At 64.1% G+C, this 109112-nt stretch carries 123 protein-coding genes and 2 tRNA genes (2 of these 125 only partly in view); 58 read left to right on the top strand and 67 right to left on the bottom strand.

Translation table 11 applies throughout. The features are described from left to right. The 6 genes from dxs to rpe all read right to left on the bottom strand — a co-directional run. Positions 1-1811, bottom strand: partial view of a 1-deoxy-D-xylulose-5-phosphate synthase gene (gene dxs / locus AAEO60_RS14685; RefSeq protein WP_341674460.1) — the 5' portion only. Its footprint begins 124 nt before the window's first position; only the first 1811 of its 1935 coding nucleotides appear in the window; it begins with the start codon at positions 1809-1811; its stop codon lies beyond the left edge, outside the window. An 86-nt stretch (positions 1812-1897) separates the two neighbouring features. After that, a complete protein-coding gene (locus AAEO60_RS14680; protein WP_341674459.1) occupies positions 1898-2362 on the bottom strand; it encodes a Fur family transcriptional regulator in 465 nt (154 codons plus the stop codon). 43 nt (positions 2363-2405) lie between these two features. After that, the gene (gene msrA, locus AAEO60_RS14675; RefSeq protein ID WP_341674458.1) at positions 2406-3080 is read right to left on the bottom strand and encodes a peptide-methionine (S)-S-oxide reductase MsrA; all 675 of its coding nucleotides are present in this window, start codon (positions 3078-3080) and stop codon (positions 2406-2408) included. A gap of 239 nt (positions 3081-3319) precedes the next feature. After that, complete coding sequence (purH, locus tag AAEO60_RS14670; protein WP_341674457.1) at positions 3320-4909, bottom strand: bifunctional phosphoribosylaminoimidazolecarboxamide formyltransferase/IMP cyclohydrolase; 1590 nt, start codon at positions 4907-4909, stop codon at positions 3320-3322. 10 nt (positions 4910-4919) lie between these two features. After that, positions 4920-6788 (bottom strand): heparinase II/III family protein, encoded by a 1869-nt coding sequence (locus tag AAEO60_RS14665; RefSeq protein WP_341674456.1) that lies wholly within the window; start codon positions 6786-6788, stop codon positions 4920-4922. Beyond that, entirely contained in the window at positions 6785-7450 is a 666-nt protein-coding gene (gene rpe / locus AAEO60_RS14660) for a ribulose-phosphate 3-epimerase (RefSeq protein ID WP_341674455.1), read from the bottom strand. The genes AAEO60_RS14665 and rpe overlap by 4 nt, the downstream gene beginning before the upstream one ends. 240 nt (positions 7451-7690) lie before the next feature. Between rpe and AAEO60_RS14655 the strand changes: the two genes are divergently transcribed. Then, positions 7691-8176 carry a DUF2141 domain-containing protein gene (locus AAEO60_RS14655; protein ID WP_341674454.1) on the top strand — a complete coding sequence of 162 codons (486 nt, stop codon included), beginning with the start codon at positions 7691-7693 and terminating at the stop codon, positions 8174-8176. A gap of 6 nt (positions 8177-8182) precedes the next feature. Here AAEO60_RS14655 and AAEO60_RS14650 read toward each other — a convergent pair whose 3' ends face one another. Next, a complete protein-coding gene (locus AAEO60_RS14650; RefSeq protein WP_423970206.1) occupies positions 8183-9073 on the bottom strand; it encodes a hypothetical protein in 891 nt (296 codons plus the stop codon). After that, a complete protein-coding gene (locus tag AAEO60_RS14645) occupies positions 9070-10014 on the bottom strand; it encodes a diacylglycerol/lipid kinase family protein (protein WP_341674453.1) in 945 nt (314 codons plus the stop codon). The genes AAEO60_RS14650 and AAEO60_RS14645 overlap by 4 nt, the downstream gene beginning before the upstream one ends. A gap of 284 nt (positions 10015-10298) precedes the next feature. On the opposite strand from AAEO60_RS14645, the gene AAEO60_RS14640 reads away from it, so the two are divergent. From AAEO60_RS14640 to AAEO60_RS14630, 3 genes are all read left to right on the top strand, one after another. Next, entirely contained in the window at positions 10299-11510 is a 1212-nt protein-coding gene (locus tag AAEO60_RS14640; protein WP_341674452.1) for a M20 metallopeptidase family protein, read from the top strand. A gap of 52 nt (positions 11511-11562) precedes the next feature. Next, positions 11563-11639 (top strand) — tRNA-Arg (locus tag AAEO60_RS14635). Positions 11640-11742: 103 nt separating this feature from the next. Further along, the gene (locus tag AAEO60_RS14630; protein ID WP_341674451.1) at positions 11743-12249 is read left to right on the top strand and encodes a DUF1643 domain-containing protein; all 507 of its coding nucleotides are present in this window, start codon (positions 11743-11745) and stop codon (positions 12247-12249) included. Here AAEO60_RS14630 and AAEO60_RS14625 read toward each other — a convergent pair. Both AAEO60_RS14625 and AAEO60_RS14620 read right to left on the bottom strand, forming a co-directional pair. After that, positions 12195-13070 carry a dCTP deaminase domain-containing protein gene (locus AAEO60_RS14625; RefSeq protein ID WP_341674450.1) on the bottom strand — a complete coding sequence of 292 codons (876 nt, stop codon included), beginning with the start codon at positions 13068-13070 and terminating at the stop codon, positions 12195-12197. The two genes, AAEO60_RS14630 and AAEO60_RS14625, sit on opposite strands and share 55 nt — an antisense overlap. A 9-nt stretch (positions 13071-13079) precedes the next feature. Further along, entirely contained in the window at positions 13080-13796 is a 717-nt protein-coding gene (locus AAEO60_RS14620) for a hypothetical protein (RefSeq protein WP_341674449.1), read from the bottom strand. A gap of 691 nt (positions 13797-14487) precedes the next feature. Between AAEO60_RS14620 and AAEO60_RS14615 the strand changes: the two genes are divergently transcribed. Then, the gene (locus tag AAEO60_RS14615) at positions 14488-15243 is read left to right on the top strand and encodes a hypothetical protein (protein WP_341674448.1); all 756 of its coding nucleotides are present in this window, start codon (positions 14488-14490) and stop codon (positions 15241-15243) included. Positions 15244-15448: 205 nt separating this feature from the next. On the opposite strand, the gene AAEO60_RS14610 is transcribed toward AAEO60_RS14615, so the two are convergent. The 6 genes from AAEO60_RS14610 to AAEO60_RS14585 form a co-directional block, all read right to left on the bottom strand. Continuing rightward, positions 15449-16186, bottom strand: a complete 738-nt coding sequence (locus AAEO60_RS14610; RefSeq protein WP_341674447.1) for a hypothetical protein — start codon at positions 16184-16186, stop codon at positions 15449-15451. Between the two features lie 94 nt (positions 16187-16280). After that, the gene (locus AAEO60_RS14605) at positions 16281-17081 is read right to left on the bottom strand and encodes a hypothetical protein (protein WP_341674446.1); all 801 of its coding nucleotides are present in this window, start codon (positions 17079-17081) and stop codon (positions 16281-16283) included. Further along, positions 17078-17365, bottom strand: coding sequence for a hypothetical protein (locus tag AAEO60_RS14600; RefSeq protein WP_341674445.1), 288 nt, complete (start codon positions 17363-17365; stop codon positions 17078-17080). The genes AAEO60_RS14605 and AAEO60_RS14600 overlap by 4 nt, the downstream gene beginning before the upstream one ends. After that, positions 17362-17565 carry a hypothetical protein gene (locus AAEO60_RS14595; RefSeq protein ID WP_341674444.1) on the bottom strand — a complete coding sequence of 68 codons (204 nt, stop codon included), beginning with the start codon at positions 17563-17565 and terminating at the stop codon, positions 17362-17364. Before AAEO60_RS14595 ends, AAEO60_RS14600 begins: the two co-directional genes overlap by 4 nt. 3 nt (positions 17566-17568) lie before the next feature. After that, complete coding sequence (locus AAEO60_RS14590) at positions 17569-17757, bottom strand: helix-turn-helix domain-containing protein (protein ID WP_341674443.1); 189 nt, start codon at positions 17755-17757, stop codon at positions 17569-17571. Between the two features lie 109 nt (positions 17758-17866). After that, a complete protein-coding gene (locus tag AAEO60_RS14585; RefSeq protein WP_341674442.1) occupies positions 17867-18517 on the bottom strand; it encodes a hypothetical protein in 651 nt (216 codons plus the stop codon). Between the two features lie 182 nt (positions 18518-18699). On the opposite strand from AAEO60_RS14585, the gene AAEO60_RS14580 reads away from it, so the two are divergent. Next, positions 18700-19500 carry a thermonuclease family protein gene (locus AAEO60_RS14580; RefSeq protein WP_341674441.1) on the top strand — a complete coding sequence of 267 codons (801 nt, stop codon included), beginning with the start codon at positions 18700-18702 and terminating at the stop codon, positions 19498-19500. Positions 19501-19563: 63 nt separating this feature from the next. On the opposite strand, the gene AAEO60_RS14575 is transcribed toward AAEO60_RS14580, so the two are convergent. Beyond that, positions 19564-21609, bottom strand: a complete 2046-nt coding sequence (locus tag AAEO60_RS14575; protein ID WP_341674440.1) for a DUF2075 domain-containing protein — start codon at positions 21607-21609, stop codon at positions 19564-19566. A 353-nt stretch (positions 21610-21962) separates the two neighbouring features. Between AAEO60_RS14575 and AAEO60_RS14570 the strand changes: the two genes are divergently transcribed. After that, positions 21963-22643 (top strand): hypothetical protein, encoded by a 681-nt coding sequence (locus tag AAEO60_RS14570; protein WP_341674439.1) that lies wholly within the window; start codon positions 21963-21965, stop codon positions 22641-22643. Positions 22644-22750: 107 nt separating this feature from the next. Here the strand turns inward: AAEO60_RS14570 and AAEO60_RS14565 are convergent, their stop codons facing one another. Continuing rightward, a complete protein-coding gene (locus AAEO60_RS14565; protein ID WP_341674438.1) occupies positions 22751-23740 on the bottom strand; it encodes a tyrosine-type recombinase/integrase in 990 nt (329 codons plus the stop codon). A gap of 284 nt (positions 23741-24024) precedes the next feature. On the opposite strand from AAEO60_RS14565, the gene AAEO60_RS14560 reads away from it, so the two are divergent. Beyond that, positions 24025-24097: transfer RNA gene (locus tag AAEO60_RS14560), tRNA-OTHER, on the top strand. Positions 24098-24234: 137 nt separating this feature from the next. Here AAEO60_RS14560 and AAEO60_RS14555 read toward each other — a convergent pair. Beyond that, entirely contained in the window at positions 24235-24855 is a 621-nt protein-coding gene (locus tag AAEO60_RS14555) for a TetR/AcrR family transcriptional regulator (RefSeq protein ID WP_341674437.1), read from the bottom strand. Between the two features lie 110 nt (positions 24856-24965). Here AAEO60_RS14555 and AAEO60_RS14550 point away from each other — a divergent pair, with 110 nt between their 5' ends. The 3 genes from AAEO60_RS14550 to AAEO60_RS14540 are packed head-to-tail and all read left to right on the top strand — an operon-like array spanning position 24966 to position 29497. Then, positions 24966-27311, top strand: coding sequence for a TonB-dependent receptor (locus AAEO60_RS14550; RefSeq protein ID WP_341674436.1), 2346 nt, complete (start codon positions 24966-24968; stop codon positions 27309-27311). A 33-nt stretch (positions 27312-27344) separates the two neighbouring features. Next, positions 27345-28217, top strand: coding sequence for an alpha/beta fold hydrolase (locus AAEO60_RS14545; RefSeq protein WP_341674435.1), 873 nt, complete (start codon positions 27345-27347; stop codon positions 28215-28217). Between the two features lie 53 nt (positions 28218-28270). Continuing rightward, complete coding sequence (locus tag AAEO60_RS14540) at positions 28271-29497, top strand: spinster family MFS transporter (RefSeq protein ID WP_341674704.1); 1227 nt, start codon at positions 28271-28273, stop codon at positions 29495-29497. Positions 29498-29515: 18 nt separating this feature from the next. On the opposite strand, the gene AAEO60_RS14535 is transcribed toward AAEO60_RS14540, so the two are convergent. Next, positions 29516-29908: a DUF6152 family protein gene (locus tag AAEO60_RS14535; protein ID WP_341674434.1), complete on the bottom strand. Its 393-nt coding sequence runs from the start codon at positions 29906-29908 to the stop codon at positions 29516-29518. A gap of 162 nt (positions 29909-30070) precedes the next feature. On the opposite strand from AAEO60_RS14535, the gene AAEO60_RS14530 reads away from it, so the two are divergent. From AAEO60_RS14530 to AAEO60_RS14465, 14 genes are all read left to right on the top strand, one after another. Then, positions 30071-30871 carry a hypothetical protein gene (locus tag AAEO60_RS14530; protein WP_341674433.1) on the top strand — a complete coding sequence of 267 codons (801 nt, stop codon included), beginning with the start codon at positions 30071-30073 and terminating at the stop codon, positions 30869-30871. 105 nt (positions 30872-30976) lie between these two features. After that, entirely contained in the window at positions 30977-31330 is a 354-nt protein-coding gene (locus tag AAEO60_RS14525) for a hypothetical protein (RefSeq protein ID WP_341674432.1), read from the top strand. 72 nt (positions 31331-31402) lie between these two features. After that, positions 31403-31921: an MmcB family DNA repair protein gene (locus AAEO60_RS14520; protein WP_341674431.1), complete on the top strand. Its 519-nt coding sequence runs from the start codon at positions 31403-31405 to the stop codon at positions 31919-31921. A gap of 60 nt (positions 31922-31981) precedes the next feature. Next, the gene (locus AAEO60_RS14515; RefSeq protein ID WP_341674430.1) at positions 31982-32695 is read left to right on the top strand and encodes a sterol desaturase family protein; all 714 of its coding nucleotides are present in this window, start codon (positions 31982-31984) and stop codon (positions 32693-32695) included. Positions 32696-32769: 74 nt separating this feature from the next. Beyond that, positions 32770-33135 (top strand): DUF2141 domain-containing protein, encoded by a 366-nt coding sequence (locus tag AAEO60_RS14510; RefSeq protein ID WP_341674429.1) that lies wholly within the window; start codon positions 32770-32772, stop codon positions 33133-33135. A gap of 145 nt (positions 33136-33280) precedes the next feature. After that, a complete protein-coding gene (locus AAEO60_RS14505; protein WP_341674428.1) occupies positions 33281-34723 on the top strand; it encodes a PAS domain-containing protein in 1443 nt (480 codons plus the stop codon). 83 nt (positions 34724-34806) lie between these two features. Then, positions 34807-35952: a phosphatase domain-containing protein gene (locus AAEO60_RS14500; RefSeq protein WP_341674427.1), complete on the top strand. Its 1146-nt coding sequence runs from the start codon at positions 34807-34809 to the stop codon at positions 35950-35952. Positions 35953-35967: 15 nt separating this feature from the next. Beyond that, a complete protein-coding gene (locus AAEO60_RS14495; protein ID WP_423970205.1) occupies positions 35968-37341 on the top strand; it encodes a M48 family metalloprotease in 1374 nt (457 codons plus the stop codon). Positions 37342-37350: 9 nt separating this feature from the next. Further along, a complete protein-coding gene (locus AAEO60_RS14490) occupies positions 37351-38043 on the top strand; it encodes a DsbA family protein (protein WP_341674425.1) in 693 nt (230 codons plus the stop codon). Positions 38044-38122: 79 nt separating this feature from the next. Continuing rightward, complete coding sequence (locus tag AAEO60_RS14485) at positions 38123-39337, top strand: sensor histidine kinase (protein WP_341674424.1); 1215 nt, start codon at positions 38123-38125, stop codon at positions 39335-39337. Beyond that, the gene (locus AAEO60_RS14480; protein ID WP_341674423.1) at positions 39334-40128 is read left to right on the top strand and encodes a LytR/AlgR family response regulator transcription factor; all 795 of its coding nucleotides are present in this window, start codon (positions 39334-39336) and stop codon (positions 40126-40128) included. Before AAEO60_RS14485 ends, AAEO60_RS14480 begins: the two co-directional genes overlap by 4 nt. Positions 40129-40249: 121 nt before the next feature. Further along, complete coding sequence (gene nadC / locus AAEO60_RS14475) at positions 40250-41113, top strand: carboxylating nicotinate-nucleotide diphosphorylase (RefSeq protein WP_341674422.1); 864 nt, start codon at positions 40250-40252, stop codon at positions 41111-41113. A 73-nt stretch (positions 41114-41186) separates the two neighbouring features. After that, positions 41187-41621: a hypothetical protein gene (locus AAEO60_RS14470; protein ID WP_341674421.1), complete on the top strand. Its 435-nt coding sequence runs from the start codon at positions 41187-41189 to the stop codon at positions 41619-41621. Continuing rightward, entirely contained in the window at positions 41599-42327 is a 729-nt protein-coding gene (locus tag AAEO60_RS14465; protein ID WP_341674420.1) for a ribonuclease T2 family protein, read from the top strand. Before AAEO60_RS14470 ends, AAEO60_RS14465 begins: the two co-directional genes overlap by 23 nt. Here the strand turns inward: AAEO60_RS14465 and AAEO60_RS14460 are convergent. The 3 genes from AAEO60_RS14460 to AAEO60_RS14450 are packed head-to-tail and all read right to left on the bottom strand — an operon-like array spanning position 42324 to position 44044. Beyond that, complete coding sequence (locus AAEO60_RS14460; protein ID WP_341674419.1) at positions 42324-43256, bottom strand: DMT family transporter; 933 nt, start codon at positions 43254-43256, stop codon at positions 42324-42326. The genes AAEO60_RS14465 and AAEO60_RS14460 overlap by 4 nt on opposite strands. A gap of 53 nt (positions 43257-43309) precedes the next feature. Next, positions 43310-43738, bottom strand: a complete 429-nt coding sequence (locus AAEO60_RS14455) for a nucleoside deaminase (RefSeq protein WP_341674418.1) — start codon at positions 43736-43738, stop codon at positions 43310-43312. Between the two features lie 54 nt (positions 43739-43792). Continuing rightward, entirely contained in the window at positions 43793-44044 is a 252-nt protein-coding gene (locus AAEO60_RS14450) for a hypothetical protein (RefSeq protein WP_341674417.1), read from the bottom strand. A 196-nt stretch (positions 44045-44240) separates the two neighbouring features. On the opposite strand from AAEO60_RS14450, the gene rpmB reads away from it, so the two are divergent. Further along, positions 44241-44531 carry a 50S ribosomal protein L28 gene (gene rpmB / locus AAEO60_RS14445; protein ID WP_341674416.1) on the top strand — a complete coding sequence of 97 codons (291 nt, stop codon included), beginning with the start codon at positions 44241-44243 and terminating at the stop codon, positions 44529-44531. A 3-nt stretch (positions 44532-44534) separates the two neighbouring features. Here rpmB and AAEO60_RS14440 read toward each other — a convergent pair whose 3' ends face one another. From AAEO60_RS14440 to xseA, 4 genes are read right to left on the bottom strand one after another with little or no spacing between them, the layout of a single operon-like run. After that, positions 44535-45575, bottom strand: a complete 1041-nt coding sequence (locus AAEO60_RS14440) for an esterase-like activity of phytase family protein (RefSeq protein ID WP_341674415.1) — start codon at positions 45573-45575, stop codon at positions 44535-44537. A 17-nt stretch (positions 45576-45592) separates the two neighbouring features. Then, complete coding sequence (locus tag AAEO60_RS14435; RefSeq protein WP_341674414.1) at positions 45593-46474, bottom strand: M23 family metallopeptidase; 882 nt, start codon at positions 46472-46474, stop codon at positions 45593-45595. Continuing rightward, positions 46471-46668 carry a DUF2093 domain-containing protein gene (locus AAEO60_RS14430; protein ID WP_423970204.1) on the bottom strand — a complete coding sequence of 66 codons (198 nt, stop codon included), beginning with the start codon at positions 46666-46668 and terminating at the stop codon, positions 46471-46473. Before AAEO60_RS14430 ends, AAEO60_RS14435 begins: the two co-directional genes overlap by 4 nt. Positions 46669-46721: 53 nt before the next feature. Then, positions 46722-48170, bottom strand: coding sequence for an exodeoxyribonuclease VII large subunit (gene xseA, locus AAEO60_RS14425; protein WP_341674412.1), 1449 nt, complete (start codon positions 48168-48170; stop codon positions 46722-46724). Here xseA and purD point away from each other — a divergent pair. The 3 genes from purD (at position 48169) to AAEO60_RS14410 (ending at position 52179) form a co-directional block, all read left to right on the top strand. Continuing rightward, on the top strand, positions 48169-49452 hold the full coding sequence (gene purD / locus AAEO60_RS14420; protein WP_341674411.1) for a phosphoribosylamine--glycine ligase: 1284 nt from the start codon (positions 48169-48171) through the stop codon (positions 49450-49452). The two genes, xseA and purD, sit on opposite strands and share 2 nt — an antisense overlap. Positions 49453-49465: 13 nt before the next feature. After that, positions 49466-51100 (top strand): hypothetical protein, encoded by a 1635-nt coding sequence (locus AAEO60_RS14415; RefSeq protein ID WP_341674410.1) that lies wholly within the window; start codon positions 49466-49468, stop codon positions 51098-51100. A gap of 71 nt (positions 51101-51171) precedes the next feature. After that, positions 51172-52179, top strand: coding sequence for an MBL fold metallo-hydrolase (locus AAEO60_RS14410; RefSeq protein ID WP_341674409.1), 1008 nt, complete (start codon positions 51172-51174; stop codon positions 52177-52179). A 16-nt stretch (positions 52180-52195) separates the two neighbouring features. Here the strand turns inward: AAEO60_RS14410 and AAEO60_RS14405 are convergent, their stop codons facing one another. Together AAEO60_RS14405 and AAEO60_RS14400 are read right to left on the bottom strand one after the other, a co-directional pair. Beyond that, a complete protein-coding gene (locus AAEO60_RS14405; protein WP_341674408.1) occupies positions 52196-52765 on the bottom strand; it encodes a hypothetical protein in 570 nt (189 codons plus the stop codon). Continuing rightward, the gene (locus AAEO60_RS14400) at positions 52762-53757 is read right to left on the bottom strand and encodes an adenosine kinase (protein ID WP_341674407.1); all 996 of its coding nucleotides are present in this window, start codon (positions 53755-53757) and stop codon (positions 52762-52764) included. Before AAEO60_RS14400 ends, AAEO60_RS14405 begins: the two co-directional genes overlap by 4 nt. 80 nt (positions 53758-53837) lie before the next feature. Here AAEO60_RS14400 and AAEO60_RS14395 point away from each other — a divergent pair, with 80 nt between their 5' ends. The 3 genes from AAEO60_RS14395 to AAEO60_RS14385 all read left to right on the top strand — a co-directional run bounded on the left by AAEO60_RS14395 (position 53838) and on the right by AAEO60_RS14385 (position 55997). Next, positions 53838-54545 carry an EI24 domain-containing protein gene (locus AAEO60_RS14395; protein WP_341674406.1) on the top strand — a complete coding sequence of 236 codons (708 nt, stop codon included), beginning with the start codon at positions 53838-53840 and terminating at the stop codon, positions 54543-54545. Between the two features lies 1 nt (position 54546). Then, on the top strand, positions 54547-54984 hold the full coding sequence (locus tag AAEO60_RS14390; protein WP_341674405.1) for a hypothetical protein: 438 nt from the start codon (positions 54547-54549) through the stop codon (positions 54982-54984). Positions 54985-55052: 68 nt separating this feature from the next. Then, on the top strand, positions 55053-55997 hold the full coding sequence (locus AAEO60_RS14385) for a hypothetical protein (protein WP_341674404.1): 945 nt from the start codon (positions 55053-55055) through the stop codon (positions 55995-55997). Between the two features lie 17 nt (positions 55998-56014). Here the strand turns inward: AAEO60_RS14385 and AAEO60_RS14380 are convergent, their stop codons facing one another. From AAEO60_RS14380 to AAEO60_RS14330, 11 genes are all read right to left on the bottom strand, one after another. Then, complete coding sequence (locus tag AAEO60_RS14380; RefSeq protein ID WP_341674403.1) at positions 56015-56374, bottom strand: HesB/IscA family protein; 360 nt, start codon at positions 56372-56374, stop codon at positions 56015-56017. Beyond that, positions 56374-56889: an SUF system Fe-S cluster assembly protein gene (locus AAEO60_RS14375; RefSeq protein WP_423970228.1), complete on the bottom strand. Its 516-nt coding sequence runs from the start codon at positions 56887-56889 to the stop codon at positions 56374-56376. Before AAEO60_RS14375 ends, AAEO60_RS14380 begins: the two co-directional genes overlap by 1 nt. A 17-nt stretch (positions 56890-56906) precedes the next feature. Continuing rightward, positions 56907-58094 carry an aminotransferase class V-fold PLP-dependent enzyme gene (locus AAEO60_RS14370; protein WP_341674401.1) on the bottom strand — a complete coding sequence of 396 codons (1188 nt, stop codon included), beginning with the start codon at positions 58092-58094 and terminating at the stop codon, positions 56907-56909. Next, complete coding sequence (locus AAEO60_RS14365; protein WP_341674400.1) at positions 58091-58837, bottom strand: SufD family Fe-S cluster assembly protein; 747 nt, start codon at positions 58835-58837, stop codon at positions 58091-58093. Before AAEO60_RS14365 ends, AAEO60_RS14370 begins: the two co-directional genes overlap by 4 nt. Next, on the bottom strand, positions 58834-59598 hold the full coding sequence (gene sufC, locus AAEO60_RS14360) for a Fe-S cluster assembly ATPase SufC (protein ID WP_341674399.1): 765 nt from the start codon (positions 59596-59598) through the stop codon (positions 58834-58836). The genes AAEO60_RS14365 and sufC overlap by 4 nt, the downstream gene beginning before the upstream one ends. A gap of 90 nt (positions 59599-59688) precedes the next feature. Beyond that, the gene (locus AAEO60_RS14355) at positions 59689-60240 is read right to left on the bottom strand and encodes a DUF559 domain-containing protein (RefSeq protein WP_341674398.1); all 552 of its coding nucleotides are present in this window, start codon (positions 60238-60240) and stop codon (positions 59689-59691) included. After that, entirely contained in the window at positions 60233-60634 is a 402-nt protein-coding gene (locus tag AAEO60_RS14350) for a hypothetical protein (protein WP_341674397.1), read from the bottom strand. Before AAEO60_RS14350 ends, AAEO60_RS14355 begins: the two co-directional genes overlap by 8 nt. After that, on the bottom strand, positions 60631-62112 hold the full coding sequence (sufB, locus tag AAEO60_RS14345; protein WP_341674396.1) for a Fe-S cluster assembly protein SufB: 1482 nt from the start codon (positions 62110-62112) through the stop codon (positions 60631-60633). Before sufB ends, AAEO60_RS14350 begins: the two co-directional genes overlap by 4 nt. After that, the gene (locus AAEO60_RS14340) at positions 62109-62525 is read right to left on the bottom strand and encodes an SUF system Fe-S cluster assembly regulator (RefSeq protein WP_341674394.1); all 417 of its coding nucleotides are present in this window, start codon (positions 62523-62525) and stop codon (positions 62109-62111) included. The genes sufB and AAEO60_RS14340 overlap by 4 nt, the downstream gene beginning before the upstream one ends. Before the next feature lie 372 nt (positions 62526-62897). Continuing rightward, positions 62898-63785 carry a helix-turn-helix domain-containing protein gene (locus tag AAEO60_RS14335; protein WP_341674393.1) on the bottom strand — a complete coding sequence of 296 codons (888 nt, stop codon included), beginning with the start codon at positions 63783-63785 and terminating at the stop codon, positions 62898-62900. Positions 63786-63811: 26 nt separating this feature from the next. Next, on the bottom strand, positions 63812-65620 hold the full coding sequence (locus AAEO60_RS14330) for a DUF885 domain-containing protein (protein WP_341674392.1): 1809 nt from the start codon (positions 65618-65620) through the stop codon (positions 63812-63814). Positions 65621-65920: 300 nt separating this feature from the next. On the opposite strand from AAEO60_RS14330, the gene AAEO60_RS14325 reads away from it, so the two are divergent. Then, positions 65921-66958, top strand: a complete 1038-nt coding sequence (locus AAEO60_RS14325) for a quinone-dependent dihydroorotate dehydrogenase (protein ID WP_341674390.1) — start codon at positions 65921-65923, stop codon at positions 66956-66958. Here the strand turns inward: AAEO60_RS14325 and ggt are convergent. Continuing rightward, on the bottom strand, positions 66955-68682 hold the full coding sequence (ggt, locus tag AAEO60_RS14320) for a gamma-glutamyltransferase (RefSeq protein ID WP_341674389.1): 1728 nt from the start codon (positions 68680-68682) through the stop codon (positions 66955-66957). The two genes, AAEO60_RS14325 and ggt, sit on opposite strands and share 4 nt — an antisense overlap. A 107-nt stretch (positions 68683-68789) precedes the next feature. Here ggt and AAEO60_RS14315 point away from each other — a divergent pair, with 107 nt between their 5' ends. Beyond that, positions 68790-70622 (top strand): AMP-dependent synthetase/ligase, encoded by a 1833-nt coding sequence (locus AAEO60_RS14315; RefSeq protein ID WP_341674388.1) that lies wholly within the window; start codon positions 68790-68792, stop codon positions 70620-70622. Here the strand turns inward: AAEO60_RS14315 and AAEO60_RS14310 are convergent. From AAEO60_RS14310 to AAEO60_RS14295, 4 genes are all read right to left on the bottom strand, one after another. Then, a complete protein-coding gene (locus AAEO60_RS14310; RefSeq protein ID WP_341674387.1) occupies positions 70616-71152 on the bottom strand; it encodes a hypothetical protein in 537 nt (178 codons plus the stop codon). The genes AAEO60_RS14315 and AAEO60_RS14310 overlap by 7 nt on opposite strands. Then, positions 71149-71682, bottom strand: a complete 534-nt coding sequence (locus AAEO60_RS14305) for a hypothetical protein (RefSeq protein ID WP_341674386.1) — start codon at positions 71680-71682, stop codon at positions 71149-71151. Before AAEO60_RS14305 ends, AAEO60_RS14310 begins: the two co-directional genes overlap by 4 nt. 175 nt (positions 71683-71857) lie before the next feature. Next, on the bottom strand, positions 71858-72844 hold the full coding sequence (gene thiS, locus AAEO60_RS14300; RefSeq protein WP_341674385.1) for a sulfur carrier protein ThiS: 987 nt from the start codon (positions 72842-72844) through the stop codon (positions 71858-71860). Positions 72845-72865: 21 nt separating this feature from the next. Beyond that, positions 72866-73234: a MerC domain-containing protein gene (locus tag AAEO60_RS14295; RefSeq protein WP_341674384.1), complete on the bottom strand. Its 369-nt coding sequence runs from the start codon at positions 73232-73234 to the stop codon at positions 72866-72868. 128 nt (positions 73235-73362) lie between these two features. Here AAEO60_RS14295 and AAEO60_RS14290 point away from each other — a divergent pair, with 128 nt between their 5' ends. The 5 genes from AAEO60_RS14290 (at position 73363) to rpsI (ending at position 76659) form a co-directional block, all read left to right on the top strand. Then, on the top strand, positions 73363-74412 hold the full coding sequence (locus tag AAEO60_RS14290; protein ID WP_341674382.1) for a COX15/CtaA family protein: 1050 nt from the start codon (positions 73363-73365) through the stop codon (positions 74410-74412). Beyond that, the gene (gene cutA / locus AAEO60_RS14285) at positions 74409-74744 is read left to right on the top strand and encodes a divalent-cation tolerance protein CutA (RefSeq protein ID WP_341674381.1); all 336 of its coding nucleotides are present in this window, start codon (positions 74409-74411) and stop codon (positions 74742-74744) included. The genes AAEO60_RS14290 and cutA overlap by 4 nt, the downstream gene beginning before the upstream one ends. Then, positions 74744-75475 carry a hypothetical protein gene (locus AAEO60_RS14280; protein ID WP_341674380.1) on the top strand — a complete coding sequence of 244 codons (732 nt, stop codon included), beginning with the start codon at positions 74744-74746 and terminating at the stop codon, positions 75473-75475. Before cutA ends, AAEO60_RS14280 begins: the two co-directional genes overlap by 1 nt. A 168-nt stretch (positions 75476-75643) precedes the next feature. Beyond that, a complete protein-coding gene (gene rplM / locus AAEO60_RS14275; protein ID WP_341674379.1) occupies positions 75644-76123 on the top strand; it encodes a 50S ribosomal protein L13 in 480 nt (159 codons plus the stop codon). Beyond that, the gene (rpsI, locus tag AAEO60_RS14270; RefSeq protein ID WP_341674378.1) at positions 76123-76659 is read left to right on the top strand and encodes a 30S ribosomal protein S9; all 537 of its coding nucleotides are present in this window, start codon (positions 76123-76125) and stop codon (positions 76657-76659) included. Before rplM ends, rpsI begins: the two co-directional genes overlap by 1 nt. Positions 76660-76746: 87 nt before the next feature. Here the strand turns inward: rpsI and AAEO60_RS14265 are convergent, their stop codons facing one another. From AAEO60_RS14265 to AAEO60_RS14245, 5 genes are all read right to left on the bottom strand, one after another. Continuing rightward, positions 76747-77121, bottom strand: a complete 375-nt coding sequence (locus AAEO60_RS14265) for a response regulator (RefSeq protein ID WP_341674377.1) — start codon at positions 77119-77121, stop codon at positions 76747-76749. 76 nt (positions 77122-77197) lie between these two features. Continuing rightward, positions 77198-78190 carry an isoaspartyl peptidase/L-asparaginase family protein gene (locus AAEO60_RS14260; protein WP_341674376.1) on the bottom strand — a complete coding sequence of 331 codons (993 nt, stop codon included), beginning with the start codon at positions 78188-78190 and terminating at the stop codon, positions 77198-77200. Positions 78191-78208: 18 nt separating this feature from the next. After that, a complete protein-coding gene (locus AAEO60_RS14255; RefSeq protein ID WP_341674375.1) occupies positions 78209-79066 on the bottom strand; it encodes a metallophosphoesterase family protein in 858 nt (285 codons plus the stop codon). Next, complete coding sequence (locus AAEO60_RS14250) at positions 79059-79913, bottom strand: diacylglycerol/lipid kinase family protein (protein WP_341674373.1); 855 nt, start codon at positions 79911-79913, stop codon at positions 79059-79061. Before AAEO60_RS14250 ends, AAEO60_RS14255 begins: the two co-directional genes overlap by 8 nt. A 36-nt stretch (positions 79914-79949) precedes the next feature. Next, entirely contained in the window at positions 79950-80216 is a 267-nt protein-coding gene (locus AAEO60_RS14245) for a hypothetical protein (protein ID WP_341674372.1), read from the bottom strand. 264 nt (positions 80217-80480) lie between these two features. On the opposite strand from AAEO60_RS14245, the gene AAEO60_RS14240 reads away from it, so the two are divergent. Further along, positions 80481-80816 (top strand): UrcA family protein, encoded by a 336-nt coding sequence (locus AAEO60_RS14240; RefSeq protein WP_341674371.1) that lies wholly within the window; start codon positions 80481-80483, stop codon positions 80814-80816. 88 nt (positions 80817-80904) lie between these two features. Here AAEO60_RS14240 and AAEO60_RS14235 read toward each other — a convergent pair whose 3' ends face one another. From AAEO60_RS14235 to AAEO60_RS14225, 3 genes are all read right to left on the bottom strand, one after another. Next, positions 80905-81654 carry a LytR/AlgR family response regulator transcription factor gene (locus tag AAEO60_RS14235; protein WP_341674370.1) on the bottom strand — a complete coding sequence of 250 codons (750 nt, stop codon included), beginning with the start codon at positions 81652-81654 and terminating at the stop codon, positions 80905-80907. After that, positions 81651-82838 carry a sensor histidine kinase gene (locus AAEO60_RS14230; protein ID WP_341674369.1) on the bottom strand — a complete coding sequence of 396 codons (1188 nt, stop codon included), beginning with the start codon at positions 82836-82838 and terminating at the stop codon, positions 81651-81653. Before AAEO60_RS14230 ends, AAEO60_RS14235 begins: the two co-directional genes overlap by 4 nt. A 111-nt stretch (positions 82839-82949) precedes the next feature. Further along, positions 82950-84476 carry a fumarate hydratase gene (locus AAEO60_RS14225; protein WP_341674368.1) on the bottom strand — a complete coding sequence of 509 codons (1527 nt, stop codon included), beginning with the start codon at positions 84474-84476 and terminating at the stop codon, positions 82950-82952. Positions 84477-84652: 176 nt separating this feature from the next. On the opposite strand from AAEO60_RS14225, the gene AAEO60_RS14220 reads away from it, so the two are divergent. Genes AAEO60_RS14220 through AAEO60_RS14205 form a run of 4 tightly spaced genes read left to right on the top strand, consistent with a single transcriptional unit; the run spans position 84653 to position 87578 of the window. Next, the gene (locus tag AAEO60_RS14220) at positions 84653-85249 is read left to right on the top strand and encodes a protein-L-isoaspartate O-methyltransferase family protein (protein WP_341674367.1); all 597 of its coding nucleotides are present in this window, start codon (positions 84653-84655) and stop codon (positions 85247-85249) included. Between the two features lie 2 nt (positions 85250-85251). After that, complete coding sequence (locus AAEO60_RS14215; protein ID WP_341674366.1) at positions 85252-86712, top strand: TolC family outer membrane protein; 1461 nt, start codon at positions 85252-85254, stop codon at positions 86710-86712. Then, the gene (locus AAEO60_RS14210) at positions 86713-87189 is read left to right on the top strand and encodes a DUF2497 domain-containing protein (protein ID WP_341674365.1); all 477 of its coding nucleotides are present in this window, start codon (positions 86713-86715) and stop codon (positions 87187-87189) included. It abuts the gene before it with no gap. Beyond that, positions 87186-87578, top strand: a complete 393-nt coding sequence (locus AAEO60_RS14205; protein ID WP_341674703.1) for a (2Fe-2S) ferredoxin domain-containing protein — start codon at positions 87186-87188, stop codon at positions 87576-87578. The genes AAEO60_RS14210 and AAEO60_RS14205 overlap by 4 nt, the downstream gene beginning before the upstream one ends. Here AAEO60_RS14205 and AAEO60_RS14200 read toward each other — a convergent pair. Further along, complete coding sequence (locus AAEO60_RS14200) at positions 87575-87913, bottom strand: hypothetical protein (RefSeq protein WP_341674364.1); 339 nt, start codon at positions 87911-87913, stop codon at positions 87575-87577. The genes AAEO60_RS14205 and AAEO60_RS14200 overlap by 4 nt on opposite strands. A gap of 127 nt (positions 87914-88040) precedes the next feature. On the opposite strand from AAEO60_RS14200, the gene AAEO60_RS14195 reads away from it, so the two are divergent. The 3 genes from AAEO60_RS14195 to xth are packed head-to-tail and all read left to right on the top strand — an operon-like array spanning position 88041 to position 89641. Then, positions 88041-88469 (top strand): CBS domain-containing protein, encoded by a 429-nt coding sequence (locus AAEO60_RS14195; RefSeq protein ID WP_341674363.1) that lies wholly within the window; start codon positions 88041-88043, stop codon positions 88467-88469. 46 nt (positions 88470-88515) lie between these two features. Then, on the top strand, positions 88516-88845 hold the full coding sequence (gene erpA / locus AAEO60_RS14190) for an iron-sulfur cluster insertion protein ErpA (protein ID WP_341674362.1): 330 nt from the start codon (positions 88516-88518) through the stop codon (positions 88843-88845). 10 nt (positions 88846-88855) lie between these two features. Further along, positions 88856-89641, top strand: coding sequence for an exodeoxyribonuclease III (gene xth / locus AAEO60_RS14185; RefSeq protein ID WP_341674361.1), 786 nt, complete (start codon positions 88856-88858; stop codon positions 89639-89641). 155 nt (positions 89642-89796) lie between these two features. On the opposite strand, the gene AAEO60_RS14180 is transcribed toward xth, so the two are convergent. The 10 genes from AAEO60_RS14180 to AAEO60_RS14135 all read right to left on the bottom strand — a co-directional run bounded on the left by AAEO60_RS14180 (position 89797) and on the right by AAEO60_RS14135 (position 96277). Next, positions 89797-90462 carry a cell wall hydrolase gene (locus AAEO60_RS14180; protein ID WP_341674360.1) on the bottom strand — a complete coding sequence of 222 codons (666 nt, stop codon included), beginning with the start codon at positions 90460-90462 and terminating at the stop codon, positions 89797-89799. A gap of 205 nt (positions 90463-90667) precedes the next feature. Continuing rightward, positions 90668-91015 (bottom strand): DUF1491 family protein, encoded by a 348-nt coding sequence (locus tag AAEO60_RS14175; RefSeq protein WP_341674359.1) that lies wholly within the window; start codon positions 91013-91015, stop codon positions 90668-90670. Next, on the bottom strand, positions 91015-91488 hold the full coding sequence (locus AAEO60_RS14170) for a PaaI family thioesterase (protein WP_341674358.1): 474 nt from the start codon (positions 91486-91488) through the stop codon (positions 91015-91017). The genes AAEO60_RS14175 and AAEO60_RS14170 overlap by 1 nt, the downstream gene beginning before the upstream one ends. After that, positions 91475-91936, bottom strand: coding sequence for a PTS sugar transporter subunit IIA (locus AAEO60_RS14165; RefSeq protein WP_341674357.1), 462 nt, complete (start codon positions 91934-91936; stop codon positions 91475-91477). The genes AAEO60_RS14170 and AAEO60_RS14165 overlap by 14 nt, the downstream gene beginning before the upstream one ends. Positions 91937-92063: 127 nt before the next feature. Beyond that, positions 92064-92633, bottom strand: a complete 570-nt coding sequence (gene hpf / locus AAEO60_RS14160) for a ribosome hibernation-promoting factor, HPF/YfiA family (RefSeq protein WP_341674356.1) — start codon at positions 92631-92633, stop codon at positions 92064-92066. Between the two features lie 56 nt (positions 92634-92689). Next, entirely contained in the window at positions 92690-93376 is a 687-nt protein-coding gene (dnaQ, locus tag AAEO60_RS14155) for a DNA polymerase III subunit epsilon (RefSeq protein ID WP_341674355.1), read from the bottom strand. A 3-nt stretch (positions 93377-93379) separates the two neighbouring features. Further along, positions 93380-94009 (bottom strand): dephospho-CoA kinase, encoded by a 630-nt coding sequence (gene coaE, locus AAEO60_RS14150; RefSeq protein WP_341674354.1) that lies wholly within the window; start codon positions 94007-94009, stop codon positions 93380-93382. Beyond that, positions 94006-94863, bottom strand: coding sequence for a shikimate dehydrogenase (gene aroE / locus AAEO60_RS14145; RefSeq protein ID WP_341674353.1), 858 nt, complete (start codon positions 94861-94863; stop codon positions 94006-94008). The genes coaE and aroE overlap by 4 nt, the downstream gene beginning before the upstream one ends. Next, positions 94860-95435, bottom strand: coding sequence for a Maf family protein (locus AAEO60_RS14140; protein WP_341674352.1), 576 nt, complete (start codon positions 95433-95435; stop codon positions 94860-94862). Before AAEO60_RS14140 ends, aroE begins: the two co-directional genes overlap by 4 nt. After that, the gene (locus tag AAEO60_RS14135; protein WP_341674702.1) at positions 95432-96277 is read right to left on the bottom strand and encodes a pyruvate, water dikinase regulatory protein; all 846 of its coding nucleotides are present in this window, start codon (positions 96275-96277) and stop codon (positions 95432-95434) included. The genes AAEO60_RS14140 and AAEO60_RS14135 overlap by 4 nt, the downstream gene beginning before the upstream one ends. 298 nt (positions 96278-96575) lie before the next feature. Here AAEO60_RS14135 and hemE point away from each other — a divergent pair, with 298 nt between their 5' ends. The 4 genes from hemE to AAEO60_RS14115 all read left to right on the top strand — a co-directional run bounded on the left by hemE (position 96576) and on the right by AAEO60_RS14115 (position 99964). Then, positions 96576-97601: a uroporphyrinogen decarboxylase gene (gene hemE / locus AAEO60_RS14130; protein WP_341674351.1), complete on the top strand. Its 1026-nt coding sequence runs from the start codon at positions 96576-96578 to the stop codon at positions 97599-97601. A gap of 43 nt (positions 97602-97644) precedes the next feature. Further along, positions 97645-98088 carry a protoporphyrinogen oxidase HemJ gene (gene hemJ / locus AAEO60_RS14125; RefSeq protein ID WP_341674350.1) on the top strand — a complete coding sequence of 148 codons (444 nt, stop codon included), beginning with the start codon at positions 97645-97647 and terminating at the stop codon, positions 98086-98088. Between the two features lie 171 nt (positions 98089-98259). Next, positions 98260-99516, top strand: coding sequence for a transcription termination factor Rho (gene rho / locus AAEO60_RS14120; RefSeq protein WP_341674349.1), 1257 nt, complete (start codon positions 98260-98262; stop codon positions 99514-99516). Positions 99517-99532: 16 nt separating this feature from the next. After that, on the top strand, positions 99533-99964 hold the full coding sequence (locus AAEO60_RS14115) for a hypothetical protein (protein ID WP_341674348.1): 432 nt from the start codon (positions 99533-99535) through the stop codon (positions 99962-99964). Here the strand turns inward: AAEO60_RS14115 and AAEO60_RS14110 are convergent. Further along, positions 99961-100365, bottom strand: a complete 405-nt coding sequence (locus AAEO60_RS14110) for a nuclear transport factor 2 family protein (protein WP_341674347.1) — start codon at positions 100363-100365, stop codon at positions 99961-99963. The genes AAEO60_RS14115 and AAEO60_RS14110 overlap by 4 nt on opposite strands. A gap of 93 nt (positions 100366-100458) precedes the next feature. Between AAEO60_RS14110 and AAEO60_RS14105 the strand changes: the two genes are divergently transcribed. The 6 genes from AAEO60_RS14105 to AAEO60_RS14080 are packed head-to-tail and all read left to right on the top strand — an operon-like array spanning position 100459 to position 106285. Then, a complete protein-coding gene (locus tag AAEO60_RS14105; RefSeq protein ID WP_341674346.1) occupies positions 100459-100725 on the top strand; it encodes a DUF6489 family protein in 267 nt (88 codons plus the stop codon). A 10-nt stretch (positions 100726-100735) separates the two neighbouring features. Continuing rightward, positions 100736-102010 carry a tRNA uridine-5-carboxymethylaminomethyl(34) synthesis GTPase MnmE gene (gene mnmE / locus AAEO60_RS14100; RefSeq protein WP_341674345.1) on the top strand — a complete coding sequence of 425 codons (1275 nt, stop codon included), beginning with the start codon at positions 100736-100738 and terminating at the stop codon, positions 102008-102010. Between the two features lie 39 nt (positions 102011-102049). Continuing rightward, positions 102050-103903: a tRNA uridine-5-carboxymethylaminomethyl(34) synthesis enzyme MnmG gene (mnmG, locus tag AAEO60_RS14095; RefSeq protein WP_341674344.1), complete on the top strand. Its 1854-nt coding sequence runs from the start codon at positions 102050-102052 to the stop codon at positions 103901-103903. Further along, positions 103900-104541 (top strand): 16S rRNA (guanine(527)-N(7))-methyltransferase RsmG, encoded by a 642-nt coding sequence (gene rsmG / locus AAEO60_RS14090; protein ID WP_341674343.1) that lies wholly within the window; start codon positions 103900-103902, stop codon positions 104539-104541. Before mnmG ends, rsmG begins: the two co-directional genes overlap by 4 nt. Beyond that, positions 104538-105314 carry a ParA family protein gene (locus AAEO60_RS14085; RefSeq protein WP_341674342.1) on the top strand — a complete coding sequence of 259 codons (777 nt, stop codon included), beginning with the start codon at positions 104538-104540 and terminating at the stop codon, positions 105312-105314. The genes rsmG and AAEO60_RS14085 overlap by 4 nt, the downstream gene beginning before the upstream one ends. Further along, on the top strand, positions 105311-106285 hold the full coding sequence (locus AAEO60_RS14080; RefSeq protein WP_341674341.1) for a ParB/RepB/Spo0J family partition protein: 975 nt from the start codon (positions 105311-105313) through the stop codon (positions 106283-106285). The genes AAEO60_RS14085 and AAEO60_RS14080 overlap by 4 nt, the downstream gene beginning before the upstream one ends. A 66-nt stretch (positions 106286-106351) precedes the next feature. Here the strand turns inward: AAEO60_RS14080 and AAEO60_RS14075 are convergent, their stop codons facing one another. Then, entirely contained in the window at positions 106352-107290 is a 939-nt protein-coding gene (locus tag AAEO60_RS14075) for a glycine zipper 2TM domain-containing protein (protein WP_341674340.1), read from the bottom strand. 135 nt (positions 107291-107425) lie between these two features. Then, a complete protein-coding gene (locus AAEO60_RS14070) occupies positions 107426-107908 on the bottom strand; it encodes a GAF domain-containing protein (protein WP_341674339.1) in 483 nt (160 codons plus the stop codon). Between the two features lie 61 nt (positions 107909-107969). Between AAEO60_RS14070 and AAEO60_RS14065 the strand changes: the two genes are divergently transcribed. Next, a protein-coding gene (locus AAEO60_RS14065; RefSeq protein WP_341674338.1) for a PQQ-dependent sugar dehydrogenase crosses the window boundary here: on the top strand, positions 107970-109112 show its 5' portion. It continues 318 nt past the right edge of the window; the window shows 1143 of its 1461 coding nt (coding positions 1-1143); its start codon is at positions 107970-107972; its stop codon lies off the right edge, out of view.

Below are 109112 nucleotides of genomic sequence, written 5' to 3'. Positions count from 1 at the left end.
AACAGGTCGGGGAGGCGCATGGTGCGGATCTTCAGGCCGCCGTCGGTGATGCCTTCGTCGCTGGCCATGGTCAGAACGTGGGCACCGAGGCCGCCGATGGCAGCCTCTTCCACGGTCACCAATACGTCGTGCGTGGCGGCGAGCTTGCGGATCAGTTCCTCGTCGAGCGGCTTGACGAAGCGCATGTCGGCGACCGTGGTGGCGAGGCCCTTGGCCTCCAATTGGTCGGCCGCCTTCTTCGCTTCCTCGAGCCGTGCGCCGAGCGAGAGGATGGCCACCTTGCCGCCAGCCGGATCACCGCGCACCACGCGGCCCTTGCCGATTTCCAGCTTCTGTAGCGTCTCGGGAATCTCGACGCCCACGCCGTTGCCGCGCGGGTAGCGGAAGGCAATCGGACCCTCGTCGTGTTCGGCGGCGGTATAGGTCATGTGCGCCAGTTCGGCTTCGTCCGCCGCGGCCATGACCACGAAGTTGGGCAGGCTGGCGAGATAGGTCACGTCGAAACTGCCCGCGTGCGTGGCGCCGTCGGCACCGACGAGGCCAGCGCGGTCGATGGCAAAGCGCACGGGCAGGTTCTGGATCGCCACGTCGTGCACCACTTGGTCATAGGCGCGCTGCAGGAAGGTGGAATAGATCGCCGCGAAGGGACGCATGCCCTGCGCAGCGAGGCCGGCCGCGAAGGTGACGCCGTGCTGCTCGGCAATGCCGACGTCGAAGGCGCGCTCCGGGTGGGCCTTGGCAAACTTGTCGACGCCCGTCCCGCTCGGCATGGCGGCGGTGATGGCGCAGATGCGCTTGTCGGTGTCGGCCAGCTTGGCCAGCGTTTCACCGAAGACGTTCTGGTAAGCGGGCGGACCGGCCTTGGACTTTGCCTTTTCGCCCGTGATCACGTCGAACTTGGGCACGCCGTGGTACTTGTCGGCGCTGTTTTCGGCCGGGTCGTAACCCTTGCCCTTGGTGGTGACGACGTGGACGAGGATCGGCCCCTGTTCGCTGTCGCGGACGTTCTCCAGCACTGGCAGCAGGTGGTCGAGGTTGTGACCGTCGATGGGGCCAACGTAGTAGAAGCCCAGCTCTTCGAACAGGGTACCGCCCATGGCCATGCCGCGGGTGTATTCCTCTGCCTTGTGCAGCGAATTGTGGATGCGGCGACTGATCTTGCCGGCGACCTTCGAGGCCAGCGAACGCAGTCCCAGGTACTCGCTGGAGGAGACCATGCGCGCGAGATAGGCCGACAGCCCGCCCACCGGCGGCGCGATCGACATGTCGTTGTCGTTGAGGATGACCACCAGCCGGTTGCCCGCCTGTTCGGCATTGTTCATCGCCTCGTAGGCCATGCCCGCGCTCATCGCGCCGTCACCGATCACGGCAATAGCCTTGCCCGGTTGGTCGTTCAGCTTGTTGGCAATGGCAAAGCCCAGGCCCGCCGAGATGGAAGTGCTCGAGTGAGCCGCGCCGAAGGGATCGTACTCGCTCTCGCTGCGCTTGGTGAAGCCGGACAGGCCCCCGCCCTGGCGCAGGGTGCGGATACGGTCGCGCCGACCGGTGAGGATCTTGTGCGGATAGGCCTGGTGGCCCACGTCCCAGATCAGCCGGTCGTCGGGCGTATTGAAGACATAGTGCAAGGCAACGGTCAGTTCGACCACGCCAAGCCCCGAACCGAGGTGGCCCCCGGTAGAGCCAACGGCATCGATCATTTCCGAACGCAACTCGTCCGAGAGCTGGCGCAGTTGCGCGGGTTCGAGCTGCCGAAGATCCGTTGGCGTATCAACGGTATCGAGCAGGGGTGTGACGGGGCGTTTGGCGGTCATGCGAGTCGGTCTACACGCTCAAATCTGGCCTGTCGATGAACGCTTCATCGACAGAAATGCACGTTTCGTCGCTGCCATCAGAACCATCACGCGGAGCAGTCGCTGCACAGGCCGCGCAGCTCGACCACCGGGCGAACGCCGGTGTAGCCGTGCGCCGTGCCCGCATCGCGCAGCGCGCCGGTCAGCTTGTCATCGTCGAAGTGCTCGGCCTGTCCGCAATCGTCGCAGATCAGGAAGATGCAATCGTGCCGGCAGCCCGGGTGGGCATTGGCAAGGTAGGCGTTGGCGCTCTCGATGCGATTGGCAAGGTTGGTGCGCACGAACAGGTCGAGGATGCGATAGACGGAGTTCGCCGCCACCCGCTTGCCGCGCTGGTTGCCGACCAGTTCGGCAATGTCATAGGCGCTGGCTGGCCGGTCCTGCGCGGCGAGCGTGCGGAACACGTCCTCGCGCATGGCGGTCCACTGTTCGCCGGCATCGGCGAGGACCTTGCCGGCCTCGGCCACGAGCTTGTCGCCCGAATGTTCGTGATGGTGATGATGCGTTGCCATGCGCCCTACATAGGGGCGCATGGGTCACGCGGCAATCGTGCCCTTAGCCCGTGCGGAAACGCGCACGCCAAAGCGACGGGAAGTTCTCCTCAAGCGCCTCAACCTTGGGCTGGTCCCAACGGCGGATGTAGGCGCTGTTCGGGTTCCGCAGGAGGAAGTCCTGGTGCGAGGCCTCGGCCTCGTAGAATTGCTGGTAGTCTTCGATCGCGACGGCAATCGGGCGACGCCAGACCCCCGAAGAGCCCATCTGCCGCAGGTAGGCCTCGGCAACAGCACGCTGCTCCCCGTTCATCGGGACGATGGCGCTGCGATACTGGGGGCCATGATCGGGGCCCTGCTCGTTGAGCAAGGTCGGATCGGCGCCGACTGAGAACAGGATCTGCAGCAGCTGGTCATATCGCACGACCGACGGATCGTAGGTGACGCGGACTACTTCGGCATGGCGCGTCGCGCCGGAAGAGACCTGGCGATAGGTTGCCGTGCTGGCCGTGCCGCCGTGATAGCCGGACACCGCACTGGTCACACCACGCGTATGGCTGAAGATGGCCTCGATGCCCCAGAAACAGCCACCGGCGAAGATCGCCGTCTGCAGGCCGGTTTCATTGGCCTGGCGCGTGGCGACAGGGGCGTCGAATACCTCTTCCGCCATTACGGCGTGAGGCGTGGCGAAAACGGCGAGGCCAAGGGCCCCGGCAGCGAACAGCGATTTCAGTTGCATCAGGCTCCTCCGAGGTTCGGCAGGATATTCGCTGCAAGTATTACAGCGGTTACCACGAAACCTGCAAGGAAAGAGCGGTAGAGTTCAGCGTTGAAGAGTTCCATCGGGGGGAAAGTCCAAATCAGTAATCAGCCAGTTTCTTATCGTCTGGTCTAGCGTTCGGTTACTTTCAAAGGACTGAATTTTCCCCGCGCCCATCGTTCATCCGCCACGCTTCGTCGCACATGGATAATGCGGGATCAGTGACGGAAGTGGCGCATCCCGGTGAAGACCATGGCGATGCCTGCTTCGTCCGCCGCCGCGATCACCTCGTCATCGCGCATCGATCCGCCGGGCTGGATGACCATGGTCGCGCCCGCTTCCACCGCGCTCAGCAAGCCGTCGGCGAAGGGGAAGAAGGCGTCCGAAGCCACGGCACTGCCAAAGGTACGCGGCGCGTCCCAGCCTGTCGCCTCGGCCGCTTCACGGGCACGGACAGCGGCGATGCGCGAGCTATCGCGGCGGTTCATCTGGCCTGCGCCGATGCCTGCCGTCACGCCGTCCTTGGCATAGACAATCGCGTTCGACTTCACGTGCTTGGCCACCTTCCAGGCGAACAGCGCGTCGGCGATCTCCTGCTCGGTGGGCTGGCGCTTGCTGACCACCTTGAGGTCGCCCTCGCCGATGACGCCGTTGTCGCGCGACTGCAGCAGCATGCCGCCGGCGATGGACTTCATGTCGAGGCCCGGACGCGCCGGATCGGGCAGGTCTTCCAGCAGCAGGAGGCGCAGGTTGGGTTTGCCGGCGAAGGCTTCGCGCGCGGCGTCATCCGCGCCCGGAGCGATCACCACCTCGGTGAAGATCTCGGTGATCGCGCTGGCCGTCGCGCCATCGAGCGGGACATTGGCCGCCACGATGCCGCCGAAAGCGGACACCGAATCGCAGGCCAGCGCGGCCTGCCATGCTTCGAGCAGGGTGTCGGCCACGGCCACGCCGCAGGGGTTGGCGTGCTTGACGATGACCACGGCGGGCTTGTCGGCGGGGAACTCCGCCACCAGGCCGAGCGCGGCATCGGCATCGTTGAGGTTGTTGTAGCTGAGCGCCTTGCCCTGCACCTGTTCCGCCTGCGGCACGCCCTGCGTGGCGGGGCCGTTGGGCAGGTAGAGCGCGGCATGCTGGTGCGGGTTCTCGCCGTAGCGCAGGGTGTCGCCGAGCGTCATGGCCACGCTTAAGGCGTCGGGGAACATCTTGCCCTGGTCGGCAAAGGCGAACCAGCTGGAGATGGCGCTGTCATATGCCGCCGTCGCGGCGAAGGCCTTGGCCGCCATGCGCTTGCGGAAGGCGAGCGTGGTCGATCCATCGTGGTCGGCCAGCTCGGTATAGAGCTCGGGATAGTCGTCCGGATCGGTGACGATGGTGACGAAGGCATGGTTCTTCGCCGCAGAGCGCACCATGGACGGCCCGCCGATGTCGATGTTCTCGATCACCGTGTCGCGGTCCGCGCCGCTCATCACCGTGTTCACGAAGGGATAGAGGTTCACCACCACCAGGTCGATCGCGCCGATGTCGTGCGTCTCCATGGCCTCGGCGTGCTCGGGATTGTCGCGCACTGCCAGCAGGCCGCCGTGGATCATCGGGTGCAGCGTCTTCACGCGGCCGTCCATCATCTCGGGGAATTGCGTCACGTCGGATACGTCGCGCACTTGCAGGCCTGCCTCGCGCAGGGCCTTGGCCGTGCCGCCGGTGGAAACCAGTTCAACGCCAGCCTTGGCGAGGCGGCTGGCCAATTCGACAATGCCGGTCTTGTCGGACACCGAGAGGAGCGCCCGCTTGATTGCAACGTCAGTCATCGTGTGATTGCTATCCCATCTTCTTGAGCAGCCAGGCAAAGTTACCCCCGCCGCGCGAGGCCATTCCCTGAATCACCAGCTGCTGTACCGGATGCGGGCGGCCATTGCCATCGACCCAGAGGCTTTCATCGATCTCGAGGCTCTCCGCCCCGGTAACGAATTGCCACAGGCTGCCGTCCTGCAGCAGCAGGCTGGCACTGCGCTTGCCCTCGGCCAGCGTGGCCTCGACATGGCGGCCGAGGTGGAAGCGGATGGCGAAGGGAACCTTGCCGCGCCTGCCCTTGCTGCCTGACGGCACCAGCACGTCTTCGCCGCGCAATTCGCTGCCGTCGTCGCGCAGCAGCAGGATGCGGCGGTGGATTAGCCCGTAACGCGAGGCATAACCGTCGTGGCTCGCTTCGAGCCGCGTGGCAGAGCCGTTGTCGAGCGTGACGTGCTTGGTGTCGATTTCGACTTCGCCCACGCCGGCGCCCAGCTTGCCGTCGATCAGCACGGCGGTGGAATTGGCATCGCCCAGCACCAGCGTCGAATGCGCCGCCGTGGCCCGCAGGCCCTGCTCGATGCGCACCGGCACCTGTCCGCCCGCCAGCGCCGCGCCGCCGCAATTGACCACCAGGCGGTTGTCGCCGTTGCTGAATTCGAAGGCCAGCGTGGAGGCGCAGCCGTGCCGCGCATGCTTGCCGAAAGGCGGCGGCGAACCGTCGAACAGCAGCGTAGACTTGCGTGCGGTGACGCGCTGGTAGCCCCAGCCGCGCGGGTCCTTCAGCGGGCGCGTACGCACGCGGGTGGATTCGATCAGGGCGGCGAGGCGCGAGGCCTTGGTGGCCGCCCCGCCCTGCCACGAGCCGAGCCCGCCGTCGCCATGCGTCAGCGCCAGCAGCGGCGGCACCAGCAGCTGCAGCATGGCCTCGATCATCTGCGGCGCCTCGCGTTCGGCGGCTTCGTAACAGGCGCGCAGTTCGACGAGGCTGGCGATGGCCTGCATCTGGGCGTCGGGACTGCGTGACAGCACGCCGCCATCTTCGCCCACGGCCTCTCCCAGTGCGTGGGCCAGCCCGGATTCGCCGAACAGGCGGCGCGGTTTGCCTTCGGGCAGCAGCAGGCCGGCGGCCGTGATGGCGCACCAGCCGACCACTTCGCCCAGCCGGTCATCCGCCTTGGTGACATTGCGATCGAGCCAGCGCGCGGTTTCCGCCATCTCGTTCATCGCGCGGTGCCGCAGGGTGCGGTTCTCGCGCGAGAGCATCAAGGGCGCGTGGACCAGCCAGGCCAACAGGCGCAGGCCCACGTTCTCCACCTTCCAGGCCGGGCCCTTGCCCCGCTTGGCATTGGCGTCGAGCCAATTGGCCAGCAGCCGCTCCGCCACCTGCCGGCACTGCGGTGGCGTGCCCGAGCTGGCGAGGTCGCGCAGCCAGGAAAAGCCGTGGACGACATGCTCGAACGGCGGGGTCAGGTTGGCGGCGGGGCCGCAATCGACCTGCGCGAAGGGCGCTTTCACCCCGTGAATGAAGAAGTGCCCCGCTCGCAGCGCCATGCCCGCGGCGCGATCACCGGCGAGTGGCGGGGTGACGGGTGCCAGCAGCCGAGGCCGCAAGGGCTTGCGGAAAGGCGCTGTCAGCGTGGAGCCCGAAATGCCCATGCGATAGGCAAGGCGCACCAGCCGGTCGGCAGCAGATGCCGCGGGCGGGGTGAAATCGGTGACCGCCAGTGCGCGCCCCGGCGCAAGGTCCTCGGTGCGTTCGGCCCCGAGATAGTCTTCGCGATAGTCTTCCACCAGCGGTTCGTGCGCGCCTGTGTCGAGCGGGATGGCGAGCTGGCCCGCATCCTCCAGCGCCTTGCGGGTGTCCGTGCTTCTCACTTCACCCACCTGCGCGTTCATTCGCCGTCTCCGCGTAGAGCCGCGATATTGGCCGCGTAATGATCTGGCCCGCCCCTGAAGGTGGCAGAGCCTGCCACCAGCACGTCTGCCCCGGCATCGACGCACAGGCGCGCGGTTTCCGGATTCACGCCGCCGTCGACTTCGATCAGCACGTCGTGCCCGGCCTTGTCGATCATCTTGCGCACGGCTTCGATCTTGCGCAGCTGCGAGTGGATGAAGCTCTGCCCGCCGAAGCCGGGATTGACGCTCATGATCAGCACCAGGTCGATTTCCTCGAGCAGGTAGTCGAGCATCTTGGCAGGCGTGGCAGGGTTCAGCGAGATGCCCGCCTTCTTGCCGTGGCCCTTGATCGCCTGGACACTGCGGTGGACATGCGGTCCTGCTTCGGGATGGACGGTGATGATATCTGCCCCGGCATCGGCAAACATGTCGATCCACATGTCGACCGGCGAAACCATCAGGTGCACGTCGAACACCTTGTCCGAATGCGGACGCAAGGCCTTCACGACGTCTGGCCCAATGGTGAGGTTGGGCACGAAATGCCCGTCCATCACGTCGACATGGACCCAGTCGCAGCCCGCTGCGTCGATCGCGCGCACTTCCTCGCCAAGCCGGGCAAAGTCGGCAGAAAGTATCGACGGGGAGATGAGCGGACGGGTCATGATTAATATTTGGCGTTAGAGGGGCGCGAATCACCCCACAAGCAGGGCGCGGAGCGTTTTCCACCAGCGCAGGAGCCTTCGACGCCCTTACTTGCAGATTGCGCCGTTCTTCAGCCGCCATTCAGAGCCTTTTTGGCAATTCTCGCGCCACATTCTATATATGCCGGCAACTGAATATTGCGCAGCGGACCGCCAGGCGGACCTTGCCTCAATCCCGCCGGCCAAGAGGTTTGAACAGTGATGAACAACCGCGTTTTGCGATTTGTGGCCATGTTCGCGCTTGCCCTGGGGCTGTCGGTCCCCGCGCAGGCACAGTACCGCAATGAGATGCGCCACTCGATTGCACCCTGCCAGGGCAGCGGCCCGGCGGTGTGGATCCAGGTAACCGGCATCTCCAGCTCCGAAGGGACGCTGCGCATCCAGCTCTATCGCGGCACGCGCGAGGACTGGCTGGAGAGCGGCCGTTGGCTCAACCGCATCGAACTGCCCGCCCGCGAAGGCACCATGCAGGTCTGCATGCCCGCGCCTGCAGCGGGCGACTATGCCATTGCCATCCGGCATGATCGCAACGGCAATGGCCGCACCGACATCACCAGCGACGGTGGCGGCATGTCGAACAATCCCAGCATCAATATCTTCAACCTCGGGAAGCCGGGGGTGAACCGCACCCGCTTTACGCTGGGCCGCGAAGTGTTGCCGATGAATATCCGGATGCGCTACCTCTAGTAAGGTTCAGGACTGCCGTCTGGCGCGCCAGACCTTCCACATCACTGCCGGGGCCGACAGGATCGGGTGCCGTTCGCGCCAGGGCGTGACTTCGATCTCGACCCCGGTGTGGCGCTGCACCTTCCACGCCGCATAGCGCGCTGCCCCGTCGAAGGTGCGGGTGGCGCGCACCAGCCGGGCAATGTTGAGCAGCTTGCCGCGGCGGCGGCGCTTGACCCACCAGTTCTGGATACGTCTGCGTTCGCCTGCACTCATCTGCGGAACGAGCAGGCCATCTTCACGCGCGAAGGGCGTTCCGGCGAATTCGAGGGCTTCGGGCAGCAGCCCGTCGAAATGTTCGGCGTTGAGCGAGAGTATCGAATCCTCGCGCCCCGGTTTCTCGACGCGAAGTTCGGCCTTGTAGGTCGCGCGGAACAGGGCGCGCCAGTAATCGTCCTCGGTCCCCCGCTCGGGTCCGACAGCAATGGCCAGCTTGGCTGCCGTGGCCGCGGCATCCTCTATCGCGGCCTGCACTTTCTCCGCAGCGCCATTGTCACGCCGCCATACCAGGGCAGAAGGCTGCACGAAACGCGCCCAGATCGTGGTGTCGATTGTGGAACCATTCGAGGCCGCCATGAACTTGGTGAGCGTCATGGTCGCGATCTTGGCGCGCAGATCTTCCCCTTCGTGCTGCCACTCGCGATAGCTCACGGTAGGCCAGAGGCCGCTCTCCGGCTCCCCCGAAGTCAGCACGTAGAAGTCGAGCACGCCCTCACGCGATCCGGTGCGCAGGTTGGAACCGTAGAACAGCACCGCCAGCGCATTGCCCGACTCATCGGCCAGCCGCGCGGCGAAAGCCGTGACGGCGGGATCAACTTCGCGGGATAACGCCGCGCCGACGCGCAGCTGCAAGCTCACGGGACGACGAAGCGCAGCTTCGGTCCGGCCGACAGGCGATAGTTACCCGCCGGGAAAGCCTCGCCATCAAGGATAAATGCGTCAGCGATATCGAGGTCGACCGAAGTGTCGCCGAAGACGTGGTATCCACGATCGCGCGTCGCCTGGCTGGCGGTGCCGCAGAAGATCGCGGGCAGGCGGAAGAGCAGGCTACGGCGCGAATTGTCGAGCACGGCCACCTGCATCGGCGCTTCCACGTCACGGAAGGGATCGAGCCCGGCGGGGTAGGTCTGCAAGGTCGAAGCCAGCAGCAGGTAACGCTCGTCAGCCGGGGCACCGCCGTTGTGCGGCAGCACGTTGCCATCGGAAGTGCGGATTTCCATCCGCGTACCGCGACGCCACTGGTTGTTGGTGAAGCCGAAGATTGCCTGAGCCACGCTCCACACCGCCGTCAGCCCGATCACGGCGCTGTTGAAAGCGCCCAACTTGTGCGACTTCTGGCCCAGCGCGACGACCTGGTTGAAGACGCCTCCCCCTAGCACGAAGCCGCGCACCTGCGCACATGGATTGTCGCGCTGCGCAATCACCAGCGGCTGGCGACGCGCGAGCTTGCCGCGTTCGACGGCGGCCAGCGCCTGTTCCAGCGTCCATTCGGCGGGCAGGCCGAGGTCGAGCGCCAGGGCATTGGTCTTGCCGTTGGGCAGCACGATGATCATCGGCCAGCAATCGCCGAAGACGCCGGCACCACAGGTAAGCACGTCGCGCACGGTGCCGTCACCGCCGTCAATGGCGATGTAGTCGACCCGCTTGGAAGCGAAATCGGCGAGGATCTGCGGCAGCTCGCTGCGGCGATGCGGCGTCGCCAGGATCACGCCTGCAGGCGGATCCTTGCGGCCCCTGTCGCCCCCGTTGCGGTGGCTGCGGCCATTGCGGATCAGGCCAACAAGCGGGCGGCTACGCACGGGCAACAGCGCAATATCGTTCGCCGCGACCGGAATCGCGTCGACTTGCGGCAGCCGATCAAATAGATGGATAGAACCGTGCATACGCGCTCGCCTTAAACATGGGGCCTATCCAAATGCTATGCCTTTTGTGCAAAAGCCCGATTTCTGTCGCCGAACTGCAACAATTTGCGTGGCCGCTGTGTTTTCTTCGCACCAACTTCTGGCCCGGTTTCACCGACATGCGACGGCAGGCGATATGAGCACCAAGATTGCCATCATCTGAAAAGTTTCAAGAGGCCCCCATGCTGACCGAGAAATTGCTCACCGCTGCCCGCAACCACGGCGAAGCGATCACCACCCTGCGCCGCGCCATCCATGCCGAACCCGAACTGGGGCTGGAGACGCCCAAGACCCTCGCCAAGGTGAAGGCGGCGCTCGCGGACCTGCCGCTGGAATGGCACGAAGGGCCGTCGTGCACCGGGGCCGTGGCCGTGCTGAAAGGCGCCAAACCGGGTTCGAGCGTACTGCTGCGCGGCGACATGGATGCCTTGCCGATGAGCGAGCACACCGGGCTCGACTTCGCCTCGACCATTCCCGGCCGCATGCACGCCTGCGGCCATGACGCGCACACCGCCATGCTGGCAGGGGCCGCCCGCGTGCTGGCCGACATGCGGGACGAGCTGGCGGGCGAGGTGCGCTTCATGTTCCAGCCGGGCGAGGAAGGCTTCCACGGCGCACGCTTCATGCTGGAGGACGGGCTGCTCGGCGGCACGGCGGACTATCCGCTGCCTGACGCGGCGTTTGCGCTGCACGTCTGGCCCAACGCACCGCACGGCCGGATAGAAGGCCGCACCGGCGCCATGCTCGCCTCCGCCGACATGATCGAGATCACCGTGACCGGCCGCGGCGGCCATGCCTCGCTGCCGCACGATACGGTCGACCCCGTGCCCGTTGGCGCGGAGATCGTTATCGCCCTGCAGACCATGATCACACGACGGTTTGCCGCGACCGAGGCCACCGTGCTGACGATCGGCAAGATCGAGGCGGGCACCACCAACAATGTCATCCCGGACAGCTGCTACCTGCTCGGCACCATCCGCACGCTCTCGCCCGAACGGCGCGCGGCGGTGAAGGATGCGGCGCGCCAGGTGGCCGATCACATCGCCAAGGCGCACAATTGCGAGGCCGAGGTGACCATCACCCCCGGCTTCCCGCCCACCCTCAACGATGGTCGCGCCATCACGCTGGGCGAAGCGGTTGCCCGCGAACTGGGCGGCGAGAACCCGTGGGAAACCCGCCCCGCCCCGACCATGGGCGCAGAGGACTTCTCCTACGTGCTCGAGAAAGTTCCGGGTGCTATGTTCTTCCTCGGCGTGGCAGCCGAGGGTGTCGACTGGAAGGGCTGCTGCGGCCTGCATTCGAGCCACATGGTCCTCGACGAGAACGTCATGCCCAAGGGCAGCGCCTTCCTGGCGGGCTGTGCGGTTAAGTTCCTCGAAAGCGGCTGGGAGTAGCTTTCCGCTTGGCGCGGCGGTCCAGCGTTGCTAATCGCCCGCTCGCTTATTGGCACCCGTAGCTCAGCTGGATAGAGCGCTGCCCTCCGAAGGCAGAGGCCACAGGTTCGAATCCTGTCGGGTGCGCCAGCTTTTCAATGGTTTACGGAGCGACTGACTCGTTCATATGGAATGAATGTGGAAAACGGGGGTGTCAGATGCACCAATCTAATCGTGAGCCGCTGCTCGATCGATGAGCGCGATTCTCAGTCCCTGTGGCTCGTATAGATATAGGCTAGAGCGCGATCTAAGCCTATTCGGGCCGGTAGGCGCATTCATCATGGTCAACCCTTCTACCGCAGATGCGGAACTGGACGATCAGACCATTCGAAAGGTGAAGGGCTTTGCCACTCGCTTGGGTTGGTCGCGCGTGATCGTTGGAAACGTGTTCGCCTACCGTGCAACCGACATTGCCCAACTCGCGACAGTAGATGATCCAGTTGGGCCACAGAATGGTGACCATCTAAGCCATATTCTCGCTGATGCTGAAAGCGTTGTCTGCGCATGGGGAGCTTTGCAGAAGCTACCGCCAAGACTTCGCGATCAATGGCGCACGGTGACCATTTTGGCAGATGCCCTCGGAAGGTCGCTTCAATGCCTGGGGACCGTTAAGGACGGTCACCCAAAGCACCCGCTTCTGGTTGGCTATTCAGCGACAGTGGCGGATTGGTCAGCACCACTAGATTCGGATGCGCCCTGAGACTCCACCCCCTCGCCTTGCGAGTCTCTTCGGCCTTGCGCCTCGATCTGAGGCTGTTCGGGCAAAGAAGTGTCGTGGGCGGCAGCAGATTGTTTGTCAGTATCTGACGAAGACAATGCGGCTACAGCAGCTGCAAGCGTGAGGGCGGCAATGATTAGGCCGAGCGCAGTGGCCAATCCAGTGGCAGCAGATTTGATTTTTCGAAATGTCTCAGAGATGGCATCGACGCGGTTGGCCAGATCTTGAAGTGAATGCGTCTCACGCGAAACATCGGAAACTAGATCACTGGGAATTTCGACATAACCAGAGCCCGTCTTGTAATAACCGCTCTGGGTCCGGCCCGATAGATCCGCCAGCCATAGCAAGAACAAGTTATCGCCACGCGATAAATGTAGCGCGGCTGGGCCAGCATTGAAGACTGAATAGATCAGTCTGCCCTTGAACCCCGGATCAACGTGAAAGCCGGAAACATTGATCAGGCCACGGAACTTGTGTTTTGACTTCAAAGAAATGAATCCCATCACGTTTTTCGGAATGGAAACCACTTCTTCTGTTAGTAGAAAGGCAAACTGGCCAGGCGGAATTACGACGGTGCCCCCACCTTTACGCCTTTCCTCACCACAGACTGCTTCTGCCGCTGGCTCATCCAACGCCTTCTTCAGGTTTTCCCGAAGATCATCGCCGAAACTAGGAGTAACAAAGGCTTCCGCGCCAAGCGTCAGCGTATACGCGGAGCAATCTATCTGTTTGGGATCGAAAGGCGCTACAATCTCTAGCTTCTCGACCTGCGTCAGCAGCTTCGCCCCACCCCAGAACGCCACAGGTCGCCTCTAGAGCCTTCCGTGGAAAATCGACTTGGCCTTAACGCCCGAAAGGCGGGAAGCCATCTCATCAATCGGGTCCAGTTGAAGGCCAGAAATAAATCTGAATGCTGCGACCAAGATCACTTCGACTTGCTCACTTATGGCAGAGCGAAACGGAAAGTCTTCGAGGTGGTCGATCCGCTCACATGCTCCGGCCATCTTGCCAGCCGCGACTGTAAGCGTCCGCGCGAACTGCTCGAACCCCTCACCTTGTCCGGCTTCAAGCTCAGCAATGTTGGAAACATTCCGATTTAGGATATTTGCACAGGAGACCGCGATAATCAGCGAATCTACGGCAGTCCGCTTGATGACCTCATCGCTCGGACCTTCATGCAAACGGCCAGCATACTTTGCAAAGTGCAGGGCCATATGGCGCAGACGATCCTGCATCGAGAGACGACTAATCTCACGATGATACTTCTCGTCATGTTCGAACTGAGCGAACTGAACTGCCGCCCAGTCGACGGGCGCGTGCTGCCGCGGCAGGTCCCCATTCACAACTGATAGCGCCATAACAAATCCTCGACGGTTATCGCAGGCCTTGGTTCCATCCAATGACGTGCATCTGCGCCCTGCACTGTCCCATGCCTGAACAAGGGAATCAACATTGATTCCGGCCCGTGAGCGACTTTTCCAGCCATTTCTCAGACAGCTCAGCATGGAAGAGAACCCACGCAGCTTCATCAGAGCCAATACCGTGCTTGCTAAGGTGGGCCTCAAATCTGCTCTTGAGGGTCTTTGTGCTGAGGCGTGCCGTTACGCGACCTCGGCCCTTCTTCTTCCCTTCATACCGATGGCGAAGGCGCAGTGTAGGCAGTCTACCGCAATTAAGTTCGCGCAAGACAAGAAGGCAGACGAGAAGCGAACGCTTCACCCCTAGCTCTCTCGCATAGCTAGACAGTCTCGCCGAATCTTCAGCGCACATATAACAGCCAATCTGTGGCTTGGCCTCTAGGCCATTCGGCATCGCTGCCGCCCTCCCCCCGAATCACAAGCTACAAGTTAGCAAATGGAATGCAGGCCGTCGATGAACCGATATGGCAGTGGCCCCATGCAGACACACGCCATCGTACGCGCGCGCGAGATTTTCCGATTTGCCCCTGAAGTGACGCGCGGGCGGGCGCACGAGATTGTGCAGGGTGCAGCTTTACCCCCACTTATCAGCAGCGCATGCAAACCTCTCACGCGCCGCTCGCCCGATGTTCTGTGAAGCCCCAAAGCGCTTGCCGATCACCAGTAGCCCGGCTCCAGACGGCCCAGAACGAAGCGCTCGCCAACCTCGACGCTCGCTCTCTTGAGCACGTAGCCAGGTGACAAGTGACGGATCGCCAATTAAGCATCCAGTCGGTTCAGGTTCATTCCGAAGGGATTAATATTGTTTCGAAAGTTGTTCGGCGGTGGCGCACCTCAATCTTCAACGCACGAGGCCGGTCAGCATCTTTTCCAGCAAGGAATGAAGGCGGCAAGCGAGTATCGCACCGCCGAAGCGATTGCGCTTTACACAAGGTCGTTTGAAACAAACCCCAACCCTGCGCCACTGATCAACCGAGCCAAGCTATATCGCTGGCGAATTCTATTTGAGGAGGCAATTCGAGACCTCGAAACCGCTATGCGGCTAGACAAGCAGCAAGGCGATGAATTCGCCGTTCCATTGATGAACGAGCTACGTGAATGTAAACTGCTGGCTGAAAACCGATTTAATGGGAAAAGGGGGCTATTTATAGAGGACCTTAGAAGCAAAGGGTTTGATCACGTCGCAGGTCGAATTGCAGACTCGATTTTCCAAGGTAACGGCCAACTTCTTGGATACCACTTGGTCAACGAAGTAGACAACGTAAAGAAGTTTGAAAATCTGTCTGACTTTCCTTCAGTGAAGACGCTCCTTACCAATTGGATGAAGGATCAGCGCGTTATAGATCAGGCCTTGGCTGATCCTCGTATCCGGGGTGGCTACGGACCAAAGCGCGACATTTTTGAGGCCATGGTCTGCGTTTACGACTACGCAGACATGGCCAAGTTGCGTGATACGATCGTGCGGAAGATATGGTGTTTGTTGAACCCGCCAAGCCAAATGCAAACCATTTGGGAAGCTAGCCTTCGCGATGCCATTAGGCCAAGCACTTCGCGCTAGGTCGAACAAGCGAACACCACCCGCTTTCTTGCGTTCAGCCCTCCCGATGTTCTGCGAAGCGCCACAGCGCTTTCCAACCTCCAATCGGCCCGGTTCCACGCGCACCTTACTCTAACGCGCACGCCCGCACGAGATTTTCCCACATACGTCGAGAAAGCGACTGTTTAGGCAGGTGGAGGAAAACTGACCTTGAGCATTATTTGCATTAACCCGCTTGCCAATCGTCTGGCTCGATCTGGCCAAGAAGGCGCAAGGCCTCTGCCAGCCGTCCATTCGCGTCAGCCCAGCGCAATTGCTGCTCTAGCCGCTCCAACTTTTCTGCAGGCGGGGCATCAGCCGGTAGTGGCCCCTGCGAGCGGTGCCAATGTGCAACGCCAGACGAAATGCGCGCATATAACTGGCTCCACTTAACTGGTGCAGGCGCGGAGCGACCCTTGCGTCGCAAATAAGCTGTGAGATTCGTAACGATCCGGCTTCCAGCCTTTACCCAATCTCGACCTTGGTCTGCAGGGTCCACTGAGGAGCGGACATAATCTTCGAGAACCGCCGCCAGCAGCGCATCGACGTGGCGGTTGGCGATTGCACTAACCGGACCGCGCCAATCGCGGTTATAGTCTTCCCAAGCTTCGGCGATCTTGCTTGACCTGTCGTCGAGCTGATCAAGCAATGTCTGCTGATCAATAATCTCGACCCGGCAAGCGTATTTGGTCAGATCGTCACACAGCTTCCTGATCGACGCACTGCTGGGCCACGCAAATGCCAAATCGGATGGAACATCGCGCACAGACGCCTTCAGCACGTCGAATGTGGCAAGGAAGATTTCACTGTCTTCGGGCGCGCTCACAGATCGAAAACCTTCATCGCATGGCATGCGAACTTGTTGTTGATCTTCAATGTTGCCCCCCAACCAAGTGCCTGCGCCGGATGCGGCGAGATGCTCCAACAGTGGTGTGCAGTTCTCCGAAATCAACAAAAGTTCGGCCGACGGTGGATTACAGGGGTCGGGCGGGCCGCTCGAGACGCACTCGTAAGAATGTCTAATTCCGAGCTTTTTGGCCGATGTTCTGCGAGGTGCCGCACCGCTTCCCGACTATCAGCCCTCCCGGCTCCAGCCGTTCCAGTTCGAAGTGCTCGCCAGCCTCAGGACTTGCCCCCTTGAGCACATAGCCGAACGCCTCTGCCAAATTGAGAGCATGGTGCTCAGGGTTTGCCTCCTCGTCCCCAAGCCTCCCGCCGATCGGTTTGCTGTGGATCACCCCGCGCTTGTAGGGCTTGCCGGTGATCCGCCGCAGCCAGCCGCGCTGGAGCCTAGTGATGCGCCCAGCGAGGCTGGCGGGCAGGTGGAACAGCAGGTGACAGTGCCAACCCTTCTTGTCGCCATTCTCGTGGACCCATAGCCACGCAGTCTTGCTGCCATGCCGGGCCAGAGTCTTGGTCAGCAAATCAATGAACCTCCCCGTGGCTCTCGCCATACCATCAAGGGGCACTCCAGCGGCCTTCCAGTGGATTGTCGTCATCCGGGTAAAGGGAAGGCCAATCTCGCGCGCATAGCGCTCGGCGGCCTGCAATTCGGCAATCTGGCGGGTGGTAATGGCATGGCTCTGTCGGGCGGCGCTATTGCGCGCGCCGCCCCTTCGCGACCGTGGTGCAGATTCGGCTGCCACACCTAAGGTAGGATAGATATTTGCAAGCGCCGTGCCATCTACGGGATTCGGCTCAATCTCTGGTTCCAGCAGCGCCAGGAGCGCGTTTGAAACTTCACCGAAATTCCGAACCGGTGAAGTTTCAAAGTCGCCCTTGTAGGGTGCCCAGGGATGCGCGACAGGAGCGGGGTTCACACCGCGATCCAGACGTTGGCTTTCTTGTCGGTGGCGTTGACACGGCGTTGCCCGCTGACGCGAATCAGGCCTTTCACCTTCGACTCGGTGGTCTGCGGCTGGACGATGTTGCGCTCCATGCCTTGGCGCGAGGAGAGTTCGTAGGAAGTCGGGCCGAGCCAACCCGCCTTCATGATCGCCGCGAGGGCCAATCGTTGGAGCCGATCCAGTCTGAGGGCGAAGTCGGCAGCAACAATCGACGTGTCGACGATCCGGTGGCCCGACACGTCGGGATAGGTGCTCACGGCACCTGCTCCTCGGCGATCGGGGGCAGGCCTGCCCGTTCCAGCAGCGCGGCCAACCAATCGGCCTGCTTGTAGCTCAGGGGGGAGGGATCGGCTACGAGCTGACCGAGGAAACCTCCCTCAACGCGGTTCAGCCCCTTGTCGTGGTAAAGCAGCGCCAGCGCCGCCTCCCGATGCCTAACGAACGGTTTGTGCTCCATGGCTCAACCCTCCGCCGTGTAGGCGGGCAAGCTGGCGAGGTAGCCCTCGAGGTCTGCGAAGCCGATCAGCGTGCGCCGACCGGCCTTGCGGGCAACGAGATCGCCGCGCTTCAGCGCCTCGTAGATGGCCGTCCGCGACATACCCGTCAGCTTCACAGCCTCGGGGATGGTGATGGTGATGGGGGTATTCATTTTTGGTCTCCCGCTTGGTTCAAGCGGGTTTGCTCGAACTTCACGGGACGACCGGTTATCGGGGCTGAACCTCCAATTCAGGGGAGCAACTGAGAGAAATTTTCTCCCCTTATCGGCGCGACCCCATCAGCTCGTCATCCGCTTCCGGCAATTCCCTTGCCAGCCGCGCCCACTCTTGACGGTCTTTACGTGATGCTCGCTGCAGCGCCGCGCGCATCAGGTTTTCGAGCGGCGAATTGCCCTTGCGGAAAGCCTTGCCGTATTCGCGCTCCAGAGTGCTTGCCTTGTAGATTTTTTCAGAGCCTCGATCGAAAAGGTATCTCGCGGCCTTGCTCGCAGCCAGTTGCACCGAGATTTGACCTTCCAAGTGGAGGCAGCAAATCAAACGCAGCGCATCGGCGAGAATTGACTCGTCGCGGATACGCTTGCCAGTGCCAAGTCCTACCAGCCCGGCAAAGCGGATAGTGGCAACATCCTCCATCATGCCGAGCAAGGTTGGCGGTGGGTCGATACCGGCGTGGCGGCATGCGAGGAACGCCGCGTCGATGTAGTGAGGATTTTTCGTTTCGATCCATTGTCGAGCCTGCAATGCGATGCTTTCCAGCTCCGCCATCGGCTGGCCCGAGAACTCCAGTTCGAGCGACAGCAGGCTCCACACCTTTTCGGCTTCGGTATGGGGCAGCCCTAGTTTCTCGCGAGTCTCCCAGACCCTCCTGAGGTTGGCCACCCTATCCTCGAAATTCGCCGGGTCCCATTCCATGCACTCTTCGCCTTCGCTGTGATCCGCCGCCAGTCAGCGACATCCAAGACTCGCGATTTGCGAATCCTGTTGGACATAATGGGACCACTGCGATCACTTTTGAATTGCCTCCCATGGCCTGATGCGGTTGAGGTGGCAGAACATCGCGCCTAGGCAGGCTACGCAAGGCAAATGAAGTATAGATGGCCAAGCTCACCCACGACATCGGCCCGGTTTGCCGCTTTGGCACAGCGCTAATTAAACGCGCATGTTCACCGATGGCGCTTAAGCCGATGGTGCGCCAGGCCCTTCTAGTCCTCCCCTTTCTGCTTTGCTTTCCGGCACAAGCGCAAATCTATTTGGGAAGCGTCAGCGTCATTGACGGGGACACGTTGGTGATGGGCGAAGAGCGCATCAGGCTACACGGAATTGACGCACCCGAAGCCAATCAAACTTGTCAGCGCGACAGTGAGACTTGGGCCTGCGGACAAGCTGCCGCGGATCTTCTGCGAGAGCTTGTCCATGGCCAGCGAATCGAATGTCAGCAGCGTGACAGGGATGTTTATGGTCGCATCGTTGCCACTTGTAGGATGGGTCGGATCGATCTCGCGGAAATGATGACTAGCGCAGGGCTTGCAGTGGCTCTGCCCCAGTTCTCACAGGACTATGTCTTGTCCGCAGAACGGGCCCAGGCAAGTCGAGTAGGTATGTGGGCGGGCGAGTTCATGATGCCAGCCGACTTTAGGGAAAGCGATCCAGAATCGTTGCAGCGAGCAGCCGAGTGGAACAGGCAAATGACGGAAGAGCAAGCTAGCGGGTCTGCCGCCGACTGGCCCCCAATGATTGCTTCAAACCAAAGCAACAACCAGGGCATATACTTTGCCAATTGCCGAGAAGCGCGCGCCGCTGGTGCAGCGCCACTGTATCGAGGGGAACCGGGCTATCGTCCAGAAATGGATGGCGATGGTGACGGTATCGCGTGTGAGCCTCCTCGCCGTCGCTAAAGCAGCGAGAAGAACGGTCTCTCATCCCGGGAGTGGCGAACAGAATACCTGCTGAACTGATGATCAAATGATCAGTAGGCGCGCTCCAGCATCACTGAGGGCTCGAGCAATTTGATCGTAGTGCTTGGGTTTGCGTGTCAGGTCAGTCTCACTGCCTGTCGGCACCCAGATTACAGTCCCTAGCCTCGCTCTCGTCAGAAGAACTCGGTATTTGTTCAATGCCCAGGACTTACCATCGGGCTGGCGGATAGACTGCCATTTCGCCCCGTTTAGCCGCCTTGGCTCCCAACAATGGCCCTGCGAACTCCAAAGCATGTCTCCATCCCAACAGACGCCGACATAGTCGAGTTCTAGGCCCTGACAGCCATATTCATTCGCTACGACTTCGAGCGCATATGAAGAACGAATATCGCCACGTTCGCGCAAGAACCAATGTGCCACATCATCTAGCTGAGCGGCCCCCAAGCTAACACCCATACCGTCGGCTCGAATGCGCCGAGCTCCCGAACTCGCAACCAAGCCGCACCGACGATTCCCTCGGGCAGATTGTCTCAGCCATGCTTTGGCTCGGTCCAAATCGCGGGTGAGATAGACTGGAAAATCGGGCTCACTTTGCGCAATTTTTGCGGCAGAGCCTAAGTCTCCTGCCAAAAGGGCGTTTACCCAATTTGGTGCTGCGTTACTTCCATATGACCGGATCGAAGCATCAAGGTGCAAGCGCTGGTCATGCTCAACCCAAGCGCCCGGCATTTCGTCAAAGAGCTTTTGCCAGGCCGTTGCTTCTCCGCCCTCCAAAACTTCTGGTGACGCCACTGCAGTCCAATGTGGTGTATTGGGGTTGGCATTTTCCTCGTTCAGAGCCCGCCCCCACTCAGAGAGGCCTAACTCGCCCTTGTTTATCTCCTGACCGCCGCCAACCAATGCGATGATGACCGCCCAATCATCATGTCGCCCCATGATCTCGAGAAATAATGAAGCCTCGGACTTTGGCCGGTCGAACTTCTGTTTCCCATATGCGGCATCCCAGGCCCGTTGGGCTTCGTCAAAAACCACCACATGATCTGCGGGGGCTCGATTTGGGTGTGCGTTGAGATATTCCCTCAAGAAATTCATCAACGTTTGCACGGCAGCGCCTACGCGCCGCTTTGCCTCATCGGCCTTGATGCCCTCTCGTTTTCGAGCATCTGCTGCCAAAGCCTCCTGCAAGACTTTCACAAGCGGCGTGTTGCCAGAAAGGTATGCGCCCGGGTTCTGTCCATGACGGCTGAAGCGGCTGTCATGCACCGCATTTAAACCAACGAGCGTCTTTCCAGAGCCAGGGACACCCGTCACGAATGCCACTATGTGCTCATTATTCTGCCGCGCCCTCTCGATTAGCGAAATGAGCGCCTCGGTTGTTTCTCCGAGATTGCGCTTATCAGATGCCGCTGCGGCAATCTCTGTCACGTCGTGACCGGCAAATAGCTGTTCGGCTGCTTGCACGATCGTTGGCACCGGGCGGTATGCCCCCGCGTCCCATTCTAGAACATCGATTTGCGTCGCGTCATCGCGCTCGGAGGCGCGCGAAAGGACTGCGAAGACCTCACCCAGGGATTCTGCGTTCGTAGTCGCCACCTCCCCCACATCTCGGCTGAGCGGAGTAAGTTGGCCTTCCTGCGCTTCCGTGACGCACAAGACCGGCCAAATGGGCATGCCACGACTTGTTTCGTGAAAGTCGCGCAGTCCCAGCGCATAGTCTTCAACCTGACGCTTATCTGCCGGACTGTATGACCCGCCGCCAACCTTGAACTCAACAATGGTGATTATGTCCCCTGCCAGCAGCACGGCATCCAATCTGCGCTGCAGCCGAAGCAATGGATATTCAAGGATGATACCCCAATCGCGAGCTCGAGGATGCGTTTGAAGGTGTTCCCGGAGCGCATCTTGCAAAATGCGAACTTGTTTGCGCCACGACCATAGTTGGCGCTCGTGATCGCCGCGGTAATGTTCGATCAGGCGCGTCGAAAGCTGATTGACAATGGTTTCATGAGACGCCGCAACAAATTCGCCGACCTTCCAAACAGAATATCCCGCCAAATTCTCTCCGATCAGCCAGTTCGCGGTTTTCAACACAGATTGCAGAATCGCGAGAGTAGCGTAGCCCGATCAACGATCAAAGCGCCAGTTCATCCAAAGCTCTAGTCGCCGCGTCGCTTTCAAGGTGGCCGAAGTGTCGCTCAAAATCTCAGCGCTTCTACTGGAGAATTGCGTGACCATGAGGATGGGAAGTCCCTCTGCAGCGGGGTCCTAGATGATCCAAGCTAAGGAGTTGCTGCGACAGGCGGATTTGCCGCCTTCTTGGCGGCATCTGACTATTGGCTAGGATGCGTCTGCATTGTAGGCCCCACCAATAGCTTGATGCAAAGCTCGGATCGCAACAGTGGGCGGGTCGACTTTTTGAAAATTGGTAGGTGCTGGAACAGATGAAAGCGCTCGCAGAACTGGGTCGGGTTGTTGCCGCTGCGCTTATCGCATTTGTTGTTTGGCTCGTAGCCTATTTCCCGGCAGCCCTACTCTGCAGAACATTTTTGAGTTGGGATCGGGACATAGGCGGTTCGCCTTGGACCATGAATCGAAGTAGTTTCGGCAGTGTCTTAGATTCACTCACAATTGGTGTGATAGTAGCAATCATTAGCCTGATCGCGTTTGCGAAAATCTACAAGGGGCATAACAGCATAGGTCTTTTGTTTGGCGGTCTGGCGCTATCCGCATTCGTCATCATATTCTCTCTGCTCGGACAGTCGCAGTTGGGGGGCGGATTTATTTATGTAGGTGCTGGATCTACCTTCGTTTCTGTGATTTTTGCGGCCATATCCTTTCGCTTTCTCCTAGAAGATCGGCGTCTAGGACAAAATAGAGGTGCTGAAAGCGATCAGGCCGATAGTGATCAACTTCGCGCCAATACAGCCGATCTCATAGAAACTGTTTGCGAGAACGCGATGCGCAAGCCTCACCCTCGTTCAGCGGTGATAGGAACTTTACTGGGAATGCATGGCGGGCTAGCTGACGAGGATGAATATCAAGAGATAATATCTGAAGCTATTCACATGGCCCAAGGTGGGGTGCCGATTGAGGAACTCGCCAATCGCGTCCGTCGTGGGTGAGTGAAGTCAGAGACTGGCTAAGATCATCTTGACCTTTGGTGTCCTGTTTGAGGGTGGCAGCATCCCACTTAGTTTTGGTCCTCAGGCCTGAGAACCGATTGGAGTACCTAGAGCGCAAGTTCACTAAGTGCCTTGGTTGCCGCGTCACTGGCGAGGTGCCCATAATGCCGCTCGATCATCTCCGCGCTGGTGCCCGAGATTTGCGCAATTGTGAGCAATGGCAGCCCCGCGCTGACGAGATCGGTAATCGTGCTGTGCCGAAGCGTGTATGCCGTTGCTCCACCCGGCAAGCTTGCTGCCTTTACGGCGGCTGCAATGGGCTGCTTCCAGCTATTCTTGTCCCAAGCCTTGCCGGAGGCCCGCGTAAAGAGGGGCGCGGCGGGGAGCTTATCCTTTGCCTGTGACGCCATCAGCTCCGCCGCCTCGGCTGGCAGTTGGATGCGCCGTGGCTTACCGGTCTTGTCTTTGCCGACGGTCAATTCGGCAGTGCGCTTGTCGAAGTCGCCAGCCGTCAGTCCAGCCATCGCTCCAGGCCGTAGGGGCAAGAGGCAGAGCGCGCGAACGAACGGCAGCGCCTCGGCGCTCACCGAAGCCAAGAGCAACTGCCGCTGTTCGCGATCAAGGTAGAGGTTCCGTCTCCCATCGGCATTGGGAATAGCCTTCAGCGCTTCCTGCCAGGCCGCCTCACTATTGGGAGCGCCATGAGACAGCACCTTGCCGAGCGCGGCACGCAGCACAGCCATGTCCCGGTTGACAGTAGAAGGCGCTCGCGCCCGCGTCCGCTTTTCGCCTTCCTTGTTCCGGCTGACCTGCGAAGGGGTTTCAGCCAGCCGCTTGCGCCATTCGGCGAGGTGGCGGCGGCGTAGCTTGTCCAGCTTCACCTTGCCGATCGGATCGGAATAGACATAGCGCTTGAAGCGAGCCTCAGCCTCCGGTCGGCTGGCCGCATAGTCCCGACATGCATCGGCCACGGTTTCCACCTTGGCGCGTATTTCACCACCAGCTTCCACCAGCTCTGCCAGCGCCTCGGCTTCCTTCTTGGCGGCTGCGAACATCGCATTGCCCGCCAGCGTGCCGAAGTCGCCTAACGACTTCACTCGATACCTGCGTGCATCCTCGTCGTAAACGCGCGCAATCCAAGTTCCCTTGCCACCGCGCTTTGAAGGCCGGAAACCAAGAAAGCAGCCAGCCCTTAGTCGCTGCCAATGGGGTTCGGCCTGCACTTTAAGCCGCTCGCGCTCACCTACCCTGCTCAAGTCTATTGCCATCGCCAATCACCGCATTTCACAAAATGTGGAATGCGTGTGGAATACATAGTCGGACATTTGAGCACAAGACCGGATAGAACTTCGTTTGTTTACAGTGTGACAGTAATCCTGTTGCGTCCGTGAATGTCGCTTAGCCCTGCCCTCCGAAGGCAGAGGCCACAGGTTCGAATCCTGTCGGGTGCGCCATTCTTGTTAGCCTCAAGCGCCGGCGTTCGCCTCCGCTCACCTGGCTATCCTCGCGACAGCTCGGGCGGGCGGGCGGGCGGCCTTGCGAATGCTCTCGGGTTCGCTTTTCGCCGCGTGAGCAGCGCCTTGAAGCCAGCTCAGTCCTTCGCGATACCCCGACGCAGCATGTCATTCGCCATGTCGGCGATCTCTGCCGAGTCCTCGCCTTCGGACCAGATCGAATAGCGCAGGCCGAGGAACACGTTCATGCCCATCAGCGCCCAGGCGTGGGGTTCGGCCATGCCTTCGCGGATTTCGCCGGATGCCTCGCCGCGCTTGAGTCGTTCGAGGATACGCGCCGCCGTGGTCTCGTAATGCTCGCGAAAGCTGGCCGGGTCCGCGAATTCGGCCTCGTCGATGATGCGGTAGATCTCGCGGTTCTCGCGCGCGAAATCGAGGAAAGCGTGCAGCGCCGAACGCTCGATGGCGAAGGCCCCGCTCTGTCCTTCCACCGCCTTGCCCGCGTGCTGCGCAACCTGCCGGCTCATGTCCTGCACCAGCGCGCGGAAGATCATGTCCTTGCTGTCGAAGTAGGTATAGAAACTGCCCAACGCGGTGCCGGCGCGGCGGGTGATGCCGCTGATCGAGGCTTCGTGGAAACCCTTCTCGCCGAACTCCTTGGCCGCTGCATCCAGCAGCTTGCGCAGCGTCTGTCGCCCGCGCGCCGTGCGCGGGACCTTGCCGTTTTCGTCGTCCGATTGGGGTCGGGAAGCTGCCATGACCCATGTGGCTAACGGTTAATCCGGTCCATTGCCAAAGAAAAAAGTTGAAAGGTGGTTCAGGTTTCAATATTGGGGGCCGAATAAGAACCAAGACTGGGAGAGTACCGATGTCGAAGGCCGTTCTCTGGCAAACCACTGCTGCTGCGCTCGTGCTGGGCGCGCTTGCCGTTCCCGCCCATGCGCAGGAAACTGCACCTGATGACAGTGAAGTGCAGCCGCTGCAGGGCGGCTCGATCATCGTTTCGGCGCGTCGCCGCGACGAACGCCTGGTCGATGTTCCGATTGCCGTCAGCAGCTTCGGTGCCGAGGAACTGCAGCAGCGCGGCGCAGTCGACATCACTGACGTGGCTCAGATCTCGCCCAACACCACGCTGGAAGAATCGCGCGGCACCAACTCCACGCTCTCCGCCTTCATCCGCGGCATCGGCCAGCAGGACCCGGTCTCCGGCTTCGAGCAGGGCGTCGGCATCTACCTTGACGACGTTTACCTGAACCGTCCGCAGGCGGCCGTGCTCGACATCTACGACGTCGAACGCATCGAGGTGCTGCGCGGCCCGCAGGGCACGCTCTACGGTCGCAACACCATCGGCGGCGCGGTGAAGTACGTCACCCGCGAACTGCCCGACGAATTCAGCCTGCAGGTGCGCGGCACCGTCGGCACCTATGGCCGCGCCGAAGCCGTGGCCACGGTTTCCGCCCCGGTCGCCGATCCGGTGCGCGTCGGCGCCTCGGTCGCGCGGCTTTCGCGTGAAGGGTTCGGCGACAACCTGACGACGGGCGAAGACAACTACAACAAGGACATCTGGGCCCTGCGCGGCACGGTGGAAGTCGGCGGCAACGGCGCGCCGTACCTGCTGCGCTTGTCCGGCGACTGGACCCACGACATGAGCAATGCCCGCGGCGGCCACCGGCTGATCCCGGGCGCGACTTCGGGTGCCCCGGTATTGGACGACGTGTTCGACACGCGCGGCGGCCTGGTCGATCCGGAGCAGGACGTCGAAGCCTATGGCATTGCCCTCAATGCCCGCGTCGACCTGTCGGACGCGCTCACCCTGCGCTCGATCACCGCGTTCCGCGCCGACGACAGCGCCTCGCCGATCGACTTCGATGCGCTGCCCGCGGTCGACCTCGACGTGCCGGCCCTCTATTCCAACGAGCAGTTCAGCCAGGAACTGCAGCTGATCTGGGACGACGGCGGCCCCTTCACCGGCCTGCTGGGCGCCTATTACCTCGATGCCTCGGCTGACACTGCCTTCGACGTGCGCCTGTTCACCTCGTTTGCCGGCCTCACCGCCTTTACCCAGGCCAATGTCGATACCGAGACCTTCGCCGTGTTCGGCGACTTCTCCTACGACATTACCGAGCAGCTGAGCCTGTCGGTCGGCGGTCGCTACACCTGGGACGAGCGTTCGGCTGACATCCTGCGGCAGAACTACCTCGGCGGCGGTTCGCCGGTGTTCGGTGGTGCGGGCGTTCCCTTCCTCGGCGCCAGCACCGACTTCCAGGGCACGGCGGACTTCAACAAGTTCACCCCGCGCGTATCGCTCAGCTTCCAGCCGACGCCGGACCACAACATCTACGCCAGCTTCTCGCAGGGCTTCAAAGGTGGTGGCTTCGACCCGCGCGGCGTGGGCGTTAACGCGCCTGCCGCAAATCCGGGCGCGCCGACCGATGCCGAAGTGGCGGACTTCCTCAGCTTCGCCCCGGAAGAGGTCGACAGCTACGAAGTGGGCTACAAGGGCAACCTGCTGGGCGACGACATCTACATCGCCGTGGCGGCCTTCTATGCCGACTACACCAACGTGCAGATCCCCGGTTCGGTGGCCTGCCTCGACGGCGGCGTCCCCAGCTTCTGCGGCGTGGTGTCGAACGCCGGTGCGGCGGACATCTACGGCCTCGAGTTCGAGACCAATGCCCTGATCGCACGCGACCTGTTCGGCGAGAACGACGAGCTGCGCTTCCAGGGTTCGCTCGGCTGGATCAACGCCGAATACAACGAATACATCACCAACATCGGCGGCACGCCGACCGACGTTTCGGACTTCCGCGAAGTGCAGAACACCCCGGAATGGAGCGGCAGCGCGACGCTCGGCTACACCACGCCGGTCAGCAATGGCGATCTCTACCTCGGCTCGACGGTCTCGTTCCGCAGCTCCACCACCCAGTTCGAGATTCCCAATCCCTACCTCGACCAGGGCGGCTATGCGCTGTGGGATGCCTCGATCGTGTGGACCAACGACGACGGCAACTTCAGCCTCGGGCTCTACGGCCGGAACCTGACGGACAAGGAATACCGCACCTCGGGCTACACCTTCATCGCGGTCGACCCGGTCACCGGCGCGCCGGTGCTGACGGGCGGCGAGCCGACGCCGAACCTCGGTACCGAAGGCACGCTGACCGCTTTCTACGGCAACCCTCGCCAGGTCTATCTCACCGCAACGTTCGGCTTCTGATCCGCCTTCGTGGCGGACGGAAGGAATAACGTCGTGACTGACTATCGCGAGCACCGCTACCAGAGTGCGTGCGGACAGCTGGAACTGTTCGCACGCGACTACCCCAGCGACGAGCCGGGTGATGGCCCCGCCCTGCTGTTGATGCACGGCCTGACCCGCAACAGCGCCGACTTCTCTCCTCTCGCGGCGCACCTGGGGGGCCGGTATCGCCTGATCGTGCCGGACCAGCGCGGGCGTGGCCTGTCGCAGTTCGATCCCGATCCGGCGAATTACCGGCCCGACATTTACGCGGACGACATGTTCGCCCTGCTCGCCAGCCTCGGCGTCGAGCGTCCAGGCCTGATCGGCACCTCGATGGGCGGGCTGATGGCCATGGTGATGAACGCCATGCAGCCGGGCAGCTTCCCCGCAATCGTGTTCAACGACGTTGGCCCGGTGCTGGACCCCGAAGGGCTGGCGCGGATCGGCTCCTATGTCGGCGGCGGCAAGCCGCTGGCCAACTGGGACGCGGCGGCCGAGGCCTGCGCAGCAATCAACGGCGATGCCTTTCCCGGCTTCGGCGAGGAGGACTGGCAGGCGTGGGCACGCCGCACCTGCCGCGAATTGCCCGACGGCCGCGTCGAATTCGCTTACGACCCTGCCATCGCCAGCGGCTTTGCCGATGTCGGCGATACACCGCAGGCGGACCTCTGGCCGCTGTGGGACATGCTCGGCGAGACCCCGGTGCTGGCCCTGCGCGGCGCCTTGTCGGACCTGCTGACGGCGGAAACCCTCGCCGAAATGGAACGGCGTCACGCCGGACCCTTTGCCAGCGTCACGGTAGCAGGTAGGGGCCATGCGCCGCTGCTCGACGAACCGCAGGCCGTGGCGGCGATCACCGCCTTCCTGGAGGACCACCTTTCGTGACCACTGCCGCAGCACCCGCCAAGGCCGACCCGCACCGCAACGTGGTGCTGGGCATGCTGCTGGTGGTCTACATCTTCAACTTCGTCGACCGGCAGATCCTTTCCATCCTCGCCGCGCCGATCCAGGCCGAGCTGGAGCTGGACGACGGCGAGATGGGCCTGCTTGGCGGGCTCGCCTTCGCCCTGCTCTACTCGACCATGGCCGTGCCGCTGGCCGCGCTGGCGGACCGCAAGAGCCGGACCTGGGTGATCACCATTTCGCTGGCGGCATGGAGCGGGTTCACCGCGCTGTGCGGCGTGGCGCAGAATTTCTGGCACATCTTCCTCGCCCGGCTGGGCGTGGGCATCGGCGAGGCTGGCGGCGTCGCCCCGTCCTATGCGCTCATCGGCGACTATTTCCCCAGTTCGCAGCGCGCCACGGCACTGTCGATCTACTCGCTCGGCATTCCCATCGGATCGGGTCTCGGCGTCCTCGTAGGCGGCTATATCGCGGCCACGGTGGACTGGCGCACGGCCTTCTTCGTCGTCGGCATCGCCGGTGTCATCATCACCCCGATTTTCAAGCTGCTGGTGCGCGACAAGGCCAAGCCCAAGGTCGCGGCAGACCAGCCCGCCCTGCCCGCCTCGCCCACCCTGCGCGAAACGGCAGGCGTGCTGGCGCGCAAGCCATCGTTCTGGTTCCTCTCCTTCGGCGCGGCCATGTCGTCCATGCTCGGCTACGGCATCGCCTTCTGGCTGCCGAGCCTGCTGATCCGCAGCTTCGGCTTCGACCTGGTGCAGGCCTCGCAGTTCTTCGGTGCGCTGCTGCTGATCGGCGGCATCGCCGGGGTGATGGCGGGCGGCCTGCTGGCAGACCGGCTGGGATCACGCGACCGCGCCTTCTATGCGTGGCTGCCGGGTGTCGGCTTCTTCCTCGGCGCGCCGCTGTTCGCCGCCGGCATTTCCAGCGACGACGCGACCTTCGCCTTCCTGCTGTTCCTGCTGCCGCAGGCGCTCGCCTATGTCTGGCTTGGTCCCGTGCTCTCGGCGATCCAGCACCTGGTGGAACCCGCCGCGCGCTCGACCGCGTCCGCGCTGTTCCTGCTGATCAATAACCTGATCGGCCTCGGCGGCGGGATCTATGCGCTGGGCGCGCTGTCGGATTTCCTCACGCCGATCTACGGCGACGAGTCGCTGCGCTGGTCGATGCTCTACGGGCTCGGCCTATACGGCGTGGCGGCAGTGCTGATGGCGCTGGCAGGCCCCGCCCTGCGCCGCGACTGGGTGCACGAAGCGGGCTGAGCGCCCGCCGACACCTGCCTAGCGGGACGGCAGTTGTACCAGTTCGTCGCCGCCGGACTTGATCACGCGGACATTGAACCCGCCCGGGCGCCCGTCGCGCAGCGGGTAGTACCCCACGGTAATGACTTCGCCGGGCTGCAACGAGCGGCGAGTCCAGCCGAAGCGCGTGAGCGTGTTGGGGGTCATGCCCTCGAAGGCCCAGCGCCGGTCATTCTCGTCGCGCGCGTAGATGAAGGTATGCGGATTCGTCCAAACCCAGCGCTCCACCGTCATGTTCTGGAGTACTTCCTCGTTCCCCCAGTCGAACATCGCGGTGGAATGATGCGCCGAACCGGGCACGGCCATGCCTGCTGCCACGGCCAGTGCCGCGCCGGCAACGGTGCCCCAACGACGAATCGAAAACCTTGTCATTGCTGATCTCTCCGGAGTGATCGGACGGTTTGCGACTTCCGCCTCTTGATGCATCAACTATTTCCCCCAAAAATCGGACAGAATCAACCCGTCGCTTGACTTGGCCACGCAGATCACACCAATCTGCGCCAAAACATGATCAAGTTGGAAGAGGATTTTGTGATGCGCGCACGGTGGCTTGGGACCGGCATTATTGCACTATTGGCAACCGCGGCTGCACCGCTGGCAGCACAGGACAGCGACTTCACCGCTGACCGGGCAACCGGATATGAAGAGGTGCTGGACCTGCCCGACTGGACCGGTACCTGGCACCAGGACTGGTCGCGCCTGTTCGGGGTTTCCGTCCGCCCGATCCAGCTCACGCCCGAAGCCCAGGCCGAACAGGATGCCATCCTCGCCAGCTTTGGCGACCAGGGGCCTCCGCTCGACGAGGTGGCCCACTGCGTACCGCCGGGCATGCCCACGATCATGAGCGTTGGCGGCATGCCGATGGAGATCCTCTATTCCCCGGGCCGCGTGACGATCCTTACCGAAGCCTACATGCAGGTCCGCCGGATTTTCACCGACGGGCGCGAACTGCCCGATGATCCGGAGCCGTTCTTCAACGGCAATTCGGTGGGCCATTGGGAGGGCGACGTGCTGGTCATCGAAACCGTCGGCCTGCACCAGTTCAATTCGATCGGGCGCGGAGTCCACGTGCCGCACAGCGAAGCCATGCGCGTGTCCGAACGCATCTGGTCGCCCGCCGCTGACGAGCTGATCGTGGAAATGACCGTGACCGACCCCGAAGTGCTGGCCGAGCCCTATACCAGCCGGATCTACTTCAAGCGGCAGAACGAATTCCCCATCCGCGAATACATCTGCGCGGAGAACAACCGCCTGACAACTGGCGAAGACGGGGCCAATATCGACCTCGGACTCGACGACGAAGGCGATCCCTTCGGCCCGCCCGTCCGCGATTGAGCGGCTGGCGGGGCAGCCGCAGCGCTAACCGATTGGCAACCAGCACTGCGCTATGCGCGGGGCATGAATGCTGCCCCGCCCAACTTTGGCGCCTCACCGACCCGCATGACCAGCAATTCCAGCGCCACCTCCATGCGCTGGGCCGCGCTGGGCGAGGCTGGCCGGGTGGTCGCCATGCTGGCCGGGCTGGAGCCGGAACAGCCGAGCAAGGAAGTACGCGACTTTCCCGCGCTGATCCGCGATACGGCCAAGTGGCGCCGCGACCTCGCCGATGCCTCCTGCGCCGAACTTGCAGCCGTGATGGAACCGGGGATCACCGCCCTGCTGGCGGTCAACGCGCGCGGTGCCGACTGCAAGCCTGCCGCCATGGCCTTGTGGCGCGAATTCGTCGCCGCCCGCCAGGCCATGCTCGACCTGTTGCCGCCCGCCGGCGAACAGGGCCCCCACCGAAGCGCCTAGGGCCAGGGCGCAAAAGCCCTCTCGTGAACGACACCGCTTGACGGTGTTCCTATTTCGTTCCAGTTTCCGGCCATGGCCGATTCGCTGATCCAACCCGCCGCGGGCGATAGTCCCGAAGACGAATTCACCCTGCGCTCGCGCGCCGTGTGCCGGGGTATCGGACGCCTGTTCGCGCGGAACGACATCTGGACCTTGCCCGAAATGCCGCTGCGTAATGGCCGCCGGGCGGACCTGATGGGCGTCGACGGCAAGGGCCGCATCGTCATCGTCGAGGTGAAGACTGCAAGGGGAGACTTGCTCGGCGACAGCAAGTGGCCGGATTACCTCGACTTTTGTGACCGCTTCTACTGGGGCCTGCCGCCGGAGCTCGATCGCGCCGTGCTCGACGGGCCGGACTTCAAGCCCGAATGCTGCGGCGTGATCGTGGCCGACGAATACGATGCCGAGATCGTCCGCCCTGCACCCAGCCACCCGCTCGCCGCCGCGCGCCGCCGGGTGGAGATGGAACGCCTCGCCCGCACCGCGCTGCGCCGCCTGCTGGTGGCAGGCGATCCGCATTGCAGCAGCTGGGGCCGCGACCTGGCGGGCTAAACGGGCCGGTCAGGCAACCGGCGCTCGCCTTTGCTCCGCCAGCTTGGCATAAGCGCGCCCATGCTGCTCGCCGTGACCCTTTCTGCCCTCGCCATGACCGCGATCGTGGCCGTGCGTTACCTGGTGACGAGCGGCGGCTTTGCCTGGGCAACGGCGAAGGTCCGCCCCGGCCTCTATGACGGGCTGGCGCCGCAGATCCGCAAGGAGATCGGCTGGTCGCTGGCTTCGGCGGCGATCTATGGCGTGCCTGCGGGTGTCGTCGCCTGGGGCTGGCAGGAACTGGGCTGGACGCGCATCTATACCGACTTTGCCGCCTACCCGCTGTGGTACCTGCCACTGTCGCTGTTCGCCTACCTCTTCCTGCACGACACTTGGTTCTACTGGACGCACCGCTGGATGCACCGGCCCAAGTGGTTCCGCATTGCCCATGCCGTGCACCATGCCAGCCGCCCGCCCACCGCCTGGGCGGCGATGAGCTTCCACCCGATCGAGGCGATTACCGGCGCCGTGGTCATCCCTGCGCTGGTCTTTTTCGTGCCCATCCATGTGGGTATGCTGGGACTGGTTCTCGCCATCATGACCGTCATGGGCGTCACCAATCACATGGGCTGGGAAATGTTTCCGCGCTGGCTTGTTCATTCCCGGGCAGGCAATTGGGTGATAACAGCCAGCCATCACCAGCGGCACCACGACGAATATCGCTGCAATTTTGGCCTTTATTTCAGATTTTGGGATCGCTTGTGCAAAACCGACAATGGGCTCGCCCGACCTTAGTTCTCGCCGCCGCAGCCGCGCTGGCGTCCCCGCTGGCCCTGTATGCCCAGTCCCCGCAGTCCGGCGGCGTCAACGTGACCATCACGGTGACCAACCTGCGCAACGAGGACGGCGTGGTGCGCGCCTGCATGACGCGCGACGAGGACCGCTTCCCGCGCTGCCAGGATTCCACGCAGGGCTACCGCGCCGTCGTTCCGGCAGGACAGGCGACCACCCTGCGCTTCAACAATGTCACGCCGGGCACCTATGCCATCGCCCTGTTGCATGACGAGAACGATGATGGCCGCGCCAACCGCGTCCTGGGCATGATGCCACGCGAGGGATTCGGCTTTTCCAACGATGCCCCGGTCAACATGGGGCCGCCCGATTTCGAGGATGCCGCCATCGAAGTCGGCACGACGTCACTCCACCAGACCATCCGCATGCGCTACATGCTGTGACGTCAGCCGGATTTTGCTTTCCGCCGGGGCGTTAAGCACGTCCCAATGCGTAAATGCGGCGAAAAGCGCCGCACAACTTCACCGAATTTTTACCAAAAATGGCCAAAGGTGTCTTTCACAGGGATACTGAGAAGGCGATTTACGCATGGACACTTTGCGCGGTAGTTTCGGAGCATTGGACGCGGCGGACCTCGGTCCGGGCATCGACGCGATGGATGCCGACCTCGATGATTCGGTGGACCACGCGCCGCCGCCGGTGATCGGAACGGACGAGCGCCGCATGCAGGTGCGCGCCTACAATTTCTGGGCGAGCCTGCTCGACGAGCGCAACTTCCCCGCCATCGAGGATCTCGATCCCGACAACCTGCCCGATTTCGGCCCGCACTCGGTGCTGCTCGATTTCACGACCGGTATCGACGACCCGTCGATCAACTTCATCGGCGATAAGCTGATGGGCGAGTGCTACACCGCCAACGACACGATCCCGCAGAGGCTGTCGGACGTACCGCCGCGTTCTCTGCTGAGCCGCATCACCGACCATTACATGCAGATCATCGCCAATCAGGCGCCGATCGGTTTCGAAGCGGAATTCGTCAACCAGCAGGGCGTGACCATCCTTTATCGCGGCATCCTGCTGCCTTTCTCCAGCGACGATGAGTCCATCGATTTCATCTATGGCGTCATCAACTGGAAGGAGATGGCCGCGGCCACCGACGTCGACGAGCTGGTCCTGGAAATGGATCAGGCCATGGAAGTCGACGCACCGGTGCTGCCGCGCGCGCCGAGTCCCGAAGAAATCACCGATTGGGCCGATGGCCCTGCCAGCGCGGTGGATGGCGAATCCCCCCTCCCGGCACCGAGCTTTGGCTTCAGCCGGGGCGACCTGGCGGACGAGCCGCTGGAGCTGTCCTACGCAGAGACCGTGCCCGAAGTGGCAGTCGAGATCGAGATCGGAGCAGCCATCGAGGTCGACGAAGCCGACATGGCCCTGGCAGACTGGTTGGCCGTCGCCCGCGAAATGGCCCAGGCTGCCAAGAGCAGTGAAGAACGTACGCGCACCTCGCTCTATGAAGCCGTCTCGCGCGCCTACGACTTTGCCGTGGCCGCGATGGAAGCGCCGGAAGAATTCGCCGAGTTGCTCGCCGATGCCGGCCTGACCGTGCAGGACCGCGCACCGATGACGCCGGTGGTGAAGTTGGTCTTCGGGGCCGAATACGACAAGACGCGCCTCACCGAATATGCCGCCGTGCTCAGCTGGGCCAAGCGGACCGGCGTGGAACGCGGCAAGCTGGGCGAATTCCTCAAGCAGGCCGACGGTGGCCTGAAAGCCATTATCGCTGCCGAACGCGAGTTCCGCCGCGAACAGGAAGGCAAGGCGCCCGCACCCAAGCCCAAGGGTCCGAAGAAGGCTATCGCTCGCAAGCTGCGGGCCATCGAACCGCGCGAATTCGCCGCAATCGCTCCGGCGGGCGAGGAATTTGCCCTGGTGATGATCCGGCGCACGGACGAAGGCGAAGTGGTCGTCCTCGGCGAAGTTCCGGACAATGCCTCGCTCATCGAAAAGGCCGCCCGCGAGCTGCTCGACTAGGTCCGGCAGCCATTCCAATCCCGTAAGGCGGGTCCTGCAAGCAGGGTGGGATTTCCCGCTGGCATCGGCTAGCGCCGCCGGTCATGGCCCTGCCGTTCAAGCGTCCCTTGCGGGTGCAGCCCTTCTTTGGTCATCGCTCGCGTGACCGTTTGCTGCTGTCTGCCCGGGCGCTGCATGCTGCCAGGCCGGGCTTCGAACAGGTCTCCCGCCTGCGGGCGATTCGCACCATGGTGTCGCAATTCCTGAGCTCGGAAGCGCACGGCGTGCGCGTGCGGCTGGAGCTGCACGGTCACGGCGAGGGGGTCTTGGTCCATGAAGGCCTGACCGATGGCGAAGGCTATGTGCACTTCGACATTGCCCTCGATCCACCGTGGGACTTGCCAGACGAGCCCATGTGGGAACTCGGAACCGTGCACTGGGACAACCGGCACGGACCGCAAAGCACCGAAGTGCGCGTGCTCGCGCCAGGGTGCGAGAGCCGGCTGGCAGTCATATCCGACATCGACGATACCATTATCGAAACCGGCGTCACGGGCGGGTTGCGCAGCGTCTTGCGCAACTGGAGGCGGCTGTTCGCCCAGCTGCCGCACGAACGCCTTGCCGTGCAGGGTGCCGATGCCTTCTACGACGAACTGGGTGGCGGCGTCCTCGCCGAGGCCAGCCAGCACGGCGCCAAGCGCTTGCCTGCCACGCGGCGGCCATTTTTCTACATCTCCTCCAGTCCGTGGAACCTGTTCTCCTACCTGGTCGCCTTCAAGCAGGTGAAAGGCCTGCCGCTTGGCCCGCTCAAGCTGCGCGACTGGGGGCTGAACCGGAAGACCTTCGGCGGAGGCAGCCATGGCCGGCACAAGCAAGAGGCGATCGATTCCATCCTCACCATGTATCCGGACATGGAATTCGCCCTGATTGGCGATGACACGCAAGGCGACCTGCCCGCTTTTGCCCGCGCCGTACGGCTGCACCCCGGGCGGATTGCCGCAGTCTTCCTGCGCACGGTTTCGGAACACGAATTCACTCCCGAAGAGGAATCCGCACGGGACGTGATATCGCAGGCTGGCGTCCCGCTGTGGCTGGGCCGCACTTACGAGGACGGGATCGAATTCCTGGGTGCTTTGGGCGTTACCCCAGGCGGCGAGACCGAAGCGATCGTCAGGACAGTTGAACAGGCTGGCGAAAGCGATGGCTCGCCCGCACATTCTTCAGTTCCGGTTCAGGGCGCGAAAGGCTAGGCAAGAGGCGACACGATGCGCATGCTAGCCAAGATCTTCGCCCGCCTGCTGGCCATGTTGGCCACACTGGCCCTCACCGTCCAACCAGCGGCGGCGCAAAGCCTGTCGGTCTTGCGCGACGCCGAAACCGAACAGCTGTTGCAGGACATGGTCGATCCGCTGGCCGAAGCGGCCGGCCTTGGCGAAGGGGCGGTGGAGGTCGTGCTGCTCAACGATCCGTCGATCAACGCCTTCGTTGCGGGCGGGCAGCGCATCTTCGTCCATTCCGGGCTGATCAATGCCGCCGACCACGCCAACGAGGTGCAGGGCGTGCTCGCGCACGAAATGGGCCACATCACCGGCGGCCATATCAATCGCTTTTCCGAAGGCGCAGGCAATGCCACCCGCATTACCCTGCTCTCGGCCCTGCTGGCCGTCGGCGCGGCGCTGGCAGGCGGCGGCGAGGCAGCCATGGGCGTGCTTTCCGCCGGGCAGCAGGCTGCCATGGGCAGTTTCCTCGCCTTCAGCCGTACGCAGGAAGCCAGTGCCGACGCCGCGGGCGCGCAGTTCCTCAGCGATGCCGGGATCAGCGGACGCGGCAGCCTCGCCTTCTTCGAGCGGCTGCAGAATTACGAATTCCGCCGCAACATCAGCCAGGCCGACGAACGCGAATATGGCCGGACCCACCCGCTGTCAGGCAATCGCATCGCCCGGCTGCGCGATGACTACCAGGCAGACCCGGCGTGGGATGCACCCGACGATCCCGAGCTGGAGGCCCGTTTCCAGCGGGCCAAGGCCAAGCTCTACGGCTACCTCGCCCCGCCCGAGCGGACGCTGACTGCCTATCCCGCCTACATGACCGGCGCCCCGGCCCGCTATGCTCGCGCCTATGCCTACCACCAGCAGGCCCTGGTGGACGAGGCGCTGGGCGAGGTCGAGGCCCTCCTCGCGGAGGAGCCGGAGAACCCCTATTACCTCGAACTCGAGGGGCAAATCCTGCTCGAATCGGGGCATGTCGACGAATCGCTGCCGCCACTGCGCGAAGCCACACGCCTCACCGGTTCGCATCCCCTGATCGCATCGACCCTGGGCCATGCGTTGATCGCTACCGAAGACCCGGCCAACCTCGACGAGGCTGAAGCCGTGCTGCGTGCAGCCGTTGGCCGCGATCGCGAGAATCCCTTCGCCTGGTATCAGCTGGGCGTCGTCTACGGCCAGCGCGGCGATATCCCGCGCGCACGCCTCGCCAGCGCCGAACAGCAAGTGCTGCAAGGCAATGCCCAGGGCGCGCTGGCGAACGCCCAGGCTGCCGAAGCCTCATTGCCTGTCGGCTCCCCCGACTGGATCCGGGCGCAGGATGTTGCCTTGCAGGCGCGCGGCATCCTTGAACGCCAGCGGGATCGCAACTAGGCCTAAGCGATGCGTACGCTCACCACAGTCCTGATCGCCCTCGTCGCCGGTTTCGCCGGTGCGGCAGCATTCCTCTACTCCGGCCTCGCGCCGGACCGGACGCGCGAGGTGCTGCTCGCCAATCCGGAAATCCTGCCCGAGGCCATGCAGGAGCTGCAGCGCCGCGACATGGCGGCGCGGATCGAGCCGCTGCGCGACGAACTGGAAGCGCCCTTCCCCGGCGCCGTCTTGGGTAACCCGAATGGTGAAGTCACGCTCGTCGAATTCTCCGATTACGCCTGCGGTTACTGCCGCACCAGTCTCGCCCACGTCAATTCGCTGATCGAGGCCAATCCGGACCTGCGCGTGGTCATCCGCGAATACCCGATTCTCTCCGCCGCCAGCGCCGATGCCGCGCGCATGGCGCTCGCCGCCGCGGAACAGGGCAAGTTCGAGGCGTTTCACAACGCCATGTTCGCCTCCGACGGCCTGTCCGCCGATGACATCGACAATGCCGCGCGGATCGCCGGGCTCGACCTCGACCGCGCACGCATGTCGATCGAAGGTGGCCTCTACGAGACCCAGCTGCAGAACAACGTCTTCCTCGGCCAGAACATGGGCCTGTCCGGCACGCCCGCCTGGGTGATCGGTGACCAGGTGCTGTCCGGCGCTGTCGGCGAAGCGGTGATCGGCGCTGCCATCGAAGAGGCGCGCGATTCCTGAGGCGGGACGCCTTGATTCGGCGACAAATGCCATCGCGGACCCGCTGAAAAGCGGGTGGTCCGCTCCCAAGATGGGCTCCATGGCCATGCTGCCGATCAGCCCCCGTCCATTCTTCGCGGACAAGAACCGCGCCTTCTGGCGTTTGCAGATGCTCGGCTGGGGCGGCGCGCTGATCCTGCGCGTGGCAACCTCGATCGCCAACGAGCGTCCGTGGGACTTCCTGATCGTCGTCATTATCTCCGCCATCGCGGGCTTTTCGATCAGCACGGTCCTGTCGGTAATCTATTCCAACCTCATCAGCCGCAGCCCGCTGGTGACCTGGACTGCAACAGCCGTTGTGCTGGCCGTTGCCGTGGCCGTTTCGGCCTTCATCAATGCCTGGACAATCGACGTTTACCAGGGCGGCAGCGAGGCCGGCTTCGCACAGCTGATGCTGGGCGTGTTCTACATCGACCTGACCCTGCTGGGTGCATGGTCGGCGCTCTACTACGCGATCAATTTCTTCCTGCAGGTGGAACACCAGGCCGACCGGCTCGAACGGCTGGAGGCGCAGGCCACCAGTGCCCAGCTGGCCATGCTGCGCTACCAGCTCAATCCGCACTTCCTGTTCAACACGCTGAATTCGATCTCCACCCTCGTGCTGCTCAAGCAGACCGAGCCGGCCAATGCCATGCTCACCCGGCTCAGCAGCTTCCTGCGGCACACGCTGGTGAACCAGCCGGGCGGCAAGGTGACCGTGGCGCAGGAGGTGGAAACGCTGCAGCTTTACCTCGACATCGAACGCATGCGCTTCGAAGAACGGCTGCGTACCGAATTCCACGTCGACGGCCTCGCCGCGCGCGCCTGCATCCCCTCTTTCCTGCTGCAGCCGCTGGTGGAAAACGCCATCAAGTACGGCGTATCCGCGCAGGAGGAAGGCGCCTGCATCACCCTGTCTGCCCAGGTGATCGGCTCTCGCCTCAGGCTCATCGTTTCGGACACCGGGCCCGGCCTGCAAGGCACCCAGCGCAGCGCGGAAACGCTGGCCTCGCAGCCAAGCTCCACCGGCGTCGGCCTTGCCAATATCCGCGACCGGCTGGCCCAGGCCTATGGCGAAGATCACCGCTTCGACATCGAAAGCCCGCCCGACGGGGGCTTTACCGTCATTATCGAACTGCCGTTCGAGCCTGCCAAGAGCGATGAAGATACCGCGAAACTTCCGCGCGCTTCGTCCGTTCCCCCTTCCAAAGGACTGCCACAGCCGGAAAGCGGCACCCCCGCCGCATCCGCCCCCCGCACCGGAGCCAATGCATGACTATCCGCACAATTATCGTCGATGACGAGAAACTCGCCATCCAGGGCCTCCAACTGAGGCTGGAGCCCTTCAGCGATATCGAAGTGATCGAAACCTGCGCCAACGGCCGCGAGGCCATCCGCGCGATCAAGACACTCAAGCCCGACCTCGTCTTCCTCGACATCCAGATGCCGGGGTTCGACGGCTTCTCGGTGGTGAAGGGCGTGATGGAAATCGAACCGCCGCTGTTCGTCTTCGTTACCGCTTACCAGGAACACGCCATCCGTGCCTTCGAGGCCAATGCCGTGAACTACCTGATGAAACCCGTGGACGAGGACAAGCTGGCCGACACTATCGAACGCGTGCGCCAGCGCCTCGCGGAAAAGCGCAGCGCGGACGAAGCCGAAAAGCTCAAGGACGTGCTCGCCGAAGTGAGCCCCGAAAGCCTCGACCAGATCACCGATGAGGACGAGAGCGCGGGCCGCTACGAGAAGATGATCAACGTCAAGGATCGCGGCCAGATCTTCCGCGTCGACGTCGATTCGATCGAGCACATCGAAGCCGCCGGCGACTACATGTGCATCTACACCGGCGACAATTCGCTGATCCTGCGCGAGACCATGAAGGACCTCGAGCGCCGCCTCGACCCCAAGACCTTCCAGCGCGTCCACCGCTCGAAGATCGTCAACCTCGACCAGGTGCGGCAAGTGAAGCCGCACACCAACGGCGAATGCTTCCTGGTGCTGGAGAGCGGCGCCGAGGTGAAGGTTTCTCGGAGCTATCGGGACGTCGTCGCGCGCTTCGTGCATTAACTTGTCGTGCGCTCACGCCTCCGCGTGAGCGTCCTCGCTAGACACGCTCCGCTACGCTGCGCCCCCTGCGGACGGGCGGTCGCCCTTGCGGTCGCGTTGCGACCGATGCAGAGGTTACTCCATGAACGATTTCACGATCGCGGGCTTTGACCTCGCCAAGTTCGTTGCTGACACCCTGGCCGAAGACCTCGGCGAAGGCCTGCCCGGCGGCGGCGTCGACGTTACTGCGACCAGCGTGATACCCGCCGATGCCCGCTTCCAGGGGGTGATGGACAGCCGCGATGCCATCGTGGTGGCGGGCCTGCCCGTGGCCGTGGCCTTTTTCCGTCACCTCGACCCGGACATGGAGATCGACCTGCTGGTGGAGGAGGGCGCTTCGGTCGAACCCGGGACGGACCTGATGTGCCTGTCGGGCAACGCCCGCGCCATGCTGACCGCCGAGCGCTCAGCGCTCAACACGGTGCAGCACCTCTCGGGCATTGCCACCATGGTGCGTGAATACGTCGATACGATGGACAACCCCGACTGCACCCTGCTCGATACGCGCAAGACCATCCCCGGCCTGCGCCACCTCGAGAAATATGCCGTACGCATGGGTGGTGGAAGCAACCACCGCATGGGCCTGTGGGACGCAGCAATGATCAAGGACAACCACGTGCTGGTGGCAGGATCGGTGGGCGAGGCCGTGCGCCGCGCGGTCGAGGCGGGCGTGCAGGACATCATCTGCGAAGTTGACCGGATCGACCAGATCGAGCCGGCGCTTGCCGCTGGCGCAACCCGCCTGCTGCTCGACAACATGGAGCCGGATATGCTGCACGAAGCCGTCGCGCTGGTAGCAGGCCGCGTGCCGACCGAGGCCTCGGGCGGGATCAACCTCGAGACCATCAAGGCCAAGGCGGCAACGGGCGTGGACTACGTCTCCGTCGGCCGCCTCACGCAAAGCGCGCCAGCCGCCGATATCGGGCTGGATTTCACCGTCAGCTGAGCTGCAAGCATGGTGCTCGCCAAGCTCCAGCGCCCATGATACCGCCCCGCCAACAGGGTTGAGGAGACAGCACATGAAACCGCAATTGGTCGTCTGGTTCGATTACCTTTTCTGGCTCGGCGTCTTGGCCGCAGTCTGCGGCCTCTACCTCAACTTCGACCTGATCACCGGCTCTGTCGCAGACGTACCCGGCGCGCGCGCTGGGGCGGTCGTGGGAGGAATCCTCGGCTTCTCGGTTACCCTGGGCCTCTACGCGCTCGGCTGGTTCTTCATCTCGCGCAAGGGCAGCAAGATCGCGCACTGGATCTTCACCCTCATCACGGGCGCAGTGCTGGCCTTCACCGTCTTCGGCACCCTGATGGCCGGTTTCCAGTTCGGTGTGTTCCCCGCAGTGCTGGACTTCGCGCGCTTCGGCATGTGGTTCCTTGGCGCCGTCCTGCTGTTCCTGCCCGAAGCGCGGCCATGGTTCGACAAGGGCACGCCGAATGTTCCCGATACCTTCGACTAGGTGGCCGGTCGCCCTGGCAGCCGTGCTGTGCGCGGCCTTGCCCGCGCCTGCCCTTGCCCAGGCCTACCAGTGCCGCGTGCCGCAGGGCCCGGTGTCGCTGCCGCCGGTCGAACGCGACGGACCGGTGCGCGAGACGCGCGTCACCGGCTACACTCTTGCCCTCAGCTGGAGCCCGGAGTTCTGCCGCTTCCGCGCCGAGGCCCCGCAACATGCCCGCCAGTGCTCCGGACGCGACGGCCGCTTCGCCTTCGTGGTCCACGGCCTTTGGCCCGACGGGCCGGGCGGCACATGGCCGCAGTGGTGCCCTACCAGCCGCCTGCCGAGCACGAGCGAAGTCCGCGCGAGCATGTGCATGACGCCCGACGCCGCCCTGATCGCGCGCGAATGGGCCAAGCACGGTGCCTGCATGACGCCCAGCCCCGACGCCTACCTGCAGGTCATCCGCATCCTGTGGAATTCGCTGCGCTGGCCCGATTTCGACCGTCTCTCCCGTCGCCGTGGCCTGACCGCAGGCGATATCCGCCAGACCTTCGCCGAGGCCAACCCCTACTGGGATGCCGAGGACGTGGGACTGGTGGTGAGCAACCGCGGCTGGCTGCGTGAAATGCGACTCTGCTACGACGCGGAGTTCATGCCGACCGCCTGTGACGCGCGGCGTTACGGGCCGGCGGATGACGCGGAAGTACAGATCTGGCGGGGGCTCTAGCTGACTCCGCCGTCATCGTGCGCGCGCGTGTGCTCGACGATCATCAGCAGCAGGCCGAGAAAGACCAGCCCGAACCCCAGCAGGTGCGACCAGCGGAAGGCTTCGCCCAGCACGACATAGGACAGCGCCAAGGCCGACAGCGGCATGACCGACATCGCCCCCGCAGTCAGCGCGCCCGGCGCCTTGCGCACCCCGTTATACCATAGCACCGGCGCCAGCCCGCCGGTCGCGCCGCCCCAGAAGGCGAGGGCGAACCAGGCGCCAGTGCTGGCTCCCGAAAGGTCGAAGGGCTGGGGATCGAACAACAGGGCCAGGGCCACGAATATGGGCGCTGCCACCAGCGATGCCGCAAGCGTGGTCTCGAGCGAGCTGATCCCGTCGGAGAGCTTGCGCGACAGCAAGGTGTAGGCGGCTTCCAGGCACACGGCGAAGGCCACCAGGGCTGCGCCCAGCAGCGGCGCATTACTCGGCCCGCCACCGTCTGCACGCAGCAGGTTGATCGCGGCGATGCCGAGCACGGCCAGCGCCAGGGCGCCCGCCTTGCGCAGGTTCATCGCCGCGCCAAGGAACACCACGGCAGCCACCGCCGTCACTGCTGGCGTCGCACTCATGATGGTCGAGCCGATGACTCCCGTGGTGAGTCGCATGCCGAACAGCATGGTCGCGGTGAAACCCACCATGCCGAAGATGGATATGGCCAGGATCACCCACCAGTCGGACCGCTGCATCTTGGCGAACCGGTCCGTCATCATCCAGGCAAACGGGGCCAGCACGACGATGGCGATGGCCATGCGCATGAAAGAGGCCGTGAAGACCGAGAAGTGTTCCCCGATGATCTTGCTGAGCGGAGTAGCGCTGCCGAACAGCCCCATGCCGAGCAGGAGCTGGGCAATGGTGAGGGGTGAGGTTGTTTGGTCCTTTTCCGCCATGATCGATCCCGCAATCCAACAGCCAGCGTGAAGCCGGGAAGATTCACCGGTCTTTACCGCCTCTCCCTGAAGAACGCGCGCAACAATTCCGCCGCTTCGGCCTCGCCAACGCCCGAATAGACTTCGGGCCGGTGCAGGCATTGGTCCTGTTCGAACACCCGTGCGCCGTGGTCCACGCCGCCGCCCTTGGGATCGCTCGCGCCGTAATAGACCCGCGCCAGCCGCGCGTGGCTGATCGCACCTGCGCACATGGGGCAGGGTTCCAGCGTCACGTAGAGGTCGCAGCCGGTCAGGCGTTCGTCGTCGAGAAATTCGGCGGCATTGCGAATCGCCACCAGTTCGGCATGGGCCGTCGGGTCCTTGCAGGTGCGAGTGAGGTTGTTGCCTTCACCCACGATCTTGCCGTCCCGAACGACAACCGCGCCGACAGGCACTTCGCCCGCCAGCGCGGCTTCTTCTGCCAGGTCCAAAGCCCGGCGCATGGGACCAGGCAGGGGCCAGCGTGGCCGTGCCCCTGTCATGATCCGCCGGTACGGTTATTCACCGTCGCTTTCGGTAACCGGTTCGCCTTCTGCATCGTCCGGCATATCGACATCGACGGTCGGCACGTCAACGGTCACCTCTTCGGTGTCGACGTCAACCTCGGGGCCTTCGACATCATATTCGGGCAGGTTGCCGCCTTCGACATCGACTTCGGGCATTTCGCCTTCTTCGGTCTGGTCAACGTCACAAGCCGAAAGGCCAAGGGCCAGGGTGCCGGCGACTGCAATAATTGCGAACTTCTTCATGTTTTAAACTCCGTGAGCCTGTTATGGCGGGCAATCGCTTGCCTGCCTTGATCCACACAACGGGCTGCCTTTTGGCTGGTTCCGAAAAAGCCGTGACGGGGTCGGGAGACACGCAGGCTGTTGACGATTCGCACAGGCGCCGCTATGCGCGCGCCTTTCCCGGCACTGACCGAACACTTTACTGAAGAGACGAACCATGTCGCGCATCTGCGAACTTACCGGCAAGGGCCGCCAGGTCGGCCACAACGTGAGCCACGCCAACAACAAGACCAAGCGTGTCTTCCTGCCCAACCTGCAGAACGTCACGCTGATGAGCGAAAAGCTGGAACGCAGCTTCAAGTTCCGCGTGTCGACGCAGGGCCTGCGCTCGGTGGAGCACAATGGCGGCCTCGACAACTGGCTGCTGAAGACCAGCGACGACAAGCTGTCGGCCAGCGCCCAGAAGGTGAAGCGCGAGCTGAAGAAGGCTCTGGCAACCGCTGCCTAAGCGCTAGATTGCCAAGACACGCGAAAAAGCGCGCGGGGAGCGATCCTCGCGCGCTTTTTCGTGCGCGCCGTCCGGTTCTGCTTCGGATTCGAGCACGGCCAGCTCCAACCGCACCAGCAAGGTGCGCTGGAAGGCGCTGAAATTGTCGTCGGAAATGAGCCAGATGTCAGCGCCGCCATCGGCGCCTTCGACGAGGTCCATCCCTTCAAAGTTGTCGCTAGGCACGAGATCGTGGAGGGTCAAAGCCAGTTCCGGCTGCCATGGCTCTTCACCTGCGGGCAATGCGCCGACCACCAGGATCACGTCGAAAGTGGGCGGCAGGCCCCATGCCACGCGGCGCATCAGCACCAGCAAGCGCCCGTCGGGCAATTGTGCGGCGTCTGTCGGGGAATAGCCCGCTTCGGGCCATTCAATCGGAACACTGGTCGTCCCGCCATCCCGCACAGGGTCGTCCGCGAAGAGGTAGAGCCGCGCTTCGGTCTCGGGCAGGGCGACGAACCTTCCGTCGGCCAGCCGCACCAGGCTTTCCATGCCGCCGTTGTCTTGCCAGGGCATGGCGGGGAACAGCACGTGACCGTCGGGTTCGCCCCTGGCCGTGTAGCGCTGGATGGCATGCTCCCCTTCGTAACCCAGCCAGAACGTCCCGCTCGCCGGGTCCTGTGTTGCCGATTCGATGTCCCACAGTCGCTGTTCCAGGCCGGGATCGGGCAATTGCGCGCCGATGGACGCCGGCAGGTCTGGTCCGCCGGGACCGGAAAAGCTCAGGAAACGGCCCCGGTCGGAGAAGGTCACCAATGTGCCATCCTGGCCAGCCAGCAGTGCCGAATATCCGCCAAAGACCAGGTCCGGCGACGTGACTTCCCAAACGCCGGTGACGCGAAATTCGCCGTGGCCGGCCTCGTCGTAAGCCAGTTCAAGCAGTTGCAGGTCATCGGCATCGCCGCGTGTCACAGCCGTGCGCATCCACACCGAAGGCATGACGAGCAGCACCAGCAGCACCGCCGCCATGCGCCTTGCGGAGCTCGCGCTGATTCGGTTGAACATGCCCCGCAATAGCGGCGTCAGGGCATCGGGCCAGTGAACAGGATCGGGTCGAGCCGCGAATTGTGCCACTTCATCGACCAGTGCAGGTGCGGGCCCGTCGCCCGGCCCGAAGAGCCGATGCGACCGATTACCTGGCCCTGCTCGACGTGGTCACCCTGTTCGACGTCGATCTGCGACAGGTGCAGGAAGGCACTGTTCAGCCCTGCCCCGTGGTCGATGATGACGAGGTTTCCTTCAAGGCTGAAGTCGCGCACGGCCAGGGTCACGACGCCGTCGGCCGGAGCCACGAAAGGAGTACCTGCTCCGGGCGCGATATCGATGCCCGAATGGTAGCTGCCCGGCTCGCCGCGATAGACGCGCTGCGAACCGAAACGGCCCGAGATGCGGCCCGTCACCGGCCAGATGAAAGACTGGGTCCAGCCGTCGGTCGCCGAATCGGCGGTGCGCGCATCCCAGATGGCGTCGAGCTCGGGTTGGCGGCGGCGCATGAAGCTCTCGCTCGCCCCGCCCGCGCGGCGCGCGACGTTGACGCGTTCGATATTCCAGGCCCGCGGGCTGACCGTCAGTTCGGTCGTCACCGTGCTCCCGTCAGCCATGATGGCGACCAGTTCGGCGGTGGTGCCGGAATCGCGGTCAAAAGCGGCGAAGAAATTGCCCTCGGCATCGAGCTCGAGGTCCTGGTCATCCAGACGGGCGGTGACCGCACCCATGGGCACTCGTCCGCGCAGCCAGCCGCCCTGCGTCAGCGCGCCGTCGTAGGTGAACTCGGTGCTCGACCGCGCCGGGGCGGAAGGTGCGGCAGGGGCTGCGGAAGTGTCATCACTGGCACTGGCAGGCTGGGCCGAGCAGCCGCTCGACAGGAGCGCTGCGGCGAGCAGCGATGCAGCGTAGCGGATCACAGGTCCTCGAGCGTGCGCCGGGTGGACAGTTCGGCGCTGGCATAGGCCTCCTGCCGGTCCACGCTCCAGTAGCGCAGCTCCTCCAGATGGACGGGGATACCACTCATGGCACAGACGACGAAATGGCCCGGACGGACAACGCGGAAGCCGTTGGGGCCGTAGATCAGCGTGGCGGCCTTATCGGAAGATGACATCAACATGGTTCTCTATCTAGTGCGCGCATCCTTTCAGCGCAATTTACGGAATTTCACAGCAGCTTGGGCTGGCCGCTCTCGGGAGGCGTCTTGTCGCGTTTCTTCGCAGGCTTGCGCGGGGTGTCGCCCGGCACCGCCTGCACGGTGCCATCGGCGAACTTGATGTCCAGCAGCGGTTCCTTGCGGGCACTGGCGGCGCTGGTAACCGCCTTGCCGCTGGCATCGAGCACCATGGCATAGCCGCGCGAGAGCGGCTTTTCGGGATGCAGCTGTTCGGCCAGGCGGGCAAGGGCGGCGAGGCGCTCGCGCTGTTCGGCGATGGGGCGCTCCACCAGCGCGGGAGAAAGTCGCGCCGAGGCCAGCCGCTGTTTCGCATCGCGCAGGTTGCCGCGCAGGATCGCGGGCGAGAGACGCAGGTCCGCAAGCCGCTCGCGCCCCTTGGAGGCCCGGTCCACTAGCCCGCGGCGCAGGCGTTCGCCGAGTTCGTCGAGCTTCTGCGCCTGCGGTTGCAGCAATTGTTCGGCAGAGGGCAGCCGGTCGGCGCGTGCGGCGAGCCGTTCGCGCCCCAGTTCCACCGGGCGCATGACGACCTTGCGCTGGCGCAGGCCGAAATCGTCGAGCGTCGCGACCAGGTCGCGCAGCACGGGCACGGCGATCTCGGCGGCAGCGGTGGGCGTCGGCGCGCGGCGGTCTGCAGCATAGTCGCACAGGGTGGTGTCGGTCTCGTGGCCGACGGCGCTGATCACGGGGATCGGGCTTTCGGCCACCGCGCGGACGACGACCTCCTCGTTGAACGACCACAGGTCCTCGATCGAGCCGCCTCCCCGCGCGACGATCAGCAGGTCGGGGCGGGGCACATGGCCGCCCGGCTCCAGCGCACCGAACCCGCGCACGGCATTGGCCACCTGCTGCGCCGCGCCGTCGCCCTGCACCAGCACCGGCCAGACCACGACGTGCGACGGAAAGCGATCCGCCAGCCGGTGCAGGATATCGCGTATCACCGCGCCGGTGGGTGACGTCACGACGCCGATAACCTTGGGCGCGAAGGGGAGGGCGCGCTTGCGCTCGGGCGCGAACAGACCCTCGGCCTCCAGCCGCGCCTTTGTCTTTTCGAGCAGGGCCAGCAGGGCGCCTTCGCCCGCGATCTCCATCCGCTCGATCACGATCTGGTACTTGGAGCGGCCCGGATAGGTGGTCAGCTTGCCCGAGGCGACCACTTCCAGTCCGTCTTCCGGGCGGAAGGCCAGCCGCGCTGCCGTGCCCTTCCACATGACCCCGTCGAGCACGGCCTTCTCGTCCTTCAGCGCCAGGTAGACATGGCCCGAGGCCGCGCGCTTCACCCCGGACAATTCCCCGCGCAGGCGGACAAAGCCGAAACGATCTTCCACCGTGCGCTTGAGCGCCTGCGAAATCTCGGTGATCGTCAGCGGAGCGGAATTGTCGCCGGGGCCGCTGGCCGCTACCAGCCTGTCGTCGTCGTCGTAAGGGGAATTACTCGTCATGAATATCCTGGTGCTCGGCTCTGGCGGACGCGAACATGCCCTGTGCTGGAAGCTGGCGCAATCCGCAGCGGTCACGGAACATGGGGGCAAGCTCTATGCTGCGCCGGGCAACCCCGGCATTGCCCAATGTGCCGAAGTGGTTTCTCTGGATGAGAAGAATCACGCCGAAGTGGTTAGGTTCTGCGCAGACAAGGCGATCGGCCTTGTCGTGATCGGCCCGGAAGCCCCGCTGGTGGACGGCCTCGCCGATTCCCTGCGCAAGGCGGAGATTCCCGTCTTCGGCCCCTCACAGGCTGCCGCGCAACTGGAAGGCAGCAAGAACTTCACCAAGGCGCTGTGCGACCGCGCCTCGATTCCCACGGCGGGCTATGTCCACTGCACCTCGCTGGAACAGGCCAAGGCGGCCCTTTCCACCTTCGCACCGCCCTTCGTGCTCAAGGCCGACGGGCTTGCGGCGGGCAAGGGGGTGGTGATCGCCGATAACGTTGAGCACGCCGTGGAAGCGCTGGAAGACATGTTCGGCGGCAAATTCGGCTCGGCCGGCGCGGAAGTGGTGATCGAGGAATTCATGCACGGCGAGGAAGCCAGCTTCTTCGCCCTGACCGACGGCGAGACCGTGGTCCCCTTCGGCACGGCGCAGGATCACAAGCGCGTGGGCGATGGCGACACCGGCCCCAACACCGGCGGCATGGGCGCCTATTCGCCGGCTCGCGTGTTGACCGGCCAACTGGTGGCCGAAACGCTCGAAAGGATCGTCTTCCCCACGGTGCGCCAGCTACGCGACGAAGGCATGCCCTATGTCGGCGTGCTCTATGCCGGACTGATGCTGACGGGCGAGGGCGTCAAGCTGGTCGAATACAACTGCCGCTTCGGCGATCCAGAGTGCCAGGTGCTGATGATGCGGCTGCAGAGCGACCTCGCCGACTACATGCTCGCCTGCGCCCAGAGCACGCTGGCCGACCTGCCGCAGCCCGACTTTGCCAATGATACCGCGATGACCGTGGTCATGGCCGCCAAGGGCTACCCCGACACGCCCGAGAAGGGCGGGACTATCGACCTGAGGGAGGCAGAAGCGGACGGTGCGAAAGTCTTCCACGCGGGGACCAAGCTGGTGGATGGCCAGCTGGTCGCCAACGGCGGCCGCGTGCTCAATGTCACGGCGACGGGTTCCGACACCAAGGCCGCGCAGGAGGCCGCCTACCGCGCGGTAAAGGCCATCGATTTCCCAAGCGGTTTCTACCGAAATGATATAGGCTGGCGGGAGGTCGCACGAGAAACCTGAGGGGGAAGGGTCGATGAAGACCGTATTGGGACTAAGCGCAGCGCTGCTGTTCGGCGCTGTGCCGGCACTGGCGCAGGACAACGAAGGCGGACACAGCGAGCGGGGTGTCACAGCCGCGCCTGACGATGGCGAAGAAGCAGCCGATCACGCCGAACATGCCTCCGAAGAGACATCCGGCCCCACGGAATTGCTGCCCAATTACGGCAATGGCGGCTTCCCCGTCACTACCAGCGTTCCTGAGGCACAGGCCTTCTTCGACAACGGGATGGAACTGGCCTTTGCCTTCGCCCACCAGGAAGCGATCGACGCCATGGCCGAGGCCGTGCGCCGCGATCCCGCCTGCGCCATGTGCCTGGCAGGTCATGCCTATACGCTCGGCCCGACGCTCAACTACGGCAAGACAATGGAAGAGCGGGCAGAAGCACTGGCGGTCGCGGAACAGGCGCTCGCGCTGGCTGAAGCAGGCGATTCCGAGTTCGAGCGGGCCTTCGCGGCTGCCATGGTCGCGCGTTACCGCAACGAAGGCGACATGGACGGGCGCGACCTTGCCTATGCCGAAGCCATGGCCGAACTGGCCGCCGCCCATCCTGAACACGACACGCTGCAAACGCTGGCCGCCGATGCCCGCATGATGATCGACTTCGAGCAAGCCACCATGCGGCAGGCGATGGACCTGCTTGAGCCGGTCCTGGCCCGCAACCCGGACCACACCGGCGCCTTCCACTTCTACATCCACGCCACCGAGATTTACGGCGAACCGGCACTGGCCGAGGCCGCAGCTGACCGACTGGCGGCGATGGAACTGGACGCCAGCCACTTGGTCCATATGCCCTCGCACACCTACTACTGGGTCGGGCGTTATGGCGATGCCGCCGATGCCAACCGCATCGCCGTGCAGCTGGGCGAGCACCAGGCCATGGTCATGGCTGACGATGACCCGATGGCGGTCTGGAACATCCCGTACCATGCGCACAATGTCATCTTCGGCCTTGGCGGGGCGCTGATGTCGGGCGATTCGCGCACGGCGCTGATGCTGGCGCGCCCGCTGATCGAGCGCGTACAGGCGCAAGAGGAGGGCAGCTTCTTCGGCCAGCTGCTGACCTCTTCGGCCTATTTCGCGATGGGGCGTTTCGAGAGCCCCACGGTGGTGCTCGAACTGCCGGAGCCGCAACTGCCTTACCTCAAGGCGGGCTGGCACTATGCCCGCGGCGAGGCTTATGCCTTCCTCGGCAACACCGCGGGACTGGCCGCCGAACGCGAAGCCATTCCGGCCCATATCGAATTGAGCGAAGAGGATGAGGAAAACCGCCTCGCCGCGGCTGACCAGATGCTGGCGATCACGCGCGCGGTGCTGGCAGGACGGCTGGCGACCATGCAGGGCCGCCACCACGAAGCCGCCGCCGCCTTTGCCGAGGCCGCGATGATCGAGGAAACCGAGGACTTCAGCCGTTTCAGCGATCCGCCTGCCTTTTGGTACCCGGTCCGGCGCGATCTCGCGCTGGCCCTGCTGGCTGCCGGGGACGAGGAAGGAGCACTGCGCGAAGCGCGCGCCACGCTGGAAGTGCGCCCGCACGATCCGGTGGCCGAACCCTTGGTCGAGCGTCTCAGCGCAGGCCTGGGCGATGTCGAGGTCGCCAGCGCGGACTGATGCCGCCTGCTTGCCAAGCGCCGTTTAGCGCCTAAGCTTCTCCGCAAGACAGTTGGGAGAGGCTGCAGGACATGACAATTCTCGAGGGACGCGTTGTTTCGCGCCGCGCCGTGCTGGCGGGCGTAGCGGCACTGCCGCTGGTGGCCTGCGCCCATCCGGGCATGGCTTGGGCGGAGAGCGAGGCTATGCCTGCCCAGCTGATAACGCTCGGCACCCAGGGCGGCCCGAACTACGGCCCGGCCCGCAGCGAGAGCGCCAATGCCCTGCGCGTGGGCGGGCACCTGTTCCTCGTCGACTGCGGTTACGGCACGCTCGCCTCGATGGTCGCCGCCGGCCTGCGCCACCAGGATGTCGACGCGGTGTTCATCACCCACCTGCACGACGATCACTCGTCGGACCTATACGGAATCCTCACCCACATGGCGACGCAGGGCCGGACCCGCGATGTGGTGGTCTATGGCCCGGTGGGAACGCACACCTACGTCCAGGGCCTGCGCGATGCGATGGGGCCGAACGCCACGATCCGCACGCTCGACGAGGCACGACCGGCGGGCTTCCTAGATTTCATCCACTCGGTGGAAGTGGAGGAGGGCGAAGTGCCGATTCGCGAGACAGGAATCCGGGTCTCCTGCGCCGAAAACACCCATTACCCCGCCTATATCGACGGGCTGGAGACGCAGAAGAGCTATGCCTTCCGCTTCGACTGGGGTTCCTCGATCGTGTTCTCCGGCGACACGACCTATTCGGACGGACTGGTCGCGCTGGCGCAGGGCGCGGACGTCTTCGTCTGCGAAGTGCTCGAACCCGCCTCCATGCGCCGCGCCTTTGACGCCATGGTGGCAGGCGGCGCTTTCGCCGGAGCCGAAGAAGGCGTCTGGCGCCACATGATCGACACCCACGCAACGCCCGAACAGGTTGGCCGTATGGCGGCAGCGGCAGGAGTGGGACGCGTTGTGCTAACCCATCTGGCTCCCGGCGCACTGCTCGATGTACCGGACAGCACCTATGCCGTCGGCGTGGCAGAGCACTTCGACGGGCCGATCCTGGTCGCCGTCGACGGGATGGTCGTGGCGGTTTGAGGGGTCTGTTGAGAGGCTAGTAAATCGTGCCGTACCCGGACGGAGGACCATCCGCACCGGGATCGGCAGCAGACGGGCAAGCCTGTCGACGAACTTCCAACCTTAGAATTGCATTGCCATCATGCCAGATGCGAACTGCACTCGTCGATTCGATTGGGCCCCCATGTGACCGTGTGTTGTTGAACGGCGTGGTGAGATTGAAATCCGAGTAGCGGAATACTCGTCCGTCAACCGCAACGATCTCGCTTTCATGCCCGTCACGCGGCATCGGATGAAACCAGTCGAGACAACCTTCAACGAAGTCGGCTTCGCCCGACGCAAGCTGGGCCGTCCAGTCGGAACGGTCATTGTATCTGCTCACCGTAACAATCAGGGCCAGCGGGACCGAAAATAGCACGACGAACCCGGCAATCACCCGTCGCGCAAGCATGCTACGTGGACTGATGAGGTTCGGCAGCTTCGGCGCGAAGACAAACAGCAGTATCCCCATAATCGGGAACAAGAAGAGCATGGCACCACTTGCCGACCAGAACGGGTCCGGTGAGGTCCGGATATCGAAGGCGAGAGCAAAGCCCTCCGCTGTCACCCCAGCTTCTCGGCCATCAGCTTGGCGAGGTCGGTTTCGGGACGTGCGCCATAGTGGCTGATGATCTCGGCAGCCGCGATGGCGCCGCGGCGCAGGCACCTGGCGGGGTCTTCGCCGCGGACGTGGCCGTAGAGGAAGCCGGCAGCAAACAGATCGCCCGCGCCGGTGGTGTCGACCACCTTGTCGATCGGCTCGGCGGCCACGGTGTAGGTCTCGCCGCCGGTGACGCAGACCGCGCCCTTCTCGCTGCGGGTAACCACCAGCACCGGCACCTTGCCCGCCAGCGCGGCAACGCCGTCGTCGAACTCGGTTTCGCCGGTCAGCGCGCCCAGCTCCACCGCGTTGGCGAACAGCACGTCGATCAGGCCGTCTTCGATCAGCGCGCGGAAGTCATCCCCATGGCGGTCGATCACGAAGGCGTCGGACAGGGTGAAGGCGACCTTGCGGCCTGCGCTGCGTGCCGTCTCGATCGCGGCGCGCATGGCGGCACGCGGCTCTTCCGGATCCCACAGGTAGCCTTCGAGGTAGAGGATTTCGGCCCCGCCGATCGCCTCTTCGTTGAGCGCGGCAGGCGGCAGGAACTGGCTGGCGCCGAGGAAGGTGTTCATCGTGCGCTGGCCGTCCGGCGTCACGAAGATCAGGCAGCGCGCGGTCGGCGGCTCGCCTTCGCGCGGCGCCGTGTCGAAGTCGATGCCCACGGCGCGGATGTCGTGCGCGAAGACGTTGCCGAGCTGGTCGTTAGCCACCTGGCCGACGAAGGCGCACTGCGCGCCCATGGCGGAAAGGCCCGCCAGCGTATTGGCTGCCGAACCACCCGAAATCTCCTTCGCCGGACCCATGGCCGAGTAAAGGTCGCGCGCACCATCCGCGTCGACCAGCGTCATGCCGCCCTTGTTGAGGCCAAGCTCTTCCACCAGTTCGTCGGAAGCGGCGGCCATCACGTCGACAATGGCATTGCCGATGGCGATTACGTCGTATCGGGGGGCGGTCATGCAAACTCCTGGTAAATTCCGGTCAATGCTTAGCGAAGCGGCGTTGACTTGGCCGATGGGCCGGGCAATCGCAAGCGCATATGGGTGCATTCACCACATCGCTGGCGCTGGGCCTCAGGCAATTGCTCGACGGCGAGGTGCTGCGCGTCCTGCTGAAGAGCCTTGGCGTGACTCTGGTGCTCTTCGTGCTGGTCGCCACGGGGGGATGGTTCCTGCTCGACTGGGCGCTGGCTTCGGGCGGTCTGGAAGACCGGCTGTTCGCCGGGGCAGGGGCGCTGCGCGGGGCGCTGTCGCTGGTGCTGTCGCTGCTGGGGCTGTGGCTGACCTGGCGGATCGTCGCCATGGCGGTTGTGCAGTTCTACGCCGACGAGGTGGTCCAGGCGGTGGAGCGCAGACACTATCCGGACGAGGCACGGGTGGCGCGCGAGCTGTCGTTCGGCGAGCAGATGCGCGTCGCGCTGTCAGCCGCCGGGCGGGCCTTGCTCGCCAACCTCGCCGCCTTGCCCTTTGCGCTGGTCCTGCTGTTCACCGGCGTGGGCACTTTCCTGCTGTTCTGGCTGGTCAACGCCCTGCTGTTGGGCCGCGAATTGCAGGACATGGTCTGGCTGCGCCATCGCCACCAGCCCGCAGAGGCCGCGCCCGTGGGGAAGGGCGAGCGGTTCCTGCTGGGCGCCGCGATTGCCGCCATGATGGCCGTGCCTTTCGCCAACTTTCTCGCACCGGTGCTGGGGGCAGCATCGGCAACTCACCTCGTACACCGCAATTTGCGGTCCAGGAAAGTCACCTGACATGCGCCTGATCGCTGCCCTCCTTGTCACCGCTGCGCTCTCCGCCTGCGTGTCGACGCCGCGCGTACCGACGCAGGCACCGCCACCGCCGCCGCGCACGGTGGAGCCGCGGGCGGTGCCGCCCACCACGCCGACTGCGTCGCGCCCTGCTGCCGGCTATCGCGTGCCGCAGATCATGGAAGGGCCGGGGCTGGGCGGGATCATCCGCGAGAACGCGCCCGTACTGCTCTCGCGCTTCGGAACGCCGCGCCTCGACACGCCCGAAGGTGACATGCGCAAGCTGCAGTGGCGCAGCGATGCCTGCGTGCTCGATATCTATCTCTATCCGCTGGCTCCGGGCGCCGAGCCTGTCGCCACCTGGGTAGAGTCGCGGCGCGCCAGTGACGGGGCGGAAGTTGACCGGCTCGCCTGCATCCAGGCGCTCTCGCGGCGGCAATAGCGCCGGCGCTAACCTGACTTTAATCCTGTCGCGCCATGGTACTCGCGCGACAGGAGGATTTGCGCGCCATGAGTTTTGAATTCGCCACTATTGCCCGCCAGGCCGCGGCCGACCGGACCATCAGCGATAACGAAGTGCGCGCGCTGCGCGGTTCCGGCTGGGCTGACGGCAAGATGACCCGCGAAGAGGCGGAAATCGTCTTCGCCACCCAGCACGCGATCGAGAACCCGTCGCGCGAATGGTCCGACTTTTTCGTCGAGGCGATCCAGAACTTCGTGCTCGAGGGCACCGACCCCAAGGGCTTTGCCAGCGCCGAGGAGGCCCAGTGGCTGATCGCGCAGGTCGAAGCAGACGGCAAGGTCTGCTCGATGACCGAGCTGGAACTGCTCGTTCGCATTATCGAACGCGCCCAGAACGTGCCCGAAACGCTGAAGACCTACGTGCTCGGCGTGCTGGAGCGCGAAGTACTCGAAGGTACCGGCCCGACCCGCTGTGGCGGCGAACTGTCGGACACCCATATCAGCGAAGCCGAATGCCGTATCACGCGCCGCGTGGTGTTCGGCCAGACGAGCGATCGCCCGGCGGCGGTCAGCCGCCGCGAGGCCGAGATGCTCTACCGCATCAAGGATGCCACCGAACACAAGGCCAACGCGCCCGAATTCAAGCGCCTGTTCGTGCAGGGCGTGGGCAATTACCTGATGGGTTTTGCCAGCCATTCGAGCCAGGTCAGCCGCGAACGCATGCTCGAACTGGAAGCCTTCGTTTCGGACACGAGCATCAATATCGGCAGCTTCATGGGCCAGATGGCCAGGTCCGCGCCGAACGCCTTCGGCATGATCTTCGGCGAGAAGCAGCCGTCTGCACCTTCGCGAGACGATCTGGTGGCGGCCGACGAAGCCGTGACGGCTGAAGAGAAGTCTTGGCTCGACGGCCAGATCGATCGCAACGGCAAGGTCGACGAATACGATCAGGCCCTGCTCGAATTCATCGCTGAGGAATTCGGCCAGGCTTGAGGCTATGGGCCGATGGCCTAGACCATGAAACTCTCGCCGCAGCCGCAAGCGCCCTTGGCGTTGGGGTTTTCGAACACGAAACCGGCGGTGAAATCGTCTTCCACCCAGTCCATCGTGCTGCCCACCAGGTAGAGCACGCTGCCGCCGTCGATGTAGAAAATGCCGCCGGGGGTTTCGATCTTCTCGTCGAAAGGCACTTCCTCGGTCACGTAGTCGACCGAATAGGCAAGGCCCGAACAGCCGCGGCGCGGGGTCGACAGCTTGACGCCGATGGCATCAGCCGGAGCCTTGGCCATCAGGTCCGCCACGCGCTGCTCGGCAGCGGGCGTCAGGACCACGGCGGCCTTGGGAGCGGGGCGGGTCTTGGTCTCGGTCATCACAACATTCCCAGTTCGAGGCGGGCCTCGTCGCTCATCTTGGACGGGTCCCACGGCGGATCCCAGGTCACCATCACTTCGGCGTCGCGCACGCCAGGCAGGCCCAGCACGCGCATTTCGATATCGTTCGGCATCGATTCAGCGACAGGGCAATGCGGCGTGGTGAGGGTCATGATGACCTTCACGTCAGCATCTTCCGCGACCTCGACATTATAGATCAGGCCGAGGTCATAAATGTTCACCGGAATTTCCGGATCGTAAATGTCCTTGAGCGCGTCGATCACCGCCTGGTGCAGTTCGCCACCGGGTTCGCCGGCGGCCACGCCTTCGGGCTTCTTTGCAAGGAATCCCTCGAGGTAGTCGCGCTTGCGCCCAAGCTTTTCGCCGGCGCTTTCCTGGGCCGATTCTTCTTCGGGCAAGGGCGCGTCGGACACGCGAGCGCGCGGCGGCTTTTCCGCCACCTGCTCGGCGGGCGAGGGTGCCGCGATGAATTCCTTTTCGTCCTTCTGGGCCATGTCTTCGTGGTTTGGCATCAGCCGAAAATCCTCTTGGTGCGTTCGATGCCGCGAATGAGCGCGGCGACGTCTTCTTCAGTCGAGTAAATGCCGAAGCTGGCGCGGGCCGTGGCGGACACCCCGAGGTGCTCCATCAGCGGCTGGGCGCAGTGGTGACCGGCGCGGATCGCCACGTTCTCTTCGTCCAATATGGTGCCGAGATCGTGCGGGTGAACCCCGTCCATCACGAAACTGACGATACCGGCGCTGTCTTCGGGACCGAACAGGGCGACATCGTTCATCCCGCGCAGGGCCTCGCGCGTTTGCGCGACCAGCGCGTCTTCGTGCATGTGGATCGTGTCGAGACCGATGGCATCGACGTAGTCACATGCCGCCGCAAAGCCGATCGCCTCGACAATGGCCGGGGTGCCCGCCTCGAACCGCTGCGGCGCAGGGGCATAGGTGGTTTCGGCAAAGGTGACCTTTTCGATCATCGCCCCGCCGCCCTGCCATGGGGCCATGCGGTCGAGCAGCTTGGCCCGGCCCCACAGCGCACCGACGCCGGTCGGGCCGTAAAGCTTGTGCGATGAAAAGGCGTAGAAGTCGCAGGCGAGCGCGGCGACGTCGACCGCCAGGCGCGGCACGGCCTGGCAGCCGTCGAGCAGTAGCTTCGCGCCGACAGAGTGCGCCAGTTCGGCGGCGCGCTGGCCGTCGACCACGCTGCCCAGCACGTTGGAGACGTGCGCGAAGGCGACCATGGTGTGCTCGGGCGTGAGCATCTTTTCGGCGGCATCGAGATCGATCCGGCCATCCTCCGTCAGCGGACAGACATCGACCTGCCAGCCGGCCAGCTGCCACGGCACGATGTTGGAATGGTGCTCCAGCTGGCTGAGCAGCACGCGGCCCTTGTCGGGATAGGAGTATGCCAGCAGGTTGATCGCCTCGGTCGCACCGCGCGCGAAGACGATCTCGTCCTCGGCCCCGCCGATGAACGCAGCCACCCGCCGCCGCGCGGACTCGTAGGCCAGCGTCATCTCGGCCGAGCGCGCGTAAACTCCGCGGTGAACGGTCGCGTAGTCGACGCCGAGCGCCCGCGTCACTGCGTCGATCACCGCCTGCGGCTTCTGCGCGGTCGCGGCGCTATCGAGATAGTGCCAGTCGGCGCCATCGGCCGTCACCAGCCCCGGAAAATCCGCTCGATGCGACTTGGTGGCAGTCAGGGTCACACTCGCTCTCCCAGCCGGTCGAGCGCAGTTTCGAGCAAGCGCTCGGTCTCGCTCTCGTCAGCGAGCGCGGCGAACGAATCGGCAATGAAGGCGCGGATCAGCAGGCGCTGGGCCACGTCGGGCGCAAGGCCGCGGCTGGCCATGTAATAGCGGGCCATTTCGTCCATCTGGCCGATGGCCGCACCGTGCGCGCACTTCACGTCGTCGGCGAAGATTTCCAGCTCGGGCTTGGCATTGGCCGTGGCGCCCTTCTCCAGCACCAGCCCCTTGAAGTCCTGCGCCGCGTCGGTGCGCTGGGCATCGCGGTGCACGTGGATCGCACCGAGGAAGTTGCCCGTCGCCTGGCCCCAGTGAACCGAGCGGACCACCTGGTTGGAGGTGCCGTCGGGCTTCGCGTGGTCAGTCCGGGTCACGATCTCGCGCACGGCCTCGCCGCCGCCGATGGTGACACCGCCGAGTTCGAAATGGGCACCGGTGCCGAGTGTGGCTTCAACCTCGACGCGGCAGTAGTCATTGCCCGCGACGACGACGAACAGTTCTGCCCGTCCGCCTTCTGCGACGTCCAGCCGGATGCGGTGCAGTTCGGGCGCATCGCTGCCGACGATCATGCAATGTCGCCAGGTCTCGCCAGCAGCAACGGACACCTCTTCCCAGCGCTCGAGCGCGTCCACGCCAAGCGCTTTGACAGCGTCCATGTCCGCGTAGCGCCAGGCTTCGTCCTTGGTGGTGGGAAGCTGGGTCACGCTGCCTCCATCACCACGTCGTAGCCATGCTCTTCGAGCTGGTGCGCGAGTTCCGGTCCGCCCGACTTCACGATCCGCCCCATGGCAAGGATGTGCACATGGTCCGGCGCGACATAGTCGAGCAGGCGCTGGTAATGGGTGATCAGCAGCACGGCCTTTTCCGGCTTGCGCATGATGGCGTTGATACCTTCGCCCACCACCTTCAGCGCGTCGATGTCGAGGCCGCTATCGGTCTCGTCGAGTACGGCAAGGGCGGGGTCGAGGATGCCCATCTGCACCATCTCGTTGCGCTTCTTCTCGCCGCCGGAAAAGCCGACGTTCACGTTGCGCTTGAGCATGTCCATGTCGAGCTTGAGCAGCCCGGCCTTTTCCTTGGCGAGCTTGAGGAATTCACCGCCCGAGAGCGGCTCTTCCCCGCGCTCCTTGCGCTGCGAGTTGAGCGCCTCGCGCAGGAACTGGACGTTGGACACGCCGGGAATCTCGACCGGGTACTGGAAGCCGAGGAACAAGCCGGCGGCAGCACGTTCGTGCGGGTCGAGGTCGAGCAGGTCCCGTTCTTTTCCATCTGGGCCCATGAAGGTCACCGATCCCTCGGTCACTTCGTAGCCCGGACGGCCGCCCAGCACATAGGCCAGCGTCGACTTGCCCGCGCCATTGGGACCCATGATCGCGTGCACTTCGCCCGCGTTCACTTCGAGCGTGAGGCCGTTGAGGATCTGCTTGCCGTCAATTTCGGCGTGGAGGTTTTCAATTTTCAGCATTGTCGTCTTTCTTTCGCATGGCGAAGACCGCGACCATGGTCGCGAAAATGGCGAAGAGGGGGAGCACTATGGCGATGGCCTTGGGTTCCATCAGCTGTGACCCTCGCGCCTGCCGCGCGGCGGGCCGTTGCCATCACGGTCGTAGCGCGGGCGCGTCTGGCGCGGGTTTTCTTCCTGGTGGCGGCGGCGCGCCTCGCCCTTGTCCTTGATGCGCAGGCGCATGCCGGCGGTGATGCGCTTCAGCACATCGTCCATGTTCTCCAGCACGTCAGCGGCCTTGATGTGCATGACGCGCACGCCCACGGCTTCCAGCGACTTGTCGCGACGGCGGTTGAGCGTCTCGTTGTCGCCTTCCTCGTCCAGCACGATGGCCATGCCGAGGCTGTGGCAATTGAAGTCGACGATGGCGCTGCCGACCACGGCGAAGCGCTTGAAGGTATGCTTGCCGAGGTCCGCCTTGGCGAACCGCGCGGCGAGCGCCTTGTGCGCTTCGCTGGCATGGCGGCGCATGTCGCGCGCCTGCTCGTGCAGCACGTCGAGCCGCTTCTCGGAGATTTCCCAGCCGCGGCCCTTCTTCTTAATGGCCGGGGCTTCGGTGTCGTCCGATGCGGGGCGGAGGTTGAGGGTTTTGCGTTCAGTCATTTGCTGCGTGCTCTGGAGCGGGGGCTGAATTTGATATGAGTGCATCAATCTGTGCGCCCATATCCACGTGGTGTGCTGCTAACCTGTCAAACAGGTCTGTGACTTCCTGGTTGGCATCAGCTGAGGGATGGGTGGACGACCAAACAAGGGTCGCCGAAATAACCATCTCCGACTTCAGTTCTTCGCAGCGAGTAACGTCGCCTTGATGGACGTCTTGCATAGCGCGCTCATGATTAATCGGCTCCCGGTCCTCTGGCATCAAGCAAGACAGATAGGCTCGGACCTGATCGGACAGCTCCGACGGCCATACTGGACCAGCAATGGTTGTCGTTTCTCTGCGCACCCGCACCACGTCCTCTTGGGCGCCCATCAGTAAGAGAAGCTCAAGAATCACCCGACACTCCCCTCAAGCGAGATCGCCAGCAGCTTCTGCGCTTCGACAGCAAATTCCATCGGCAACTCTTTGAGCACTTCCTTGGCGAAGCCGTTGACGATCAGCGCCACGGCCTCTTCCTCGCCCAGGCCGCGCTGCATGGCGTAGAACAGCTGGTCGTCGCTGATCTTGCTGGTGGTGGCCTCGTGCTCGATCTGGGCAGAGGGGTTCTTCACCTCGATATAGGGCACGGTGTGCGCGCCGCACTGGTCGCCCAGCAGCAGTGAATCGCACTGGGTGAAATTGCGCACGTTGTCGGCATTGGCACCCACGCGGACGAGGCCGCGATAGGTGTTGTTGCTCTTGCCCGCCGAAATCCCCTTGGAGATGATCGTCGAGCGCGAGCCCTTGCCGTTATGAACCATCTTGGTTCCCGTATCGGCCTGTTGGTGGTTATTTGTAACCGCGACCGAGTAGAACTCGCCAACCGAATCCTCGCCGTTGAGCACGCAGCTCGGATATTTCCACGTCACCGCAGAGCCGGTTTCGACCTGCGTCCATGAAATCTTGGAGCGCGCGCCCTGGCACAGGCCGCGCTTGGTGACGAAGTTGTAGATCCCGCCAAGGCCCTCGGCATTGCCCGGATACCAGTTCTGCACGGTCGAGTACTTGATCTCGGCATCTTCCATGGCGACGAGTTCCACCACGGCGGCGTGCAACTGGTTCTCGTCGCGCATGGGCGCGGTGCAGCCTTCGAGATAGGAGACGTACGAACCCTTCTCGGCCACGATCAGCGTGCGTTCGAACTGGCCGGTGTTCTCGGCATTGATGCGGAAATAGGTCGACAGCTCCATCGGGCAGCGCACGCCCTCGGGGATGTAGACGAAGGTGCCGTCCGAAAAGACCGCGCAGTTGAGCGTGGCGAAGAAGTTGTCGTGCTGCGGCACGACCTTGCCCAGCCACTTCTTCACCAGCTCGGGATATTCGCGGATCGCCTCGCTGATCGAGAGGAAGATGACTCCCGCCTTCTTCAGCTCCTCGCGGAAGGTGGTGGCGACAGAGACGCTGTCGAACACGGCGTCCACGGCCACCTTGCGCGCGCCTTCGACGCCGGCGAGCACTTCCTGCTCGGCAATCGGGATGCCCAGCTTGTCGTAGACCGCCTTGATCTCGGGATCGAGCTCGTCGAGCGATTCGAGCTTGGGCTTCTTCTTCGGCTCGGCGAAATAGAAGGCATCCTGGTAGTCGATCTTGGGATAGCCGACCTTGGCCCAGTCGGGCTCTTCCATGGTCTGCCACAGGCGGAAGGCCTTGAGGCGCCATTCGAGCATCCATTCGGGCTCGTTCTTCTTCGCCGAAATGAACCGGACCGTGTCTTCGGTCAGGCCCTTCTCGGCATATTCGGTCTCGATGTCGGAGGACCAGCCATGCTCGTAGTCGGCCGCCTTGGCGGCAGCGTCCTTGGCTTCGCGATCCTTGATGTCGATTTCTTCGTTCATGCCATCTCTTCCGTGCGTGCTAGCTGCACCAGCGAAACATCCGCCAGTGCGCCGCGCAGCGCTGTGTTCACAATCGGCCAGTGCGGCTGCACCTTGCAGCTGCCCTCAAGCACGCAGTCATGCCGTTCGGCATCGACGCAGGAGGTCAGCGCTATCGGTCCTTCAACGGCCTCGATGATATCAGCCAGGCTGATCGCCGCTGCCGGGCGCGCCAGCTGCAGGCCGCCACCCGCGCCGCGCGTGGAGCGCAGCAGGCCGGCGGCCGTCAGCTTGCTCACCAGCTTCTGCACCGTCGGGACGGGCAGGCCGGTCTCGCTCGCCAGTTCGGACGCAGAGGTGCGACCACCGCCGCAATGGCGGGCAGCCGCGCTCATCGTCACGACGGCATAGTCAGCAAGATTCGACAGTCTCATATCAGGCGCAATCGTTAATCGGACCAAATTGTTCCGATTGGGCACCTATGCGGAAAAACGGCGGAATCAAGCCATTTTTCCTTGTTGCGAGTCGTTAGCATCTTTGCCGTTCGATCCGACCTCCGTCGGATCGTCCTCGGTGCTGTTCGCTGCTCTCGGCTGCGCCTTCGTTTCGCGGCACCTGCGAATCGCGCATTGCGCTCGGTCGTTCGCTAGGCGCGACCGAGATCAGCACTACCTAGCTAATTAGTTCTGGAAACGGGCCGCAGGCCCGCAAGGGCGACCGCCCGCCCGCAGCGGGCGCGTAGCGGAGCGAAGCGCGTCTAGCGAGGACGCACCGACGGAGTTCGGTGCGAACAGCAAACGAAACTCCTAATTCAATTCCCGCAGGTTCTTCCGGTCGATCAGCTCTTTCAGATAGGGCGAGGCATCGTCCGACAGCCGCGCGGGCGTGCGGCCGACGAAGGTGCGCAGCTCGTGGATCATGTGCGACTGGTCGTAGAAGGCCTCGGCGATCGCGGCCTCGGCATCGGGCGGCAACTGCGGCTGTGACAGCATGGCGGCAGCGCGCAGGGCGCGGTACTTGCGGCGCAGGGCCACGGGCGAAACCCCGAAATACTGCTGCACCAGCCGCTGCGTCTGACGACGCGAGAAGCTGCTGGCGGCATACAGGTCCTCGACATCGGGCTGCAGGTCGCTCGCCAGCCACTTCCCCGCGCTGGCCATCAGCTCGAGGTGGCGCGGGCGCGGCAGCTTGGCATAGGCCAGGATCAGCCGCTCCAGCTCGGCGATGCCATCGGCGGCCGTGGCCGAGCCGTCGCGATAGGCCGCGCAGAAACGCGTCCCGCTCTCGGCGATCTCGGCCGGCAGCCAGTCCGCCGCATCGTAGAGCCGGTTGGCATGGTCCTGGGCGTTCATGCCGGTCAGCGCGGCCCAGCCGAGCGGTGACAGGGCGGCGCCCACGGCATGGAAGGGCCCGTTGACTTCGAAATGCACTGCTTGGGCAAAGGGCGTCAGCAGGTTTACCTCGTGCGAGGGATCATGGCCGCCGCCGGGCAGGCTCATCCGGCCCTTGCCGCGCGGGAACAGTGACAGGTGGCCGACAGCAGCGGGCTGGATATCGCGCACAAGCGGATCGTCGCAGCGAAAGTGGTAGAAGGTGGTGACGAACTGCGCCACCGCCCCTTCCGGCTCGATATAGTCGATCTCGAACCGGTTGGGCGGTGTCAGGTCGCCCCTCTCGAACACATCGCGCTTCATCGCTGTCGACCCCCCGGCAGCTGTTGTTAGTCTGCTTCCGCCGCGATCCACGCGTCGACCTGTTCCTCCAAGATGGACAAAGGAACAGGTCCATTGGCCAATACCAGTTCATGGAACTGGCGGATATCGAATTCCTCACCGAAAGCGTCGCGCGCCCGTTGGCGAAGCTCCATGATCTTGAGCTTGCCGATCATGTAGGCCGTCGCCTGGCCCGGGTAGACGATATAGCGCTCGATCGCCTTGCGGATATCGCCTTCGGGGTTGGGCGTGTTCTCGGTGAGATAGGCAATCGCTTCCTCGCGGCTCCACCGCTGCGAGTGGATGCCGGTGTCGACCACCAGGCGGCAAGCGCGCCACAACTCCATCTGCAGGCGGCCGAAGTCCGAATAGGGATCGGTGTAGAAGCCCATGTCCTTGGCCAGCTCTTCCGAATAGAGGCCCCAGCCTTCGGTATAGGCGGTGAAGCCGCCGTAACGGCGGAAGGGCGGCAGGTCGCCAAGGCCCGTCTGGATGCCGCGCTGCAAGTGGTGCCCCGGCAAGCCTTCGTGATAGGCGAGGGCTTCCAGCTCGTTGCGGCTCATGGCGTTGAGGTCATAGAGATTGACGTAGTAGGTGCCTGGCCGCGAACCGTCGGTGGCCGGCGACTGGTAGAAGGCCTTGCCCGCGCTCTGTTCGCGGAAGGCCTCGACGGCTTTCACCTGCAATTCGTATTCGGGCAGGGTGATGAAGAAGTCCGGCAGGCGCTCTTCCATCGCGGCAAGGGCCGTCGACACCTCGGCGAGATAGTCTTCGCGGCTGGTGTGGTAGAGCCGCGGATCCGTGCGGGTGAATTCGAAGAACTCCTGCAGGGTGCCTTCGAAGCCCACCTGGTCCATGATGTCGCGCATCTCGCCGTGGATACGGTCGACCTCGCGCAGGCCGATATTGTGCACTTCCTCGGCGCTCAGGTCCGTCGTCGTGTAATACTGCAGCAGGGCGTCGTAATAGGCCGCGCCTTCGGGGAAGCGCCAGATGCCGTCGTCTGTCGGCGCCATGGCCTGCTGGCGGAGCATTTCTGCCTGCAGCCGCTCGAAGGCAGGTACTGCGCTGCTCGCCCAGGCCGCTTCGGCATCCGCCACGAGCGCGGCGCGCTCCGTTTCCGAGATATCCAACCCACCGACTTCGCTGCGGAAGTCTTCCAGCACGGCATTGTCCATCCCTGCTGCCAGCAGGTTGGTGATGTCCGACAGGACATAGGGATAGACCCAGTCCGGCGGCATCACGCCTTCATCTGCCTGTCCGGCCGAGCGCGAAATCAGCGTGTCGAGCAGCGGGCCGGCACCTTCGATCCGCTGCACATAGGCCCGCGCGTGATCCGCGTTCTGCACCGCATGGGTGTTGATGAGGAAGGCCGGGATGCCGCTCTGCGAACCGTTCATCTGGTCGAAGAACCACTGATAGTCCTCGTAAGACTCGAGCAGCGCAGCCCGCGCCGCGGTCTCTTCGAACAGGCGGTAGGACAGCTGGTCTGCCGGAGACAGCGCGGCAAGGTCATAGCCCTGCTGCATGCGCGCCAGCCATTCGTGGCGCAGCGCATCGCGTTCGTCGTCAGCCTCTTCGCTGGCGTCGTTCCACAGGCCGTAGTCCTCGTCGCGGATGCCGCGATAGGCCTTCGTCTGCGGGGAGAGTTCCATCTCCGCGGCGTCGTACTCGGCGAAGAAGGTATTGATGTCCGCCGGCACCGGCGCTTCTGCGCTGGCGGCGACCGTTTCGCGCTCGGCATGAGCCGCAGCGCAGCCCGCCAGGGCCAGCGCGCTGGAGACATAAAGCGAAAGTCGAAGTTTGGAAAATGTCATGCGCCCGTCCTTTTGATTCTTGCCCGCTGGGTAAAGGAAGCACGGCGCCAACAAAAGTGGCAAAAAAAGGGGCGGCCGCCAAACAGGCAGCCGCCCTCTTAAAGTAGAGAGCCCATGACGCTTGGCGCGCAAGGCCCTTCGGGTCGCGGGTTTCGATTAGAGCAATTGCCTCCGGGACAATTGTAAGAAGACGCCATTTCGGGGCTGACTGGAGCAACATCCGGTGATTTTTCGGGGATTGTCCGCAAGCCGGTCCATTGGGGATTGCGCCGAACGCCGCGAAGCTGCCAATGGCCGCGCATGGTCTATTCGCTGATCCGGCCCGCATTGTTCCTGCTCGATCCCGAGCGCGCGCACGGCCTTGCCATCAAGTCGCTGAAGCTGCTGCCTGTGGGCACGCCGTTCGCTCCCGGCGGCCCCCTCGCGACCGAGGTGGCGGGTATCGCGTTCCCCAACCCGCTCGGCATGGCCGCCGGATTCGACAAGGACGCCGAAGTGCCTGACGCCCTGCTCGACCTCGGCTTCGGCCATGTCGAAGTCGGCTCGATCACGCCCAAGCCGCAGCCGGGCAACCCCAAGCCGCGCCTGTTCCGCCTGACCGAGGACGAAGCCGTCATCAACCGCATGGGCTTCAACAACGGCGGAGCGCAGGCGGCGGTGGAGCGGATCGAGGCGCGCAAGCACCGTGGCGGCGTTCTCGGCATCAATATCGGCGCCAACAAGGACAGCGAGGACCGCATCGCCGACTACGCCACGATGGCGCGCATAATGGCCCCGCATGCGACCTACCTGACGGTCAACATTTCCAGCCCCAACACCCCCGGCCTGCGCGCCTTGCAGGACGAAGGTGCGCTGGTGGCCCTGCTCGATGCTGTCTTTGCCGAAGTGCCGGAAGATGGCCCGCCGGTTTTCCTCAAGGTCGCGCCCGACCTGCAACCGGCGGATATCGACGCGATCCTCAAGATCGCCATGGACAGCCGCCTCGCCGCGCTGATCGTCTCGAACACCACCATCTCGCGCCCGCCGCTGCGCTCCGCCCATGCGGTCGAGGCAGGCGGCCTGTCAGGTGCGCCGCTGAAAGACCTCGCGCTGGAGAGGCTGCGCGATTTCGCCAGGGCCTCGGGCGGGGCAATCCCGCTGGTCGGCGTCGGCGGCATTGCCACGGCGGAAGACGCCTGGGCACGGATTCGCGCCGGGGCCAGCCTGGTGCAGCTCTACAGCGCCATGACCTATCGCGGCCCCGGCATCGCCCGGCAGGTTACCAGCGGGTTGGAACGCCTGATGCGCCGTGACGGCTTTGCCTCGATTGCCGAGGCGGTCGGCAGCGAGACGGCCTAGGGCTCGCCTACCAGCACCACGCCCTCGCGGCGCGGATCGTAGCCGCCGTCGACGCGCCCGCCTTCGCGGATCAGCACGCCGTGGACGCCCGAATCCTCGCCCTGTCCGGGCAGGAGGTCGATCCCGCGCTCGGCCAGCCCCTCGACGATCGCCGGGTCGAAATCGCCGACTTCGCCGCCGATGCGGTTGCCGCGCGCCACGAGGTTGGGCTGCGCCAGGGCTGCCTGCATCGGCAGGCCCCAGTCGACCGCCGCCACCAGCGTCTTGCCGACATAGGCGGGGATCGAATTGCCGCCAGCAGAGCCGATGGCCCCGGCGAAATTGCCCTCGGCGTCGAGCAGGATCAACGGCACCATGGAGGACCGCGGACGCTTGCCCGGTGCGACGGCATTGGGCGCTTCGTCGCCGTTCTCCTGCAAGGGATTGAACGAGAAGTCTGTCAGCTGGTTGTTGAGGAAGAAACCGTCGACCATGCGGCCGCTGCCGAAGATCGATTCCACAGTGGTGGTGATCGACAACACGTTGCCGTGCCGGTCGCGGACGATGAAATGCGAGGTGCCAGCGGGCTCGCGGGTCAGGTCTTCCATGAAGAGGTTCGCGCCAGCAGGCTGGCCGGCAGGCACATTCTCCGCCGCAAGCGGGCCGATCAGCGCCGCGCGGGCATCGAGGTAGGCCGGGTCGAGCAGGCCCGCCACCGGCACGTCGACAAAGTCGCCGTCGCCGAAATAGGCGTCGCGGTCGGCATAGGCGAGGCGGCTGGCCTCGGCGAAAAGGTACCATGCCTGCGGATCGTCCGGACCGCGCTCGGCAATGTCGGTGCGTTCGAGCAGGGCCAGCAGTTCGAGCATGGCCGCCCCGCTCGACGGCGGCGGCGGGGCGCAGACACGGTACTCGCGCCAGCCGTTGCACACCGGCTGGCGGCGCACGGGGCGGTAGTTCGCGAGGTCGGCCATGGTCATGGAGCCGCCCAGCGGCGCAGCGCGGGTGCGCTGGACGATCTGGGCCGCAGTGCTGCCTTCGTAGAGCGCGCTGGTGCCGTGGGCCGAGAGGCGGCGCAGGAACTCGGCATAGTCCGGATTGCGCAGGACATCCCCCGCCTGCATCCGCGTTCCGTCAGGCCGCGCGAAATAGGCGGCAGCATCGGGCTGCGACAATTGCGCAAAGTCGATCGACAGGAACCGGCCCAGGCGCGGGCTTATGACGAAGCCTTCTTCGGCCGTCGCAATCGCGGCCTCGAACAGCCCGTCCCACGCCAGCGCGCCGTGCTCCTCGTGCAGCATGGCCAGCGCCGCCACGACCCCGGGCACGCCGGTTGCGCGTCCGCTGATAACGGCTTCGCGAAATCCCAGCGGCTGCCCCGCATTGTCGAGGAACATGGTCCGGCTGGCCTGCGCCGGGGCAGTCTCGCGCCCGTCGTAGATGATCACCTCGCCCGTCGCGGCATCGTAGTAGTTGAGGAAGGCCCCGCCCCCCATGCCCGAGCTTTGCGGCTCGACCAGCGAGAGCATGGACTGCACGGCCAGCGCCGCGTCGGCAGCATTGCCCCCGCGATCCAGCACCTCCATCCCCGCCTGCGCCGCCAACGGATTGGCAGCGATCACAAAGGGCTGGACCTGCGTCTCGACCGCAGGGCTGGAAATGGCCGGGTCGGCGGGTTCGGCGACCGGGGTGCATGCGGCAAGGGCGAGCGCCACACCAGCGGCGCAAATTCGGGAAAGCGACATGGTGCAACCCTTAGGCATGCGCTGCCGCGCTGGCAACGCGCCCTGCACGGCAGTTTGCAGCAGGCTTGCCCGCAAGCGAGCAGCGCCCTAACTCACGAAGGCAAGATATGGCCGGGACAACCGGCATCAGGGAGAATGACCGCGTGCAGCTCGCCGATATCGACAATGCCCAAAGCCTTGTAGCCCTGTTCCTGCAGCGCGCTGACGAACAGGGTGACAAGCCCTTCCTCACCGCCAAGATCGACGGGGTCTGGACGCCGATATCCTACGCCGAAGCCGCGCGGCAGGTTTGCGTCATGGCGGAAAACCTGCGCGGTCTGGGCCTGCAGCCGGGCGAGCGCGTGGTGATTGTCTCCGAGAACCGTCCGGAATGGTGCATTGCCGACCTCGCCATCATGGCCGCAGGCTGCGTCACCACGCCCGCTTACACCACCAACACGCAGCGCGATCACGCACACATCCTCGACGATTCGGGCGCCAGCGCCGTGATCGTCTCCGACGGCAAGCTGGCCAAGTCGCTGTTCCCCGCGATCATGGATACCGGCAAGGTGCGCGACGTGGTGGTGATGGCAGGGGTGTCGACCGCGCAGTCCGGCTCGTTCAACCTGCACCGCTGGGGAGACATGGTGACGGGCGACGCCGAAGCTGCGCGCGCCGCCGTGGACGCCCGCATTGCCCCGCTCACCCGCGACGACATGGCCTGCATCATCTATACCAGCGGCACCAGCGGCGCGCCGCGCGGGGTCATGCTCCACCACGGAGCCATCCTGCACAATGCCGGTGCCGCCGCCAACCTGCTCAGCCGCGAATTCGGCTGGGGCGAGGAGCGCTTCCTCTCCTTCCTGCCGCTGAGCCACGCGATGGAGCATACGGCTGGCCTTTACCTGCCCATCGGCCTTGGCGCGGACATCTGGTTTGCCGAAGGCCTGGACAAGCTTTCAAGCAATCTCGAGGAAGCCCGGCCCACCTTCATGATCGTCGTACCGCGCCTGTTCGAAGTGCTGCGCGACAAGATGATGAAAACCATCGCCAAGCAGGGGAAGCTGGCCAGGTTCCTGCTCAGCCGCGCCTTGCGCCTCGGCGAACGGCAAGGTGCCGGACGTACCGGCTTGCTGTCCAAGCCTGACGAGCTGCTGCTCAGCGCCACCCTGCGCCCGAAGATCCGCCAACGCTTTGGCGGCCGGATCAAGGCGCTGGTGTCAGGCGGTGCGCCGCTCAATCCCGAAGTCGGCGGTTTCTTCCAGGCCATGGGTCTCACCATGCTGCAAGGCTATGGCCAGACCGAAAGCGCGCCGGTGGCGGCGGTCAACCTGCCCAGCGTGGGCATCAAGCTCGACACCGTCGGCCCGCCGCTGCGCGGGGTCGAGGTGAAGATCGCCGAGGACGGCGAGATCCTGCTCAAGGGCGAGCTGGTCATGAAGGGCTACTGGCGGCGCCCGGAAGACACCGCGCGCACCATTATCGATGGTTGGCTACACACGGGCGACGTGGGGCACCTGGACGAAAAGGGCCGCATAAAGATCACCGATCGCAAGAAGGACATCATCGTCAACGACAAGGGCGACAACGTCGCGCCGCAGAAGCTCGAAGGCATGCTGACGCTGCAGCCGGAGATCAGCCAGGTGATGGTTTCCGGTGACAAGAAGCCCTACATGGTCGCACTTATCGTGCCTGACGCGGACTGGGTGCTGCAATGGGCGCGCGACAACGACGAGAAGTTCGACATGGAGGCCCTGCAGGACCTGCCCGCCTTCCGCAGCGCGATGAAGGCCGCGATCGACCGCACCAACATGGACCTGTCGGTGATCGAGAAGATCCGCAAGTTCACCTTCGCCGACGAGCCCTTCAGCGTCGACAACAACATGATGACCCCGACGATGAAAATCCGCCGGGTGCAGATCAGGGAAGTCTACCAGGAGCGGCTGGACGCGCTTTATTGATCTCGCTGGGCCACAGCCTGCTGCTGTGCGCCAGTCAGATGCTCGCGGAGATTGCCCAGCCGACTAGAGAGGTTCTCGAACGCAGCTTGGAGGCGATCCATGAAATCCAGGGCCTCTTTTTCCAACAATGGCCAGCGGTAATCCGTCCCCTCGTTGGAACGATAGACCCTCGCGTCGATTAGGAGGACCCATTGGCGTTCTCGATCAAGCGAAACCCGCATGATCCCGTGTGCCAGGTAGAATCGGTTTTGTTCGACCTCTTTCCATTCCGCGATGGCATTATTTAGACCTCTCTTGAGCTTGGACGGCACGGCCCCCCTGCCAATAGCTGCCTCAAGCTCACCCAGGCGGTTGCCAGCCAGATGGTCGATTGACGAAGTCAGGCCGACTTCGCGTGCAACTTCCAGCGTCTTTGAGACGGTGCGTTCGGCACGAGAATAGAGGTCGAGGCACTTTCCGCGCCATTCATTGGGAGCGATTCCCTGTTTCGGAATTGGAACGGCGAACTGGTCGCCATCTATGACGTTCACGCCGCCTCCGCTTCGACCTTTTCCGGGAAGAAGGCCGGTTCGCGCTTGGACCACGCAGGCGCGGTGGCAGCAGCCTCGCTCAGCGATTGCAGCAGCACGCGGCGGCGTTCGGGGCGGATTTGCGGCAGGGCCGCGGCACCGCAGAAGGCCGCCGGCAGGTGCGGGCGCACCGCAGCGCCCAGCAGGCGTTCGTAGAGGAAACGATAGGCCGAGAAGCTGTCGAGCTGTTCTTGCGCGAGGTCCTGCGCGGAGATGCGCAGCAGGGTGCCCATGAACTCTTCGACCCCGTCGAAGCCTTCCTTGTCGCCCGGAATCAGCGCGCGCAGGTGCCTGAGCTCGCGGTAGGCAAGGTACTGGCTGCGGATGGTGCGCTGGTCCTCGCTGTTGCGGCTCCAGGCCTTGAACGCGTCAGCGCGGCCAAGCGCGATATCGAGCGAGCGTTCGATGAACAGCTGCTCTTCCGCCGTAAACCCGGCGAACTCGCGCATTTCGGCGATGGTCAGCGAAAACGATGTGTCGGCGTAACCCATGAACGGTGTTTCCCTTGCGGTCCGTAGAGCAAGGTCTGCGCCGTTATGGTTAACATCCCGTGTAGGGAAATGGAGGGAAGCTGATTGGTTCTTGTCTTGCTCTCGCGCCTCCGCGCGAGCGTCCTCGGTGCTGTTCGCTCCGCTTCGCTGCGCGACCGTGTCCCCCGCCCAGCCGCTAAATCAATCCGGCAAGAGGACTCGACGGATCAGCATACTTGCGCCGACCCATGCGCCCCGAAAGGTAGGCCTCGCGGCCGGCTTCCACCGCCAGCTTCATTGCGCGGGCCATGCGGATCGGGTCCTTGGCCTCGGCAATGGCAGTGTTCATCAGCACGCCGTCGCAGCCCAGCTCCATGGCCACGGCTGCATCGGACGCCGTGCCGACGCCCGCATCGACCAGCACCGGCACATTGGCGCCTTCGACGATCAGGCGGATGGTCACCTGGTTCTGGATGCCGAGGCCGGAGCCGATCGGCGCGCCCAGCGGCATGACCGCCACGGCGCCCACATCTTCGAGTTGCTTGGCGGCGATCGGATCGTCGGTGCAGTAGACCATCGGCTTGAAGCCTTCCTTCGCCAGCACTTCACAGGCGCGGATGGTCTCGACCATGTTGGGGTAGAGCGTCTTCGCCTCGCCCAGCACTTCCAGCTTCACCAGGTCCCAGCCACCCGCCTCGCGCGCCAGCCGCAGGGTGCGGATCGCGTCTTCGGCAGTGAAGCAGCCTGCGGTGTTGGGGAGGTAGGTGATCTTCTTGGGGTCGATATAGTCCATCAGCACCGGCTGGCTGGGATCGGAAATGTTCACCCGGCGCACGGCCACGGTGACGATCTCCGCACCCGATGCCTCCACCGCGGCGGCGTTCTGGGCGAAGTCCTTGTACTTGCCCGTGCCCACGATCAGGCGGCTGTTGAAGCGGTGCCCGGCCACCTCCCAGCCGTCATCCGCGGCACCGGAGCCGCCGCCAACGAAGTGGACGATCTCCAGCTGGTCCCCGTCCGCCAGGGCGGCCTCCTCCAGCGTCGAGCGCGGGGCGATCTCGCCATTGTGTTCGACAGCCACCTTCTCGGGTTTCAGACCGAGTTCGCGCACGAGGTCGGCAATGGTGTTGGCGGCGGTGTGTCGGGCATCGCCGTTTACGACAAGGGAAATGGTGCTGGTCATCACCAGCGCACATAGAGCCTGTCAGGCGTGGCGCAAGTTGAGGATGTGTCCGGCGGCCACCAGCGTGACACCGATCATCGTGAACACCGCTTCTTCAAACCCGTGCCCCACGGCAAGCGCGCCGCCCATGAAGGTGAGGCCCGACATGGCGACAACGAAGGGCATGGCCCGGCGATGACGCAAGGCGCCAAGGCCGATGGCTGTCCCTGCGACAATGGTCGCCAGCAGCAGGCCCCAACGGTGGATCGCGGGATCAAGCAGGAAGGTTCCGCCCAGCCCCAGTCCGGCAACCAGCAGCAGGCCGAGTACGCAGTGCACGAGGCACAGCGCAGAGAGCATGACGCCAGCGCGGTCGAGTCGGCCGCGAATCCAGGGAGTGATCGAACCCATGCGCGTCCATGTATGTAACATGATAACATTGCGCAAGGGTGCGATGGCCACTCGAAGCAAGATTCCTTGCCATGTTGGCTATCGTGCAACTTGCGATTTGCCGTCATAGGAGGCAAGTCAGCGCGGCAATGAGCCCCCACGACATCCAAGCTGCCGAACCGGCATCGACAATCCGCCCACTCGCGCTGGCGCGCTGGCTGTTCGTGGTCGCCGCCATGGTCACGCTGATGGTGATGGTCGGCGGCATTACCCGCCTTACCGAGAGCGGTCTTTCAATCACCCAGTGGAACCCGGTCTCTGGCGCCATTCCCCCGCTCAGCGAAGCGGACTGGCAGGCCGAGTTCGCGCTCTACCAGCAGACCGGCGAATACCAGAACGTCTCCGGGCCGGCGGGCATGGACCTGGAGGCCTTCAAGTTCATTTTCTTCTGGGAGTGGTTCCACCGCTTGCTGGGCCGCCTGATCGGCCTCGCCTTTGCCGTGCCGCTGGCATGGTTCTGGGTGAAGCAGGCGATTCCCGCCGGATATAAGCCGCGCCTGCTGGCCCTGTTGGCGCTGGGCGGCATGCAAGGCGCGTTCGGCTGGTTCATGGTCCGCTCGGGCCTGGGCGGGGAGATGACCGACGTTTCGCACTTCTGGCTGTCGATCCACTTGCTCACCGCCCTGTTCACCCTGTCCGGCCTCGTATGGACCGCACTCGACCTGCGCCAGCTGGCGGCGCGCGGAGAGAACGCGCCGGCCCGCCTGACCGGCTTGGCGGTCATCGTGGCCGTGGTCCTGTTCGTCCAACTGCTGCTCGGCGCATGGGTGGCAGGACTCAACGCCGGCCTCGCTTCCGACACCTGGCCACTGATGCAGGGTCGCCTCGTCCCCGAGGCTGACTGGTCAAGGGGCGCGTTCTGGACTTTTACCCACGATCCCTTCTTCATCCATTTCCTGCACCGCTGGTGGGCCTGGGTGGCCGTCGCCGCGTTGATCGTGATGGCGCGCAAGGTGCGGGCCGCGCGTAGGCAGGCCTCGATAGCCATTCACAGCGCCTTCGGGATCCAGATCATCCTCGGGATTGCCACCGTGCTCACAGGCGTGGATCTATGGCTGGCAGTTGCCCACCAGCTGGTCGGTGCGCTGCTGGTCGCGGCTACGGCCTGGGGGGCGCACGTCCTCGGACGCAAGGCGTGAGCGAAGCTGGCGCAGCCTTGATCTGGTCCCCGTTCGACAGCCAGGCCGATGCGGAACAGGTGGCCCGCACCCTGGTGGAAGAAGGGCTTGTCGCCTGCGCCAACATTGTCCCTCACCTTACTTCGATTTTCCGCTATAATGGGCAGGTGCAGCAGGCCAGCGAAGTCGGCGCCCTGTTCAAGACCGACGCGCGATTGCTCGAGCGGGCCACAACGCGACTGGCAGAACTGCACCCGTACCAAACCCCGGCCATCTGCGGCTGGAAGGCAGACAGCGCTCCGCACGAGACGCGCACCTGGTTGGCCGAATTGGTGGATAGGGATAACGCGTGATGAACCGCACTGACAGGCGAACCATGATGCAACTGGCCGCGCTGGCCGCCATTGCCCCGGCTTGCGCAGTCCCCGCTCACGCCAGCTCGGCAAACCAGCTGATCGCTCCGCCGTCCGGGCCGATGCGCTACAGCCGCACCGCGGTGCGCGACATGATTGACGGTACGCATTTTACCGTGTGCCGGCAGTTCGTGGTCGACTTCCGCCAGTTCGCTGGCGGCTTCATGATGCACGGGACACAGGAAACGGTCTCGGTCGATGCCCCGGCCGCGCTGGCCCGATTTGCGGCTCTGGAACAGTCGCGCGACGAGAGCGGCCTGTTCCCGATCGCGCTCGACCCGTACGGCCAGATTCTCTCTGCCGATGTCGCACCGAGTACAGGTGACAATTTGCGCCAGGCGGTCGACTATGCGCTGGCAGAGATCGCCCGCCAGCCGATCGCGCCGGAAGAACGCGCAGCGCTTGCAGCCTATGCTACCGCCCTCCAGCAGGCCAGCCAGCGGGTCATCGCCCACTTGCCGGTGGACCTGTTCGCACCGGCCCCGACCCCGCGCCACGAGGAGCGCCGCGTGGCCTTGCCCGGAGGCGGCGAAGGCCTGGTGGCCAGCAGCTTCGGCGGCGTCCGCAACCAGCAGACCGGCTTGATGCGCAGCGCCGAACGCGAAGTCGTGACCGTGGTCGCCGGCTCCAGCAAGCGGCTGCACGAAGAGTGGTCGCTCGACCTGCTATGACACCTGCCCACGTATTCACGGTATTATTTTACCTCTACGCTAAGCCGCGGAATCGCTTGACTTGCGACAGGTAAAGCGACAAATGGCCGCCTTCGCTGGGCTGGCGGGGAATCACTCCCGGCCAGCAGGCGGCGATCCAATCGCACCTGAGATTTAAGGAAGACAGCCATGAAGGCTCTGAGCAAGACCACCCGGTCGATCAAGCCGGCCGAGGTCGAAAAGAACTGGCACCTGATTGACGCCGAAGGGCTCGTCGTCGGCCGGGTCGCCACGATCATCGCCAACATCCTGCGCGGCAAGCACAAGCCGAGCTACACCCCGCATGTCGATTGCGGCGATCACGTGGTCGTCATCAACGCCGACAAGGTGCAGTTCACCGGCAACAAGGCCGGCAAGAAGCACTACTACAAGCACACCGGCTATGCTGGCGGCCTGAAGGACGTGACGGCAGACAAGGTCCTCGCCGGTCGCTTCCCCGAGCGCGTGCTGGAAAAGGCTGTCGAGCGCATGGTTCCGCGCGGTCCGCTGGGCCGTGCCCAGATGAAGAACCTGCACCTCTATAACGGCACCGAGCACCCGCATGACGGCCAGAAGCCCGAAGTGCTCGACGTTGCCTCGATGAACCGCAAGAACAAGGTGTCCGCATAATGGCTACCGAAGAAAACAACACCGCCAACGATCTCTCCGATCTGAAGGACGTGGTGGGTGATGCACCCGCTGCCGACGCTGGCGCTACCGAAGGCGAAGCCACCCCGGCTGCTCCCGCCGCGCCGCTGCGCGAGCAGGAACTCGATGCCCAGGGCCGCGCCTATGCCACCGGCCGCCGCAAGGACGCCACCGCTCGCGTGTGGATCAAGCCCGGCACCGGCAAGGTCACCGTCAACGGCCGTGACCAGGAAATCTATTTCGCGCGTCCGACGCTGCGTCTGGTGATCAACCAGCCGTTCGCCATCGCCGAGCGTGAAGGCCAGTACGACGTGGTCTGCACCGTTACCGGTGGCGGTCTCTCGGGCCAGGCCGGTGCGGTCAAGCACGGCATCAGCCAGGCGCTGACCCGCTACGAACCCGCGCTGCGCGCAGTCATCAAGGCCGCCGGCTTCCTCACCCGCGACAGCCGCGTGGTGGAGCGCAAGAAGTACGGCAAGGCCAAGGCCCGCCGCAGCTTCCAGTTCTCGAAGCGCTAATTTGCTTCCAACCAGTTTCCTCGACGGAGGAAAATGCGAAGGGCGGCCCCCACGAAGGGTCGCCCTTTTTGCTGTGCGGTTCAATTCCTACGCGGCAGGTGCCAGCAGGGCGTCGATCTCGCGCGTCAGCGTGTCGATCGATAGCGGCTTGGCGAGGTAGGAGCGCGCGCCGGCCTTGCGGATTTCCGCCTCGTCACGCCGACCGGCAAAAGCGGTGATGGCCAGAATCGGGATATTTGCCGTCGCCGGATTGCCAGCGATCTGGCGGATCAACTTGCGGCCCGAGACATTGGGCAGGTGGATATCCATGGTAATGAGATCCGGCGCGAAACTTTCGACGGCCTCAAGCACGCGCGCGCCATCGTCTACCAGCATCAGCTCGTAGCCGCGTTGCTGCAGGACGGCCTCGTAGAACATGCGGTTCAGCAGGTCGTCCTCAACGATGAGGACTTTGGTTGCCATACGAAGCAAGTACGCTTCACGACGCTTTCAGGTGTTAACGCTGCGACCATTCGCCGCAGGAAAACGCCGAACTGCCTTATTCGTCGCCGTAAATGGCCACCAGCGGCTCCGAACCGGCCTCGGCCATGCCCCGATACATGCCTGCGGTGTTGAACGAAAAGGCCCAGTCGCCGTCCGCACTCAGCACGATCACGCCGCCCGTGCCACCCAGCTCCAGCGTCTCCGCCTGGACGAAATCGGCGGCCTCCTGCGGGCTTTCGCCAAGGAAGCGGATGCGTGCGCAGATCTCGTGCGCCACGCCTTCGCGGATGTAGTACTCGCCCGCGCCAGTGGCCGAGACCGCGCAGGCGCGGTTGTCGGCATAGGTGCCCGCACCGATCACCGGCGAATCGCCCACGCGACCGTAGAGCTTGCCCGTGGTGCCACCGGTCGAGGTGCCCGCAGCGAGGTTGCCTTCCATGTCGATCGCGACGGCACCCACGGTGCCGAACTTGAAGTCCGCCCCGGCAAGGTCGCCGGCATCGGACAGGTCGCGCGCGAGGAAGCGCTGCAACTGGTCATAGCGCTCCTGCGTGTAGAACCATTCGGGCGGTGCCTGCTCCAGCCCCTGTTCGAGGCTGAAGGTATCCGCGCCGCCCGAAGCCATCATCACGTGCGGGCTGTCTTCCATGACCGCGCGGGCCAGGGTGATCGGATGGCGCGTGGCAGTCACCCCGGCCACGGCCCCGGTATCGCGCGTGCGCCCGTCCATGATCGAGGAATCGAGCTCGTTGCGGCCTTCGACAGTGAACACCGCGCCCCGCCCGGCGTTGAAGTTGGGGTCGTCCTCCAGCACGCGAATGGTCGCTTCCACCGCGTCGAGGGCAGAGCCGCCCGCTGCCAACACCACGCTGCCAGTCTCCAGCGCCGAAGCCAGCGCCGCACGAATCTCGGCATCGCGTTCGGGCGTCATGTTCTCGCGCGCGATAGTTCCCGCGCCGCCATGGATTACCAGGCGCCAGTCCTGTGCCAGCGCCGGAGCCGAAACCAGCAACGCTGCAAGCGCCGCCAGCGATGCCAACCTCTTCATTGCCCCATCCCTTCCAAGTCAGTGCACCGGGGGATCGGTGCGGGGTACCTTGCCAACAGGCGCCACCGGCTCGCCCGGTTCGCGTGGCGGCATGGCGTCTTCGGGAACGTCGTCGATCATCATGTCTGCGCTGTCGACATGCTCCAGGTTGCGCACGGTCACGGTCAGCTGTCCGCCATCCCAGTGCAGCTCGTTGAAGCTCGGCGGCGTGGATCGCACACGCTGTGACAGGGTACCAGCCCCGATCATGCGGATGGAGCCGTTCACGGTCTCCTCCATGATATCGAAGGGGTCGTGCACATGGCCCGAGAGCACCGCCAACACCGGGCGCTTGACCAGCTCTTCCAGCGCCTTGCGCCCATTGCGGGTTAGCGCCGTGCCTTGCGTACCCACTTCGCGCAGCGGGTGGTGCGCGGCCACCAGTGCCTGCACCCCGTCAGGCAAGGCGTCCAGCGCCGTCAGGCAGCGTTCCAGCGCGGCATCGGTGATCCAGCCTTTCGACCAGTTGAGCCGGGGTTGCCAGCGCCGGACGGTCTTGAGCGGGACGATGGCAAGGCCGGGCAGGTCGATTTCGCGTTCTACCAGCCCGGCCATGCCTTCGAACCGCTTGTAGGGCGTGAGGAAACGCTCGACCGGGTTGAAATAGGGCATGTCGTGGTTGCCGACATCCACCGTGACCGGCACATCGAGCGCGTTGATCCAGCGGGTCGCGGCAGCGAATTCACGGTGCCGCGCCCGCATCGTCAGGTCGCCGGTGATCGCCACGGCATCGGGCCGTTTCTCGGCAATTTGCTGCACGACCCAGTCGAGCGCGCGGTTGTCCTCGAGTCCGAAATGGATGTCGGAAAGATGGAACAGCAGGCGGCGCTCAGTCATCGGCCACGCTCGCTAGCAGGTCCACTTGGCAGCGCGCCAGCACGAATTCGCAGGCAGCGCGGGTTGTCGCCGGTTCGCCATCCAGCAGCAGGTCGAGCCCCTCTCTGGCAACGCCCGCCAGGACCAATCGGTCGGTCGTGCCGAGATCATCGTACGGTCCGGACCGGAAGTCGCGATTCACCAGGGACACCAACTGCTCCACGAACCTCTCGGCGGTTTCCGCATGGTAGGCCTTCACCGCGATATGTTGGTCGTACGGCTGCAGTTGCAGCATCGGATAGCCTTCCACGCGCCCCAGCGGCGGCTCCTGGCAGCGGACCGGGTCACCGCCGAGCGTTTCGGAAAAGGCAGCTCTCGTCTCGCTCGCCACGCTGGCGACATCGACCTTCCGCATGGCCTCGCGCACCTCGTTCCAGCTGGTGCCGGGGCCGGCGAGCAGGTCTGCATAAGCGTTGCCGAGCGGACTCGCGATAATCCCGGGGCGGCGGCGGTGGACGCGCGCCGCGGCTACTGCGTCCAACACCTGGTCCATGTCCTGCTCGCCGAACAGCCGGTGATACAGGAGGTTCATCGTCCCGCCAGGCAAGACGAGGACCGCACCACTCCAGCCCGACAGTGCATCCAGTGCGGCATTTACCGTGCCATCGCCGGCGAAGATTGCGACCAGGTCAGCCCCGGCCGCATCGAGCATGGCCGGGGTCGGCAGTTCTTCAGTCGGAAAGCTGGTGCGCCAGGCAATCCGCAAGCCGCGATCTTCGCAGGCGCGGCCAAGCCCGTCGAGCGCCTCGCGATCATTCGATCCGCTGCTGTCGTTGTGGATCAGCCAGATTAGCCTGTCACTTGCCATGCATGGGAAACCGCGCGGGCTGGTGACCAGTTCCCGTCAGAATCGCCCGGTGACGATGGACCAGGCTGCCCCGACATTGACCAGGGTGTAGCCGGCGTAGAGCCACACCCAGTGGAAATGCCCCGTCTGCGCGGCATACAGCGCTCCGCAGAGCAAGCCGAATTCCAGTGCGAAGCTGGCCGCGCGCGCCAGCCGCAATGTGGCTTCGGACATGGCGGTGATGGCATTGTGCCCGCTGCCCAGCACGGCTGTGTGGCAAGCGAAGTTCCCCATGCCCAGCAGGAAGGTGATGACGAGCACCATGTTCGCGGCTCTGCCCGAATGAGGCCGCCAGCGCAAATGGTCGTTCGTGGAGCCCAGTCAGCGCTTCGTCGAACGCGACATATGCTCGTCGGATTGGCTTGCGCGCAGGTCGACCCTGTGCAGCGCAAATGGAAACAAGGGCGTATCTCCCAAATCGCACCGCAGCCGTTCCAGTCCCACCGGTTGCGGTGCGACCCCCCTGATGAAAGTGGACTGGACAAACAATGGGACTGATTGGGACATCACACTGAGGAGAGATTCCTTATGCTGACTCGCGCCCCGAACCGTTCCCGGGCTCTCACCGCCACCCTGGCCATCGCCATGTCCGCAACCGTGCTGGCGCCCGCCGCCCATGCCACCGATACCGAAGCGCGCACCGTGGTTGTCGCCCACAGCGATCTCGACCTGTCGACCGAGGAAGGCCGCGAAGCGCTCGACCGCCGGATCGACAATGCTGCCGAAGAAGCTTGCGGCTTTGGCGAGACCACGCTCGGCACCCGCGCCCGCACCCGCGAGGCACGCGACTGCTACCGCCAGGCCAAGCGCCAGCTTGAACGTCAGTTCGCCGACGTCATCAGCGCCGCCCAGCGCGGCGGGTGATCAACACTCCAGAACTGGAAAGCCAACCCGGCGAAAGGGCGCTCCAAGGGAGGGGGCGCCCTTTCTGCGTCGGGGATGTGACGAGGCCTTAACGGCCCGCCATGGCCTTTACTTTCTTGAGGTAGGTACGACCGATCCGCAGTTCCTCGCCATCAGCCAGTTCGGCTGACCAGACGCCCAACCCCTCGTGCCGCAGGCCACTGATGTGGTCACGACGCAGGATGGCCGAACGGTGGATGCGGATGAATTTCTCCGGATCGAGCTTTTCCTCGAGACCGGCGATGGTCTGCAGCAGCAGGTAGCTGGTCTCACCGACGTGCAGGCGGACATAGTCGCGTTCGGCATCGATGCGGTAAACTTCGCTGGCGTCGATGCGCAGCAACTCGGACCGGTGCGGCACCCAGAATTCGCTGAGCCAGCGATCGTCTGCGGCGGCACCATTCTCGCTGATGGCATTCCGCCGTGCGAGCGCGCGTTCGATGGCCCGTTCGAGGCGGTCCGTAGCGACCGGTTTCAGCACGTAGTCGATGGCCTCGAGGTCGAAGGCCTCGACCGCGAAATTCTCGTGCGCGGTGACGAAGATCACCGCCGGCGACTTGTCGGACTTGCCCACTTCGGCGGCGACCTGGAGGCCGTCCTTTCCGGGCATGGTCATGTCGAGCAGCAGCAGGTCCGGCGACAGCTTCTCCGACAGGCGCAGCGCCGATTCGCCGTCATTGGCCGTGCCGATCACGGTCAGCTGCGGAATCTCCGCGCAGAGTACCTGCATGCGTTCGATGGCGAGCGGCTCGTCATCGACGATCAGGGTGCGCAGGGTTTCGGGAGGATTGTCGTTCACGCGGCTACCTTTTCCTTCATTCGCATCAGCGGCATGCGCAGGTGCGTGGCATAGCCGCCGGGCACGTGGCCGGAAACCACGGTGGCGTCCTTGCCGAAGCGCGCTTCCAGCCGTTCACGCACATTGGTGAGGCCAATGCCGAAGCCGGGGCGCGTGTCGTCGCGGTCCTCGGCGCTCTGGCCATTGTCCGACACGGTCACCACCAGCCGGCCGTATTCCTCGCGCGCGGACAGCGTGATCGTCACCTGGCCGGACGACGGTGCAACGGCGTGCTTCACCGAGTTCTCGATCAGCGGCTGCAGGATCATGCCGGGGATCAGCACACTCTCCAGCTCGGCCGGGATGTCGTAGTTCGCTACCAGGCGCAGCGGGAAACGCACCGCCTCGATATCTAGGTAGAGCTTCTGCAGGTGGATCTCGTCCGCCAGCGGCACGTCCGCGGTGGTGTCGTCCGCCAGGCTGCGGCGGTAGAACGTGCTGATCATCTGGATCATCCGCTCAGCCGCTTGCGGCTTGTTGGTGAGGACCAGCGCCGACAGCGAATTGAGCGTGTTGAACAGGAAGTGCGGATTGACCTGGTAGCGCAGGCTCCGCAGTTCAGCAGCCTTGGCGGCACTGCGGAACTGCTGCTCGCGCCGTTCGGCATCACGCGCCTTCTCGCCAGTCAGCAGGGCGAGGTAGAGCGCGCACCAGGCGAGCAACATGAAATAGCGACTGAAAGCGATTTCGACGAGCTGCTGGTACGTGTTCGCCGTCACCAGCTCCGACAGGTCCGCCAGCAGGGTCTCATCGGCGTTTTCGATACCGATTTCGCGCGATGCGGCAAATTCCTGCAAGACCTTCTCGTTGAGCATGGCCTGCATGTCGGCAAAGATAATGGTGTTGGCCTGCGCGCACAGCAGGGCCGCAGGCATGGCGAACACCAGGGCCGCCGCGATTTTCACCCACAACGGCTTGCCATCGAAAGGCCGCAGCACGACCCAGAGACCCAGCGTTATGAGTATGCCCGCCGTGACAGTCAGCAGGCGCAGCCCGATCATCTGATCGGCGAATTCCATTTCCAGCAATTCGGCACGCAAGGTGACGATGACAAAATATGTCGCCCAGAGGCCGACAATCGATGCCAGTACCGTCGCAAAGGGAACGCGCGAGGTGCGGGTTTCGGGTTTTTCCGCAAAATTCATGTCCACCATTTAGCCCAGAGGTATGGCGGCAGCCAGTCTCGACAGTGGTTTCCATCGAAAGCACTGTGTCATTGGTCGATCACATATACATCCTTCAGGCCGCATTTCGCCCTATTTGGCGTCCAACAGGCCCTCTTCGCGAATCTTCTCGCGCCAGTGCATCGGGGCCAGCGTGTGGACGTTGTTGCCCTCCGCATCGACCGCCACGGTCACCGGCATGTCCTTCACGGTGAATTCGTAGATCGCTTCCATGCCCAGTTCCTCGAAGGCGACCACCTTCGATTCCTTGATCGCCCGCGCCACCAGGTAAGCCGCGCCGCCGGTGGCCATGAGGTAGGCGACCTTGAACTTGCTGATCACTTCGACCGCGTCATGGCCGCGTTCGGCCTTGCCGATCATGGCCAGCAGCCCGAGGTCGAGCATCATCTCGGTAAACTTGTCCATGCGCGTGGCCGTGGTGGGGCCAGCCGGGCCAACCACTTCGCCCATCACCGGGTCAACCGGGCCGACGTAGTAGATCGCGCGGCCCTTGAAATCCACGGGCAGCTCTTCGCCCTTGTCGAGCATGTCCTGGATACGCTTGTGCGCCGCATCGCGCCCGGTCAGCATCTTTCCGCTCAGGAGCAAACGGTCGCCGTGGTTCCAGCTGGCGACTTCTTCGGGCGTCAGGTTGTCGAGGTCGACGCGCTTGGCTTCGGCATCGGGCTCCCAGTGCACGTCCGGCCAGGCGTCGAGGTCAGGCTGCGGCAGGTAGGCCGGGCCCGAACCGTCGAGCGTGACGTGGGCATGGCGGGTGGCTGCGCAATTGGGGATCATGGCGATCGGCTTGCCTGCCGCATGACAGGGCCAGTCGAGGATCTTCACGTCGAGCACGGTCGACAGGCCGCCAAGGCCTTGTGCGCCCACCCCCGTGGCATTGACCGCGTCGAAAATATCGATGCGCAACTGCTCGATATCGGTCTGCGCGCCGCGCTGCTTGAGCTGCGCCATGTCGATCGGGTCCATCAGGCTCTGCTTGGCCAGCTTCATGCAGTGTTCGGCCGTGCCGCCGATGCCGATGCCGAGCATGCCGGGCGGGCACCAGCCGGCCCCCATCGAGGGAATCTGTTCCAGCACCCAGTCGATGATATTGTCGCTGGGGTTCATCATCTTGAACTTGGACTTGTTCTCGCTGCCCCCGCCCTTTGCGGCAACGTCGACGCCAACGGTCTTGCCCGGCACCATTTCCACGCTGAGGACACACGGGGTGTTGTCGCGGGTGTTGCGGCGAGTGAAGGCCGGGTCAGCCAGGATCGAGGCGCGCAGCTTGTTTTCGGGATGGTTGTAAGCGCGGCGCACACCTTCATCGACCACGTCCTGCAGGCTCTTGTCCGATTTCAGTCGGCAGTCCTGCCCCCATTTGAGGAAGACATTGACGATGCCGGTGTCCTGGCAGATCGGCCGGTGCCCCTCGGCGCACATGCGGCTGTTGGTCAGGATCTGCGCGATGGCATCCTTGGCCGCCGGGCCTTGCTCCACCTTGTAGGCTTCGCCCAGAGCCTGGATGTAATCCATCGGGTGGTAGTAGGAGATATATTGCAGCGCATCGGCAATCGTTTCGATCAGGTCCTCTTCGCGGATCGTCACCATGTCGCTCATCGAGTCTGCCCTCCTGTTGGTCGAACCCTGTTGGTCGAATTGGCCATAGGCCCGCCATACCACCTGCGTCAAAACGGTTTCTGCAACGAGACGAATTGCGACAATGCCCCCATTGCGAGGCGCGGACCGAGGCCCTAAGGCACTTGGCGCCTCCTCAAACACAAGAGTTTGACACCGTGATTGCCGAAGCCCCTTCCACTGACAACCGCGCCCGCCGCGCGATGATCGACAGCCAGCTGCGTACCAGCGGCGTGAACGCACCCTTCGTGCTCAAGCGCATGGGCGAAGTCGCGCGGGAAGATTTCGTACCTGCCGCCGCCAAGGGCATTGCCTACATGGACCGCGCCATCCGGCTGGAGAACGGCCGCGCGCTGCCTGCCCCGCTGGTGCAGGGCAAGCTGCTGGAAGAAGCAGCGCCGACCGGCAAGGAGAAGGCCATCGTGGTCGATGCCGGCTCCGGCTACCTTGCCGAACTGCTGAAGCCGCTGGTGGCCGAGCTGACCGTGCTCAGCCCGGAAGAGGCTGTGGGCACCGGTCGCAAGGGCAAGGGTGCAGACCTGCTGGTGATCGACGGTGCGGTCGAGGAAATTCCCGCCAATCTCGCCAAGCGGCTGGCTGACGATGCCCGGATCGTTACCGGCATGGTGAGCAACGGGGTCACCCGCATTGCCGTAGGCCGAAAGACTGCAGCCGGCGTGTCGCTGCTGCCGGTTTACGATACCGGGGTGCCCGTGTTGCCCGAATTCGCTGCGCCGAAAGGCTGGAGCTTCTGATCATGCGCATCCGTAATGCGATTCCTGCGCTGCTGGCCGGAGTGTGCCTGCTGGCCACCCCGGCACAGGCGGATACGCTGAAGGATGCGCTGCTTCGCGCCTACGAAGACAATCCCACGCTGGAATCCGCCCGCGCCCAGCAGCGCGCAACGGACGAAAGCGTGGTGATCCAGCGCTCGCAGGCCCTGCCATCGCTCAGCGCGTCGGGTACCTATTCCGAATTCCTGCGGCAGAGCAGCACCAGTTTCATATCGCCCGAGCGACAGCTCAATGCCAGCGTCGACCTGTCTGTGCCGGTCTACCAGGGCGGTGCGGTCCGCAATGGCATCCTGGCTGCGGAAAACCGCATCGAAGCCGGTCGCGCAGGCCTGCGCAGCACCGAAAGCGGCCTGTTTGCCGATGTCGTCGCCATTTACATGGACGTGATCCTCAACGAGGCGCTGGTCGCCTTGTCGACCAACAACGTCAACGTGCTGGCAGTGAACCTGGAAGCAACCAGCGACCGGTTCGAAATCGGCGACCTGACGCGCACTGACGTGGCCCAGTCCGAAAGCCGCCTGGCCGTGGCCCGCGGCGACTTGCGCACGGCAGAGGCCAATCTCGTCAACGCGCGCGAACGTTATATCGCGCTGGTGGGCATGGCTCCGACGAACCTCGAACCGCCGCCGCCGCTGCCTGGCCTGCCGGACAGTCCCGATGCGGCCGTCGACGTGGCGCTGGAGCATAATCCGGACCTGATCGCCGCGCGCGAACGCGCCGAAGCCGCCGGCTACGATATCGAAGTGGCTGGCGCGGGCCGCCTGCCCACGGTCAGCCTTTTCACCAACGGCGGCTACCAGAATTTCCTCGGTACGCTTGGCTCGCTGACGGGCGACACAGCAGACCAAACCTCGACCAGCGCCACCGCCGGTGTGCGCCTCAGCGTCCCGCTGTTCCAGGGCGGCCGCGTCGCCGCGCAGCAGCGCCAGGCGACGGCCACGGCGCAGAGCTCGCTGGAACAGGTGATCGCAACCGAGCGGAGCGTGATTGCACAGACCCGGGCGATCTATTCCAACTGGCGCGCATCGAACGCCATCATCGCCTCCAGCGAGGCCGCCGTAGCCGCTGCCGAGCTCAGCCTCGAAGGCGTGCGCGCGGAAAGCACGGTTGGCAACCGCACAATCCTCGACATCCTCGATGCCCAGCGCGAACTGCTGCGGGCGCAAGTCCAGCTGGTGACCGCCCGCCGCAATGCCTACGTCGCCGGCTTCTCGCTACTCGCCATCATGGGCAAGGCCGAAGCGCGTGACCTAGGCCTGGACGAAGAAGGCGTGCTTTACGACCCGGTCGACAATTACGACCGCGTGCGGGGCATCGTGTGGGACTGGCAGCGCGATCCCGAACCGGTTTCTACCAGCTCGCGCACCGTTGACATTCCGGCACCTGATGGGGAAATTGCCGACACCAGCATCACGGGGGACTGAATGCGGCAGGAAGGCGAACCGTCAGTCGAGGAAATCCTCGCTTCGATCAAGAAGGTGATCGCGCGTGACAACGCCGCACTGGCGCAGGCCGCCTCTGCGCCGCGCAAGCGTGCGGGCCTCGTGGCCAAGGATGATAGCGAAACCTCCCCGGAAGACGTGCTTGACCTGGGTGTGATCGGTTCCGCCATCGGAGATGACGAGGCCAATGAAGAACTGATCGAAGAGGAGGCTTCGGATGAAGGCCTCACCAACGATAACGCGGCCGAGGCCATGCGCCAGTCGCTCGCCGCGCTGGCCATGCTGGCCGAGCCGCCAGCCAGGCCCCAGATCGTCCGCCAAGGCGAGACATCGCTGGAAGGCATGGTCCGCGAAATGCTGCGGCCGATGCTGGCCCAGTGGCTCGACGCCAACCTGCCGGGCATGGTCGAGGAAATGGTGAAGGCCGAGATCGCACGAATCGCGGGCAAGAAGCGCTGACTTCCAGCCCGCGCATAGCAACCGCCAGGGCCAAGCTTGCCGAGATCGGCGGCGAGGCTATCCAGCGCCATATTTTCCTCTGTGCCTTGTCCGAAAAGGGCAAGTGCTGCCCGCGCAAGAAGGGCGAAGCTTCGTGGACTTACCTCAAGACCCGGCTGAAAGAGCTGGGCCTGACGGGGCCCAAGACGACCGAAGGGGGCGGGATCCAGCGAACCAAGGCCGATTGCCTGCAGGTTTGCGCGGCTGGCCCGGTCGCAGTCGTCTGGCCAGACGGCGTGTGGTACCATTCATGCACGCCCGCCGTGCTTGAACGGATCATCCAGGAACACCTTGTCGGGGGCGTGCCGGTGGAAGACTTCCGGCTCTATCCCGCTCCGCAAGCAGGTTAGGACTGGTCCTTCCAGCCCACGTTGCGGTGGTCGATGCGCTTGGCATCGGGATCGAGATCGTCGAGCGAATTCTGCACCGAGGCATCGTGGCCGGTGCCGTTCGACAGGAAGACGAGGCCCATCAGCGCGCTCATGAGCAGCATGGAAAAACCGATGCCCAGCGCCGTGGCGATGAAGAAGTGCGGCGATACGTCGTCCACCTGCTTGTAGACCACCACCAGCGCGATGGTGACCGTAGCCAGCGTAATGCCCATCATCAGCCGCATCAGGCGCCGGAATCGCGCCCAGGCGAAGGCGGCGTTTTCAGGATCGTCGAGCGGTGAGCGGTTGACCATGTGCGCGCCATGCCTGCCTGACGCCGTGCTGGCAACGGTATTGCACACATGATTTGCCCGGAACGGCCCTGTCGTGGCACAATCACGACAAGCTCCACCAAGCGAGTCTCTTTGAGGGAGAGCAGTCATGTCGATCCGGAAGATAATCCAGAACAGCGAGCACGCCATTGTCTCCTGCAGCCCGCAGGACAGCGTGCACACGGCGTCGAAACTGCTGGCAGAGAAACGCATCGGCGCACTGCCCGTGCTCGAGAATGGCGGAATCGCCGGAATCTTCTCCGAACGTGACTTGCTCTATTGCGTCGCCCGCGAAGGCGCTGCCGTGCTGGACCGCGCCGTTGGAGAGGTGATGACCTCGCCCGCCATCACCATCGAAGCGAATATAGACGCACTCAAGGCACTGTCGCTGATGACTCGCCGCCGCATCCGTCACCTGCCGGTGGTTGATGGCGGGGCCATGGTGGGCTTCGTTTCGATCGGCGACCTGGTGAAGTACCGGATGGAAATCATCGAGGCCGAAGCCGAACAGATGCGCGAATATATCACCAGTGCCTGAAACCGGAGCTTGAGAGCGGGCACCCGCGCGCCTACATCTGTATCCTATGACCACACCGCTGACCCTCACCGAAGCCGCCGCCACGCGTGTCGGCCTGATCGCCCAGAAGCAGGGCAAGCCTGCCGTGCTGCGCCTCTCGGTCGAAGGCGGGGGCTGTTCGGGCTTCCAGTACAAGTTCGACCTCGACGAGGGAGCGGAGGCCGACGATTCGGTCAGCGAGACGGCTGGCGTGAAGCTGGTGGTCGATCCGTTGAGCCTGGAACTGGTTGCCGGCGCGACGGTCGATTACGTCGAATCGCTGGGCGGTGCTGCCTTCCGGGTGGAAAACCCGAACGCCGCAGCAGGTTGCGGTTGCGGTTCCAGCTTCGGCATCTAGGGTTCAGGCGATGAAAATCGCCTCATTCAACATCAATGGCATCAAGGCGCGTCTCCCGCGCCTCAAGGAATGGCTGGAGGAAACCCGTCCTGCCGTTGCTTGCCTGCAGGAAATCAAGACGCAGGACGAGGGCTTCCCAGCCGCCGAGTTCGAAGAAATCGGCTACCACGCGATCTGGCACGGCCAGAAGGCCTTCAACGGCGTGGCGATCGTCGCGGACGGCCAGGCGCCGGTGGAAATGAAGCGCGGCCTCGGCATCGACGGCCCGAAAGAGGGTGAGGGCGAACAGGCACGCTACCTGGAGGCCGATGTGAACGGCGTGCGCATCTGCAACCTCTACCTGCCTAACGGCAACCCGCAACCGGGGCCGAAGTTCGATTACAAGCTGGCCTGGATGAAGCTGCTCCGCGAGCGCATGCTCGAACTGCTCGCCGCCGAACAGCCCACCGTCGTGCTGGGCGACTTCAATGTCATTCCAGAAGACAAGGATGTCTACGCGGTGAAGGCGATGGAAGACGACGCGCTGATGCAGCCCGAGTCGCGCGACGCCTACAAGCGCCTGCTTGGCGACGGCTGGACCGACGCCATCGACACACTCAACCCGCGCGGCGGGGTCTGGACCTACTGGGACTACCAGGCGGGCGCCTGGCAGAAAGACCACGGCTTCCGCATCGACCACCTGCTGCTGTCACCGCAAGCGGCAGACCGCCTGGTGGCGGCAGGGGTCGACAAGGAATACCGCGGCCGTGAAAAGGCCAGCGACCACGCGCCGGTGTGGGTGGAATTGAGGGATTAGCGCCCGCCTTTGCGCTCTCGCATTGTTAGGGGGCGGCGCATGCCACCGGCGCTTCTGTTTGCTTTTCGATCCGACATAAGTCGGACCGTCCTCGGTGCTGTTCGCTGTGCGCCTGGCGAGGACGCTCGCACGGAGGTGCGAGCGCAAGACTCACACTACCGATAGAAAATGTGACGATTGATCGTGGCGCGCGTCGTCATGCGGCCTGCCCAGCGCGGACGCACGTGCGTCGCGTGGAAGTAGAGCGCGTCATCGGCAGGGCTTTCCCACAGGTCGCGGTGCGCGATGCGGGCAATTGCGACAGCGCGGTCCCATGCCTCCGAAGCGTGGTTCGGGGTCGGAATCCGGCCGCCGCGCACGAAGGAAAACTGCGAACGCTGGGTCACCACCGAGCAATAGTCATCGGGGAAGCTGTCGCTTTCGGAGCGATTGATGATCACCCGGGCCACGGCCAGCTGGCCATCCAGCGGCTCGCCGCGCGATTCGAAATAGACCGCCTGTGCCAGGCACATCATCTCGCGGTTCATTTCACCGTGGGTGTCGATGCTGCCCACGAGCTCGCGCAGGGATGCAGCGTCGCTCGGCTGGACAGCATGTTCGACCGGCTCTTCCGGAACGTCCTGCACCACTTCGTTCATGACGAAGCGGATCGCGGGTTCGGAACCTTCGGCGGTCGACTGAATTTCATTGTTGGCCGTTTCGAGCGTGTCCTGCTCGGCCTGGTCCTGGGCCACGGCGCCGCTACCAGCGGCACCGAAACTTGCGGCAAAAGTAATGGCGGCCAGGGCGCCGAGCCCGACCCGCTTGCTGATAATGTTCATCGATCCCGTTACTCACGGCGGTGGGTAACCCATGCAGGTCTGCGGACGCGGTACTTTTCAAGTTCCGTCTCTTCCCGCGATCCGTCCCAAACGGACCTGCTGGTTTACCCCCCGTCTGCGCGCTGAAAGGCACCGCCGTATTGCGGCGCCAGGCAACCTACGCTGTCGGAAAGTCCGGCGCCAAATAGGCTCAATTGATTCGATGTCAACTTGTGAACGGTTTGACGTCGATGAAGCGTTCCGCGTTTACGATATCAAGCTCGACGATCCAGAGGTCCTCGTCCTGCTCACCCCGGCGGTTGCACCATTCGGTGAATTCGCGCGGATTTTCAGCCTCTTGCTTCCTCGAAAGTACCCATTTCCGGCTGCCGTCGAGCTGCGGCATACGCTCGTAAGCGCGTGCCTGAGTGGCGCGATCGCAACACACGACCATGATTGTCCCGGCAGTGCGTTCACCTTTTGAAATAACCGTAGCGAAGCCGCCAGCGGCATCCACGGCGCGGATCAGGCCGCTGACTTCGAGGTGGGCGGGAAGCCTGTCGTCCACTGCCATCAGTCCGGCTGGTGGTATCCGGGCAGGCCTGACAGGGCGATGTGCGAACGCATGAAAGTGCCCGTCCCGCGCCCGATCTCGTCGCCTTCCTCGTCCATCAGGTGCGCCTCCGCAATGAATACGCGGCGCTTGCCGCTGATCCAGCGCCCCTCGGCAATGACCTTGCCATCGCGTAACGGCTTGGTGAAATGCAGGTTGAAACCGGTGGTCAGCAGGAAGCGGTCCGAGACCAGCGAATTTGCGGCATAGAAGGCCGCATCATCGAGCATCTTGAAATAGAGCGTGCCGTGAGTCGCCCCGGCTGCGTGGTAGAAACGCTCGCTGGCCGTGAACGAAATTCGCGAGCGGCCCGGTTCGAGCACTTCGAGCCGGGATTCGAACAGCTGATTGACCGGAGCGGAAGCGTAAAGCTGCTCGAGAGCGCGGAAATGGGCCTCTTGCCCATTTGCCGAGACGTCGTCAGGCGGCGTCACGATCCGTCACATTGGTCAGCAAGCCGAACAGCGCCTCGGCATCGGGCGCGTCGCTCAAGGCGTCATGGACACGTTCGTCCCGCGCAAGGCGCGATATCTCGGCGAGGGCATGGAGGTGAATGGCACCGCTCTGGGCAGGAGAAAGCAGGCCGAATACCAGGTCCACCGGCAAGCCGTCCGCAGCCTCGAAGTCGACCGGGCGTTCCAGCTTGAGCATGGCGCCGAGCGGACGGTGGAGACCAGGCATCCGGGCATGAGGAATGGCCACGCCGCGACCGAATCCGGTGCTGCCGAGGCTTTCGCGCTCTTCGAGATGCTCGAGCACCTGCACCGGATCGAGATTGAACGATTCGGCGAAAGTCTTGCTCAATTGCTGGAGGATGCCGCCCTTGCTGTCAGCCCGCACAATGCGCACCGACTGCGGCTTCATCATGAAAGTGGTATTCATAATCGCAATATTTCTCGTATCATTCAATCCGTTGCGCGCAACACGGGCGCGTGTCCACGGATGCCATGCCTTCCAGTTATTCCCCCCGGAAAGCCGCCTGATACCAGCTCTTATTGGTGGTTGGCGGTCAGGACGGTTCGACCCAACCGATCGACCCGTCGTCGCGGCGATAGACCATATTATGCCGCCCGGTTCCAGCATTTTTGAAGAACAGGGCATTGGTGTGCCGCAGGTCGAGCAGCATGACCGCGTCGGAAACACTCACTTCGGGCACGTCGATACGCGTTTCAGCGATAACCGGCGGGCTTTCCGTGACGATCTCTTCTTCGGTATCCGCCTCTTCGACAGCGAAGATCGTGTAAGCGGCCTCTTCTTCGGCCACGGCGTGGGCCGACTGCTCATGCCGGTCCTTCAGGCGGCGCTTGTAGCGGCGCAGCTGCTTCTCGATCTTCTCGGCCGCCTGGTCGAAAGCCTGGTGCGCATCGTGCGCCTGGCCATGGCTCTTCAGGATCAAGCCGTGATTGACGTGGAGGACAATGTCGGCAGCGAATGCATGAGCCGGCGCTTTGCCGAAGGTTACCGTGGATGAAAGCGCGCGACTGAAATGCTTGTCGACGATGTTCTCAAGTCGGTCCGCAGCATGTTCCTGCAGGGCGGTTCCGGTATCGACCTGGTGACCAGACACGCGAATATCCATGGGCGGTAACTCCTCTTGTTGTCGATCGCTCCATTATCCCATGTGGGGATAAACCTTCACGAGGTCCAGAGCGGAGATTCCAACGTTTCGAGAAAGCTTTTGTGCCGCGCCAGCTCTTCTTCGCTCGCCGCGTGCGGACGGGGCGCGCGGTACTCGCCCAGCCGTGGCTTGAACACGGCGCGGGCTACCGTGGTTTCGGCCGTATTATCAACCGCAAGCTGCAAGCCGATCTGCCGCCCACCCGTCAATTCGACATAGACCTGCGCCAGCAGTTCGGCGTCGAGCAGGGCGCCGTGCAGGGTGCGGTGACTGCGATCGACGCCGTAGCGGCTGCACAGGGCGTCGAGCGAATGCTTGGCCCCGGGGTGGCGGCGGCGAGCGAGGACGAGGGTGTCTATCATGCGATCTTCACCCACTGGCGCAAGTCCGCACTGCGCCAGCTCGTGGTTGAGGAAGCCGAAGTCGAATTGCGCATTGTGCGCCACCAGCGGGTCTTCCCCGATGAACGCGAGCAGGTCTTCGGCCAGCTCCTTGAACAAGGGTTTGTCCGACAGGAAGGACGCGGACAGGCCGTGCACGCGCTCTGCCTCCACCGGCATGTCGCGTTCGGGGTTGAAGTAGTGGTGGAAGGTGCGCCCCGTAGCCACGCGGTTGACCATCTCGATGCAACCGATCTCCACCATGCGGTCTCCCGTCTGGGGATCGAGGCCCGTGGTTTCGGTGTCGAAGACGATCTCGCGCATGGCTCAGCTATCGCTTGCCGCGGGGGGATCGCGCAAGTCGTGCCGCAGCTTGTCCACCAGCGCGTGGACCTGGCTCGCGGTTTCATCGAGTGTGCCGCCATTTTCGATGACGTAGTCGGCGCGGGCGCGCTTGGCGGCGTCCGGCAATTGCAGGCCAAGGATATGCGCGAACTTGTCTTCGGTCATGCCGGGGCGGGCCAGCACGCGTTCGCGCTGGATCTCGGCCGGGGCCGAGACGACGACGATGGAATCGACGAGGCCGGACAGGTCCTTCTCGAACAATAGCGGGATGTCGAAGACCACCAGCGGTTCGTCCGCATTGGCTTCAAGGAAACGCTGGCGGGCGCGGCCAACGGCAGGGTGGACGATCATCTCCAGCCGCGCGAGGGCATCGGGATCGGCGAAGACTTTCGCGCCAAGGGCATCGCGGATCACGCCGGCGTCATCGGTCGAGCCGGGGAAGGCGGATTCGATTCCGGGCACCAGCTCGCCGCCTGCCGCCTGCATGCGGCGCACCTCAGCGTCGGCGTCGAAGACGGGCACCCCGGCAATCTCGAACATGGCGGCAACCGTGCTCTTGCCCATGCCGATAGAGCCGGTGAGGCCGATGATATGCGGGCGCTGCTCGCTCATTGGGTCAGGATCCGGCGCAGTTCGGCATCACCGTCAACACGCGGCGGGGCCGCGCCGAAGAATTTTTCGAAGGCGACGGCGGCCTGTCCGATCAGCATCGAAAGTCCGTCGACCGTGCGCAGCCCTTGGGCGCGCGCTTCTTCCAGCAAGGGCGTATCGAGCGGGGCGGTGACGATATCGTAGACCACGCTGCCCGGCGGCACGTGGCTGAAATCGAGCGCCAGCGGCGGCTGGCCGACCATGCCGAGTGCGCTGGCGTTGACCACCAGGTCGAAGCAGCCTTCGCGGTCGTCGAACTGGAAGTCCGAAGCCTCGGCAAAGTGATCGAGCGGCGCGACATGGTGGCCTTCGCCCGCGCCCAGCTCGTCGAGCAGGCCTTGCGCCTTGGCAGTGTTGCGCCCTGCCACCACCAGGGTCAGCCCGTGTTCGAGCAGCCCGACGATGATCGCCCGCGCGGCGCCGCCGGTGCCGATGATCCGCGCCATGCGGAAATAGTGCTGCTTTGCCAGCTCGTCCTGCAGGGGTTCGAGGAAACCAGCCACATCGGTGTTGTAGCCGGTGAGCGAACCATCGGCTTCGCGCACGATGGTGTTCACCGCGCCGACCTTCTCGGCCAGCGGATCGAGCCGCGCCAGGTGCGGCATGACCGCCTGCTTGTGCGGCATGGTGACATTGCAGCCGAGCCAGTCGGGATCAGCCGCGCGCTTCGTGAGGTAGCCTTCGAGCTCGGCCGCATGAACGAGGCAATGGCGGTAATCGGCATCCAGCCCCAGTTTCTCCAGCCAGTAGCCATGGATCGCGGGCGACTTGGACTGGGCGATGGGATCGCCGATCACTTCGGCATAGCGCGTCATTGCGGCAACTCGCCAAGATCGCGCAGCGCGCCAAGCACCGGCAGCAAAGGCATGCCGAGCACGGTGAACTGGTCGCCTTCAATGCGGTCGAACAGCTGTACACCGCGCGCCTCGATGCGGAACACGCCGACACAGTAGCCGACTTCAGGCCACTCGGCGTCGAGATAGCGCTCGATGAAGTCGTCCGACAGTTCGCGCACCGACAGCATGGCCATGGCCGGATGACTCCAGACCACCTTGCCCGCCTTGGCAATGGCGGCAGCGGAATGCAGCTGCATGACCTTGCCGGAGAACTGCCGCAGGTGTTCGGCAGCCTCGGCGCGGTCGCGCGGCTTGTCGAACCGCCTGTTGCCGACCACCACGAGGGAGTCGCTGCCCAGCACGGGTTCGTCCGCCGTGACCGCCAGGGCCTTGGCCTCGGCCAGCGCCAGCGCGATCTGGTCAGGCCGGGCACCCGCCATCCCGGCTTCGATCGCGCGCTCGTCGAGGTCAGCCGCGCGCGCTTCGAACTGCACGCCTGCGGCTTCCAGCATGGTGCGGCGCGAAGCGGACTTGGAGGCCAAGACAATCATATCGGCCTGGTGCCCGACTGCGGGCCGCCAGTACGCGTTTCGCGCGACTGGTAGAGGTTGATGATGGCTGCTGCCGATTCCTCAATCGAGCGGCGCGTGACGTCGATCACCGGCCAGCCATTGTCGGCAAACATGCGGCGCGCGAAGGCCACTTCCTTGGTCACCCGCTCCTCGTCGACGTAAGAGGTCTGCGTTGTCTCGTTGAGCGAGAGCAAGCGGTTGCGGCGGATCTGGATCAGCCGGGCTGGCGCAGTGGTCAGCCCGACGACCATCGGGTGCTTCAAGGCGAAGAGCGAGGGTGGCGGCGGGCTTTCGACCACCAGCGGGATATTCGCCACCTTGTAGCCGCGATTGGCGAGGTAGATCGAAGTCGGTGTCTTTGAGGTGCGCGACACCCCGGCCAGCACGATGTCCGCCTCTTCCCAGTCCTCCCAGCTGATGCCGTCATCATGGGCAATGGTGAACTGGATCGCATCGACGCGCGCGAAATAGGCTTCGTCCATGCGGTTCTTGCCGCCCGGCCGGCCGTGCGCTTCCTGTCCCAGCTGTTCTTCGAGCGCGGCGACGATCGGGTCCATCACGGCGACGTGGGGCAGGCCGAGTTGTCGGCAACATTCCTCCAGCCGGTCTCGCGCGGCTTCGTTGCTAAGGGTATAGAGGACCAAGCCCGGATTGGCGCGGAAGTCGTCGACAATCCGTTCGAGGTGCTGGACCGAGCGCACCATGGGCCAGAAATGACGCTGGACGTCGGCATCGCTGAACTGCGCCAAGGCAGCCTTGGCGAGCATTTCCAGCGTTTCGCCGGTGGAGTCGGACAGGAGGTGGAGGTGCAGCCGGGCCATGTGGATAATGCCGAGCATAAACCACGGGAGCGATTGGCGGACAAGCTGTCGATGAAGTTAGCCCCCGTTGCAACCCGGAGTCCTGAGCACGGTTGTCAGTCCAGCGGCGCACTTGTCGACAGCTTGGGGATTGCGGGGAGAAGTAACGATGGACAGCCTCAACCCATGAGTCGCAAGGCAGCCGATGGGTGTTCATCGCCGGAGAAATCGGGCAAAGGCGCGCAATCCCCGCAATCCACAGGACCAACAACGTCCTGAATCCTTATTATATATATTATTTTATTGATTGGACTCCTCGATGCCCGGTCCTCTTCTCGAGAACATTACAGGTCGGCGGACGGCCCAGCGGCCCGTCTGGCTCATGCGCCAGGCAGGGCGGTACCTGCCCGAATATCGTGCCTTGCGAGCGGAAAAGGGCGGCTTTCTCGAACTGGTCTATGACAGCGAGGCCGCGGCCGAGATTACCATGCAGCCGATCGACCGTTTCGGGTTCGACGGGGCAATCCTGTTTTCCGATATCCTGATCGTGCCGCATGCCCTGGGGCAGGACCTGTGGTTCGAAGCCGGGGAAGGCCCGCGCCTTGCACCGCCGCTGGTCGATGGCGCGCTGGCTGGCCTGGAAAAGGCCTTCCACCATTTCGAGCCAATTTACGAAACCGTGCGGCTGGTCCGCAAGCGCCTTTCGCCCGAGGTGACCATGCTGGGCTTTGCCGGGTCCCCGTGGACCGTGGCGACCTACATGGTGGCGGGTCAGGGGTCGAAGGATCATGGCCTGGCGCGCAGCCTGGCCTGGCGCGACCCGGAGGCATTCGCAACGCTGGTCGGTGCGATCGAGACGGCGAGCATCGAATACCTGCTCGGGCAGATCGACGCCGGTGCCGAAGCCGTGCAGTTGTTCGATTCCTGGTCCGGTTCGCTCAGCCCCGCGCAGTTCGAACGGTGGGTTATCGCACCCAATGCCCGCATAACCGCGGCGATCCACGAGGCACGTCCCGGCGTGCCGGTTATCGGCTTTCCGAAGGGGGCCGGTGCCAAGCTCCCGGCCTATGCCCGCGAGACCGGCGTCGACGCACTTGGCGTGGACGAGACGCAGGAACCGGAGTGGATCGACGCCCAGCTTGCCCCTGGCATGCCCGTACAGGGCAATCTGGACCCGATGTTGCTGCTCGCCGGGGGGTCGGCCCTCGACGAGGGTGTGGACCGCATTCTCGCGGCTTTTTCGGATCGTCCCCATGTCTTCAATCTCGGCCACGGGATCGACAAGGAAACGCCCATCGCCCACGTCGAACGCCTGCTTGCCCGGTTGCGCGGCCAGGGCCAGTGAAACCGGGGGTGACGTGCGGCTTCGCAATCCCTAGATACGCGCCATGCAGGAAGTGCTCGCCATGACCTATCTCTGGCTGAAAGCCGGCCACATCATCTTCGTGATCTTCTGGATGGCAGGCCTGTTCATGCTGCCGCGGTTGTTCGTCTATCACCAGGAAGCGCCCGAAGATTCCGAAGAGGCCAAGCGCTACGAGGACCGCGAGCAGAAGCTGCTCAAGATCATCCTGCTGCCCTCGATCATCGTGGTCTGGGTACTGGGGCTGGCGCTGGCCCAGACACTGGGTCTGTGGGCCAGCGGCTGGCTGCACGCCAAGATGCTGCTGGTGCTGGTCCTGTCGGGCTATCACGGCTGGATGGCAAGCTATGCCAAGAAGCTGGCGCGCGGTGAGCGCTCGCTGACCGGAAAGCAGCTGCGGATGATCAACGAGATCCCCGGCGTGACCGTGGCGCTGATCGTGATCCTCGTGGTCGTCAGGCCGTTCTGAATTCCCGCCCGATAATGGTGCGCTCCGTCGATTGCGAATTGACCGCAACCGGTGAAACCCATATTTGCTGACTCGTTCCGGCTAGAGGTCGCCATTTCTCGCGCGACCGGGTCTGCTTTCTCCAAGCCCAGATGGCCCGCCGGCTTCCCAAACAACTGGAATAATTGAACAATGCATCTCAAAGAACTCAAACAGCGGACGCCGGCAGAACTGGTCGCCATGGCCGAGGAATACGACGTCGAAGGTGCCAGCACCATGCGCCGGCAGGACCTAATGTTCGCCATCCTCAAGGAAGTGGCTGAAGATGGTGAGGAAATTCTCGGCATCGGCACGATCGAAGTGCTGCAGGACGGCTTCGGCTTCCTGCGCTCGCCCGAAGCGAATTACCTTGCCGGTCCGGACGATATCTACGTTTCACCCAACCAGGTGCGCAAGATGGGCCTGCGCACCGGCGATACCGTTGAAGGTGAAATCCGCGCGCCCAAGGATGGCGAGCGTTACTTTGCGCTGACCAAGCTCAAGGCGGTCAACTTCGAAGACCCCGATGCTGTCCGCCACCGCACCAATTTCGACAACCTGACGCCGCTCTATCCGGACGAGCGCCTGCATCTCGATACCAAGGATCCGACGGTGAAGGACAAGTCGGCGCGCGTGATCGACCTGATCTCGCCGCAGGGCAAGGGTCAGCGTTCGCTGATCGTGGCGCCGCCGCGCACCGGTAAGACCGTGCTGCTGCAGAACATTGCCAAGGCGATCACGGACAACCACCCCGAAGTCTTCCTGCTGGTGCTGCTCGTCGACGAGCGTCCGGAAGAAGTCACCGACATGCAGCGTTCGGTGAAGGGCGAGGTGATCTCCTCGACCTTCGACGAACCGGCCTCGCGCCACGTACAAGTCGCTGAAATGGTTATCGAAAAGGCGAAACGCCTGGTCGAACACAAGAAGGACGTGGTGATCCTTCTGGACTCGATCACGCGCCTTGGCCGTGCCTACAACACCGTGGTGCCCAGCTCGGGCAAGGTGCTGACCGGCGGTGTCGACGCCAATGCCCTGCAGCGCCCCAAGCGTTTCTTTGGTGCCGCGCGTAACATCGAGGAGGGTGGTTCGCTCTCCATCATCGCCACGGCGCTGATCGATACCGGCAGCCGCATGGACGAAGTGATCTTCGAAGAATTCAAGGGCACCGGTAACTCGGAAATCGTGCTCGACCGCAAGGTTTCCGACAAGCGCATCTTCCCGGCGCTGGATGTCGGTAAGTCCGGCACCCGCAAGGAAGAGCTGCTGGTCGACCAGGCCACGCTCAGCAAGATGTATGTCCTGCGCCGTATCCTGATGCAGATGGGCACGGTCGACGCGATGGAATTCCTCCTCGACAAGATGAAGGATTCCAAGACCAACGAGGACTTCTTCGAGACGATGAACCAGTAAGGTTTCTGGTGGCGGGATGGCGCACGAGGGCAACCTTGCCGATCTCGCCACCATAACCTCTCGCAACGAGGCGCTGGTGATCGCCAGCGCGCTCGAGCATGCTGGCGTGCGGACCTGGATCGACGGCGTGCACCATGCCTCGGTCGATCCGATCTCTATCGCCTTGGGTGGACACCGCCTGCGGGTCTTCGCCGACCAGTGGGAGGAAGCCAGCGCCATCGTTCACGAAATGGGACTGCCTGACGGTGAAATCGTCTTCGAAGGGCAGAAGCTGGCCGTGCAGAAGCTGCTGTTCGCCTTTGTCGGACTCCACGTCTTCCTGGTCATCCCGAACATCATCGCCGGGTTGCTCCCCTTGACCAGCCTGTGGCTGCTGCCAAGCGCAGCACTGGGCGTGCCTGTCGATCCCCGCGGGCAGAACGATTGGTACCTGGCGCAGGATGATTAGCCGTCTTTGGCCGCCTCCAGCTGCGCCAACATTTTCGCCCGCACGGCCTCGATAGCCTTGAGCGGACGGACCATCACCTTGAAATCCTTTATCATTCCCTCTGAATCGAAGGCGATAAGGTCCACCCCGTTGACGTGCACACCGTCGATCTCGGCCGCGAATTCCAGCGCGGCATTCTCGCCATCGATCAGCTTGCGGACATAGTGGAAGCCATGCTGCGAAAAGAGCATCAGCGCGGCCCCCAGGTACTGCATCACCAGCACCTTGCCGTGCTGCGGGGTGTGCATGACGGGCGAGTGGAACACGGCGTCTTCAGCAATGAGCTCTGCCAGGGCGGCAGGGTCCATGCGGCTCTCGGCCACCTCGTGCAGCACGGCGACGGTTTCTGCGGGGCTACCCATCAGCAAGGCTCTCTTCTGCAAACATGGTTTGTAATTGCTACTGTATCACACATATAAGACGCTGCTAGCGACGCAGAGTGAAAGGTTCGCGCAATGAAGGTCAATATCGAGATCGACTGTTCGCCCGAAGAGGCGCGCCGCTTCATGGGACTGCCCGATGTCGAGCAGGCCAACGCGGTCTATGTCGATACCATTGCCAAGGCCATGAAGGGCGTCACCAATGCCGATCAATTGGAGCAGTATGCCAAGCAGCTCGCGCCGATGGGGCAGATGGGCTTGAAGATGTTCCAGAGTTTCGTCGAGGGAGCGCAGCGCAACGCGGCTGCAGCCTCACGCGTCGACGAGGACGACGAAGACTAAGAAGAAGACCATGGACACCATCTTTGCGCTTTCGAGCGGGCAACCGCCTGCGGGGATCGGTGTTATCCGTGTCACGGGACCGCAGGCTTTCGCGGCGGTCGCGGCGATTGCCGGCAAGCTGCCGGAGCCGCGCAGGGCCATGCGGGCGCTGTTTCGCGATGTTTCACGTGAAACACTGGATGACGGACTGGTGATCACCTTTCCCGGTCCGAATTCGGTGACGGGCGAGGACCTGGCGGAATTCCACTGTCACGGCGGGCGCGCTGTCATCGCTGCGGTCGAACGCGCGCTTGGCAAGGTCGAAGGCTGCCGCCGCGCCGAGCCGGGCGAATTCACCCGCCGCGCTTTCGCCAACGGCAAGATCGACCTTTCCGAGGCCGAGGGCCTTGCCGACCTCCTTTCCGCCGAGACCGAGATCCAGCGCCGCAGTGCGATGGCAATGGCGGGCGGGGCGCTCTCGCATCGGGTCGAAGATTGGCGGATTGAGCTGTTGCGGCTCTCTGCCCAGGTTGAGGCCGTGCTCGACTTCGATGACGAAGACGATGTGGCCGCCTTGCCGCCTGCCTTTGGTGATGCCCTCAGGTCGCTCAAGACCCAATTGGACGAGGTGCTGGCTGCTCCGCAGGCAGAGACCCTGCGCGAGGGATACCGTGTGGCGCTGGCTGGGCCTCCCAATGCCGGCAAGTCCACCCTGTTCAACGCGCTGGTCGAAAGCGAGGCGGCGATCACTGCCGAGATCGCCGGTACGACGCGCGATGTCCTGACACAGGCGGTCGCCCTTGGAGGCGTGCCGTTCACGTTCGTCGACATGGCCGGCCTGCGCGAGAGTGGGGCGGACGTCGTCGAAACGATCGGCATTGATCGCGCGCGCGGCGAAATTGCCCGGGCTGATCTCGTCCTTTGGCTTGGTCCGGAGGGCGACGGCCCGGATGGCGCCTGGGAGATCGAAGCGCAGGCAGACCTCTCGGGGCATGTGCGCAAGGAGTCTCCACGGTTCCGCCTGTCTGCCGTGACGGGGGAGGGCATGCCCGAACTGCGTAAGGCGCTGATCGCCGAGGCACGATTGGCCATGCCCAAGCCGGGGCAGGCGGCGCTCAATGCCCGCCAGCGAGACCGTTTGCAGGAGGCGACAGCAGCCCTGTCTGGCGCGGAACGGGAGAGCGACCCCCTGTTGATTGCCGAGAACCTGCGCCGCGTGCGGCAAGCCTTCGACGCCCTCGTAGGCCGGACGTCGACCGAAGACGTGCTCGACACGCTGTTTGGACGCTTCTGCATCGGGAAATGATCTGTTCCACGTGGAACAGATGCTCTATCGGGCGCAGCCATGAGTTCTTTTGATGTCATCACTGTCGGCGGTGGTCATGCCGGAGCCGAGGCTGCGGCCGCGGCTGCGCGCATGGGCGTGCGCTCTGCGCTGGTGACCTTTGATGCCGGCACACTGGGTTCGATGAGCTGCAACCCGGCTATTGGCGGTCTGGGCAAGGGCCATCTTGTGCGCGAGGTCGATGCCTTCGACGGCTTGCTGGGCAGGGCCGCAGACGCGGGTGCGATCCATTACCGCATGCTCAATCGCTCGAAGGGTAGCGCCGTCCAGGGACCGCGCGTGCAGGCGGATCGCAAGCTGTTCCGCCGCGCGGTGCAGGCCATGCTCAAGGCGCAGGACAACCTCCATGTCGTCGAGGGGGAGGCCGCCGAGCTGATCTTCGATCACGACCGTGTGGTTGGCGTACGCCTTGCCGACGGGTCCGAACTGCGTGCCAAGGCGGTGATCCTGTGCACCGGCACCTTCCTTGGCGGCACACTCTTCCGCGGGGAAGAGCGGTTCGAAGGCGGGCGTATTGGCGAGAATTCGGCGCAGAAGCTTGCGGCGCAGCTGCGCGGGGCAGACCTGCCCATGGCGCGCCTCAAGACAGGGACGCCGCCACGCCTCGACGGGCGCACCATCGACTGGGCGCGGCTGCAGGAACAGCCGTCGGACGCCGATTTCTGGACCATGTCGCCGCTCACCCGTGAACGCGCCAATCCGCAGGTCTTCTGCGCCATCACCCGCACAAATCCCGTGGCCCACGCCATCATCGCCGAGAACCTCGACCGGTCACCGTTGTTTACGGGTGCGATTGACGCAGCCGGGCCGCGCTATTGTCCCTCGATCGAGGACAAGATCCACCGCTTTGCGGACCGTGATGGGCACCAGGTCTTCCTCGAGCCAGAGGGTCTCGACACACATCTCGTCTATCCCAACGGCATCAGCACTTCGCTGCCGGTCGACGTCCAGCTCGCCATGTTGCGGGCTATGGAAGGGTTGGAACAGGTAGTGATGGAAGTCCCGGGCTATGCCGTGGAGTACGATCACATCGATCCGCGCGCGCTGGGGCCGGACTTGCAGCTCAAGGCCATGCCCGGGCTCTATTGCGCCGGCCAGATCAACGGCACCACCGGCTACGAGGAAGCTGCGGCCCAGGGCCTTGTCGCCGGCATGCATGCCGCTTGTGCCGTGCTGGACCGCGCCCCGCCGGCCATCGACCGTGCCAACAGCTACATGGCGGTGATGATCGACGATCTCACCCTGCATGGCGTGAGCGAGCCCTACCGCATGCTCACGGCCCGCGCCGAGTATCGCCTGCGCCTGCGCGCCAACAACGCCACAACGCGCCTGACGCCGCTGGCCTTGGAGGTGGGATGTGTCGGGCAGGAGCGAACCGAGTGGTTCGCCAAGCGGGAAATCGAGTGTTCCACGTGGAACAAGGCGCTTGATCGCGTGGTACCTGCCACAGAGCTGTCCGATGCCGGATTGCCCGTAAAGCGGGATGCCGGGCGCAAGACGCTGTGGGATTGGCTTTCCTTGCCCGATCTCACGCTTCCCGTGCTGGCGCCCTGGCTTCCCACCGGCTGTGACCCCGAGAGCGAAATGGCGGCCGAACTGGCCGAAGACGCCGCCTATGCGCCCTACCTCGCCCGCCAGGACGCCGAACTGCGTGACCTGCGCAGCAGCGAGGCGCTGTTGCTGGGTGACGACTTTCCCTTCGCGGACGTCCCCGGACTGTCCAACGAGATGGTCGAGCGGCTTTCCAGCGCCCGTCCGCACAACCTTGCAGCCGCAGGCCGGGTGCGCGGGATTACCCCTGCAGCGCTCGCCGCCTTGCTGGTCCACGCCAAGCGCAGGAGCCAAGCCGCGTGATCGATAGTGAAGACAGTGCTCGCCGGTTCTGTGCGGAGCGTTGCGACGCAGAGGCCATGGCGCGCCTCGAGCGTTTCATCCCTATGCTGGTGGAAGAGAACAGCCGTCAGAACCTCGTGTCCAAGTCCAGCCTCGATTCCGTCTGGACGCGGCACATGGCGGATAGCCTGCAATTGCTCGACCACATTCCCGGGGATGCCGGCCTGTGGCTCGACCTGGGCAGCGGAGCAGGCTTTCCCGGCCTCGCGATTGCCCTGGCGCGTCCTGACTGGTCCATCATGCTCGTCGAATCGCGCAAGCGCCGAATCGAGTGGCTGGAGCGTGTTTGCGCCGAATTCGACCTCGAAAACTGCAAGGTCGCGGGCTCGCGGCTCGAAAATGTGGAAACATGCCCAGCAGGCGTAATCACGGCGCGGGCCTTCGCTCCGCTTGGTAAACTTCTCGACTTATCCTCGCGGTTTTCCACACCGTCCACCGCATGGTTGTTGCCGAAGGGGCGCTCGGGGGCGATTGAATTGTCTGAGCAGCCTGCAGCGATTCGTTCGATGTTCCACGTGGAACAATCCGCCACGGACCCGACTGCGGCCATTTTGGTCGGAAAAGGCCAAGTCAAGACAGGGAGGCCCCAACGACCATGATCGTCATCGCCATCGCCAACCAGAAGGGCGGGGTCGGCAAGACCACCTCCGCCATCAATATCGCCACGGCTATGGCGGCGAGTGGTTGGCGGACGCTGCTGATCGATCTGGATCCCCAGGGCAATGCCTCGACGGGTGTGGGGCTCGGCGCGGCGCAGCGCGAGCTTTCGAGCTACGACGTGCTGATTGACGAGCTACCGGTCTCCGAATGCTATGTCGCCTCGACGATTCCTGGCCTCGATCTTGTGCCTGCGACGGTAGACCTGTCCGGTGCCGAGGTTGAGCTGGTGGGTGTCGAAGATCGCACGCAGCGCCTGAAACGTGCACTGGACGCGCACAAGGGCCACGACATCGCCTTTATCGACTGTCCGCCCTCGTTGGGCCTGCTGACGCTCAACGCGCTGTGTGCGGCCGATACACTGCTGGTGCCGCTGCAGTGCGAATTCTTCGCGCTCGAGGGTCTCAGCCAGCTGCTGCAGACCGTTGAACAGGTGCAGCAGCGATTCAATGCCGATCTGGGCATCGTCGGCATCGCCCTGACCATGTTCGACCGCCGAAACCGCTTGACCGACCAGGTGGCCGACGATGTGCGCGAATGCCTCGGTGACCTGGTGTTCGAAGCGGTGATCCCGCGCAACGTGCGCCTGTCCGAAGCGCCGAGCCACGGCTTGCCCGCGCTCATTTATGACCATTCCTGCCCCGGCAGCCGGGCCTACATGGCCCTGGCGCGTGAGCTGATCGGTCGCCTTCCGGCTGAAAGGGTTGCGGCATGAGCAACGACAACGAAACCGCCAGCCGCAGTCCCGCCGCGGGCCGCCGCAAGCTCGGCAAGGGCCTCGGTGCCCTGATGGGCGAGGTAAAGCGCGAAGAGCCATTGGTGGCAGCACGGCCTGCCGGCGAGACCACGGGCAATGGGTCAGAGGGCGGCACGCCGCGTGCAGATGGCCTTGCGAACATTGCGGTTGCCGACATCACCCCGCATCCGGACCAGCCGCGTCGACACTTTGACGAAGAGGCTCTGGCCGAACTGGCTGCCTCGATCGCTTCGCGCGGAGTCATCCAGCCGGTAATTGTTCGTCCAATGGAGGGCGGGAAGTACCAGCTGGTGGCCGGCGAGCGCCGCTGGCGCGCCTCGCAAAAGGCGCAACTCCATGAAATCCCTGCACTAATTCGCGATCTGGGCGAGCGTGACGTCATGGCGCTGGCGCTCATCGAAAACGTGCAGCGCGAAGATCTCAACCCGGTCGAGGAAGCGCGCGCTTACCAGCGTCTCGCTGAGCTCGAGGAAATGACCCAGGCGGAAATCGCCAGACTGGTCGAGAAGTCGCGCAGCCACGTAGCAAACCTGCTGCGCCTGTTGCAACTGCCGGACGGGGTGCTCGATCACCTCGAAGCGGGCCGACTCGACATGGGTCATGCCCGTGCCTTGATTGGCCTCGACAATGCGGCTGAGCTGGCTGACACCGCCGTGAGGGACGGCCTGACCGTGCGCGATGTCGAGAAGCTGGCGCGCAAGGCGAAATCCGGCTCCGAAGGCCCGGTGCGACGCCAGGCACGGCCATCGCGCGATCCGGTGCAGGATGCCGATATCGCTGCGGTGGAGAACCACCTGCAGGAATTCCTCGGACTTCCGGTGAAGATCACCACCGATGCCGACCCGCGTTCGGGTTCGGTGACGGTGAAGTTCCGCACGCTGGACCAGCTCGACCTGGTGTGCCAGCGCCTGACCGGCGGCGGTATCTGAATTAAATCAACAGGTTAGCTGATCCCGGAGTTGCGCCGCGCAACTTTGGCCCGGGAATTGTGCGGCCTATTCGATCGGCGTGATCTTGCCAGCCGGCTCCGGCTGCGGGCGGGGCGGGATTTCGCGGCGCGCAGGGCGCGGTGCAGGTGCTTCGACCTCGACCCATTCCTCGCGCACAGTGGTGGTGCATTCGGGGCCGTGGCGATGGCCGCGCTGCCCGTGCATCGGGGCGCCAACCATCTGCACCATCATCACCGGCTGCGCCTGGCCATGGAAACCGGCGCCACCACCCATCTCGTAGCGGCGCAGGTAGGCATCGCAGTAGCGTGCGGCGTAGATCTCGTTCGCGCTCGGTCCGTGGCGACCATCGCCGTCGACGGCGTCGCCGATGACTGCGCCAGCAATCCCGCCGACGCCAGCACCGATCACGGTCCCGAGAAGACGGTCTCCACTGCCAGCGATACGATTGCCGGCCACGCCACCGACCACTGCGCCCAACAAGCCACCAACAAGGTCACCATCGCCGCCGCGGTCTTCGTAGTAGCCGTAGTTGCCGCCGCCCATGACGAGGCGGCAGTCAGCGAGCCAGGCTTCGCGTTCGGCGAGGGTATAGCCCAAACGGCCGTCGGGCGAGGCACTCAGCCGATGCGGGTTGCGGTGGTGACCGAGCCCGTAGTGTCTGTCGCGCGCGTGCCAGCCGCGGACCTCGTCCAACTCCAGCACCTGGCCATCGTCGGAGACGAAGCGGCCTTCGCCGATGAACGTACCGAGATAGCGGCCTTCCAGCACTTCGCCGTCCCGCGAGGTGTAGGTGCCGTTCCACATACCGCGCCAGGTCTGGTCGTCCTGCCAGTGGCCCTGCCAGTCACCGTCGTAGGTGCCGTCATGCGTCTCGGCAGTAGCTACCTCGTGCTGGCCCGCATGGTGCCCTTCATGGGCAGCGGCGGGGGTGGCCATGGTTGCAACGGCAACACCGGCGAGGAACAGGGTGGAACGGATCGTCATGGCGGGCAAAATCCTCATGCGGAATCGGGCTTAGACCCAGTTAACCCCGCATTTACCTTGATAATCCGCAGTTTCCCAAGCGTTACACCCGGAATGTCCCGTTACGGGGCAAGAGTCGCCAAAGAAACCTGCAAGTCAGACCCGCATGGCAAGCATGGCGGCAAGGGCCTCGATCCCGGCCTGGTCTTCCATATCGAAGCGCGCGAGGTCCGGGCTGTCGAGGTCGATCACCCCCACGACCTCGCCGTAGCGCTTGATTGGCACGACCAGTTCGGAGCGGCTGGCGGCATCGCAGGCGATATGTCCGGGGAACGCGTGAACGTCCTCTACCAGCTGCGTCTCACCCTTCTGCGCGGCCGCGCCGCAGACACCCACGCCCAGCGGGATACGGATGCAGGCCGGGCGGCCCACGAAAGGCCCCAGCACCAGTTCGCCGTCCACCATGCGGTAGAAGCCGGTCCAGTTGCAGTCGGGGAGGAATTCGCCCAGCAGCGCGGCGACATTGGCCATGTTGGCCACGGCATCCGGCTCGTCCGCGGTGAGCGCATCGGCAGCGGACAGCAGATCACGATAAAGGTCAGCCTTGGGGGCGCCTTCGGCAGGTCGGAAATCGAACATGTCCGCCCACTAGCTGGCAAATCCATTGCCGCAAAGCCGCGTGTCGCCTAATCCTGCCGCCATGCGCATTCTCAAGAAGATCCTCATCGCCCTCCTCGTCATCCTGCTGCTGGGTGCGGCCGTCATCTGGTGGCTGATGCAGGGCGAGCCCGCCACCATCTCGCTGGAAGAGACCACCGGTACCGACCCGACACTGGTCGAGCCCGATCCGCAGATGGTGCCCACGGTGGAAATCGCCGAGCCGATCGGCTGGGCCGATGGCGAGGCACCGATTCCGGGTGAAGGCCTGGAAGTGAACCGCTTTGCCGAGGGGCTGGACCACCCGCGCGTCATCTACACCATGCCCAATGGCGACGTGCTGGTCACCTTGACCCGCGCGCCCAATACCGAGGTGACCGGCGGCTGGCTGACCAATTTCGTCGCCTCGATCCTGTTCAGCGAGGCTGGCTCCGCTGGCGAATCGCCCAACCAGCTGATCCTCCTGCGCGATACCGATGCCGATGGCGTGGCCGACGAGCAGCACGTGCTGCGCGAAGACGATCTCGATTCGCCCTCGGGCATCGCCTGGAACGACGGCAATCTCTACATTGCCAACCACGACGAACTGCTGCGCTTCGACTACGAACTGGGTGCCAATGCCGTGACGGGCGAGCCGGAGAAGCTGGCCGACCTGCCGGCCGCCGGCAACCACTGGATGCGCAACATCGCGCTCTCGCCCAGCGGGGAAAGCCTCTACGTCGCCGTCGGCTCGGCCTCCAACATCGGCGAGGGCGGGATGGAGATCGAGGAAGCCCGCGCGGCGATCCACGAACTCTACCTCGAAACCGGCGTGGCCCGGGCTTTCGGCACCGGCATGCGTAATCCCAACGGCATGGCCTGGAACCCGTGGACCGGCGAGCTGTGGACCACGGTAAACGAGCGCGACATGCTCGGCTCCGACCTGGTGCCCGACTACATGTCCAACGTGCCCATCGGCGTGCACTACGGCTGGCCGTGGTTCTACTACGGCAACCGCATCGACGAGCGGGTGGACGGCGCCTACGGCATCAATCCCGACTATGTCCGCAAGCCCGAATATGCCCTTGGCGCCCACGTGGCCGCGCTGGGCCTCGTCTTCACCGAGGAGGGCACGCGGATGGGTCCGAATTACGGCCCCGGTGCCTTCGTGGCACGGCACGGATCCTGGAACCGCCTGCCGCCGTCG

The sequence above is a fragment of the Aurantiacibacter gilvus genome, from assembly GCF_038289935.1.
Lineage (GTDB): Bacteria > Pseudomonadota > Alphaproteobacteria > Sphingomonadales > Sphingomonadaceae > Alteraurantiacibacter > Alteraurantiacibacter gilvus.
This window is presented reverse-complemented; position numbering and strand designations above follow the sequence as displayed.

Coding starts and splice junctions, on each gene's coding strand:
- AAEO60_RS14335 (WP_341674393.1), bottom strand. CDS start 63,785: ATGAAGCGCGATGTGTTCGAGAGGGGCGACCTGACACCGCCCAACCGG.
- dnaQ (WP_341674355.1), bottom strand. CDS start 93,376: ATGCGCGAGATCGTCTTCGACACCGAAACCACGGGCCTCGATCCCCAG.
- AAEO60_RS14075 (WP_341674340.1), bottom strand. CDS start 107,290: ATGACGATCCGTTCCACCCTGTTCCTCGCCGGTGTTGCCGTTGCAACC.
- purD (WP_341674411.1), top strand. CDS start 48,169: ATGAATATCCTGGTGCTCGGCTCTGGCGGACGCGAACATGCCCTGTGC.
- AAEO60_RS14505 (WP_341674428.1), top strand. CDS start 33,281: ATGGACACTTTGCGCGGTAGTTTCGGAGCATTGGACGCGGCGGACCTC.
- AAEO60_RS14390 (WP_341674405.1), top strand. CDS start 54,547: ATGCGCCTGATCGCTGCCCTCCTTGTCACCGCTGCGCTCTCCGCCTGC.
- AAEO60_RS14330 (WP_341674392.1), bottom strand. CDS start 65,620: ATGACATTTTCCAAACTTCGACTTTCGCTTTATGTCTCCAGCGCGCTG.
- AAEO60_RS14465 (WP_341674420.1), top strand. CDS start 41,599: ATGTTCCCGATACCTTCGACTAGGTGGCCGGTCGCCCTGGCAGCCGTG.
- AAEO60_RS14280 (WP_341674380.1), top strand. CDS start 74,744: ATGAACCGCACTGACAGGCGAACCATGATGCAACTGGCCGCGCTGGCC.
- AAEO60_RS14080 (WP_341674341.1), top strand. CDS start 105,311: ATGAGCAACGACAACGAAACCGCCAGCCGCAGTCCCGCCGCGGGCCGC.
- AAEO60_RS14295 (WP_341674384.1), bottom strand. CDS start 73,234: ATGGGTTCGATCACTCCCTGGATTCGCGGCCGACTCGACCGCGCTGGC.
- ggt (WP_341674389.1), bottom strand. CDS start 68,682: ATGTCGCTTTCCCGAATTTGCGCCGCTGGTGTGGCGCTCGCCCTTGCC.
- AAEO60_RS14555 (WP_341674437.1), bottom strand. CDS start 24,855: ATGGCAGCTTCCCGACCCCAATCGGACGACGAAAACGGCAAGGTCCCG.
- hemE (WP_341674351.1), top strand. CDS start 96,576: ATGCCCGGTCCTCTTCTCGAGAACATTACAGGTCGGCGGACGGCCCAG.
- AAEO60_RS14640 (WP_341674452.1), top strand. CDS start 10,299: ATGCTGACCGAGAAATTGCTCACCGCTGCCCGCAACCACGGCGAAGCG.
- sufB (WP_341674396.1), bottom strand. CDS start 62,112: ATGAACGAAGAAATCGACATCAAGGATCGCGAAGCCAAGGACGCTGCC.
- sufC (WP_341674399.1), bottom strand. CDS start 59,598: ATGCTGAAAATTGAAAACCTCCACGCCGAAATTGACGGCAAGCAGATC.
- rplM (WP_341674379.1), top strand. CDS start 75,644: ATGAAGGCTCTGAGCAAGACCACCCGGTCGATCAAGCCGGCCGAGGTC.
- AAEO60_RS14395 (WP_341674406.1), top strand. CDS start 53,838: ATGGGTGCATTCACCACATCGCTGGCGCTGGGCCTCAGGCAATTGCTC.
- AAEO60_RS14225 (WP_341674368.1), bottom strand. CDS start 84,476: ATGAGCGACATGGTGACGATCCGCGAAGAGGACCTGATCGAAACGATT.
- hpf (WP_341674356.1), bottom strand. CDS start 92,633: ATGGATATTCGCGTGTCTGGTCACCAGGTCGATACCGGAACCGCCCTG.
- AAEO60_RS14410 (WP_341674409.1), top strand. CDS start 51,172: ATGACAATTCTCGAGGGACGCGTTGTTTCGCGCCGCGCCGTGCTGGCG.
- AAEO60_RS14165 (WP_341674357.1), bottom strand. CDS start 91,936: ATGAATACCACTTTCATGATGAAGCCGCAGTCGGTGCGCATTGTGCGG.
- AAEO60_RS14290 (WP_341674382.1), top strand. CDS start 73,363: ATGAGCCCCCACGACATCCAAGCTGCCGAACCGGCATCGACAATCCGC.
- AAEO60_RS14415 (WP_341674410.1), top strand. CDS start 49,466: ATGAAGACCGTATTGGGACTAAGCGCAGCGCTGCTGTTCGGCGCTGTG.
- xth (WP_341674361.1), top strand. CDS start 88,856: ATGAAAATCGCCTCATTCAACATCAATGGCATCAAGGCGCGTCTCCCG.
- purH (WP_341674457.1), bottom strand. CDS start 4,909: ATGACTGACGTTGCAATCAAGCGGGCGCTCCTCTCGGTGTCCGACAAG.
- nadC (WP_341674422.1), top strand. CDS start 40,250: ATGAACGATTTCACGATCGCGGGCTTTGACCTCGCCAAGTTCGTTGCT.
- AAEO60_RS14540 (WP_341674704.1), top strand. CDS start 28,271: ATGCTGCTGGTGGTCTACATCTTCAACTTCGTCGACCGGCAGATCCTT.
- erpA (WP_341674362.1), top strand. CDS start 88,516: ATGACCACACCGCTGACCCTCACCGAAGCCGCCGCCACGCGTGTCGGC.
- AAEO60_RS14375 (WP_423970228.1), bottom strand. CDS start 56,889: ATGGCCCAGAAGGACGAAAAGGAATTCATCGCGGCACCCTCGCCCGCC.
- thiS (WP_341674385.1), bottom strand. CDS start 72,844: ATGACCAGCACCATTTCCCTTGTCGTAAACGGCGATGCCCGACACACC.
- AAEO60_RS14535 (WP_341674434.1), bottom strand. CDS start 29,908: ATGACAAGGTTTTCGATTCGTCGTTGGGGCACCGTTGCCGGCGCGGCA.
- AAEO60_RS14210 (WP_341674365.1), top strand. CDS start 86,713: ATGCGGCAGGAAGGCGAACCGTCAGTCGAGGAAATCCTCGCTTCGATC.
- rho (WP_341674349.1), top strand. CDS start 98,260: ATGCATCTCAAAGAACTCAAACAGCGGACGCCGGCAGAACTGGTCGCC.
- AAEO60_RS14570 (WP_341674439.1), top strand. CDS start 21,963: ATGAAAGCGCTCGCAGAACTGGGTCGGGTTGTTGCCGCTGCGCTTATC.
- AAEO60_RS14620 (WP_341674449.1), bottom strand. CDS start 13,796: ATGAAGCTGCGTGGGTTCTCTTCCATGCTGAGCTGTCTGAGAAATGGC.
- AAEO60_RS14140 (WP_341674352.1), bottom strand. CDS start 95,435: ATGATTGTCTTGGCCTCCAAGTCCGCTTCGCGCCGCACCATGCTGGAA.
- AAEO60_RS14250 (WP_341674373.1), bottom strand. CDS start 79,913: ATGGCAAGTGACAGGCTAATCTGGCTGATCCACAACGACAGCAGCGGA.
- AAEO60_RS14340 (WP_341674394.1), bottom strand. CDS start 62,525: ATGAGACTGTCGAATCTTGCTGACTATGCCGTCGTGACGATGAGCGCG.
- AAEO60_RS14115 (WP_341674348.1), top strand. CDS start 99,533: ATGGCGCACGAGGGCAACCTTGCCGATCTCGCCACCATAACCTCTCGC.
- AAEO60_RS14490 (WP_341674425.1), top strand. CDS start 37,351: ATGCGTACGCTCACCACAGTCCTGATCGCCCTCGTCGCCGGTTTCGCC.
- rpe (WP_341674455.1), bottom strand. CDS start 7,450: ATGACCCGTCCGCTCATCTCCCCGTCGATACTTTCTGCCGACTTTGCC.
- AAEO60_RS14530 (WP_341674433.1), top strand. CDS start 30,071: ATGCGCGCACGGTGGCTTGGGACCGGCATTATTGCACTATTGGCAACC.
- msrA (WP_341674458.1), bottom strand. CDS start 3,080: ATGCAACTGAAATCGCTGTTCGCTGCCGGGGCCCTTGGCCTCGCCGTT.
- AAEO60_RS14515 (WP_341674430.1), top strand. CDS start 31,982: ATGCTGCTCGCCGTGACCCTTTCTGCCCTCGCCATGACCGCGATCGTG.
- AAEO60_RS14430 (WP_423970204.1), bottom strand. CDS start 46,668: ATGTCATCTTCCGATAAGGCCGCCACGCTGATCTACGGCCCCAACGGC.
- AAEO60_RS14550 (WP_341674436.1), top strand. CDS start 24,966: ATGTCGAAGGCCGTTCTCTGGCAAACCACTGCTGCTGCGCTCGTGCTG.
- AAEO60_RS14110 (WP_341674347.1), bottom strand. CDS start 100,365: ATGGGTAGCCCCGCAGAAACCGTCGCCGTGCTGCACGAGGTGGCCGAG.
- AAEO60_RS14085 (WP_341674342.1), top strand. CDS start 104,538: ATGATCGTCATCGCCATCGCCAACCAGAAGGGCGGGGTCGGCAAGACC.
- AAEO60_RS14585 (WP_341674442.1), bottom strand. CDS start 18,517: ATGGAATGGGACCCGGCGAATTTCGAGGATAGGGTGGCCAACCTCAGG.
- AAEO60_RS14485 (WP_341674424.1), top strand. CDS start 38,123: ATGGCCATGCTGCCGATCAGCCCCCGTCCATTCTTCGCGGACAAGAAC.
- AAEO60_RS14520 (WP_341674431.1), top strand. CDS start 31,403: ATGGCCGATTCGCTGATCCAACCCGCCGCGGGCGATAGTCCCGAAGAC.
- AAEO60_RS14590 (WP_341674443.1), bottom strand. CDS start 17,757: ATGAATACCCCCATCACCATCACCATCCCCGAGGCTGTGAAGCTGACG.
- AAEO60_RS14480 (WP_341674423.1), top strand. CDS start 39,334: ATGACTATCCGCACAATTATCGTCGATGACGAGAAACTCGCCATCCAG.
- AAEO60_RS14240 (WP_341674371.1), top strand. CDS start 80,481: ATGCTGACTCGCGCCCCGAACCGTTCCCGGGCTCTCACCGCCACCCTG.
- AAEO60_RS14655 (WP_341674454.1), top strand. CDS start 7,691: ATGAACAACCGCGTTTTGCGATTTGTGGCCATGTTCGCGCTTGCCCTG.
- AAEO60_RS14175 (WP_341674359.1), bottom strand. CDS start 91,015: ATGGCAGTGGACGACAGGCTTCCCGCCCACCTCGAAGTCAGCGGCCTG.
- rpmB (WP_341674416.1), top strand. CDS start 44,241: ATGTCGCGCATCTGCGAACTTACCGGCAAGGGCCGCCAGGTCGGCCAC.
- AAEO60_RS14105 (WP_341674346.1), top strand. CDS start 100,459: ATGAAGGTCAATATCGAGATCGACTGTTCGCCCGAAGAGGCGCGCCGC.
- hemJ (WP_341674350.1), top strand. CDS start 97,645: ATGCAGGAAGTGCTCGCCATGACCTATCTCTGGCTGAAAGCCGGCCAC.
- rpsI (WP_341674378.1), top strand. CDS start 76,123: ATGGCTACCGAAGAAAACAACACCGCCAACGATCTCTCCGATCTGAAG.
- coaE (WP_341674354.1), bottom strand. CDS start 94,009: ATGAGCGAGCAGCGCCCGCATATCATCGGCCTCACCGGCTCTATCGGC.
- xseA (WP_341674412.1), bottom strand. CDS start 48,170: ATGACGAGTAATTCCCCTTACGACGACGACGACAGGCTGGTAGCGGCC.
- AAEO60_RS14665 (WP_341674456.1), bottom strand. CDS start 6,788: ATGAACGCGCAGGTGGGTGAAGTGAGAAGCACGGACACCCGCAAGGCG.
- aroE (WP_341674353.1), bottom strand. CDS start 94,863: ATGACGCGCTATGCCGAAGTGATCGGCGATCCCATCGCCCAGTCCAAG.
- AAEO60_RS14460 (WP_341674419.1), bottom strand. CDS start 43,256: ATGGCGGAAAAGGACCAAACAACCTCACCCCTCACCATTGCCCAGCTC.
- mnmG (WP_341674344.1), top strand. CDS start 102,050: ATGAGTTCTTTTGATGTCATCACTGTCGGCGGTGGTCATGCCGGAGCC.
- AAEO60_RS14325 (WP_341674390.1), top strand. CDS start 65,921: ATGGTCTATTCGCTGATCCGGCCCGCATTGTTCCTGCTCGATCCCGAG.
- AAEO60_RS14525 (WP_341674432.1), top strand. CDS start 30,977: ATGACCAGCAATTCCAGCGCCACCTCCATGCGCTGGGCCGCGCTGGGC.
- AAEO60_RS14495 (WP_423970205.1), top strand. CDS start 35,968: ATGCGCATGCTAGCCAAGATCTTCGCCCGCCTGCTGGCCATGTTGGCC.
- AAEO60_RS14500 (WP_341674427.1), top strand. CDS start 34,807: ATGGCCCTGCCGTTCAAGCGTCCCTTGCGGGTGCAGCCCTTCTTTGGT.
- AAEO60_RS14215 (WP_341674366.1), top strand. CDS start 85,252: ATGCGCATCCGTAATGCGATTCCTGCGCTGCTGGCCGGAGTGTGCCTG.
- AAEO60_RS14450 (WP_341674417.1), bottom strand. CDS start 44,044: ATGAAGAAGTTCGCAATTATTGCAGTCGCCGGCACCCTGGCCCTTGGC.
- AAEO60_RS14440 (WP_341674415.1), bottom strand. CDS start 45,575: ATGTTCAACCGAATCAGCGCGAGCTCCGCAAGGCGCATGGCGGCGGTG.
- AAEO60_RS14470 (WP_341674421.1), top strand. CDS start 41,187: ATGAAACCGCAATTGGTCGTCTGGTTCGATTACCTTTTCTGGCTCGGC.
- AAEO60_RS14385 (WP_341674404.1), top strand. CDS start 55,053: ATGAGTTTTGAATTCGCCACTATTGCCCGCCAGGCCGCGGCCGACCGG.
- AAEO60_RS14595 (WP_341674444.1), bottom strand. CDS start 17,565: ATGGAGCACAAACCGTTCGTTAGGCATCGGGAGGCGGCGCTGGCGCTG.
- AAEO60_RS14265 (WP_341674377.1), bottom strand. CDS start 77,121: ATGGCAACCAAAGTCCTCATCGTTGAGGACGACCTGCTGAACCGCATG.
- AAEO60_RS14680 (WP_341674459.1), bottom strand. CDS start 2,362: ATGGCAACGCATCATCACCATCACGAACATTCGGGCGACAAGCTCGTG.
- AAEO60_RS14255 (WP_341674375.1), bottom strand. CDS start 79,066: ATGACTGAGCGCCGCCTGCTGTTCCATCTTTCCGACATCCATTTCGGA.
- AAEO60_RS14580 (WP_341674441.1), top strand. CDS start 18,700: ATGGCCAAGCTCACCCACGACATCGGCCCGGTTTGCCGCTTTGGCACA.
- AAEO60_RS14380 (WP_341674403.1), bottom strand. CDS start 56,374: ATGACCGAGACCAAGACCCGCCCCGCTCCCAAGGCCGCCGTGGTCCTG.
- AAEO60_RS14305 (WP_341674386.1), bottom strand. CDS start 71,682: ATGGGTTACGCCGACACATCGTTTTCGCTGACCATCGCCGAAATGCGC.
- AAEO60_RS14315 (WP_341674388.1), top strand. CDS start 68,790: ATGGCCGGGACAACCGGCATCAGGGAGAATGACCGCGTGCAGCTCGCC.
- AAEO60_RS14245 (WP_341674372.1), bottom strand. CDS start 80,216: ATGGTGCTCGTCATCACCTTCCTGCTGGGCATGGGGAACTTCGCTTGC.
- AAEO60_RS14180 (WP_341674360.1), bottom strand. CDS start 90,462: ATGAACATTATCAGCAAGCGGGTCGGGCTCGGCGCCCTGGCCGCCATT.
- AAEO60_RS14200 (WP_341674364.1), bottom strand. CDS start 87,913: ATGGTCAACCGCTCACCGCTCGACGATCCTGAAAACGCCGCCTTCGCC.
- AAEO60_RS14070 (WP_341674339.1), bottom strand. CDS start 107,908: ATGTTCGATTTCCGACCTGCCGAAGGCGCCCCCAAGGCTGACCTTTAT.
- AAEO60_RS14630 (WP_341674451.1), top strand. CDS start 11,743: ATGAGCGCGATTCTCAGTCCCTGTGGCTCGTATAGATATAGGCTAGAG.
- AAEO60_RS14260 (WP_341674376.1), bottom strand. CDS start 78,190: ATGAAGAGGTTGGCATCGCTGGCGGCGCTTGCAGCGTTGCTGGTTTCG.
- AAEO60_RS14230 (WP_341674369.1), bottom strand. CDS start 82,838: ATGAATTTTGCGGAAAAACCCGAAACCCGCACCTCGCGCGTTCCCTTT.
- AAEO60_RS14455 (WP_341674418.1), bottom strand. CDS start 43,738: ATGCGCCGGGCTTTGGACCTGGCAGAAGAAGCCGCGCTGGCGGGCGAA.
- AAEO60_RS14195 (WP_341674363.1), top strand. CDS start 88,041: ATGTCGATCCGGAAGATAATCCAGAACAGCGAGCACGCCATTGTCTCC.
- AAEO60_RS14135 (WP_341674702.1), bottom strand. CDS start 96,277: ATGGCCCGGCTGCACCTCCACCTCCTGTCCGACTCCACCGGCGAAACG.
- AAEO60_RS14355 (WP_341674398.1), bottom strand. CDS start 60,240: ATGACTGAACGCAAAACCCTCAACCTCCGCCCCGCATCGGACGACACC.
- AAEO60_RS14400 (WP_341674407.1), bottom strand. CDS start 53,757: ATGACCGCCCCCCGATACGACGTAATCGCCATCGGCAATGCCATTGTC.
- mnmE (WP_341674345.1), top strand. CDS start 100,736: ATGGACACCATCTTTGCGCTTTCGAGCGGGCAACCGCCTGCGGGGATC.